This is a genomic window from Thiospirochaeta perfilievii, assembly GCF_008329945.1.
Taxonomy (GTDB): domain Bacteria; phylum Spirochaetota; class Spirochaetia; order DSM-2461; family DSM-2461; genus Thiospirochaeta; species Thiospirochaeta perfilievii.
Genome location: NZ_CP035807.1, coordinates 1,960,827 through 2,076,169 on the forward strand (window position 1 = coordinate 1,960,827; position 115,343 = coordinate 2,076,169).

Sequence of the window (115,343 nt, forward strand, 5' to 3'; positions counted from 1 at the left end):
GTGTATCCTCTCCATCGGTGGATATACCTACACTCTCTACATCTCTGTTTTTTCCAGTTCTGTAATCCTTTGCATTTTTAATAATATCTAAAAGGGAGGCAAATTCAGCCTGGGTATCTGGGTTAATGGCTTTTAAAAAACTGTCTCTAAATGTTTCTGAGGTTATACTCTCTCCATTACTAAATTTTAAATCCTTTCTAATTTTGAAAAAATATTTTTTTTTATCCTCTGAGACTCTCCAGGATTCTGCTAGAGCAGGTTCTGGGGTAAGGTCTTGGGGGTTGTATGAAACTAAACCTTCATAAATACCTGATAAAAATTGTGCCTCGTTAGCTGTATATGTGTAGAAAGGGTTTAGTGTTAAATCTAATGATGATACAGCTATGTTAAATTCATTGTTCTGTGCATTAATAATAAACACCATTTGAAGAAGTATTAGAAAGATTGTTATTTTTTTTATCATAATAAAATAATACAATTAACAAGTTGCTTTATCAATAAGAGTGGTCAAAGATATTTTTGGCTTTTATTATCCCCTTACATGCCTCTTTAGACATTGTATTTAGTTTCTCCTTTGTCTCTTGTTTTAATTCTCTTCCTCTAACTCTCTTTAACTCCTCTACTTGGGCTCTATTTCTACATCCTACAATAATCGAGTCTATAAAATCCTTTGATAGTGTCCATTTTAAAATAAGTTGAGTTGTTGTTAGACCTTCGGCAATGGCAACTCTCTCTATTTTTTTTATATAGTTGCCAGTGGTAATAAAATTTTCCTTTTTAAAAAGTACCATCTTATTCCTTGAGTCATCTATTTCAATATCTCCTCTATTATATTTTCCTGTTAAAATTCCCTGGGCTAATGGGGAGTATATTTGGGTTTTTATTCCCATTTTTTTACACTCTTCCAAAAATGTTTCATCCTGATTCCAGAAAAAGTTGTACGAATTTTGAACAATATCTACATCCCCTGAATTTTGGACATCCTTTAGTTGTTCTAAATTAAAGTTACTAACACCAATGTTCTTTATTTTGTCATCTGCTCTTAGCTTTTCTAATAACTCGATCATAGGTTTAGCATCTAACTTAGAAGATGGCCAATGTATAAAAAAGTAGTCAATATAATCTCTATTGAGTCTTTTAAGAGAGTTTTCTATTCCTTTAATTAAGCTTTTTTTCGGCTTAATAAAACTTTTTGTAGATATGATATATTTACTGTTTGGTTTAGGTAATTGCTGTCCTAGAAGCTGTTCGCTTCTTCCCTTACCGTAGTCTGGAGAAGTATCAAAAAAAGTAAAATCTTCTCTAACTGCAGCATGAATCATTTTTCTTGAGTCGCTATGACTCTGGCTTCCCCAGTAATCTCCTCCTAAGGGCCAAGTTCCAATGCAGATTTTTGGAAGATCTGTTTTTATTTTGTTCATAGTCCTAGATAAGTCCTAAAAAATGATTTTGTCAATTAAAAAAATACTCTTTTTCATGTTTTTGAGGTCTGACGCTCTTGAATTAAATGTCAAAAATAAAAAGAATAATCCTATGATTAAATTTAGTAGTTTAAAACACACCCTGATTTTAACGTTATTATTTATTTTGGTAGGGTGTAAGACAGATCATATAAAGAAAAAAGATGTAGAATATCTTTTTTGGAATGCATCTCTGAAAACAGAAAACAGTTTTATTAAAGAGGCTGTTAAAGAGTTAAACGATGAAAAGGGTGAGACCCTTATTGTAAATAGATATAACTCTCCCCAGACACAAGAAGAGGTTATTGATTTTTTTACTGGTTATACAGGGAATAGGGATATTGCTCAAGCTATTCTAAAGTACTCTATAAAGTACGATGTTCCTCCATCATTGGCATTTGCCCTTTCTAAGGCTGAAAGCAGTTTTAATCCAAAAGCTATTAATAGAAACTCAACTTCAATTGATAGAGGACTTTTTCAGTTAAACTCAACAACTTTTTCTGATTTAACATTAGAAGAGTTTTTTGATATTGATACGAATTCCGCAAAGGGAATTAAATTTATACGTTGGTGTCTTGATACTGGGAAGAACGAAGTTTCTGCTTTAGCTATGTATAATGCAGGTTCCGGAAGGGTTTCAGGAAGAGGTACACCTAAAATGACCTTAGACTACATTTCTAAGGTCTTAGACTACAGGGGAGTACTTCTTGATGAATTTAATTTGGAAATGAGTTCTTTTGCCAGAATAAACCCTAAAAGTGTTAAGCTTGTAAAAGATGTTACTTTACCTCTAGATTGACCTTAAAATATTTAATACTATGATTTTATGATTATAGTATTAAAGAGAAATATAACTGAAAAAGATAAAAATAATATTATAGACTTTCTACAAAGTCGTAGCTTTAGGGTTAAGGAGATTGTAGGAGAAGAAGAGTCTATTCTAGGAGCCGTTGGTCATAATGGTCTAGACCCAAGACAACTTGAGTTAATGGGTGGAGTTGCAAAGGTTATTCCAATTTCTAAACCATATAAGTTAGCTTCCCGTGAGTTTAAAAAAAGTGATACAATTTTCAATGTAGGACCTGTTACTGTTGGAGGTAATAGAGTTACTGTTATTGCCGGCCCCTGTGCCGTAGAATCAAAAGAACAGATAATAGAGTCTGCTTATGCTGTAAAAAAAGCCGGAGCAGTTATGCTCCGTGGTGGAGCTTTTAAACCAAGAACCTCCCCTTACTCATTTCAAGGACTTCAGGAGAAGGGTTGTCAATATTTAAAAGAGGCTAGTGAGTTAACCGGTCTTCCTGTTGTTACTGAAATAGTAGCTCCTGGAGATGCGGATATGATGAAGGATTATGTAGACGTATTCCAAATCGGTGCTAGAAATATGCAGAACTTTGAGTTATTAAAAACTGTAGGACGTATTGGAAAACCTGTAGTTCTTAAAAGAGGAATGTCTGCAACTATTGAAGAGTGGTTAATGGCTGCTGAATACCTTATGTCAGAGGGTAATGACAATATTATTTTGTGTGAAAGAGGTATTAGAACCTATGAGAATTTTACTAGAAATACTTTAGATATATCAGCGGTACCAATAATTCAACAACTATCCCATCTACCTGTTATTGTTGACCCATCCCATGCCACAGGGCTTAGAGACAAGGTCTCTCCAATGGCTCTAGCAGCTATAGCAGCAGGTGCAAATGGCTTGGTTGTAGAAGTACACCCAGACCCGGATAAAGCCCTCTCTGATGGACCTCAGTCCCTTTATCCTGAGCAATTTGAGAAATTAATGTGCGATATAAAAGAGTTAGCCCCTGTTATGGATAAGGAGTTAACAACACTACCTAAGGAGAAGTCTGTTATAGAACTATCAGAAAGAACAGAGAGTCATATAGGTGCAGCATTTCAAGGTGTAAGAGGTGCTTATAGTGAGATGGCAGTATATAATTATTATGGAAAGGATGTAGGTTTTCCATTACCTCAAAAAAGTTTTAAAGATGTATTTAACTCTGTTTTAGATGGTTCTGCTGATAGTGGTTTGATTCCTCTAGAAAATTCATTAGCAGGTTCAATAAATGAAAATTATGACTTATTAAAAAACTATTCTGATCTTTGTATTACTGGAGAGGTAAAAGTTAGAGTTAGTCATGCATTAATTGGAACTATAGACTCTGAAATTTCGGATATTAAGGAGGTTTACTCCCACCCTCAAGCCCTTGCTCAATCCAGTGTCTTTATTGAAAAAAATAAGATGACACCTATATCCTACTATGATACTGCAGGTGCGGTAAAAGATATTTCCGAGAAAAGCGATAAGACAAAGGGTGCCATTGCAAGTAGTGTTTCAGCTGAAATATATGGAATGAAAATATTAAAAGAAGGTATTGAAACCCACCCTGGAAACTATACAAGGTTTGCAGTTATTCAGCGTAGGGATAGAGCGGTAGATGTTGATTGGAATAAGGCTTCGATGGTTTTTAATATTAAAGATGAACAAGGAGCTCTATCAAAATATCTATCAATATTTAACAAATACAACTTGAATATGACAAAAATAGAGTCTAGACCTGTCCATGGTAAACCTTGGAGTTACACTTTTTACATTGATGTAACTTTTGATGGAGATAAAGAGATTTTCAATCAAATAGAGAGAGAGTTATCAAATCAGGCTGATGACTTTAGGTTGTTAGGTTTATATCAGGCTTGTAAGTAGTCTTTTCTAGGTCATCTATTATTTTTTTATATTCAAAATAGCTGGCCTGGGATTTATCTATAGATGATAAAAAGACCTTTAATTCTATCTGTATTCCTTTGGAATCTTTTAAATTATTTTTAAAAAAGTTATCTAACATTAATAAGTTTTTATACGTGAATCGGCTTTTTGATAAGAGTTTATGAAGTTTCTTAGATACCTCATCTTCTCCCTCTGCAATAAGGGAGGAATAACAGTCATCAATATTTTCCTTTAGGTCAGAGAGTTGTTTATTTAAAATTTTAGTTTTAGAAATAAATTTCTCAAATTCTAAGCTCTTCTCTTTCTGCTCTCCTTCCACAGTTTTTACTAAATATGTTGTATTTCTTGGGCTACCTAAAAGAGTATATTTTAGGTAATCAATTATCTTTTCGATAAATGAGTAGGTCTCTTCTCTTAGACCTATACTATTTACCCACATTTTTTCAATTATAGAGTTTGTTTGTGTTGATATGTTCATAAGTTCATGTAATGACTTTTCTAATATATCAATGGGTTTTTCATTTGTAATACTCTTCTTTTTCTTAGTGTTATCCTTAGATTCTACATCTATCTCTTCTAATTTAGTTAAGATCTCTTTACGTACATTAAGTCCATTTTCTGTGAAGTCCTCTTGTAAAACCTCTCCTATAAGCTCTATATATATTGGTTGTCCTAGCTCATGGATTTTCATTCTTATCATATCATGAGCCTTTTTTATATCTTTACCTTGTAGCTCAGGTGGTAACTTTAGGTTGGTAAGAACATTTTCTCTAATCCATAACTTATACTTTTCCCTTATATATAGACTTATTGGTTCAAGCATTTTAATTAAATCTTTACCATATCTTTCAATATCAGTTAATGAAGATTTTATTGAAGAGAGTATATACTGCTGACCACGGTCTTTTTTATAGTAAAATAGTACTTTGTTTAGTGCCTCAGTATTAGTTTCAATAGGTTGAGGATCAAATAGTCTATTCCAGTCTAAGAAATGAACCAAATTAATAATTTTGTTAATAACAGTTGGGTTGAGATTTTCTAACGAAATAATATTCTTTACTTTTATATAAGTTAAAATGGAGTTGTAGTGTGTAAGCCTTATGGAAATAGTATATCCCTCTTCATTGTATGGAACTTCAGATGAGTCTGGCGGATTTAAACTTTTAAGATTATATTCATCACCATAGGGATCTTGGGTAATTATTTTTTCTGAACATAGAGTGGAGAAGAAGGTATGAAAACTACTATAAAACTTATTAAAGGAACCTAAAGCCTTTATAATTCTCTTATCTTTTATTATATCTAACTGATCTTCAAGAAGTTTATTTAACTTTTTTAGCTCTTCTTCACTGTATTTCATAACTTAATTTTGATTGATAAAAAATAATATGTCTATAGTTCTATTGTGAAAAATATTTATTACGTAATTTGGGGGATCTTCTTTTTATGTTCCTGTGAGCTATACGATAGTTCTTTTAGTGTTGAGGTTAGTGGTTTGAAGCCGGGTACCTTAGTAATCTCCAGTTTTAACTATTATAGTGAATACACCATTTCTTCTAATGAGAATGTAATTGTAAAACTTAAAAAGGGATATCTCTATTATATAACTCTATATGAGAATTTTTATGGATCTATAAGCCGATATCCTATTGGAAATATTGTTAACTCTGGAGATGAGTATATTACTCTATCCCCCCACCTAGGGATTCTAACTCGGAGTTGTAACGCACTGTATAAAAAAAATATAGATCTAGAGAGGATTATAAAGCTTAGGGATGAGCTCTGCCTGGATATAGACCCTTGGAGATATGATTTTATAGATATTAGTAGTTATCTTTTAGGGGATATCTCCTTTAGTTCCATTGGTAAGTGTAAATTTATCGTGCTACCAGAATTAAGTTACCTTAATAGTTATGTTATGGAAAACCGATTGCATTGTAGATGGTATAAATCTATTCAGATGTTTTACGCCATAAAAGAGGGTAAAAAAATATATTTAGAAGTGTATGAAGATGGGACATATTCTATTTTTTAAGGGGTTAACTACTCTCTAATTAGAGTCGATAGTATATATATGTTAAATTTGAAGGCTGACTTAAATCCTTATTTCAGAGAGCTATCAGAAACTCAATTAGAAAGAATTCTAGAAATAACAAAGGAATATAACTGTAAAAATGGTGATTTAGTCTATCTTCAAGGAGAGTTTTGCCAAAATCTTATTATTGTTAATAGTGGTAGTTTCTTATACAGAAAAAAAGATCAAGATGTTGTTATTGAGGAAGGAGTACTCCTTGAGGGACAGTTCTATGACTTTGAATCTATATTAGTCAATTCAGTAACATCCTGCTCATTGGAAGCTATTTCTGAAGCTTCGCTATTAGTTATAGATATATTAGGGTTAAAAAGATTAAGCCGTAAGAAGCCTATTATCCCGTCGCTAATAAAACTTCAGTTACCTGAAAAAGAAGCAGAAATCTGGACAGATACAGTATTAAAAAGAGAAAAAGTTAAAAAAGAGTTGCATTATAAAATTAGTAGAAGCTTTTTATGGGTTTTGAAAAAAGTCTTACCCTATGCTGTTGCTATTGGGTTATTGATTTTATTAAGCTCATTTTTTATAAAAGATCCCAGTTTTAAGAAAGTATATACAATCTATTTTATATGTTGTCTGTTGGGAACAGCACTCTACTATTTAAATTCTAAACTTATTTTTATTGAACTAGATAGAACTATAGTCTCTAAAAAGAGTTTCAATATCTTTAATGTGACAAAGGAGCATATCTCAATACCTATAGAAAAAATTGAAGCTGTAAGATCTATTTATACAAGTAGATTAAGTCGAATATTAAATATTGGGGATATCTCAATTGATTCACCTGTTGAGAAGCTCTACCTAAAGGGCGTATACAATCCAAATAAAATTGTTGATGATCTAAATAAATATAGAAATCACAGGGTAAATATTGATAAGGCCATAGATTTGTCGTCATTTAAATATCTTCTCTGTAAACAAAACAGTAAGTTTATAATTGAAAACCAGATAGAGAGGGATGAACACCAGATATTTGCATTTAGAAAAAGCATTATTTTCTTTTTAATTAGGTCAATCCCTTCCCTGTTTGTTTTTATATCCTCTACTATGTTTTTATATCTATTATTTGAAAAAGCTGTTATTTTATACTTAAATTTACCAGTTTTATTTGTAGTTTTATGGAATTTTATAGATTGGAGTAATGATAAATATGCCTTTGAAGGTGATAAGATTATTGATATCGAAAAAAAACCCTTTTTAGGAAAAGAAAAGAGAATCGAGGCGGATATTAAATCTATTCAGAGTATAAAAAAAGAGCAGAAAAATATTTTTCAAGTTCTATTTAATTATGGAGATATAGAGATCTCTACAATAAGTGGTAAGATAACCTACCCTTCAATAACAAATCCAGATAGGGTAATAGACAATCTATACCTTATAAAACAGTACTACTACTCTAAAGAAGAGAGTAAAAATAAACTTTTAAGACAGGAAGAGTTTTTAAACTACACAAAATATTATCAGGAGTTAAATAAATAATGAGAAGATCTATTAGCTTAATAATTTTATATCTACTAACCAGTTCACTTTTTGGAGAAGACCTTTTTTATAGAAAAATAGCAATTGATGAGAAGTATAATCTAATTGGAAGATATGAAGTGTCAGAAGAGAAGTCAAAGGTAATTAACTGTTACAAATTTGAAAAAAGCGGAGATAGGGTTGTTTCTATTGAGTTTTTAAGGAGTGGTAACTCAATAAGTGATCCATTTTTTGGCGTTACTAAAATCAATATTTTTTATGAAGATTTTTATACAAAATGGGAATTCACAGATGGAAAGGGTGGTAGAGTTAGTAATGATGACTCAGTATTTAGCTATAGAATAAAGTACAATGAAGGTGGAAAGCCTATTTCAGTCTTTTTTTATGATCACTTAAATCAACTTATTAGAGGTGTTAATAGAATTGCTGGAATACATTTTAATTATATTGGTCGAATTAGACAGGAGTATGCATTTAATCAAAAAGGGAAACAGGTTCCTTTTTATGATGGAGTGTATGGAAAAGAGACAGAGTTTGATAACTTAGGCAGAGTATCATCTGTTAAATATATTAATGAATTTGGTAATGAAGTAAATTGTTATAAAGATAAGTACTCTTTAGTTAAATATCTGTACGATGAAAATAACAACATAGTAGAAGAACAGTATTATGACCTTAAAGGGTTGTTAACAAGTAATAATATGGGGGTCTCAATTGTTAAGAAGTATTGGGATGAAAATGGAAATTTAATAGAAATTCAAAGGCTTACTCCTAAAAGGACCCTAATCCTTGGAGGAGAACAGAGTGCAGTCATTATGTGGGACTACGATAGTAAGGGAAATAAAATAAGAGAGGCCCACTTTGACTCGAATCTTGAACCTGTAATGGACCTAATGAATGTTTCAATATATGAGTGGACTCATTATGAACAAGGGAATGAATTAGAGCAGAGGAATTATGATATAAATGGAGAATTAACTCTAGATGAGGATGGATTTGCTTCCTATAGATGGATCTATGATGATAGGGGAAATATTCTACAGGCAATGTATTATGATGAAGAGGATAATCTTAAGGCTAATCCTTGGGGAATTGCAAAGTATAACTGGACGTACGATGATATTGGACGTAAAATTGAGGTAGTTCACTATGGTAGTTATGAAAATATAAAACCTAATGAGAATGGGGTATCTATTGTAAAATATTATTATGATGATAACGGTAATTTATCAATGAAAAGAAATCTTGATAATAAAATGAACTTAGTGAATGACAAAAATGGAATCTCTCAGTATATTTATAATTATAATAGTGATAATGTGTTAATTGAAATTCGACAGCTAGGTAGATTTGATCAATTAAAAGCAGACCTGGACTATGTTGCTATATATCAGCGTAAATATGACTCTATGGGAAACCTTATAGAAGAGAGATATTTGGGAATTGATGAAAAGCTTGTTGAAAACAGAGAGGGCACAGCTCTTTTAAGGCAGAGGTTTTTAAGAGATGGATCTCAAGTCGAATTTAAAAAATATAATAGAAATAGACTTATAATTGTAGAATAATTATAAGTAGCTAGATAGTGAGGGTGTTATATGGATCAATGTGAATTTTTAGATATTTGTAGTTTTGCCAAAGATGGAAATGATACGGAGCTTAAGGCTTCCTATTGTGATAGTAATCCTTTAAGATGTGCAAGGTTTATGGTTTATCAAAGTTTAGGAGCCGAAAAAGTTCCAGAAGACCTAATGCCTGACCAAAAAACAGATGCATATGGAATAATTGCAGAAAATTAAGGATAAGAAGTGTATAAAAATTTAGTTCAAATACCTCTAGAAATAGAGAAAAAATATCCTAATAGAGTTTCTCATAGATATAGAGCTGGGAAAACATTTGTTGATAAAACATATAGCGAGTATATTCATGATATTGAACTATTAACACTAGGATTTTTATCAATAGGCATCAAAGAGATGGATCATGTATCTTTTTTTGTTAATAATAGATATGAGTGGTCGGTAACTGATTTTGCTCTACAGAGTTTAAGGGCTATTTCTGTCCCTAGGGGATCTGATACATCTCCTAAAGAGGCTTCGTTTATATATGACCATTCAGACTCTAAGTATGTAATTTTTGAAACTATTGAGCAACTTCTAGACTCTAAGGATTTAGTCTCTAAATCGGACAAAACTTTTGTTGTAGAGAGTGGGGAACTTCCTGTAGAGTTTAAAGAGAAAGTTGTATTTTATAAAGAGTTATTTGATTTAGGAGCTAGTCGGTTAAAGGAGGACGGAACTCTTTTTAAGGAACTTTTAAGTAAGATTGAACTTAATGATGTTGTCTCTATTATTTACACCTCTGGAACTACTGGTAACCCTAAGGGTGTTATTTTAACTCAAAATCAGTTTATAGAAAATGTATATATGACTGCCCCAAGAATGGAGATTGATGAGAGGGTTGGAGAGGTAACTGTTACTGTTTTACCTGCATGGCATGCATTTGAAAGAACCTTTGAGTACTCTGGGATGAGTTGTGGTTTATCCTTTGTATACTCCTCCTTAAAGTATTTTTCATCGGATATTGTTAGGGAAAAACCTCATATTTTAGCCTCCGTACCAAGAATTTGGGACTCTATCTATACAAAAATGAATGTTTTTATGAAGTCTCAGCCTAAGTTTAGGAGAAAAATATTTTATACCCTTGTCAATTTAAACTATAACTACAAAAAGAGTTTTTCATATTTTAGAAAGAGTTACCTTCGATTCGAGAAAGAGAACTTTTTTAAAAGAACATTTATCTGTTGCTTAAGTCTTTTTAGAATAGTCTTCCTGTTTCCTATACATCTGATAGCCGAAAAGTTATTTACTAGTGTTAGGGAGAAAATAGGAGGTCGTTTACGATGTGCAATCTCCGGAGGAGGCTCTCTTCCAGTGGCAATTGATCGCTTTCTTGCCTCTGTCGGGATTAATGTTTTAAATGCTTATGGGATGACAGAGTGTTCGCCTGGTATAGCGAGTAGAACAATTAAGAGAAATACTCTCGGTTCTGTTGGTTCTCCATTTATTAATACTCAAATTAAAATTTTAGATGATAATATGGAACATGTTAAGAAGGGTGAAAAAGGAACTCTATATATAAAGGGTCCCCAGGTAATGTCTGGGTACTATAAAAACGAAGAGGCAACCAAAGAGATTCTCTCTAAGGACGGTTGGCTTTGTACTGGAGACCTTGCCCGGGAGACACTTTATGGGGACATTGTATTAGTTGGAAGAAGTAAGGATACTATTGTTCTTTTAGGTGGAGAAAATATTGATCCATTAACTATAGAAGATAAAATACAAGAGAGTGAGATGGTTGATCATGTAATGTTACTTGGTCAGGATAAAAAAGGTCTAACAGCTTTTATAGCCCTTAATGATGATGCACTAGCTAACTTTGCAAATGATGTAAAAGTTAAAATCTCAGATATATTCTCCTTTCTTCATAATGATAAGGAACCTACAGAAGAGTATAAAATCTTGGAGAAAAAAATTAAGGATGAGTTAGATAAAAAGATTACTAAGGAATCTGGCTTTAAACCATTTGAAAAGATAACTAATGTTATACTTGTAAAGAATACTTTTAAAATAGGGCAAGAACTCACACAGACATTAAAAATAAAGAGAAAACAGATAGAGAAAACCTATCACTCTATAATTTCAAAATTTATGGATGATCATAACGACAAAAAATAGATGTTTAAAGATTGGATAGATAAACAACAACAGGATATACAACTAATATTTTTTAATAAGCTATCTCATTTTTTATCCAATAATGAGATAGTTTCAGTTATGAACCAAGTTGCAGATGGAGTAGATATAGCTGATGCCCATATAAAAATGGGGTTAATAGAAAAATATAGAGTTGAAATATTTAAATTACGTCAGTGGATAACAGATAAGTATCCAAATAGGGTTATAGATTAGTATCTAAATGGCTATTTATTACTTCTGGTATAAAACTTAATAAACTATTTGCTGTAACTCCAAAATCACCAATTTGTTCTTTTGCATATTGCCCTACTTTCCCATGGATATATACAGCACTTTTAACTGCAGATAGAGGGTCTGTATATCCACATAGTCCTGCTATAATTCCACACAGTATATCTCCACTTCCAGCAGTTGCAAGTGAATTAGAAGACTCTGTATTAATATATACATCTTTTTGAGGTGTAGTTATTACCGAGTAGACACCCTTTAATACAACTATGGCGTTAGATATAGTTGATAGTTCTAATGCAGACTCAATTCTACTATTTTCAACTTCATCTAATGTTTTTCCTAATAGCCTAGACATCTCTTTGGGATGGGGGGTTAAGATTAAGCTACTTTGGATATTTTTTATCCTTTTCATACTGTCTGCTAATATAGTAAGGCCGTCCCCATCTATTATTAAGTTTTTAGTCTCAATTTTAATGATTTTTTTAAGAAGACTTTTTGATCTATAATTAACTCCTAAACCGGGTCCAAAAACAGTACACGAGGAGGATTTAACAGAATCAATAATATCTGACTCATTAATATAAACTAACTCTGGAGCTATGGAAGAAATTGCTTCCTTTATACTAGGGGGACTAGATAACATAGAGTAGCCACATCCAGATAGTAGTGCAGCTTTACTTACAAAGTATGGAGCCCCAAAGTAGTTCTCAGATCCAGAAATATTTATAACTTTACCATAGGAACTCTTATGGATATCTGTTTTTCTTGGTTTAATTTTTATAGGTTTATTTACCCTAGGTGCAGATAACTTATTAAATAGGGCTGGAGGTAATGAAAGTGACTCAATTATAATCTCTCCGCAAAAATTTGCTCCTGGAAATAGATAGAGGCCAATTTTTGGTGCTATAAAAGTAACTGTTATATCTGAATTTATACACTGCTCACCCATTATCTTTCCGTTGAAACCATTTATTCCAGAAGGGATATCAAGGCTTATTACCGGGTTTTGTAAGCTGTTTATAGATGATATTATGCCTTGAATATCATCAGCTATAACTCTATTTAGTCCAACACCAAAAATTGCATCGACTATAAGTGTTTTATCCCCTTTGATATCTATCTTATTTTCTAAAAGACCTAGTTTTTCTGCTGCTTGGAAATTCCTCTTTGATGCGCCGTTATACTTACTACTATCTATAATATCTATGTATACTTTGTATCCATTATTGGAGAGTATTCTTCCTAAAGCTAGTCCATCCCCTCCATTGTTTCCAGGGCCACAATAAATAATAACACTAAACCCCTTAAACCTTTCAACTATTATATTATAAACACTTAAAGCCGCACTCTCCATTAATATCTCTTCTGTTAGAAAATAGCTATCTACCGCCTCTTTTTCAACTGTTTTAATTTGGTTAGGACTTAATATTCTTATAGTTTCCATGCTATTCCAAAGGAGTCAAATAACTCTGCCGCAGTTTTTTTATACTTATTATCATAACGCATATAGTTATTTGTAGGTCTTTTTTCATGGGGTTTATATAGATTCATAGTCTCTCTTCTTATATCCCCAAGGTAGGTATTATTATGTACATAATCAATACTTCCGCTCTTCTTATCTACAGATACAACTATGCCAATATGGGAGAGGGGGTTGTTCCCCATGATCCATAAGTATTACTCCAAAAAATTAAATCTCCCTCATTTGGAAGTTTGTTTTTATGTAATAGTCCCTTTTTTTTAAGTAGGGAGTGAATTCTTTTTACTCCATTACCTGTTTCAGAGGATGTCTCTTTTAATAAATCTACACCAGCAGCCCAAAATATCCCGTTAATTAATCCAGAGCAGTCGTTATTAAACTCCTTACTCTTAAAGGTTAGGGTATCGTTGTATGAGAGATCGCAGGCATCTAGAGCAGCAGAAACAAGGAGTTTTTGTCTTTTAGATAGATTGTTGACAGTACCTCTTTCTACCTCTTCTACTGACTGTATAGTTATACAGGAAGATATAAAAAATATTGAGACAAAAGTTATTAGTTTAGTTGTTATAGATTTCCTTATACTCATACACCCCATGCCAATCTAATTTTAAACCTTTAGAGATTTTTCGTCCAATAAAAAGGCGTAAATGTGGTATACAAATTATAAAAAAACCGAGAGTACTACTAATAATTCCTGGAAAAATAATAAAAATAGCAGCAAAAAATAGAGTAGTTATATGATAAAATTCACCTTCTGGAAAAGTACCAACTGCGTGTTTTTTCTCCATAAAAATAATCTGCTTGCCAATTAACTTAATAGTAATTATAACTCCAAAAAGGGATAACAAACAGATAAATGCTAAATAAAGGATATTCCCAAACATCCCTCCAAAGAAAAAGAGAGCTATAAAGTCAAATACTGTAGTTAATGATAGAAAGAGTATTGTATATATATATTTTGAAATTTTTTCTCTATTTAAGAGTTTTAATAAAAATTCTGTACTAAACATTTTATTAAATTATCAGATTTTCCTATTATCAGCAATAACTAATTATTTTAATGTCCACTCATCTTGCTCATTTAGTATCATTTGAACAGCTCCTAGGGAGAATGTTGTTGCTGTTTCTGCTCTTAATATATTTTTTCCTAATAATACAGGTGAAAAATTATAGGAGTCTAATAGATCCACTTCTCTTTTGGACAAACCTCCCTCGGGACCAATAACAAGAACTATTGTTTTTTCACTACTGTGTAATAACTGATGAAGTGCTCTGTTTTTTAAAGGAACTTGATGAAAGTATAATCCTGTGTGTGGCATACTTAGTCCATCTAAAGCCTCTTTTAGGGTTTTTAAGTCATCAAGAATTGTAATATTGTTAGTTCCACTCTGTTGTGAAGCCTCTTTTACGATTTTATTCCATCGTTCCTTCTTCTTTTTTCTATCTCCAGCCTCTTTAAAAGTTGGAATACTATGATCTGCCATAATTGGAACAACTATAGATACCCCAGTCTCCACTGCTTGTCTAATCATTAAGTCTATTTTCTTACCTTTAGGTATAGATTGAAATAAAATAATTTTCCTATTATCACCTGTGTCATTTAATATTTTTGAAAGCTTTAAAATACAGCGATTATCCTCTATTTTGACTAGTTTTCCCTGGTATCTATTATTATCTATATCTAGAAGATTTAGAGAGTAACCTATCTCCTTCCTTTGAACATGTAGAAGGTAGTGGCTGTCCTCTTTTGGTAGGGTGTAAATTTCCTCACCAGAATAATCTTTAGGAAGTATTAACTGTTTCATATTTTATTTAATTCCTCTACAGCCTTAATTAAAACCTCATCGTTTTGGATATCATACACCGGTGGATTATCCATTAACCTTTGAGCTCTACTTCTTATCTCATTAACTAGGAAATCCTTTGGTAGTTTATATCCCTTACTTACTATATCTTCAACTAATTTAACTATCATCTCCTCACTAATCTCACTATTTTCAAATAAGTAGTTCCCAATGATTCTTTCATTTAATAGTTCAATGTAGGATATGGTTTCGTCATCTGTTAAGTCAGAAATACTCTTCTCATCAACTTGTATATCTGGTTCAATTCCCAGTTTATCTATCGTTACACCATTAGGAGAGTAGAATCTTGCTACAGTTAACTTAAACCCTCCATCGGCAAAATATCTCATCTGCTGAACAGAACCTTTACCAAACGATTTATTACCAATAACTATACCTCTATCTCTATCTTTTATGACTCCTGTTAGAATCTCGGAAGCTGAAGCTGAACCGTTATTGATTAAAATTGCTATTGGAAGGTTTTTATCAATTATGGTACCTTTTGAAGCTAAAAACTGACTGTTTTCCTCTGTAATTCTTGATTTTGTAGAGACAATTAAACCATCATCAAAAATATAGTCTGCTATATCAACAACAGAGTTAAGAAGACCTCCAGGATTATTCCTTACATCAATAATTAAGCCTGATATATTTTTTTTATTAAAATCCATAAAAACATCTTTTATCTGCGTTGCAGTATGGTGGGAGAATTGAGAGATTTTTACATATCCTAAATCCTCTATTAAACCACTTTTTACCGTTGGAATTTCAATAATCGCTCTTTTTATAGTTACATCAAAATTTACAACTCGGTTTCTTAGTATAGATATTGTCACCTCTGTTCCAGGTTTTCCCCTTAATCTATCTAAAACATCATCAGATGTTAGATCTATTGTGGATTCTCCTTCGATGGCTGTTATATAATCCCCAGACTTAATTCCCATCTTATATGCTGGAGTACCCTGAATAGGAGAGATAATTTTAACATAGGGTAACTCCTTACTCTTTGTATCACTCTCAAGTCCTACAACTTGTTTCTGTATGTGAATTCCTAAACCACCAAACTCACCCTCTGTAGTATCTGTTAAGTCTAATAGTTGGGACTTTGTTAAGTAGGTCGAATGGGGGTCACCTAGACTGTTAAACAGCCCTGTCATTGCTCCATCAAAAAGTTTGTCTGGAGAGACCTCATCCACATAATTCCCTAATACATATTGGAAAACACTTTGAAACATCGCCGCATATTCACTTGAGGTAAGTTGGGAATCTGTTAAAACTTCATCTGCTTGATTCTCATTCTCTTTATTTGATATTGAAAACAGAGGTGTAATATATATAAACACCATAATAAATGAAAACAATATTGTTAAAATAATTATATTCTTTTTTTTATTGAACATGTTTTGTATCCTTTAATATAATAATTGAAATTGAGAGGGATCTTGTCAATTACTATTATTAAATATGTATTCTTTTCTTATTTTATATAATGAATTATACTATATACAAAAATGCAGGAGGTTTAAATGCATATAATTCCCATTGCAAGTGGTAAAGGTGGTGTTGGTAAATCATTAGTTGCTGCAAATCTTTCTATAGCATTGGCTCAAACAGGCAGAAAAGTTGTATTAGTTGATTTAGACCTAGGAGGATCTAACTTACATGTTATATTAGGTCAGATGGGGTCCTTAAAGGGTATTGGAACTTATATGACCAATTCCGAGATGACTTTTCAAGATATTATTTTAGAAACTTCCTATGAAAACCTATTGTTTATTCCGGGGGAAGCTGAAGTTCCAGGAATGGCAAACTTAAAATCAACTCAAAAGAAAAAAATTATCAATAATTTATTAAAAGTTGAGGCGGACTACTTAATATTAGATCTAGGAGCAGGTACTTCTTTAGATATAATGGACTTCTTTTTAATGTCTGGCCGAGGTTTAATAGTTACAAGTCCTACATTAACAGCAAACTTAAACGCATATCTTTTTTTAAAGAATATCTCATTTAGGATACTTAGTAACTGTTTTCCTAGTAAAAGTCCTGGGGGGAAGTATCTCTCACAGTTAAAAAAGGATGGACACTCTTTACAGCGTATTTATATACCTAAACTAATAGAACAACTTGAAAAAATTGATTCTGAAAATTGTGCAAAATATCAACATGTTATTGATAATTTAAGGCCTAGATTAATATTAAATATGATGGAAGAACCCAAGGATGCAGCTAAAGCTTCAAAACTTAGGCACTCTTCTAGGGAGTACCTAGGTTTGGATTTAGAACATCTTGGAGTTATTTATAGGGATGATGTTCAAATAAAAGCTTTAAATTCTAGACTTCCTGTTATAAAATATAAACCAGGATCTGTTCTTAGTCAGGCTATCTTTAGAATTGCAGATAAGTTGATTGAAGAGGAAGACTTAGATGATGATCTACTTTTTTCGTCAGATTTAGATAGTTCTTTTAAAGAGGCAGAATTAGAGGCTGAGACTGACTTTGATTCTAGGATGGAGTATTTAAATGACCTGTTGTACACGGAAAACATTTCGGTTAGTGATTTAATAGAAACCGTTAAGTCTCAGCAGTATGAGATTAGTCAGTTGAAAAAAGAGAATAACCTTATTAAGTCAAAGTTAGTAAATGCGATAAAGGATGGGTTTGTCATTTAGATAGATTATGAAAACGAATATTAAGGGTAGTATAACAATAAGAATCTCTGAAGATGAAATGTCCGCATTTATAGATTTTAAACCTTCCCAGGTTTTATTTGAATGGAGTGATGATGTAATTTTAGATCTTCTAAAGGAAGCTGGGGTTGTTAAAGGCTACAAAAAATATCAATTTTCTAGATTTTACGACAAGTTAGAGAACTGTGAGAAAGAAGAGAGCTTTAAAGTTGCTACAGGTGAAGAGCCTATATCAGTTTCGCTCTCTAAATATAAAGTAATATCAAAAGGAATGCCTTCTAGTCTTGAAGATGTATTTAATAAACTCTCTGCAAGCCAGGGAAAACCGGAAGTCTTCCCTATTGATGATGAGTTGTTTATAGGTGAAGACCCTGAAGAGAAACAGGGTGTTGTTCTTAATCATTTTTATCTAAATAAAGATGAACCTATAGTTAAGATTAATAGTGATAATAAGCCCAAAAAAGGATTTACAGTTACAGGTAAAGTTTTAGACTCTCCTAAGGAGGGGAAGAGTAATTACTGTATTAGTCATCATTTTAAAATTGATAGGGATTCTGGTATTGTTACCCCATCAAAGAGTGGATTTGTTAGAATTGGTAAGGGGTGGATTGATTTAATCCCTTTTGAGGGTCATACCCTAAACTTAACTTCAAGTGATGACTTTTCAGAATATTTTTTAACATTTAAACCTGGAAGTGATACTGCTCCTATGCCAACTTATGATGATATCCTAGAAATGTTCGCAGAAATAGATTATCCATTAAGTTGGATTAAAGAAGAAAAAATTGTATCAGCCTATTTACAAAAATCTATAATAGAAGAAAAAGAGATAAAATTTTCATTAACAAAAAAAAGAGAGTCAGTAGCTAAGATTGATATTAATCCGTCTAAAACAAGAGCGACCCTTGTATTGAAAAAAGGGGCAGGACCTGGACAAAAATTAACTCTAAAAAGAATTGGTCAGTTGATTCGAGATAGTAAGATTAAGGGAATGAATCTAGACTCAATTAAAAAGACTATTTTAGATTTTTATAAGAGTAAGAAACTAAGTTTAGAGTTTGTTATTGTTGAAGGGAAAACTGCAACTAGGGGAGAAGCCCGAAGGTTAAAATATCAAAAAGAGTTTATATCTGTAGATAAAATAGAAGGTATAATTGATAGAATTGATAATGAAATTGAGACTTTTTACCCCTCATTTAAACTTTTTACTAAGGATGATATCTCTTCGGGATTATTGGTTAAAAAGGGGTTAGAGTTTGCTATTTTGACAGATCCTGTAGATGGTGATGATGGGATTGATATTTATGGAAATACTATTAAAGGTCTTGTTGGAAATGATCCAATAATAAAAACTTATGAAAATATTTCAGTTAAGCAGAATAAATATATTGCTGAGATTGATGGTATCCTAGATGTAGGAGAGATCGATGGTGAGACACATTTAAGAGTCCGTGAACATAAGGACATGTTTGTTGATATCTCTGTTTCTAATGATGCTATGAGTGCTAGTTTCACATTCTATAAATCTGAAGGTTCTGGTGAAAACGCTTCAATTGAGTTTATACAACAACAGATAGAGGATGCTGGTGTTGTAAAGGGAATAAAATCAGAAGTTATAGAAGAGTCATACAATAAATTTATTAATGGAGATCTCATCTCTGAGGTAGTTTTTGCCACAGGGCAGGTTCCTACAGATAAGAAAAGCAGCCGAATAAAGTTTTATGATAATAGTGGAAGATCTAAATTCTCTTATGAAGTTGAAAAGGGAACAGTCGTTGCAAAAATATTTCCATCTAAAGATCAATCAGAGAATGGTTATGATGTTTTAGGGACAGAGATGAAGTCCTCAGGGGTTATATCCCTTGACTTAAAGATTGGTGATAACATTGTAGAAGAACCCCAAGAAGATAAAACTATTAACCTTGTATCTGATATAAATGGAGAACTAAAAGTTGACGATAACTCTATAACAATAATCGATAAAAAGGTCTTATCGACAGATGTTTCAGTTAAAACAGGCAGTATAAAAACCCTATGCTCAATAGTAGTAAAGGGCAGTGTTATGTCTTCGTTATATGTTGTTTCTGGTGGAAATATTAAGATCATGGGTACAGTACAAGGAGCTCTAATTAGCGCAGATAAAAATATTATTATAGCCCAAGGCGTTAAGGGTGAGGATAAGGCCGTATTAAGAGCTAAAGAGAAGATTGACGTAAAGTTTATAGAAAAGGCTAGTATGATGGCTATAGATGATATTCATATAAGAAAAGCGGCTCTGCATACAAAAATAATTAGTAATGGAAAGGTTTTATTTGATAAAAATGGATCAAAGGTCGTCGCTGGTGAGACCTATTGTAAAAAAGGTCTATCGGTTGATGAAATAGGTTCTCCATCGGGTAGTAAAACTAAAATATCCTTTGGGCAAGACTACCTAATTGCTGATAAAATTAAGGTTTTTGAAGGTGATGTTGAAAAAATTCAAGAAGACTTAATGAAGATTGATCAAATATTTAATAAACCTAATGGTCATCTTGGTCAGGATAAAATAGCACATTTAAGAAAACAAAAAGTATTTTTAATGAAGAAGTTAGAGAAAAAAAATATGAAATTATTTCTATTAAGAGAGAAGTTTGAAGAGCACTCAAAATCTGAAATTATTATTAGAAGTAAATTATACCCTGGGGTTGTTTTTGAGTCCCACGGAAGGACTTTGGAAATCTTAGATGAAAGTCCAGCTTGTAGGGTTTCTTTTAACTCTCTTACAGGTCAAATTGAAAAAAAATAACTATTCTTAAGGAGAATTAATGTCAGTTTTTTTATATATAAATTATCCTAGTTGGATAACCCCAGAGATAATTCCTGGTTTTTTTATGAGATGGTATGCTGTAATGTATTTGGTAGCATTAGGTATAACATACGTTCTATTTATGAAGCAGTTAAAAGATGATAAGTATGAGATAAAAAAAGAGGTAGCCTCGGATTATATCTTCTATATAATGATTGGGCTTATTATAGGGGCTAGAATATTCTCTACCTTGGTTTATGAGACAGATGATTATTATAGAAACTCTCCATGGCTTATATTTTGGCCTTTTAGAGATGGCTCTTTTGTTGGATTCCAAGGGATGTCATATCATGGAGGAGTTATTGGTGGTGTAGTAGCAGCTCTAATATTTAGTAAAATAAAGAAGGTGAGCTTTTTAGATTTAGCAGACTACTTATGTACTGCTCTACCTTTGGGATTTACTTTTGGAAGACTAGGAAACTTTATAAACGGAGAGTTATACGGACGAATTACTAAGTCCCCTTTGGGAATGGTTTTTAATACTACTCCTATATCCCATAGGTTCCATATTTCAAATAAGTGGGTTGTAGACTTTGCAAATGATATAGGAATGGACATTTCAACTATGACTCTAGTAAATTTACCAAGACATCCATCTCAGCTCTATGAAGCTTTTTTTGAAGGTATTTTTCTATGGTTCATTCTATGGTTTGTTGTAAGAAGATTTAAAAGCTTTAAAGGTTTTATGCTATCAATGTATCTAACACTATTTGGACTTTTTAGGTTCTGTGTTGAATATTTTAGGCAACCTGATGATGGTCTAGATTTTCCAATACAATTAGGGCCTCACTCTTTTAATTATGAGTTTAAATCCCTTTTGAATATAACTACAGGACAAATATTCTCATTTATGATGTTTATAGCTGGTATTTTACTGTTTATAGCTTTTAAACTTTACAGTAAAAAGGTTACTAATAGTAAGTAAGCAATGGGAAAAAAGATAACGCTTCTACTATATGTATTTATTCCCTGGTTTCTTTATAGTGAATTAGTTAGTGTTCCCGAGTTTAATTATTCTATAAACCCCTTAGAGGGTTGGAATATTCAGCCGTATAGTGATGGATCAGAGCTTAGTTGGTTATCTTCGGATAATAATATCGCATTATATGCCAGTGCATGGAGGGGGGATAAATTCTCAACTCTTAGGGATATGTTTCAATCTCTAACTAAGGATTATGATGCCTATGGAAGTATTGTGCCCTTTGACTACCTTGGAAATGAGAGTGGTATTGGTGAGATAGAGTTAAATATTAACTCTATTCCCCACAAGGGATGGGCTCTTTTTATTAATGGGGATGATTTTGATTATTATCTTATCTCCTTTACCCTATCCCAAAATTATGAAGAGTTCACTAGTGAAATACAGTCGGTTGTAGACAGTTTCTCCTTTGGTGAGTTAGGAGCACTATCCCCTGGTCCAATATCTTCCTTTGTGGACAACTCCCCAAGTAGGGAATTTAAAAAATATAATATCGATTTTTTTGGACACTCTCTTACCGTCTCAGCTTCTGAATATGACTTTGGAACGACCCAAGCCTTAATAGAGAGGGAGGCTATAATTATGGAAAACTACTCCCATGATCCTAAAAATTTCTATAATGCTTGGGTTAGGTACTATCAGATTATATTTAGGGATAATTATTCTAGACTTGACCCATTATTTAACTCTTTATATCCATATTTTGCCGATAATAAATATAGTGATTATGAAATTGTTGAGATTTTAATGTTTTGGATTCAGGGTTATAAATACGATAGAACATTAGAAAGTCGCTCTGATTTAATAAATCCCTTAGAGGCTTCCCTTACTAAAATGGGGGATTGTGACTCTAGGTCCCTAGTTCTTGGGATACTGTTACATAAGTTTGGTATTGAAAATATTCTGTTTACATCGGAAAAGGTTAAACATGCCCTTATAGGAGTTTCTTGTGAAGGTGAGGGGTACTCTTTTGACATTGAAGGTAAAAAATATTTAGCTGTAGAGTTAACAAAAAAGTCTTTAATAGGTGAAATTGATGAATCATTTAAGGATTTGAAATTATGGACACCTGTTAAAATGGAGTATACAAATGGATTCTAAAAATATAATTAAGAAGATTCATTCAATATTTAAAAGATCATCATTTTTATTTCCTCTATTAATGGTTACTGTTATTATTTGGATTTTTGGTTTTGTTCTGTTTTTTCTTGAAAATAGCTATGGAAACCCAGCATTCACATCACTTTTTGATGGTATATGGGCGGCTATTATAACTCTAAGTTCAACTGGGTACGGGCTTAAGGTTGCTGAATCATTTCCTGGAAGGATTTTTACATTTGTTATAATATTTTTTGGAATAGGTTTAGTTAGTTATTTATCAGGGGTTTTTGCATCCCTTTTTGTAGATAGAAATTCGAAGGCAAGGAGAGGTTTAATGGATTTCCCAAAATTAAAAAATCATCTAGTTATTTGTGGTTGGTCTAAAAGGATGAAGGAGATTCTTTCCTATGTAATTGAAGAGTCTACAGATATCAGTTCCAACGACATTATTCTTTTAAACAATGCTGATCCAGAACAGATAGAGCTTTTAAGGGAGACTAAACTTTTAGAAGATATAAAATTTGTCCGTGGGGACTTTTTTGCACCAACTCATCTACTAAGAGCTAATATTAAGGATGCAAGAAAGGTAATTGTATTAGCTGATACTCTAATGAATACATCATTTTCTGAGATCGATTCAAAAACTATTATGACAGTTATGACTATAAAATCCATATCTCGTGATACTTATGTCTGTGCAGAGTTGTTAGATAAAAAGTATGAGGGTAATCTAAAACAAGCTTCATGTGATGAAATTTTACTTAGTAGAGAGATGGCTAAAAATATAATTGCCAATGCAACAATGTCCCAGGGTATGTCCCATATATTAAATGAGTTATTAAGTGGTACGGAGTCTATATTAAAAACAATGGAGATCCCTGGAAAGTTTATTGGTAGGGAGTATGTAGAATTTTTAAAAGATGTTGGGAAGACCGGTTTAGTTGTTCTAGGTATTCTTGAAAATGCAGTACCTGTGAATATAATGAAAATGGAGGCATTAAGAGAGGCTCAGAAAACTACAGACATTTCAAGGTTAGTTCAAAACCTTCAGGATGTTAAAGGAATGAGTGTAAACAATCCTTACTTTGCACCCTCTAAGGATTACATTATCAAAAATTACTCTATGGCAATAGTTTTAGAGAGGTTAAATGGAAATGAATAATAGTGAAGAGAAAAACCAAGAAAGATTAAAAAAACTATCTCAAATACCTCTTTTTAGCTCCTTTGCTGATAATAGAGAGTCTTTAATGAAACTAAATGAAATCTGTTCTCTTAAGGAGTTTGATAAGGATGTTATTGTTATTTCCGAAGGTGATACCGGGGATGATATGTTCATTATGTTTGATGGTATTGTTGAGATTAGGAAAAATACTAGAAGTGGTGATGAGTATACTGTTGTTGAGTTAAAAGCTGAATTTAATGTTTTTTTTGGAGAGCTTGCTATTGTTAGTGAAGGTGAAAGGTCTGCGACTGTTATTACAAAAAGCAAGTGTAAATTCCTTGTTATTACTAAAAAGGATTTTGAGGACTTTTGTGAAGAGCATCCAACAATTGGTCTGCATATTACTAGGGAGATTTTAAAAACAGTTGCAGAGAGATTAAGAAAGACTAATGATGATATGCTTACAATCTTTGACGCTTTAATGAATGAAATAAAGAACTCGTAGCATATTCGTAAATAAATAAATATTAGTATTATCATAGTAAAATATGAATTTAACTGTATGAAAAAGTATACAGTTAAGGACAAAACCTCCTTATCTTTACTTAATAGACCCTCTGTTTTAACGTTGGCACGTATATTGCTTTATCAGAAGTATGAATGAAAGTAGAAATTTAATAAGACAAAATTATAATCCTATGGAAAAAGAGGTAATTAGAAAGGGTATACATATGACTATAGCCTTTATTCCATCCTTAGCCTTATTTAGCAGAAGTTTAACTATTACTCTGTTACTACTTGGAACAGTCTTCTATTTAATTAGCGAAATATTTAGAGTTAATAATAAAGAATTTATAGGTTTTGTAACCTCAATATCAGAAATTGCCTCTAGAGAAAGGGATAAAGGTATAACTTTAGGTCCCGTAACCCTTGCTGTTGGGTCATTATTAGTACTTTCACTATTTACTCCTGTTGCAGCAGCCTGTGGGATTTACGCTCTAGCATTTGGAGATGGGCTATCTAGTGTAACAGGTAAGTTGTGGGGATATAAAAAAATTCCATTTACCCAAGGGAAATCCTATGTTGGGTTTTTTACATGTTTTACAATGATATTATCAACAACTTACGGTGTAACAGGATTATTAAATAAATCACTTCTTGCTGCAGTTGCAGGGGCTATTACAGAGCTTATACCTATAAAAGATATAGATAATTTGCTTATACCTATTGTTGTAGCATTAGCAGTAGTACTTTAACCCCAAAGAGTTATTGTATGCATACTTGTCATAAACATAATTGCTCCACATATTAGTAATAATACTATTGCAATACCAAACATTATACTTAATGAAATAAAAGTTAAAACTAGGCATGTCGAAAGCATAAATGTTGCTATTCCTAAGTATAAATAATCTCTATTCTTAGAATCAAAACCACTTTTTATTAGTGTTATAAAAGTAATTAAAACTATGGCAACTGTAATTGCTTGTTCCTCTGTTCTAAAAATAATCATTGGTAGAAGGGTGTTCTCAATAACTCCTGTATTAAAGTGAATCATTGTTGCTAAAACTGCGGATGTTAAGATGGATAATAAAACCCAGCTACCAACCTTCTGTTTCTTTATACTATAAGAGAAGAGGGATGCTCCTAGGAGTGATAGTAGACCAAGATATTTAAGAAATATGGAAATTCTTCCTAAAAGTATAATTATAGCGTATGTTTCAAAGTTTATAGTTAGGTCCAGGACTCTAATCCCTTGGAGAGAAAATGAAGTTAAAAAGATAACAAATAGGATTATTTCCGATGGTAAGCTCTTTTTAAAATATAGATATATAAATAGTGTTATTATTCCAGAAACAATAGAGTTAGTTAGAAGTAAATATAGGCTGGGGATTCTTATTAAAGGGTTTAGATAAAATATAAAAATTAATAGTATAGTTATTAATATATTTATTGTTGTGGAAATACCAAGTATTAGATTTTTTATTTTTAATGTCATAGCTAATTAAACATTATATTGAAAGAAACGTCAAAAAAAATGAAAAATAATTTTATGAAATTTGTATTTTGTTCGATATTGATGTTAAGGAGTTATTATGAAAAAACTTTCTATTATTATATTAATTATAAATTTATCTACTTTTATGTTTGCTGGGGATGTATCTACTTTTATGAATCTTGGATTCTCTCCTGATGGCAAGTACTTCTTGTTTGGGGAGTATGGAATAGTTTCTGACTATCAAAAAGCTTATTCTAACATGTGGTTAGTAGATGTTAAAAAGAACTCATTTGTAAGTGGTGGAGTTTTCTCTGGAGAGTATAAAACAGTTATAGAACCAGGAGAATCAGCTATTGGTGGTTTATTAAAACTACTAAATGAAGCCCAAAAAAAAGTAGAAGCATATAAGATCGATTTTCTAGAACAGGGAAGACCACTATATGTAAGAATAAATGATGATAATAATGTTGATAAGTTAAAATTTCGGGACTTTGTAACAGGTTTAGAGTATGAGTTTGTAATGGATAAGAAGATTAGGGAGCAGGGTAGTAACAAGTACTCTTCCTTTGGAATATCCTTAAAAACAACAGATAAGTCTGGAAAAGTTAAAAGCTATAAACTTGGAAACCCTGCATACGAGAGAAAGAGTGTAATTGATTATAAAATAGAGAGAATCCTGCACAGCTCTACAGGTGATAATATTGTAGTCGTTTTGTCTAAATATATTTTAGATGGAGAAAATACTATAATTCGTTATATGGTTGAAACTATTAGCTTAAAATAGTAATAGCTAATATAATAAGGGTATGAGAGTTAAATTCCTTGTAATACTTTATATATTTTTAATTTTAAGTAAAAGCTTCTCTTATGAAATAGGAGGAGCAATGTCTTTAGACTATTTTAATAATCCTGTTATTGATAGTGCACCCTCCCCAATACAACAACAACCTCAATTTATTCACAATTTAAATATTGGTATTTTTACCCTCCATAGTGGCATAGGTATCGTAGAGGCAAACTATGAATTCCAAAGTAACGGATTTCCTGTTTTCAACGATATGTACTCAGGCTTTTACACTCTTGAATTTGATCTATATACACTTCCTGGGCTATCTTTTAAGTTAAATGATAAAGTTACCCTAGGTGCCCTAGTTGGTGGTGGATTTAGGCTTCCTGTGCTTGTTAAGGAGGATTCTGATGCTGGAGATGGTGTTAATAATGCATTTTCATGGTTTTATTCTGAGTATCGCTATCTATTTTGGAGTGCAACTATCTTTTCTAAAATCAAACTTCCATTAAGTGACAATACAAAACTCTATTTAGATTTCCACTATCGGGATTTTATTTTTAGGGATAACCAGTGGATAATAGGTGCCACAGTAGGATTACTGTGGCAGTTTAATTAAACCCTTTTATCAGGATCCATTATAGTATTGATAATTATAATAGTCGCTGCGTTTAACAGTGTTGAAACAGAGGCTAATATTGGAAATGATGGGGATAAGATAATAAAACTATCCTCTATACCACCGTAACCATATAGTGCACAGAGTAAAAATAGGGATGCTATACTACTACCCACCATTTTTGTTGGTAAGCAAAAAGAGATAAGAAATGACATTACTCCAACCCATAATATCTGTGTCGCAGTTATTTCTAAACTGGAATAAGACTTAAGTATTACTATAAAGGTAATTACTGAAACTAGCGCTGTACCAGCTTTTGAGAATAGGGTTAAAAGTGGAATATTGTAACCAGAGTACTCTCTTTTTATTTTAAACTCTCTCTTTTGAGTTAAAATTACAGCCCCACTACTAAAGAATTGATCACCAGTAATAATAGTTGAAATAAGTGTTGGTATCTCTAGAAACATAAATTTAAATGGATTCTTCTTCCCTGATACAAAGTAAAATATTAGTGGATATATTACAAATAAAACAATAAATGTAATAGTTCCTAACATTATTGTTAGCGGTAAAAAGATAGTGATATCAAGTATGTTTTTTATCTGTATCACATAGGCTGCAGTAAGGATTGCTACCCAGATATATGATATTTTGAAAAAATATTCATTTATTTTAAAAAATAGCCTAGAAAGTGAGTCTACAAGGTTAAATGTTGGCTCGATCTCCTCTCTTGTTGTTATAGTAAAAAAAACACCTAATATTATTGCCAGAACAAAAAATGGTATGAATTGGTTGTTTTCACCATCAAAATTTCCTTGAAAAATTGAAAAAATATTTCCAGGGAATGATTGATTTAATAACTCTTGAAAACTTGGAACACTTACGCTCTGTATACCATCGATAACAACAGGAATTTGACCTGGAGAGAATAGTAATGAAGAGGTTATACCTACTATTACTAATAAAAGAGCAAAAATAGCTGATAGAGCTAGTAGTTTAAAGCTGTTTTTTACTAAGAGTTTATCCCTTTGTAGCTGAGTAACAGATACAATAAGTGAAAAAAACATTAAGGGAAGAACGATATATCTTCCTATCAATAGTAGGTTGGTAGAAAGGCCTGTTATAAAAGTTAGTATTAGATTATCGGCAGGTAATAAAACAGCTATTAAAGCTCCTAGGACGGCACCTACCAATACCTGGACTGAAGTTTTCATTAATTTCTCCTTTTAAAATCTAAGATTATCATATTATTTTTTTATTTGATATAGTATATTTTTACAATAAGGAGTTGGTATGAAAATAGCGGCAGGTCAGATAAATCCAAAAATTGGAGACTTTAAAAATAATGCCCTTAATATATTAGAAGAGTCAATTAAGGCGTATAAGCTTGGTGTTGATCTTATTGTTTTTCCAGAGATGTCTATAAGTGGTTATCCCCCAATGGATTTAGTTAACTATGACTCTTTTGTTAATAAAAATATTCAGTCATTAAAATGGCTCCAGGACAATCTAACTGCTGATATTGCTATTTGTGTTGGCTATGTCGATTTTAATAGTAAATTACAGGGGAAAAGATTAGTTAATCGAGCTGTTATAATACACAACAATAAAGTAATATATTCCCAGGATAAGACACTTCTTCCTACCTATGATGTTTTTGATGAGGCGAGATATTTTGAACCAGGTACAGTTAGAACCTTTTTTGAGTTTAGAGGTAAAAAAATTGGCTTAGCAATTTGTGAAGATATTTGGTGGAATCATGGAGAGTTTAGTGATAAAGAGTACCCTGAAAATCCTGTAGATGATATTTTGTCCCATAATCCAGACTTAATAATTGTTCCATCAGCTTCTCCATTTTATTCTGGTAAGACAATTACTCGAATGGAGATTGTAAAAGATATATCTTCTAAGGGCAGATGCTCTGTTTTATATTCAAATATGATTGGTGCAAATGATAACTTAATTTTTGATGGAAACTCTTTTGTTGTAAATAGTGATTCAGAAGTTATTGCTGTAGCTAAGGGTTTTGAAGAAGATTTAATGGTTGTTGATTTAGATTCAAAACTTACCATACCTGAACCTAAGTACGAAAAGTACTTTGAAATAGAGAGTGCACTCTCCTTAGGTATAAAAGAGTATGTTAGAAAGTGTGGTTTATCAAGTGTAATTATTGGATCATCTGGAGGGATAGACTCTGCTCTAGTTGCTGTACTTGCTGTTAAAGCCCTGGGAAAGGATAATGTTAAAACCTTTGCAATGCCCTCTAGGTACTCCTCCGAGGGTAGTAGGATTGATGCAAAACAGTTGGCAGAAAACTTAGGTATTACCTACGATGAGTTAGTTATAGAGCCAATGTTTGATTCATTTTTAGATACATTAAGTCCATATTTTAGTGGTACTGAACCTAATGTTGCAGAGGAGAATATCCAAGCTAGAATTAGGGGAACCTTGTTAATGGCGTACTCAAATAAGTTTGGTGGGATGGTTTTAACCACTGGTAATAAGTCAGAACTAGCAACAGGTTATTGTACTCTATATGGAGATATGGCTGGAGGTCTTTCTGTTATTGGTGATCTTTTTAAGACGGAAGTTTTTGAACTATGTTACTATATAAATAGATCTAATGAGATAATACCTAAAAATATTTTGGAGAAACCACCAAGTGCAGAGTTACGGCCGGATCAGAAGGATGAGGACACTCTTCCTCCCTATGATATTTTAGATGGAATCCTAGAGTTATATATTGTTCATAATAAATCCTTGGAAGATATAGTAACAGAAGGTTATGATTTTGAAACTGTAAAGTTTGTTCTTAACTTAACAGCAAGGGTTGAATTTAAGCGGAACCAGGTTCCCCCAGTATTAAAAGTTTCTAAAAAGGCTTTTGGTAATGGTAGAAGAATTCCTATTGCAAGAAGTTTAACAGAGGTATAAAAAAAGGCTGTTGAAAGTCATAATGACTTTTGCAACAGCCCCTTTTATTTACATTCGATCTAAAACTTCTATTCCTAAAAGGTCTAGTCCAGATTTAATTGTTAATGCTACCTTATGAATCAAGAGTAGTCTTGATTGTTTTTCACTCTCTTCAGATTTGATAATGTTTATTGCATTATAGAATGTATTAAATAGCTGAGCTAGCTCATATACATAATCTGCAATAACATTTGGCTTGCAACTCTCTGCAGCCTTATCAATTACACTGTGAAACTTTGTTAGTTGTAGTATAATCTTATTCTCAATTTCGGACTCAAATATTAAGTTATCCACTTTTTGATTTGTATCGAATTCTGTCTTTCTTAATATGGATTGAATTCTAGCATATACATATTGTAGATAAGGTGATGTATTTCCTTCAAAGCTTAGGTTTTTATCCCAATCAAATACTATGGTGCTACTTCTATTTTGACTTAGGTCAGAGTATTTAACAGCACCTATTCCTACAACCCGTGCAATCTCTTTTTTCTCCTCTGTGGAAAGTTCTGGGTTTTTCTCCTCTACAATTTTTAGTGCTCGACTCTCTGCTTCATCTAATAGGGTTTCAAGTCGAATAACATTACCTTTTCTACTACTAAAATGACTGTCTGCGAATTTCATTAATCCAAAAGTTACATGTATATTGTTTACATCCCAACCTAACATCTCAGATACTCTGAAAAATTGTTTAAAATGATCAGCTTGTCTATCATCTGTTACATATATCAACTTATTAAGATCATAGGATTCTCTTTTCTTTTTTATACAAGCAAGATCCGAAGTTGCATATAGAGTAGCCCCATCTGATTTTCTTATTAAGCAAGGGTGAAGGTGTTCGCTCTCATCAAATTCGACAATAAGTGCCCCTTGACTCTCCTTAGCTATTCTCTTTTCTTCTAACTCTTTAATTACACTAGGCATTGAGTCTACATAGTAAGACTCCCCCCAATATGTGTCAAAGGATACATTTAATCTTTTATATAGCTTGTTATACTCAGTTATAGATGTATCTACAAACTCTTTCCAGAGTTTTGTATTAATTTCATCACCATCTTGTAGTTTCTTAAGCTCTTTTCTTGCTTCTGGAAGTAGGGCCTCATTCTGTGCAGACTCCTGTTCAAATTTTACGTAAATTCTTTCTAGTTCTGCTAATGGATCTGTTTGGTATGCGCTTTTATCTAGCCAGTTATTATAACCTACTATTAATTTACCAAATTGAGTCCCCCAATCACCTAAATGGTTATCAGCAATGACTTCTCTTTTCATAAATTTATACATTCGCTTTATTGATTCACCAATTATTGTAGATCTTAAGTGGGCAATATGCATTCTTTTTGCAATATTAGGGGATGAGTAGTCTATTACTGTTACACCCTTTTCCACATTAAGGTCATAATCCCAAGAATTGGGGTTAAAATCTCTTAAGTAGCTATTTATCATGTTTGACGATAAAAAGAAGTTTATAAACCCAGGTCCTGCAATATCTGTCTTCTCAATTATACTCTGTGTCTCTATGTTTTCTAGGATTTTTGTTGCAATTTCTCTAGGGTTTCTGCGGAGTTTTTTTGAGGATACAAGGGCTATATTAGTTTGGAAATGCCCTAATTTTATATCTTTAGTAAATTGAACACTAATATCCTTGTGGTCAATTTCCCCATTAAAACTCTTGTCTACCGCCTCTATAAGTAGATCTGTTACAACATCTGTTATGATTTTCATAATAACTCCTAATGACCATAATTTACCCTTTGAGCTACATATTATCAATAGGTGTTTTGAAGTTATTGTATGTATAAACCTTATCTTTTTTCCTTTGTGTTATAGCCTTTCTACCATTGTTTACATATTTTAGAGAATTCATAAGTCTTCTTGTTAACCAAATACCTCTTCCATGTTTATACCCCTCTTCGTTATTGTCGTACATTTTTTGCAGCTTCACTCTATCTGTTGGTTCTGGAACTAGCTTCTCATCAAATCCATTTCCTTCATCTTCAATAACAAATTCGACGTATCTACAATTTATTGTATGTTCTATTGTTACTTTTTTTGATGGGTCCCCTGTATTACCATGCTCTATAGCATTTAGAATTAGTTCTCTAACCGCTAAAACTATTTTTTCTGACTCATCATAGTTGTAATCATACTCAAAAAGGTCATTTTTTATACAACTAATCTCTCTGTCTAAATCATCTCGTGTATAGAGATAGGTTGTATACTCCTTGCTCTCTTTTATCTGAAAGTATATTAGGCTTAAGTCATCGTCTAAAGAGTTATTACGTGTGTTCTCGAAGATAAAGTTCATAAACCTCTCATGGTCTTTCGTGAGGTTTTTACCCATTTGTGCCAACTCATTTTTTAGAATTTCATCTTTTGATCTATCCCAGATAGCATCTTTTATTTCAATAATAGCATCAGAGTAGTAGATTATAATATCATTAGGTTTAACTTTAAAACTCTTAACAACATATTGGCTTTCCGTATTATACCCTAAGTGCATACCCATAGCTCTTTGTAGGGGATATGCCTCCTTATTTCTTATTAGGTACGGGTGTTCTCCATTGGCACTACTGTAGAAGAATTTCATAGAAACAGGATCGTATATAGATACAAACATAACTGGAAATTGATCGGATGTTAGATAACCTGCAGCATCTATATTTACCATCTGTACAAAATTTGCCAGATATTTAGGATTATCTAAAAGGTAGAGATGTCTATCGCATATTGATTTTAATAGAGTGGCAAACATAGATGCCTCGAGACCATGACCTGTACAGTCGACCAATATTACAGCAAGATTACCTCTTACTGTTTTTATTATGTTAAAAAAATCTCCCCCCATCTCCTGGGATGGTTTATATAAAGCCCGTATATTTACATTATCTATACTTGGGATTTCCCGGGTGTATAGGAGTTGTTGAATCTCTTTTGCCCTTGCTATTTCCTCTTTTTGTAAATTTAACTGATATGCAAGCTTTTGGTGGATATCGATTATTCTGGTTGCAACCTTTAGTGTTATACTTAATGTATCTGGATCAATTGGTTTAGTTAAAAAATTATCTACTCCTGCGTCAAAGCCCTCATTAGAGTTTTCTTTATCCCTATTTGACGTTATCATTATTATATAAGTATAGTTTCCAGACTCTTTCTCTTTTTTCTTATTTTTTTTACTAAATCTATACCAGAGATTTTTGGCATTATCCAGTCTAGAAGTGCTATTCTTGGAGGATTATCAACTTGTAGTTTCTCCCATGCTTCTTCACCATTTATTGCCTCAATAACATTGAAGTTAAGCCTTTTTAAAATTCCTTTTAAGAGATTTCTAGAAGTTTTAGAATCATCAGCAATTAATATATCCATATATCTACTTCATTATATCCAAACTTTTTATTTTATCTAAAGTATTTATCCAGCATAACTTTAATTGGTCAAATGTATTCTTCAAAAAAACAGACTCTTTGTTAATAGAGTTTTCTTCTAATAAAAGTGATATCCGATAAAGCTCTATAGCTCCAGCTGATGCTGATGTTCCTTTAAGAGTATGGGCATTTTTTTTTATTGCATAACTATCCATATTTATAATTGATAGTTTTATAGATTGAATTATCTCCGGAGTCTCATCAAGAAAGTCTATTAGAATTTCTTTTGCAAACTCCGGATCATTTAATGTTCTATGTAGTAGACCTTCTAAATCTATTAATGTGTCCCTCATAACTATTAATTATAGTTACTTTTCTCCAAAATAACATTAATTAAATTATCTAAATGTTTATGTTCAACTAAAGGGTTCAAAAGTGTTAATTTTAGGAATACTCTACCATCAAAAATAGTTTGTCCAATTACAATTCCATCTCTATGTATCAACTCCCTTCTTATTCTCTTATTGATTGTATCTACCTGATCATCTGATAGTTTGTTAGTAGAATATCTAAAGACAACTGAACTTATTTCTGGTTTAGTAACAACTTGGAAGTTAGGGTTTGAGTCTACCATTTTGTAGAAGTAGTTAGCATTATTTAGGGTTTTATCTATTGTATCTGATAAACTCTTTTTTCCGAGAGATTGGAATAACATCCATACCTTTAGTGCATCAAATCTTCTAGTTGTTTGCATCGATTTACCTACTAGGTTGGTATATCCCTCTTCTTCATCCTCTTCTCTGTTTAAGTAGTCTGCATGAAGGGTTAAGTGGGAGAAGTTTGTTTTATCCTTTAGGAAGAAGGCACCACAACTAATAGGAAGTAAAAACATCTTATGAAAATCTACAGTTATTGAGTCACATTTGGAAATATGTGATATCTTTTCTTTATAAGTTTGGGACAGTATTAGTCCACTACCATAAGCTGCATCAGCGTGTAACCAGATACCAAACTCTTGGCAAATTTCACTTAATGTTTCTAAATCATCTATACTTCCGTAGTCTGTTGTCCCTACTGTACCAATAATAGCTACAGGTAGAAAACCTGATTCTAAATCCTTAATTATAAGATCTCTTAAAATTTCTGTGTTCATTTTTTGATCATTAGTTACAGGAACTTTTATTACAGAGTTATAACCTAAACCTAAAAGGTGTGCACTTTTTTCCACAGAAAAATGAGAAACTTCAGAGGTATATAGTCTAAACTTATTATACTCTTGTGGTAGACCTAACAATTTAACATCATGGTCTAATTTTGTATTACAAAACCAATCTCTAGCCATTGTAATACCCATAAGGTTTGATTGAGTTCCTCCAGAAGTAAAGATTCCATCTGAATCCTTAGGTAGGTTATAAATTTCACACAGTTGGTTAATTACATCTACCTCTATCTCTGTTGCTATAGGTGCCTGATCCCAGGAGTCCATAGACTGGTTTCCTGTAGCTAAAATAAGCTCAGAGATCAAACTCTCCATTAGAGGAGGACTATGTAGGTGTGCCATATAGTCAGTGGAACTTACTTTTAAAAGGTTAGGAAGAACTATTCTCTTAACCTTCTCTAAAACACTATCAAAACCAATACCACTCTCTGGTAATAGAGGAGTCTCTTTTATAAGCTCTTTTAGCTCCTGGGGTGTTAAGCCAGAATAAGCTCGTGAATCTGTATAAGAGTCAGCAATTGTATTTGCTGCTCTATTTACGTAATCAATAAATTTATTTTTATCATCAACATTGGAAGTTAAAAATAGATTATTTTGTAGCATATTCATCAACCTTTATCACCACGTCTTCAAATATTGTTAACATTTGATCAATATCTTTATCTGTAATATTTAAAGCGGTTAAAAATCTTATTACAGACCCATATCTACCACCTTTCTCAATTATTAACTTCTTTTTAAAACACTCTTTCTGGATTAATATAGCTAAATCTCCAGAGGCTGGTTTTGACCCAATATTATCTATATGACCCTGAGGGTCTACAATTTCAACACCAATCATCAGGCCTGTTCCTCTAATATCACCAATTATTGATACATTCTTTTTAAGGTCTCTTAATCGTTCTTGTATTGTCTCTCCCTTCTTGGTTACTTCCTCTAGGAATTCTGGAGTATTAACGTTGTCCATAACTACAGTTCCTGCAGACATAGCTAGTTGGTTTCCTCTAAATGTTCCGGCATGAGCACCTGGCTTCCATATGTCTAGATCCTTGTTATATATAACAACAGATAGTGGCTGAGAACCTCCTATAGCCTTTGATACTAGGATCAAATCGGGAACAATTTCAGAGTGTTCAAATGCAAAAAACTTTCCTGATCTTCCAACTCCACACTGAATCTCGTCAACAATTAGTGGAATTCCTAACTCTTTAGTCACTCTTCTAACTGTTTGGAGGAATTTTTTAGGAGCAGGTATTGCCCCACCTTCACCTTGAATAGGCTCTATTATTACAGCTGCAGGTTTAGTAATTCCACTCTCTGGGTCTTTTAAAGATTTCTCAAAAAAATGACATGCCGCATCAATTCCTGCTTCCCCTCCTAGGCCAAATGGACACCTGTATGAGTATGGGTATGGCATAAAATGAACACCAGGCATTAATCCATGTACATGGTTTTTAGCTGTTAGATTTCCTGTTAAGGACAGTGCTCCGTGGCCCATTCCGTGGTATGCACCACCAAATGCTATAATATTCTCTCTACCAGTTGCTGTTTTACACAGTTTTAACGCTGCATCAACAGCGTCAGTTCCTGATGGACTACAGAATTGTAATTTAACATTACCTTTTAGCTCATCTGGCAAAGTATTTATTAACTTTTCTACAAATTCATCTTTTATAGGGGTTGTTATATCTAGGGTATGTAGGGGAATCCCAGAGTTTATTAGTGATATCATGTTACTGTTTATCTCTGGATAATTATGTCCAAGAGCAAGAGTTCCAGCTCCGCATAGGGCATCAAGGTATCTATTACCTTCTACGTCTTCTACCCATGATCCTTCTGCTTTTTTTAATGATACTGGGAATTTTCTTGGGTAACTTCTAGCGTTAGATTCTGTAGAATCTTGTCGACTGATATAATAGTTATTAGTACACGTATTATCTAACATGTCTTTCCTCCGTTTAAAGGGAAAATCTACCTACTATGTAAGTGTAGCCGAATTATAGTTTAACATTTGTATTGGGACAACTATTTAATCTATAATTTTTATGAAATTCACGAAATTAATCTATATAACTCTTTTTCTAATGATAATAACTGTTGGTTTGACAAGTTTCTCTGTTTATATGGGGTTGAATTTGTAAATGTTTGTCTAATACTCACGGGTCTGTTTGATAAAACTATTATTTCGTCCCCTAATAATATCGCTTCGTGAATATCGTGGGTCACTAAAATAGCACTTCTTTTATCCTCTTTGCAAACTCTATTAAATGTTTTGAATAAATTTACCTTTAAAGCAAGGTCTAACCCTTTAAATGGTTCATCCATAAGTAGAATATTTGAAGGATAAGCAAAGGCTCTAGCTAAAGAGACTCTCTGTCTCATTCCGCCGCTTAACTCTGATGGAAGATAGTTAGAAAAACTCTGTAACTCTAACTCATTTATATAGTGCTCTATCCTCTCTTTTTTTATCTCTTGGGGAAGGTTATCCAAAACAAAATTAATATTCTCCTCTACACTCATCCAGGGCAGAAGCCTAGGGTCTTGAAAGAGATAACTTATTACTAAATCAGTTGAAATTTTTATATTTCCACTTGTTGGATGTAGTACGCCAGAAATCAAATTTAAAAGAGTTGTTTTTCCACAACCAGAAGGACCTAATAAAACTGTTACTATTCCCTTTTTAAAGTTTAAATTTAAGTTGTTATATATTGATAGATTTTCATATTTAAAACTAACATCCTTTAAATCTATCACTATTTTTTTCTCCTTTTTATCAGTTGGTTAAATAGATACTCTGTTCCTGAACTTAAAAGTATTGCTATTATTGTCCATGCAAATACTTCTTCTGTAATTAGATAAGATTTTGCTTCATTTAAACTAGTACCAACCCCCCACTTAGGCTGACTTAGAACTTCTGCTGCAATAATTACCTTCCACACAACTCCTAGGGATAGTGAGGCTCCTGCAATAATAAAAGGTACTATAGATGGGATGTAAATTTTGAATATCTGTTTTTTTAAAGGAATATTGTATACATTTGCCATCTCTAATAAATTTTTATCAACGGTAGTAATTCCCTCAATTATATTTCCACAAACAATTGGAAATGCCATTAGAAAGGCTACAAATATTGGTACATAATTAACATCGAACCAGATAAGTGCTAGTAGTATTACAGAGATAACAGGTGTTGACCTTATGACACTAATTATTGGGTTTATTAAGGCTCTAAAGGTTTTAAATATACCAGCAAGAACACCTATAAAAATTCCTGATATGTAAGAGATAATAAAACCTAAAAGTCCCCGCAGTAGGGTGTAAAAAAGCTTTATTAAAAAGTTTTGTGAAAAGAGGACCAATATTAGTGATTTTAAAACCGTAATAGGGTAGGGTAAAATAATTTCCGCAGCTATATAAACTGCGGATAAATGCCATATAAATATTAAAAAAGCTACCGATATTATAGTAATAATATATCGATTTTTAAACACTCTACTATTTTTCTTCCATATAAAAGTCAACGCTTGGTATTTTACCGCCAACAGACTTAACATCGTTATTAAACAGTATCTGGTAATATGAGTTTAGTTCATCCTTCCCATCAGTTGAGTTTTTGAATCCGATGTTTAGCCTAGGCATAGCCTTTGTTACAAGGGGTCCTGTTACTCCAAGGCCTACCTCGCTACCTTTTTGTCCCGCTTCCATAGGATTAGCTTTTACCCAATTTATTGAAGACTCAAGTTTTGTTAAAAACTCTGATACAAACTGAGGGTTGCTCTCTAGCAGACTTTTTTAATTACTACACAGGATAGTGGGTAAGATGAGTCACTGCCAGAGATTCTTGAGTACTCTTTTTGGAAGTCTAATACTACCTTCATTTTAGGGTTTTTTAATAAGACACTTGTAACAAGGGGCTCAGGTAGTATCCCTGTGTCAACTTTTCCAGCTATTAACATTGGCGCTAACTGGACGTGGTTATATTTAAAGTCTACATCAATATCACTATTTGGGTCTATTTTATTACTGTTTAGTAGGTGGTTAAATAGAAAACCAGGTGTTGATGATCTTGCTATGTTATAAACTTTTTTATCCCTTAAATCACTCCAAGAGTTAATATCATCACGGCTACTAACAACATATAGGGTTCCGTAACCTGTTATTGCACCTAATACGTAGTCAGGTTTTTTATTATATATAATTGCCGCCAGATTTGTTGGTAGTGCTGCAATATCATAGGAGCCAGATAGTAGCCCTGAAATAACCAGGTCAGGTGTATTTACAACTGAGTATTCAACCTCTTGTTTTCCATCGATATTATCATTGCTATGGATTAAGTTAACCATAGAAAGCCCTGTAGGCCCCTTTAGTGCAGCAACTTTTACAGATTCTATATCCTTAGAATATATACCTGTAGTCAGAGTTAAAAATAGTCCTAAAACAAATAAGATTCTTTTCATTTTTATTCCTTCTATTTAGTATATGTTTAATATATATAAATTTTTATAAATAAAAAAGGCTGTTACAATATAATATTTTTGCAACAGCCATATACGTATATTTTGGATATTATATTCTAAAAACTAGATTTGCTCCAAATGTTAAACCTATATCCTGAATATCAGGAGATGCAAAAGCAGCAAAGTTTAAGTCAAAGGATACTGGGCCTAGTCCGATACCGACTCCTAACATAGCTTTAAGATTTACAAGGTCTATGTTTTGTGGGTTTGTATATGGGAAGTTCATATCAGCTTTTTTAAACATTTCATCCATTAAGTTTGTAACTATTTTAGTTCCAATAGTTTCTGCAGAACTACCATCTAAGTAGAACTTAACATCAGAGTTTCCAAACTTAAGGTCGGCACCAACTCCAAGGTTTACATTTATCATTGATAGGAACCTTACTCCTGTGGAGATTTCCATAGGGATAGAAATTGCATTACTTTCTACAATAAATGTTCCTACATAGGTTCCTGGCTCTACTGTTATTGCTGCTTCACTTCCAGCCATATCCATTAATAGGGAACTTAGATCCGCTTGTACATTTATATCAAAAGAGTTGCTTATTACTCCTGTTCCAACACTAATACCGTTCCATCTAAAAAGAACAGGGATCCCCTTAGGCTTTATTAGTTGATAGTTTGCTGTTATTCCAAATATATTTGTAGAAACACTACCATTTAAATTGTATTCAGCTATAATATCTTTAGCTATATTAACGTTGTCGTATACTGGGTTATTTGCTACCTCAATTCCCAGTCCAATCTCAGGGGATATTTTTGCATTAGATGATCCAAAAACAACACCAGCATAAAGTCTGTCTACCAACCAGCTTAGATTTAACCCTAAACTACCACTAATTGCCTGGAGGGAAACACCAGCCTTAAAGCCTTCATTTTTAAGCTCTTCCATTAGTTGAGCCTCAGCATCGGCTGAATCCATTAGGGTAAAAATTGTACCAACAGTATCCATGTCTGATGCTATAGAACCTGTTACACCTAAAGACGCTGCAAATAGATTGTAACCCTGGTGACCATAAAGGGATGATGAAATAGAGGTCTGGGCATTGGCTTGACCAAATTTAGTTAGAGTATTTAATACCCCTTTAAGAGTGTTCAAACCTTCCATTATAGACTCTTCCATTGCAGGATCCGAAGAAAAAAGTTCCTCTGCAGCCATAATTGCAATAGATGATGCTATAGAGTCTGAAATTTCAGTTAATGTTGTTCCTGAGTCATCTATCGCCTGTCCTAGGGTAACTTTCCCATCAGCATCAGGTGTTGCATTTTTTACAGAATCTACAACATTAGTTGTTAAAGTCGCTTGCTCTTCAGTAATAACACCCTCTGCTACTAAGGTCTCAATCTGCTCATTAATAATTGAGCTTATTTGAGCTCCAGCTGTTAATGGTTCACCATTTTCATCTAGTATGGGCTCATTATTCTCATCTTTTAGTTCTGTAGTGTCGCTTAAAATGGCTTGGAATTGTGTAATATCTTGAGCCAATAGAGCGTCATCGTCACTTAGCATTTCTAATATTGTTGCCATATCGAGATCTTGAGCGCTTATTAAACTGAAAGACATAAAAAATAATGATATAATTAATAATATTTTCTTAATCATTCCTTGTCTCCTTATTATTTAATTTAATATTTCCTACCTCCATTATATACAATAAAACCCAAGTTTGCATAAGAAATGTTACTAAATCATAAAGAAATATCATTTATCTTATTAGTTTTATCCTTTAATAGTGTGGATTCGTAGGAGTCAATTAGTAGTAGACCACTAATATTAAATATGTACTCTTTAATACTGTCCTGTAGTTGTTGAAATAGTATTGGTGTTACAAAGGAGGCAGCAAAAACTACAGGGTTGCTTCTTTTAACTACAAGTCTTGTTGCCCAGTAGTAACTTTGAATGCTCTTTAAAACCCTGCTTCCATACTTAATCTTGGGAATATACTCTTTAAGGTTTTTGTCTACAACAAAATCTGATATATCAAATACAAATTTTACAGGAATTCTATCTAGGAGCTGTTTCGATGTAGGAATTAGGTATATATTTTTTAGTGAAACCGTTGTAACAAAATAGCCTAGCTCGAGAAACTCTTTTACTCGTAAATTGTAAATAGGTTGATTTGAGTTTGGAAAATAGACTTTTCCAATATTGTTAATTATTCCAAGAAGAGGTTTGAAATCAAAGTTGCTCTGCTTGTTATAGTTAAGTTCCGAATCAACAGTGTTTTTAAGTGTATTAGAGAGCCTTTTTAAAACTCTGTCAAATCGATCAACATCTTTAGTTGTCTTTTTACTTGGCATAATATGGGCTTCAATTAGACTTCTCTCAAGGCTTTTAAGAGCACCTTCAAGTTGTTTGGTAAAAATAAACCTATTATTGAACTCTGTAAAATTTTTCTCAATAATATTACCTTTTTTGATTATCTCTTTATGGCTAAATTGAAGTCTTTTATGCAGAGAGCTATTTCTATCAGAGTATAAATAGATAGTATAATATCCTACTTTTATTAAAATTAAACCGTAAATAAACCTTAAATATCCTTCAAATAGAGTGGAGTAGAGTAGGGAAAATATTAGTTGGGATATAATAATTGGAATCCCTAAAAAAGGTGTTAAAATAAGACGAAAAACCTTTGTTGTTATTCTGTACTTTTGCAAAATTCTTATTATTTTATTTTGAGTTATAAATTTAATAGACCTGTTAAGTTTTGTTATTCTTAGAAATAGGTTTACAGGTAGTCTTTCTAGGATTTTATAAATCCCAAGAATCTTTAAATCCTTATGGGCGTCATCAAATAGAAGGTATAGGGCCTCTAGGATTTTTTGAATTGAAAATTTAAGATTAATTTCATAGTTATTATCATCATTATAAATTTTTGTTATATCTACAAATAGTGTTTTTACCTGTTCTTTTAGGAATATAAAGTTGTACGAAATAACAAAAGGTGTTGTTAAACCCTTCCATGCGTGTTGTTTTAAATACTCAATCGCTTCTAAGTCTCGGTCATCTATCCAACCATCTTTTATGGTGGAAGTTAAGTCTTTAATATATTTTCTTTTTAATCTAAAAAGGATTATTGGAGCAATTATAAGTCTCATTATTATAGGGATTGCTATAATTGGTATAATTAATGGTAAAAACCTTATCAAACTATTTAACATGTAAGTTAAGTAAAACCTTCTTTATAGAGTCTTCTAAGGAGAAATCTGAAGTTTTAAAAATTACACCACCAGCCATCTCCTTGTGTCCCCCACCTGCCCCAATTGATTTTGTTATTACTCTAATTGCATCGGCAGCGTTCCAACATGGGTTTTCATTTCTAATAGATATAGAAATAGAACCATCATTATTAGCAAAGAGAATAGATAGCTTAATCTCCTGGGCGGAGAGGATAAAGTCTCCTAATATTCCCATTAAATTGGTTTCGCAGCCATTTTCAAAGTAGTGCCAAGCTATTCCGTCATCTGTACTTAAGGAGCTTATTGTTTGGTTAAAAAATTCAAAGTCGGAGAGTTGTATATTGTTTCTTAACAAGGTGTTTACTAACTCGTTATTGGCAAATTGGTATAGATAGTGATAAGCATCAACATCAACTTGAGTTACCTTTCTTGTTAATAAATCAGTGTCTCTGCTAATTCCAATTTTTAACGCTGTAGCACTGTTCTGGGGGATTGAGATGTTTTTATCCATAAAGTAAGTTGTAATTATTGTAGAGCAGGAGCCTCTCTCCTCATCTATCTGTATAAATGGAACATCATCTGGCTCTTTTACTATGTGGTGATCGATAACAGCTATTTCAAAACCTGGAAGATCCGTTACATTCTTACTCCACTTACAACCATCTACAATAACTATTAAGTCTTCTTTTAAAACCTCGATATCTTGGGAGTTGTAAATTTTTATATCGAGACTACTTATCATATTTTTTAAAGCGTCTCGTTGTATCTCTCCACAATAGACTATTGTAGAGGGGATATTAAATATTGAGAAAAAAGTTTGTAATCCAAATGCAGAGGCTATTGCATCTGGGTCTGGGAAATCATGGGTTTGAATAAACACTCTTTTTTCGCTTTTTATTAACTCTTTTATCAATTTATCGATCATAATATCGTTTATTATATCAAAATTCTGTTAATAGTTTCTATAGTATCGCTTATGGGTCTTGCAGAAAGAGGGCTGTAAATGTATAATCCGAAATACTTTACATATATATATTTAGATTTTTATTAAATCGAATAAGATAAATAAACGAGAGGTTGTGTTTTAAAATGGCATATGAATTAAGTAAACTTAGAAATATCGGAATCAGTGCACATATCGATTCTGGTAAGACAACGCTTACAGAGAGAATTTTATTTTTCTGTGACAAGATCCACGCTATCCACGAAGTAAGAGGAAAAGACGGTGTTGGTGCAACAATGGACTCCATGGAGCTTGAAAAAGAGAGGGGTATTACAATTGCTTCTGCTGCAACAAGTGTTCAATGGAAAGATACTCCAATTAATATTATTGATACTCCAGGACACGTTGACTTTACAATTGAGGTAGAGAGATCTCTACGTGTTCTTGATGGTGGTATTTTAGTTCTTTGTTCAGTAGCTGGTGTTCAATCACAATCAATTACTGTTGATAGACAGTTAAAAAGATATAAAGTTCCTAGAGTTGCATTTGTTAATAAGTGTGACAGAACAGGAGCAAACCCATATAAAGTTAAAGATCAGTTAAGAGAGAAGTTAAACTTAAATGCTGTTATGATCCAAGTTCCTATAGGTCTTGAAGAGAAACACGAAGGTGCTATCGACTTAGTTGAAATGAAGGCATACTACTTCGACGCTGACGAAAGACACGGAGTTAGAGTAGAAGATATTCCTGCTGACTTACTAGATGAAGCTAACGAGAAGAGAGAAGAGTTATTAGACGCTGCTTCAATGTTCGATGATAATATTATGGAATTAATGATGGAAGGTGAAGATGTTCCTTCTGATATGTTAAACGCTGCAATTAGAAAAGGTGTATTAGCATTAGAGTTATGTCCAGTATTTGTTGGTTCTGCATATAAAAACAAAGGTGTTCAAGCTCTATTAGATGGTGTTACTAACTACCTACCTTGTCCTACTGATGTTGAAAACGTTGCTTTAGACCTAGATAACGAAGAGAAAGAAGTTGTTCTTGAGTCTAAAGATGATGCAAAAACTGTTGCATTAGGTTTTAAACTTGAAGATGGTCAATTTGGACAGTTAACTTATGTACGTGTATACCAAGGTATGCTTAAAAAGGGTGGAGAACTAATCAACGTTAGAACTCAGAAGAAGTTTAAAGTTGGTCGACTAGTAAGAATGCACTCTAATAACATGGAAGATATTACTGAAGCTCAAGCTGGGGATATTGTAGCCCTATTTGGTGTTGAGTGTGCTTCTGGTGATACATTCTGTCACCCAGACTTAAACTACTCATTAACTTCAATGTATGTTCCTAATGCGGTTATCTCTCTATCTATTAACCCTGTTGATAAATCCGCTTCTGACAAAATGGCAAAAGCATTAAATAGATTTACTAAAGAGGATCCAACATTTAGAACATTTGTTGATAAAGAGTCTAACGAAACTATCATCTCTGGTATGGGTGAGCTTCACTTAGAGGTTTATATCGAAAGAATGAAGAGAGAGTACGGTGCAGTTGTTGAAACTGGTGCTCCTCAGGTAGCTTATAGAGAGACTATTACTCAGCCGGCTGAGTTTAACTATACTCATAAAAAACAATCTGGTGGTTCTGGTCAATATGGTCGAGTAGCTGGTATTATGGAGCCTAATACAGAAGAAAACTATACTTTTGTAAATGAGATCAAAGGTGGATCTATTCCTACAGAGTATATTCCATCTTGTGATAAGGGTTTCCAAGACTCTATGACTAAGGGGCACTTAATCGGTTTCCCTGTTGAAGGTATTAAAATGACTATTAACGATGGTCAATATCACCAAGTGGATTCATCTGATAAAGCTTTCCAAATTGCAGCTAGAGGTGCATTTAAAGAAGCTTATATGAAGGCAAACCCATGTATCCTTGAACCAATTATGAAGGTAACATTAGAAGGTCCTGCAGAGTTCCAAGGTAACCTATTTGGTTTAGTTAACCAGAGACGTGGTATGATCCTAGGTTCATCTGAAGAGGGAAGTAGCTGTGTTGTTGAAGCTGAAGTTCCATTAAGTGAAATGTTTGGTTTCTCAACAGTTTTAAGATCTTCAACTCAAGGTAAAGCTGAATTCTCAATGGAAGTTGCAAAATATGCACCAGTTCCAAAGGGTATCTCTGATGAGTTAATGAGAAAATACGAAGAAGAGAAAAAATCTAATAACTAGGTTTTATTTTTTAGATATATAAGGACACTCTCGGGTGTCCTTTTTTTTATTAATCTTTTAATTTTAGAGTATAATTAAGTATGACTTTTAAATTAAAAGGCCTTATCATCCCTATCTTTGTAATGACTTCACTCTCTTGTAACTCTATACATAGTAGTTTTATGTTAAAAAATACAACATATATCAAAATATCCAAATATGAGAACTACTATGAGAGAACACCCTACACAGAAATTTATATTCGGGATAGAGAGAGTATAGATAGGGTATTAAGCTATTTAAAGTTTATAGATGCTAATAGTATTGAGATTAAGGATAGTCACGACTTTTTATCAACAAGGACTTCTATTGATTTTATTTTTAAAGATAGAGTAAAGCAAATAAGTATTATTGGGGATAAGATAGAGATAGGTGATTACAAATATGCAAGGGGGCTCTCTTATTTTAAAAAGAGGTTTGTAAAACTTATTAATAGTTTTTAAAGCAAACCTAGTTAAACTTTTATGTTAAAAGTAGTAAAGTATTTTTTATATGAAAAAGACATTAAGACTTATCCCATTATTTATATTATATATAGCTATACTCTATTTAAGTTTAAAAACACCTTCAGGTAAGCCTCCTATTATTAACAATATTGATAAATTATACCACTTTATCGCCTATGGGACCCTTGGTTTTACCATATGTTTTTCTATTTTAAATAAGAGAATCTCCTATGTTATTTTAGTTTTTAGTCTAATTTTTGGATTGACTATCGAATATATACAGGGAACTCTACCCTATCGGGATATGTCTATTGCCGATGGTATTTCAAATACTCTAGGTTTAATATCTGGTACAATTTTATATAAAAGATTAGAAGGTTTATTAAGAAAATACCTTAGTTTTATCTATTAAACCACTCATGATTACCATGATCTAATAGTTTCACTATAAATTTATTACCCGTTAATACAACTATATTATCGGTAACCTCCAGGTTAAATGAATCCCCAGGTTGTATTACGGGGAATGGCATAACTTCTAATATATTAGGATTCCATTTTCTATAGATAATAGTAAATAGACCCTCACCTTCCCCTAGTCTCAATGTTAATAGAGAGTCATTTATCTTTTTTAAAAGATCCTCACTATTTTTACCATTTATTATATAATCACTCTTACTTTCTACAATAGTTATTATTGATTTTTGTTGTTCATACTCTAGTTCTTGTATAAAAAACAGCTCATCTATTTCTAGTTTTGGGAATTTTGTGCTTAACTCCTCTTCTAATAAGTTAATACTATTATCACTAAGTTTATACTGTATATAGTTTTTATCTGTATCTAAATTTTTAACAAGGTACGCCTTACTAATAATATTTGGTATATAGTTAACTTTTTTATTGGTAAAATATTGAATTTCAAAAAGTCGGTAATTTACTGTCCCTGTAGTTTCATTTTGCACAGATAAGCAAGAAGATAATAAAAAAAGTAGTAGTAGTATTGTAAAGTATCTCATATATTTAATTATGGTTAATTTACATCTATTATCAATCTATTAATACTTTGAATTTATATTTATTACGTATTAAAATGTCTTCATATGAAAAAAAAGAAATTTGGTACATTCGAAGGTGTATTTATTCCAAGTATTGAGGCTATCCTAGGTACAGTTCTCTTTTTAATACTTCCTAAGCAGGTTGCTGAAACTGGGCTAATAAAAATGATAATTATAATATTGTTTGCCCATACAGTAACAATTTCTACAGCATTCTCTCTGTCTGACTGTGCAACAAACCTTAACAAGATAGGTGCAGGAGGGATGTATGCCCTGGTTAGAAAGTCACTAGGTATTGCGTTAGGTGGAAGTATAGGTATACAGTTATATTTGGCCCAGGCGGCTTCTATAGCCTTTTATTCAACGGGTTTTGCAGAACCATTACAACCAATAATCGCCTCAAGCCCCTATTTCTCCTTTTTTATCCAAATGTTTCCTGATGCACAAAGACAACAGCAAATAATAGCATTAGCTATATACATTGTATTTTTTGTTATTGTGTTTATTGTAGCTGATTTTACAATAAAACTTCAAAAAGGCATTTTAGTAATTCTTTTTATGTCTGTAATATCTATATTGATATCCCCCATTTTTGGTGTCTCATCATCTGTTTTTACCGGTAGTATAAACTTTTTGGGTACAGGTGGGTCTGGTTTAATTGTTTTGGTTTTAGTATTTACAACTTTTTTCCCCGCAGTAACAGGAATTGGAGCTGGTGTAGGAATGAGTGGGGATCTTAAGACTCCTCAAAAAAGCATAGTTACTGGAACCTTTAGTGCCATTTTTATTGGTCTTATTGTTTACCTATTATCAGCTTTTACATTTTCATTAATGGATCCAGATCTATTAATAAACAACCCGTTAACCACAGTTTTAGGTATTGAGAGTGGTTCTATTACTGCTGTATTGGTTTTTATTGGAATCCTTGTGGCTACATCCTCTAGTGGTTTAAGCTACTTTATGACAGGTCCTAGAACTCTATTTGCTATAATGGATGATAACTTGCTTCCTAAAAAAATGAACTTCTTAAAAAAAGATATTTTTAAAGGGGGAAGTGAGCCAAGAATTGCTGTCATTTTGACAGGATTATTAGGTGCCGGTGTAATTTTTAGTGGTGGAACTGAGACTATTTCTGCAATTGTAGGTATTGCCTTTTTAGCTGTTTATGGATGGATTAATCTTGCCGCATTTTTAGAGAGAGTTTCAAGAAATCCAAGTTTTAGACCCGCATCTAAGGGGCATTGGCTTATATCTTTATATGGTTTTCTTGTATGCTCCATTGTTATGATAATATTTAATCCACCTGTAAGTATTTTTATAGGTTTAGGAATAGGCTTTTTCCAGATTATTCTATTTTTATTAATACTTAAATATAAATCAAAAAATAAAGTAGAGGGTGTTTGGTGGGGAGTTATCTTCTCGTTAGCTGGCTTTTTAACTAGTAAATTAAGAAGAATAGTTCAAGGTTCTAAAAACTGGAGACCTGTTGTTAAGGTTTTTGCTTTTGGTGGGAATAATGATGATGTAAATAATGCGGTTTTACGCATTGGAGAGATGATTGCAAGTTATCAAGGATTGGTTACATCCCACTTAATAACAACAAGTAGTAATGATGTACTAAAAGAGGTTCGAAGAGGGCTTGAGGAGCCTGTACACAGGGTTCTTGTTAATAATAAAAGTGAGCTAACTATGGCTGTTAATAGTATTATACAATCTGGAGACTATAGTAATATTAGTACCAATAGTGTTCTACTCCAGTACGATAATAAAATAAACTGGGAGAGTGTTATAGACCAAGTTGTTAATAAATCCCAGATGAATTTAATGTTATACAAGGATAATCCATACTTCTCCTGGAAATCGGCACGGAATGTATATACTGACTATAATATTGATGTTTGGTGGCGTGGTACAGCTAATGGTAATTTAAGTGCATTAATATCTTATATTATTCATAGATCAAATCTTGCAGGAAAAATTAAAACTAATGTTAGAATTATAAGAAAAATTGATGGGGATGATCAGATGTCTCAGGCAAAAATTGATTTAGTGACACTAATTACAAAAGCTAGGTTAACCGGATCTCCTTTAATCCTCCCAAGGGATAATAGGGATATTCTTGAAACTATTAGAGACGTATCTAAAGATGCCAACTTAATAATGATAGGCCTTCCAGATTCTAAAAAGGAGACAATGGAGAAGAGAAATATTTTCCAAAATATGCTCTATAGCTTTGAGAAACAGGTTGATGCATTTGATTCACTACCACCTGTTCTCTTTGTTAAGGCATCCCATCAGATTAATTTATTAGAAGAGTAGCTCTTTTAAGTAGTCCCTTCCATTGTGGATTCCCCATAACCACTGCTCTTTATCCCCTATGATTGTTGCCATAATAAGGGCTTCATCATAGGTTATCTCTTTAGCTTCTGGTCTTAGAATATTCTCTGCAGAGTGAATTCGAATAACATAGTTTTCCAAATAGTGATTTTTCACACTCTCTAAAACTTCCGGAAGGTTTTTATAGTGATTTTCTATTACACTTATTATCTCATCGGTTGGTTTTTCCACAGAGAAACTAAAGGATAGAAATAAGTTGTCATCCTCGATTGTATAGACATTCTCAAACTTGGAAATTTTAATAAAACCTACTTGAACAGAGTTTTTTCCCTGAAGCATACTCTCTAGGTTGTTTACAGTTGTTGAACTTAATACAACTCCTGTAAGGAAATTATACTCCTGCTCAGCCTTTAAGGTCTCGAATCTAACAAAAACAGACTCTTTTATAGAGAGTAGCATGTCCCTATCCTCTGATCTACCGTATAGTCCATTATCATGGGTTTGATAAATTTCTACAAATGGCTCATCTAGAGAAAATATATTTATTGATATAGTTAATAGTATTAATATTAAAAAAGGTTTCATAACATAATAATCTATGGTTTTTCTTCCATAGTCAAGTTTATTTAAACTCTATATTTTCCCAGCCTAAGGATGAAAATATCTTGTCTAAAAATATTTTATTTGACTCTGTAGAAGAGGTTAGTAGACCTCTATCAATAATTCTATCCTGAATTCTAGGAAGTATTAGGGTTATTAAACTCTTCCACTGACCAGGAGTTAGGTCTATTTGTGGGTAGTTGTCTTGGCTAAGTTCATCTAGAACTTCTAAATTGATAATTTCACTTTCTGGTTCATTTAAAATTAATCTTCGGTTCACCTCGTTTGCATTTATTATTGGGTTTTGAAGATATCTCTTTATATCAAAACCAGCTGTAGCTTCAACTTGTATTATAAAAAAGTATTTATCCCTGCTTAAGTCTATTCCTATATCTTTACACTCATAAAAAAATCTCTATTTACTCTCTCTGAATCAGAGAGGAATTTACTGTTTTTATATAGTATATTCCCCCAGTTAGGGTCACCAATTAAAAAATCATAGGGGAATAGGGCTTTGTAGGAGTAACTTGTACTTTTAAACCATGAAGTTTTTATGGTTTGAATACTCTGCATACTCCTAAGGGTTAGACTCTTCCTTTGAAAGGGGTTTATGTTAAGGTCTTGTAGACTTGGAACAGTTAAAAAGAGAATAATAACAAAGATTATTATTGAGGTTGAAATAAGGTATTTTTTCAATTTAAACTCCTTAATACACTATTGGAAAATTCAACTTCAACAGCTTCTCCTGAGATCTCTAGAAGGTTTTTTAAAAGTTCCTTAGCACTACTTTCACTCTCATAAAGTAGACGTTTTATACTTTCACCCTCTATAATACTCTGTTTGGACTCTTGTATAAGCAGGAAATAATCATCCTTATTAAGGGTAGAGAACCTCTGTTTAGTAAAGTACTCTTTAATAGAGGTATCATCTGCATCAATGGAAAAAATTTCAGCCTTAGGCAGGGTTATGAGTTTATAACCACTTTTATTTGTAACGGTATAACCTTTATTTATATCAATACCCGCTGTAATTGTATAATCTAATGCAAAGAGAAACTCTTTATTTGCCAAGGGAATCCATAAAAAATCCTTAGTCTCTTTAGAGTATATTACTTCCCTGTATATCTGCTTTGCAGTAACCAGCTGCTGAAGTTGTTCAATTTTACTAAATATTAGATCCTTACTTCTTTTCTCCCTATAACTTTTAACTCTTAAAGTTACAAATATTATAAGGAGTATTATAGATATAGTGATTATTATTATGTGAATCTTCTTCATTTTATTAAGTATAACCGATTATTATTAGAATGAAATCATCTTTTTTATTCTAATTATTTAATAGTAGGCTTAACTCTTGGCTATGGCTTGAACTCTTTTTAAAAAGTCGTTCAATAGAAGCTATTGTCTCCCTCAAATTCTCTATCTGTTCTTCTTGGGATTCTATTAAGATAAAGGTCGATTCTAACATATCTTTAAACTTAATAAGTGTATTTTGAACATCATTATTTATACTTTTATTTGACTCTGATAATATTTTAATCGTAGAAGTCTCATCTACTAGGGTTTTTATAGAGGCTAAAAGAGAAGCGGTCTCTTTATATTGGTCTTCAATATTTAGTCTAGTAATATCCATTAAACTAGAGCTACTTAAAGCTTCATCAATTATTGCAAAGAGACCTCTTTCTACTTGGATTGAGAGGTCTGAAGTCTCTTGTATCGCTTTACCCATTGCAGCTAATTTTTGACTACTTGTTTCAACCTGGGTTTTAGATTGGGAAGAGAGATTTCTTACTTCATTTGCAACCACAGCAAAACCCTTTCCTGCATCCCCAGCATGGGCAGACTCTATTGCAGCATTAACTGCTAAAAGATCTGTCCTTTCAGAAATATCCATTATACCTTCTAGGACATCACTTATCACTTTTGCATGTTCCTGTATTGTTTTAACAGCATTAGAAGAGTTAATTATTGTTGCCTTATTACTCTCTGCAATAGAGCTTAGGTTGGAAGATTTTTTATGGGTATCATCAATATTCTTCTGATTTTTATTCATCTTCTCGGTTATAGTATTTAATGTCTTTTCTATATTGATAGCGAACTCTGTTTGGCTAATTACAGCTTCTAAAATTTCATCTATAGAATTTCCTAACTGAATTTTTATTACAGGTAGGGTTTTCTCTATATTGCTTACTTGCTCTTTAATCTCTTTTGTTACTTTTTTATTTGTAGAACTGTTTTCAGTTATTATCTGTGTTGATTGGTTTATCTTCTCTTTTAGATCTAATTCTGACTCTTTTATAATTGATGTGATTGTTTTAATTCCTTCAATCATTTCAATTTGGCTACTGTTAATTTTTTTTATGTCCTCTGCCTGTTTTTTGCTCTTCTTTGCTATTTTATTCTGTTCGTTAGTAATATTTAAGAACATGGCTAAAATGTAGATTATAAAACCGTAGGGAATAAGGTAGGTGTATGGAATCTCGTTTATTACTACATATATAAGATCATGGAATATTGTTCCTACAAATAGTAGGAAAGCCACAAGAAGAATTATGATATCCCTTCTTTTTGTCTTAATTGATGCAACAACAGTAATAAAAAGGGTTGTTAATACCACTATAGGGAAGTAGTATCCAGTCATAATAGATAGTATATTATCCACAGCAAATCTGCTTTTTTGCATTATAACTATAATAATAAAAACTATGGAGAATATAGATGTAGAGTATATTAATGTCTTTTTAAATCTTTTGGTATTTGTATACTCTATTACAAAATTCATTAAAAAAGTTACGGCTAACAAGAAACCAATTTTACTAATTTTCATAATTGTTAGCTCATTTACAAAGTTATATGCTAGTGAAATCTCTGCATAGGCTAACATTAGTGAAAAGTTTAGTAGTGAAAAGAGTATGAAACTGAATTTTTTACTATCCGCAGTAATATATAGAAACAAGAAGTATAAGGACATTAAAAATCCAATTACACTAATTGCTCGTATTAGGTAAGAACTGAAAAAGTTTTTCCAGAAATTTGCCCGTGAAACTTCCTGGTATGTAGATACTACCAGGTTCTTAAATGGAACAAGATAGCCATAGGGGTAGATCTCTACAGTAATCTGGTTTCCACTTTTTTTTAGTATATTTGGTGAAATAAGTTGGGCATCAGAGGTAAATCCATTGGCAATTGGTCTATCTTCAATACTCCCTGATTGAAGTATAAGATAGTTGTTTATATAGACTCTTACTGGATATGGAGTTGTTTCAATTGATAAACCTAGTAGTTTGTTATTTAACTCACTTGGTACGTTAAAACTGTTTTTTAAGGTTATCATTCTATTAAAATTTGACTTATCCCCGCTGAAGCTTATTCCATCCCAGTTTTGCCAGTTTTGCCAATTTGTTTCCAGGTATTTCCCTGGGTTTAGTTCAGAATAGTTTATTTTATACTGGGAATCTATTAGGTTTTGTGACCAAAGATTAGTTGATATTATTAGTAATATTAGAATTATATACATATTTTTTTTCATACTATATATTATACATGGTGAGGCGTTGATACAAGCTAATTTTTTAATTTCCCGGGAGGGTTATTCCCGGTACTATTTTCTATTTAAGGCAGTCTAAACCAATAAGTATTGCCTTATACTCATTTCCTAGGTTTACTCCAAATTCGTTTACAATTTTTTTATTTTTAACAGCTTCAACTACGTCTGCAAGAACTAGTTTTAACTCTTCTAAAAGCTCTGGACAAAACTGGGGCTCTTTTATTAGAAGTTCAGCAACCATACCCTTACTTAAAAGAATCACTGCTTCTAGTCTTTGAAAGTCTGAATTAAAACCAAACCCTGCAAATTTTTTGGAGACTGCGTACTTCATTCCATTTTTAAGAGCTTTATCAGCACCACTAATCTTTGAATACTCATCTGGGAATTTTTGTTTAAAAAGAGAGAGAGCAGCAACTCCAAGATAGGTTGGAAAAAAGTGGAAGTCTACCTCTTCGTCAACTGGGGTATTTTGTGGCTCAGGAGAGACACTCCATGAGTTTTTTACAATATCCTCTTCTCTTTGAAGCTCCACTAAGGAGTTCATATATATAATTAAATTATCTATTGTATACTTCTCATTTGGAATTTTATCTTCTTTTAAGTAAGTAACAACATCCTTCATTAACCCAACAATGGCGCCCTGATTCTCAAAGTCCATATCTTCACATACTCTAAATTTATCTAATACATATAACATGGATTTATTCTATATAATTTTATAAAATAAAAAAAGGTGTAGAGTAGCTCTACACCTTATATCGTTAAACCTTTAGTGGGAATCCCTCTTTTTCAAGGGTTTTTAGAAGTTTATCCTCTAAGCCCTTAATAAGTTCTCCATCTAATGTTTTGTCCTTATCATGGAAAACAATACGTATTGTAACACCTTTTTTATCACTATCCTTAGGTGTAAATACATCTACAACCTTTATAGACTCAATCTCCTTTGATCTAAGTTTTTTGGCAGCACTTACAACATCAGCAACTGGTGTTTTAAGGTCAGCTTCAACGGTGCAGTCAAAAGTAGATGAAGGGAATTTAGATAGTGGTGTATATTTTGTTTTATCCTTAAGTGGTTTATCTTGAATATCTGTTAAATCTAAAACAGCTAAAACAAGATTTCCCTTAATTTTGAAATTTCTTAAAATTATTGGATGAACAGTAAAAATTGTACCAGAAACCTTACCCATAACCTTAATATCTAACTGCTCTGTGGGGTGTATCCCCTTCCAGTTTGTAGGAAGTAGAGGTGTTGGGAATTTAGGATTAGCCTGTTCCATTTGATACGGAATCTTTGTAAAACTCATCATGCTCTCAAAAACATTTCTAGCTTCTAAAAATCGAGACTCTTTTTTATCGAAGTAGGCTAAAACTACCTGGGTTCTCTCTTCTGAGAATGTTTTATCATTTTCTAGGTAAGCCCTACCGTGTTCAAACATACCAAACTTACTATAATGTTTCTGGTTAAGGGCTACTGACTCTAGGATGCTAGGAACCAATGATGGACGCATTCTTTCCCTATCTGTACTCATTGCATTTGCAAGAACCAGGTTCTGGTTTAGTGTATCCCATTCCGCTCTCTCTAGTAATTTCTTACTAATTAGTGGGCTTGTCATTATCTCTAATGATCTTCCCTGTAGAACTAAAATATCTTGAATTTTTCTTTGTAAAACCTTAGCAGAGGATAGTCTTACTGCAGATGTTTCATTTAATGGGGAGACTGGAACAATATTATCATAGCCAATAATTCTACCAATTTCTTCAATAATATCACACTCAAACTCTATATCCTTTGTTGCCCGATATGATGGAACTAGAACACTTAGTTTTTCCCCACTACCGGTAACTTTAAAGTCTAAACTCTCTAGTATTCCAGTAATTTTTTCAGAAGTAAGCTCTTCTCCTAATACCGAGTTAATATGGGAAACAGTAATATCAATGTTTAAGTCGTCTTTTTTTATTATACCATCAGATTGAATATCTCCAACTACCTTTGCATCTGGGTTTAACTCTAATACTAACTCTAATATCCTTAGGATTGTTCTCTCTGTCATAGTGGTATCTAGACATTTTTCATAACGTTGTGAAGAGTCTGTTCTTAAACCTAACCTTGTGGATGTCTTTCTTACTTCAGCATCCTGCCAGTTTGCAGATTCAATAAAAATCTTAGTTGTATTCTCTGTAACTCCACTCTCAAGGCCTCCCATAATACCTGCTATAACTAATGGCTTTTTAGAGTCACAAACTACAGTATCTTTAGCTAATAATTCTCTCTCTTCTTCGTCTAATGTTACAAATTTTTGATCCTGGCCAGCTGTTCGAATGATTATTTCACCACCTTCAATTTTATCAAAATCAAATATGTGGTTTGGCATACCAAGTTCTAACATTACATAGTTGGAGATATCTACAATACTATTTATAGATCTAACTTCACACTCCTGAAGTCTCTGTTTTAACCATAAAGGACTCTCTTCTACTTTGATTCCTTCTACAGTTAAGCCCTTATACCCTAGGCAGTTTGTTCCCTCTTCTACTTTTACTGTAACAGGAGCAGTCTCATCTGTCATTTTAGATTTGATCTGCTCTATCCACTGTGTACCAAAAGAGTCTTTTAAGGGGGTGTTAAAAACAGCAGAAAACTCCCTTGCCATTCCATAATGCCCCCAAAGGTCAGGTCTATGGGTTATTGATTTATTATCTATATCAAGAATTAAATTCTGTTTAACTTCTAGGTATTCTCCAAGAGTTTTGCCAACTGGAGCATCATTAGGAAATACTTTTAATCCTGAGTCATCAGAGCCAATACCAAGTTCTGTCTCACTACATAACATCCCTTCACTCATTATTCCTCGAATTTTTTTAGGAACAAGAGTAAAACCGTCAGGGAATGATGTGCCTATAGGAGCAAATGGTACTTTAATTCCTATTTCTACATTAGGAGCACCACAAACAACCTGTTTAATATCCAAGTCGTTTGTTTTAAAAGTAACTAAATTTAGGTGATCAGAGTCTGGGTGTTTCTCTTTTCCTACAACCTCAACTATAGAGACTGAGTTTAGTAGTTCTCCTGTTTTCTCCACACCTTCAACTTCACATGTTGCAAGTGTAAATTTCTCTGATAACTCTTTATCACTTATATCTGGTAAATTAACAAAATCTTTTATCCAATCAATTGAAATTTTCATGTTTTCGCCCCTTAATACTCTTTAAACTGTTCGCTAAATCTAAGATCACCACTATGAATATGCCTAATATCATCGATCATATATCTCATCATAACTAATCTATCTAAACCTAAACCAAAGGCGAAACCATTATATTTAGTTGTATCTATACCACCAGCTTCTAAAACTTTAGGGTGGGTCATACCACATGGTAGTAGCTCTACCCAACCAACCTGTTTACAAACGGAACAACCCTTACCTTTACAGATAAGACACTCTATATCTAACTCAAAACCAGGCTCAACAAAGGGGAAAAATCCCGGTCGTAACCTAACGTTAATATCACTTTTAAAGATTTCAGAAAGAAGTTTTTTCATAAAGAAAATTAGATTTGCAGTTGAGATATTCTCTCCAACCATCATACCTTCTAATTGGTGGAATACCATCTCGTGGGAGGCATCCATGGTTTCACATCTAAAAACTTTTCCAGGACCAACAAATTTAAATGGAGGTTTATGACTCTCCATTCCTCTAACTTGAATAGTTGATGTATGAGTTCTAAGTAGGTGTTCCATATCTTTAAACCAAAAAGTATCCTGCATATCCCTTGCTGGATGGTTTTTGGGAATATTAAGTGCTTCAAAGTTATGAAATTCATCTTCGATATGAGGACCATCTAAAATTTCAAAACCCATAGAGATAAAGATATCTTCGATCTCTCTTTGTACAAGAGTTACTGGATGATAACCTGCAGCATTTAAACCATTCTCTTTTATAATGTCATTTAAAGTTATGTCCTGCCAGTTTTTCTCTAATTTAGCATTTATCTCTTCTATTTCAATTAATGCAACTTTTTCATCGATAGCTTTAAGGATTGCTTCCTTTATGGTATTGGTTTTTGCTCCAACTGTTTTACGCTCTTCGTTTGTTGCATCTTTTAATGATTTTAATATTGAACTAACTTTTCCTTTTTTTCCAACATACTCTGCTTTTAAGTCAAATAACTCCGGTTTAGTTATAACAGCAGAAAGGGCAGTTTGGAATTCAGACATTAAATCATCTAATTTTTCTAACATAACATTCCTCATAATTCATTAATATAAGCTTAAATTCATACCTTTTATAGGAGATTTATGCAAGGATTTTACCCATAAATAGGACAGAGCCTTGATTGTTGTCAAGAATCTGATTTTTTATCACATTAAAGCCGTTTTTTTTATAAAAACTGAAAGCAATCTCATTATCTGCCATAACTCCTAGATGTACACCTTTTATTCCACTCTCAATTAACTTGTTCTCCATAGACTCTATAAGTTTTGTACCAACTCCTTTACCTCTGGTTTTAGAAGTTAAATTAATGTGGAGATGGGCTGGGTACTCCTCTAAAAGGTTCTCTAAAACTGTTATAGTTCTAATAATATTAATACCTGATTTATTGTAATACAGCTCCTCTTGTTTTTCTGTATTTGGAGTAGAAACTATATAGCCAATAATTTCATTATTATCCTCCGCCACAAAGCAAAAATCAATAAAGTTTTCCACATAGTTTGTAACCCATCTGTATGTAAAACCCTTTTTGTCTTCTACATTTAAAAGAGAGCCAGTTCTGGTATTAAAACATATCTCTTCTAAACTCTCTCTATCCTTTATTTCTGCATTTCTAATTATCATTCTATTATTATATATTTTTTATTCTTCTTGATAAGGAATAAATAAAGGAATAAGATTTAAAAATGAAAAAAATAATATTAATAAGTCTATTAATTACGACATCTTTTTTAGGAGCAAAGGGAATTCTGGACTACCCCTTATCAAATACTGAAAAACCCCTCTATTACACAGGGGATGTTTCTATCTCTACAACATCAATATCCTGGGGTAAACATCAGAATTTATCCATATCCCCAAACTATTTTGATTCATTCGGGCTACTTTCTAATATTACTAGTAAAAAGGAGTCTCTTGGATCTATATTTAAGTATGAGAATAGTGTTGATATCTCTCTATTAGATCCATCTGTTAACTTCTCTTCTAATGATCTCTTTTCCAACTTTAAGCTTCAGGGTAATTTTGGTTTAGGGTACAATTTTAAATTTGATTCTCCTATAACGGGTTTAAGTTTTGATATTGGTCCATATGTAAAGCTCGACTCCCTAATCGGTTATTATGCGGGAATCGATAATATAATGATGCAGTCTCTATTTGCCTTAAACAGTGGTTTAGATGGGAATATAACTTACAAGTTATTGGAAACAGTACGGTTTGGTCTCGGTTATTCCACATTTATATTTGGGGTGGATTATGGAAGAAACGGATATAATAAAGATTTTCTTCCAGAGGTTCAAGTCTCAACATTTGGTAACTATTGTGATATGAAGTTAACCCTTTATGGAGAGTTAGATATATCTAGAACAGAGAGTTTAAAGTTAGAGTATAAACACTCTGTTTTTTCAGTTTTTGATGATAACAATAAAGTTATTAGTGGGGAGAATAGTATTGGTATCTCTGTTGTTAAAAGGTTGGTAAGGTAACATGAATAAAATTATAACTTTTTTAGCTGTTCTTTTAATACTATCATGTAATATTCCTTATATCGATAATGAATATGACTCTGATCATATCTCAACTTTTAATTATTTTTGTGATGAGTTAAAGAATCATTATGTTTTTACAGAGTTAAAGAATATAGATATAGAATCTAGGAGAAGCTATTATTTAGAAAATGAAATTACAAATAATCAGACAGAGGAAGAGTTCTTTTTATCATTTTCAAAGTTTGTAAACGAATTTAAAGATGGTCATACCAATATAATTGCTCCATTTTCACATTCCTCTGCATACTCAATAATTTTAGATGAATCAGATATCGATTTCAATTCTAACTATAATAGTTGGGTAATTAAATATAATTATTTAAATGATAATCCTGTTTTTGTTGACTCCTTAAAACACGGAATTATTCAAAGGGGAGGAAAGAGTTATGGTTATATCTACTATGGATCATTTATGGACCGAATTTCTAGCTCCCAAATAGAAGACTATATTCTAAAGAGATTTTATGGTGAAAATGTTGAAGGAATAATTCTAGATATTAGAAGTAATGGAGGGGGTAACCTTTTAAATGCTATAACTCTAGTTAGTTATTTTGGTTATGATGAAACTTCCCAGACAAAGGAAGCCCTAAAAGTGTGGAGACGGGATGGTATAGATAGGTATACAAAAATAGACTCTCTTGCAATGACTCTTGGGGTTACTGTTCCATTTACTATTACAACAAATCCCAATGGATATAAGGGTCCTGTTGCCCTTTTAACAAATAGGGGGTGTTATAGCGCTGCATCTTTTACCGCAACTGCTTTTAAATCCTACCCAAATGTGAAACAGATTGGCCAGGATACTGGGGGTGGTATGGGATTACCTGTGGGGGGGACTCTTCCTAATGGCTGGAGATACCGTTTCTCCTCAAATATAGCTATGCCTAGTTATGCCACAGGTTATGATGATGAAGTTAATAATTATGAAAATGGTGTTCCGGTAGATTTTTCAGCAGTTGATATTTTAGGCAATGAAATTGATGAGATTATTGATAGAGCAATTTTATGGATAGATAGTTATTAGTGATACCTATAATCTAATATGTTTTTGTACAGTATTAGAGTCTCTACCTGGGTTGTATACATCCCTGCATTAATAAATAGTCTAGGGTTCTCTTTTAGTAGAACCTGTCCCTCTATTATTCTAGGTTTATCCTTACCCCTAGACTGAAATTCACGTTTAATCGAGTCTTTTATTGCATATTCTAGGGATAGGGACTTCCCTTTTTCAAGAAAGATAGACTCTTCGCCTTCTCCGTAGGAGTCAGGGGTTGTTGCTGTATTCCAGCTAGCTATACGTTTTTTTTGAAAATCAGAAAGCCTGTAAACTATATTTTGATACATAATATAATCTTTTACCCAGTTATCTCTAAAACTCATATTTGGGTCACCTAATTTTATTAACGCAATAGGTTCTAAAACAAACTCCTCCTTAATCTCTCTTTTAATATCAGAGGGTATATAGGTGAACTTCCAGCCATAAATCATACCTGAAACAATCTCTATAATGTCATTTATAAACTCTTTTTCAACCTCAAACTCACTGTTATTTGCCTCCATGTCCATATCGAAGTACCTGCTTACAGGGTGAACAAACACTCCATCAATAAAGCTATTATTACCAAATAGTGAGAAAGGAAATAAAAATATAAGTAAAGATCTAAATTTTATCATTTAGTAAACTTTTTATAGTTCATAAATATAAACAGAGGGTTTATTTTATAGACCAGTCTAAAAAATAGATAAGCAAATAATAATCCTGACAGGTGTGTTAGATGGGCAATATTTGTTGACCCAAAAATTTGGGAATAGAGGTCTATTGCTGTATAGATTAATATTAAAACAGGGGGGCTTATTGGTACAATTCCCCAGAAATAGAGCTTTCTATTTGGGTAAAAAACAGCGTAGGCAAAAAGTAGGGCATATATAGCTCCAGATGCACCAATTAAGAGAACATTTATATGAAAAAACCAGTATAAAAGCAGACTAAATAGTCCTGCTAAAACCCCAGTAACAAAGTAGTATGTTATAAATGGTATTGAACCCATCTTCTGTTCAAGGGAGTGTCCAAAAATAAATAGGGCAAACATATTAAAAAATAGATGACTAATATTTCCATGGGCAAACATATATGTTATAGGTGTCCAGTAGTGTTTGTATTCTACAAAAAGAGTAGGGTTTAATCCTAAATATAGATTTAAACGAATAATCTCCATATTATATAAAATCAGGGATAAGAAAAAAACAATAATATTTATAATAATAATTAAAAAGCTTAAATTATAATTTTTTTTAGTTTCTAGGTTCAATCTGTCTCTCCTAAATAAATCTTATTATTATTACCTGTATAGTGCTCAATAATATCTTTTCTAATAGATAGAGGGTAGAGGTTGTAATTTAATAACTCATCAATCTTGACCCACTCTACACCAATTTGGTTAGGATCTGGTTGTGAAGGTTTTACAAAATTTTCATCAATAAGATAACACTCAAAAATTATATTAACTTGATGGTACCCAGTTCTGCTTGGTGACGGGTTATGGTTATCAGCAATAAACTCTCTAACAAATAGGACGTCTAAAACTTCTACATCTGCCCCCATCTCCTCAAGACACTCTCTTTTAAGGTTCGATTTAAGGTCTTCATTATGATCCTGACCACCTCCAGGGAAGGTATACCAGATGTTTTTACCATTGTTATACTTATTTAAAAGGATCTTCCCTTCCTTAATAATTATCGCCTTTGTTGCTGTTCTTATAGGAAATTTATTCATAAAATAAATATAGTGTTTATTGTACCTAATGACAAGAAAGGATATTATTTTACCTAAGAGGTATTTAATGAAAGTTTTAGTTACAGGTGGTGCCGGATATATTGGTAGCCATACAGTAGTTCAGTTATTAGAAGCAGGTAATGAGGTTGTTGTATTTGATAACCTGGTAAATAGTTCAAAAGAGTCTCTAAGTCGGGTAAAGAAGATAACAGGGAAGGAGATAACGTTTTATGAAGGTGACCTATTGGATAGGGATGCTGTTAAGGATGTTTTTTCTAAGCATAATTTTGATTCCGTTATACATTTTGCAGGGCTAAAAGCTGTTGGAGAGTCTGTCTCAAAACCCCTCTACTACTATCATAACAACATTACAGGAACCCTTATTTTATGTGAAATAATGTCAGAATTTGGTGTTAAAAATATCGTTTTTAGCTCCAGTGCTACAGTTTATGGAGATCCAGAAATTATACCTATAACAGAGCAGTCTAAACTTAGTGCAACAAACCCATATGGTAGGACTAAATTAATGTTAGAAGAGATTCTAAAGGATTTAAATGTTGCCGATAGTAGTTTTAATGTTGCAATTTTAAGATATTTTAATCCAATAGGAGCCCATGAGAGTGGTTTAATTGGAGAAAATCCAAACGGAATTCCAAATAATTTAGTACCATATATATCCCAGGTGGCTGTTGGAAAAAGGAAGGAGCTTACTGTTTTTGGGGATGACTACGATACACCAGATGGAACAGGTGTTAGGGATTATATCCATGTCGTAGACCTTGCAGCTGGTCATTTAAAAGCACTAGAAAAACTAGAGGCTAAGCCCGGAGTTGTAATATACAACCTTGGAACAGGTATTGGGTATAGTGTTTTAGATGTTGTTAAAGCTTTTGAATCTGCTTCTGGTGTTAAGGTTCCTTATGTTATTAAGGATAGAAGACCTGGGGATATTGCTACTTGTTATGCTGAACCTAGTTTTGCCCTTAAGGAGTTAGGCTGGAAAGCTACAAAAAATATTGAAGATATGTGTATTGATACTTGGAGATGGCAAAAAAATAATCCAAATGGATATGAGGCTTAATCTTTAGTCAACAATAACTATTTCTTCTCCAAGAAATTTAGGTTCTTTATCTAGTATATACAGGTCTAAAAGCATTTTAATCTTAGCAAATATCTCTCTTATTTCTGTTTTAAAACTGTCTTTTTGGCCTGTATTGTTAGCGTCATAGGCTATAACTTTAAGGCTTTTATTTCTCCCAATAAATACTCCCCTCTGATTTTGAAAATTCTGAGAAATAAAAGTAAATTTATCTAACATGAATACTTCATTTGCCCGAACTATTGTATCTAGAGTTCTAAAACCAGCATAATCTGAAAATATCTTTTCATTTGGAATTCCTAGTTCTAACAGAGAGTTTCTCATCTGTCTAGGTTCATCATAACTAGCATGGGCGTTATCCCCACTAACTAATATATAGTCAATCTTGTTATTAATAAAAAGATTGTAGGCTGCATTTATTCTCTGAGTGTAATACTGGTTAATAACTCCACTACTTATATATTTATTACAACCTGGGACCAGTCCAACACTATTATGGGGAATATTCTCCATGTCTGAATATATAAACTCCTTTGTAGAATTATAAATCCAGAACAGGCTACCCACTAATACTATTGCTGAAATAAAAACTGTTATGAATATAATTTTATATATCTTTTTTATAGTCATTATATATAGGTTATCACTCATTATACATTATATCTAGCAACTTTAATTGACGTTATATAGATAATTTACTATCTTGATAGTAGTACTTATTATTAGGAGGCTCATTAAATGGGAGATGTTAAACATTTAGATAAAGATAATTTTAAAGAAGAGATAGGAAGTGGAGTTGTTTTAGTAGACTTCTGGGCTCCATGGTGTGGCCCATGTAGAGCAATAGCTCCTACATTAGATAAATTAGCAGGAGATTTTGATGGTAAAGCAAAAATTACTAAAGTAAATACAGATGATTACCCAGAATTAGCCCAAGAATTTGAAGTTATGGGTATTCCAGCTCTATTTGTTTTAAAAGATGGTGAGATTGTTGAGCGATTTACAGGTGTACAACCTATAGCTGTTCTTCAGCAAGCGATTAATAAAAACCTTTAGTATTTCTAAGTTCTTTTTTGAGGCTTTGGCGTTTCTTAGCCTCAATTTTTCTTATTTTTGAAGCCTTAGTTGGCTTAGTTGGTTTTCTTCTCTTTTTTACAATAAGAGACTTTTCAATTAAAAGAACCGTTTTATAAATAAGTTTTGACCTGTTTTTTGATTGACTCCTCTCTTCCTCGCAAGAGATAACAAGTTCACCATCTTTATTGATCCTATTTTCTAGGGATTTAACAATTCTACTCTTTTCATTTTCATTTAGAAACTCTATTTGTGAGATTTTTAGAAAAAGAGTAACCTTTGTATTTACCTTGTTTACGTTTTGACCACCATTCCCACTTGATCTAGAGAATTTAAATAAGCCATTGTTTTCAATCCATCTACTTAATATAATTGTATACATAGGGGTATTGTAAGTTATCTCTTAGTAAAAATCACTAAGTCTATTGATTTTTTGTACCTCATAGAGTTAATATCCCTATCGTTACTTAATAAATAAGGGGGGAAGAGAATGAAAAGTACTGATATGGCTAGAAAAGATCGAGATCTTAGAAAGGCTAGAAAAAAAGAAGAAGTGCTAGCAAGAAAAATGGAAAAAAATGAAAAAACTGTAGGTGACTATATTAACGAGTTAAACAGTCTGTTTTTCCATGACGGAACCAAAATTTATAATATAGAAATGAGTGATGAAATTCTTGATCTACTGGATGAAATGAAGGAAGAACTAGAAGAGAAAAATTGGATGAACGTAATCCGAAAAGCTGTAAAAAAGAGTGGTGTTAAAGAGAAAGAATCAGCTATAACACAACTAAAAGAGATGGGAGAAATAGAGTAACTCTTATGAATGTAGGAATCATTGGTACTGGAAAAATCGCAGAGAAATTAGCAGAAGCTATTAATAGGGTAGAAGGAGCAGTTTTATACGCTGTATCCTCTAGATCATTAGATAAAGCGAGGGCTTTTGCTGAAAAGTTTAATGTTAAACTTTGGTTTGAAGGTACTGATGATTTCTATAAACAAGAAAGTATCGATTTAGTCTATATTGCTACACCAAACTCTAGTCACTATTCACAGACTATTGAAGCCCTTGATAATAATAAAGCTGTGCTATGTGAAAAACCTTTTGCTTTAAATAGTTTAGAATCTAGGCAGATGTTTTCTAAAGCTAATGAGAAAAATCTCCTTTTAGTTGAAGCTATGTGGAGTAAGTATTTTCCAGCTGTGGACAGAGTTAAAGCTATATTAGATAGTGGAGATTTAGGAACTATAACCCACATTCACGGCGATTTAAGTTACCCTTTAGATAAGAGTATCGAGAGACTATATAAAAAGGAGTTAGGTGGTGGTGCTCTTCTAGATTTAGGTATTTATCCTATAAGTATGGCCCACTATTTTTTAGGTAATCCAGACTCTATACAGGCAAGTAGCCAGTTTTCTGAAAGTGGTGTAGATACATCAACTTCAATAATTTTATCATATAAAAGTGGTCAAACCGCTGTGTTAACAAGTTCAATCCTTGCATATTCAACAAATGAGTTTATTATTAGTTGTTCTAATGGTTGGATTAGATTAAATGGAGATTTCCATCACCCTAAATCTATTAGTATGTTTATTAATGGTAAGGGTGAGTTACACCAAGAGTTTCCTAGGGATGGTTATGGTTACGAGTACCAGGTTCAAGGTGTAATAGATGATTTTAACAAAGGCTTAGCCCAGGGGTCAGTTGTAAAACAGAAGGATACCCTAGAGATTATGGAAATTTTAGACAGAGTACGTGATCTAGTAGGATACAATTTTAATGATTAATATTGGTTCCAAACTCTTAGAGCAGAAAAACTTTCCAGAAGAGTCTGATAAAAATATAATAACCCTTCATAAAAAAGTAAAAAATGGCTCATTAGGAGTCTCTCTATCCTCCTTTGAAGAGATCTTTAATATTACTCCCAAAGGGAATAACCCCTTCCCTGTTGGGGCTATAAATTTTGAGGATGGTAAGAAGAGGTTTGTTGTCTCTTGGATAGATGATTTTTCAAAATTTAATATAAAAGATGTGGATGATTACACATTGAAGATTAGAAACTACCCAACTATTGATTACCCTGTGTTATCCCTAATGATAGGTTTAAATAGTGGGAAAATTGACCCAGAAACTAAAAAGGATTTATGGCTTTTTGGTGAGGCATTTTTAGATATAGCTTTTATGATGACCAGGATTAAGTTGTATCAGTTACTAAATTGTGATGAGATCCTGTTTTGTCTCTTTGATAATGGTATAGAGTGTTTAGACTCATTTGGCTTCTCATTAAATAGGAGTGAGATGGAGCTTCTACTATCCGAGGTAAACTCTGTTTTTGAACTTACTAATAATATGGAACTAGAAAATCATATAAGTTTGTTTTCCAAGGCGTCAAAAGAGGTGAGTAGTAGCTTTAATCATAACGGCCTTCCTAAGAGTCGGGAAGCGTTAGAAATATATCTTAAAAGAAAAGGGATTGAACCAAAACCAGAGAAACATAACTGGAATGACTTTTTATCTATTTAAATAGTTCATTAACCCACTCTGGTGGGGCGTCAGACTCTAACTCGGATCTTTTATATAAAATACCCTGTTCTGTTCTACGGTTCTCTTCAAAGATTCCTTCAAACCTATTTCCATTGCTCCAAATATAACAACCCCGGCCATGCATTTTTCCATTTTTGAACTCACCTGCGTAGAAATCTCCATTAGCCCATTTACAGGCTCCAGGACCCTCTAACATATTATTAGCGAATGTTCCTTCATATACTTTGCCGTTTATATAGGTAAGTTTACCCTTACCCTCCATTACATTGTTTTTAAAGGAGCCCTGATATCTTGTGCCAGTATTAAAAATGAAGTCTCCAAAACCGTGCATCTCTCCATTAACCACTTCACCCTTATAGATGCCATTATCAAACTCTAACTCTTGAATATCCTGTCCACTCTCTATAGTTATCTCTTCATCCTTTTTTGCTTCTAACTCTTCAAAGAATTTAAAATCTCTATATTGAACTTCAGCAGCCTCTTTTCTTTTATTTTGTGTATGGAGTGTATATTTAACCCTTTTTAACCAGTTGTTCTTATAATTAGTTATATACTCAAACTTAAAGTGGGATACAATAAGGTTGGAGGCTGAGTAGATAATCTCCTCGGTAATAAATCCAGACTTATTTCTCTTTAATTCTATTTTCCGCCCTGGTATTTCATCCCCAGATAGGTATAGGGTCTCAATTAAAAGATCCTCTTCATATTTATATCTAATGATCTGGTTTAAATTAAGATCAGAGTGCCATCTCTCCTCTATTAATAGGTTGTTATTATTATATACATATTCATAGAGCATTGTTCTTGATTGTTTTTTTTCTAACAGACCTTCTGTGTTGTAATAAAAGCTTTCACTATCTTCTACAATCCCATCATTATTTACACGAACCTTTTTAACTAAAAGATCCTCTTGGTAGTAGTAATCTACCTTATATATGGGAGTTTTATCTAGTTTAGCAACATGTTTACATATCATCTGCTCATTGTGGAAAATATAGTGCTCAATTTGATCAGGATACTTTTTAACTAAAAGTTCCCCATTTCTATTAAACTCTGCTTCAAGTATAAAGTTTTTTTTACCCTCTTTATCATGAAATGTTCCTTTTTGGATCTGAGAAGCTTCTACTGTGATCTTTTGTGTTTTTCCAGAAAAATGAATTAAATCATCCATAAAGTTATTATATAAAAAAAATCGATTACTGCAATCGAATATTGTACTATAATTTAAAGTGATGTTTGAGTTAGAGCGTGACATACGAAAACCCACCATAGTTGTTCCCTTTATTGGAACTTCTGGTAATGAAGAGATTAAAGATCTGTATATATATCTTAGACCAGAGACAAATGGTGTCCGGGTTGAGAGTTTAATATTTAGTGTTATACATAATGATCCAATATTTAGGGAGAGTATATCCCTAGTATATTTAGCTAATTTACCTGGGGATTTTGTTTCAAGTAAAAATATAATTGAGAATCACTACCTTTTAAAGTGCGAAATGGCAAAAAAGGGAAGGGAGTGTTTTACACCTTTAATGATAAAACAGTTTGAAAACTGGTACAGTGTTAAGTGGGATGATGTCGAAGTTATTTCTGCGTATAAAGCGTTAGAAAAGTTGAATATAACCAGTAAAGAGCTGTTTAACCTATGGGTAAGTGACAGGGATTTTTTCTATGTTCATGGGCAGAGTGTAAAAAAGGTTGGATCTCTCTATATTATTAATTATGATATTCCTGAACTGCTAAAGAAAAATAGTGTTAATACAGATATTGCTGTTATGTTATTTAGAACAAGGTTAAAAAATAGAGAGTTAACAACCCTTATATCAAAAATGGAAAAGGCTTTAAAAGAGGGAGGGGCTATAGACCCAAAAACACCTCCTAGGCGTTGTTTTCACTATACAAAGAGTCCATTGGAAGAGATATTAGATGGTAGTGGGTACTTATATGATGAGAATGGAAACAGTCTTCCATGGGAAAATATATCATTTTCATCTTTTTTACTTAGAAGAGGTATTGAAATGGAAACAATAAGAAGATTGGTTGTCTCTCCCATTGTAAAAATAGAGGAAAAGGGTATTATTAAGGAAGTATATTTATATGATTATCTTATGGGTGATTCCTATGAAGAGGCATATCATAAAATCGCAAATGTCATAGATTTTAAAGAGGCCACGGTTTGAAAAAAATATTAATAATAGATGAAGCAGAGGCTTTTAGAAAATTAGTCGAGAAACTATGTATTCAAAATGACCTGGAGCCCTATTTAGCAATAAATGGGTTAGATGGTAATAGTAAAATTTTAAGTATTATTCCAGACTTAATTATAATGGATAAAGATCTAACCAGGATGGATAGTCTATCTGTTCTAGCTAGGAAAAAAAATAATCCTAATGCATCAAATATCCCTGTAATTATGGTCTCTAAGGATACTCCAAATAAGAGTTTTTTAATGCAAACAATACCCTTAGGTGTTAAGAAGTTTATCAAGAAACCAATTGAGATGGAGTCTCTTTTAGTTGCTATCTCCGATGTTCTGCATATTAATACTGAAGTAGATCAAACACCCTGTGTTTTAGAAGTTAGGCTTAATGAGAATATACTTTTTGTAGAAGTAGCCATGGGTTTAAATAGAAATAGGTTAGAAGTTGTAAAATTTAGAATTGCCGAACTTATAAAGCTACATAGAGTAAAAAACCCTCTAGTTCTTTTAATGTTAACAGATATCCCCTTTGGTTTAGCAGATAGGCAGAAGTTAACAAGTTTAATACACTTTTGCATGGAGGGTGCAAACATTGATGATACTAAGATACGGATTCTTACACCTTCTAAGGAGATTAAAAAATACTTAAATACCCACTTAGAGTTATATGATATTCTTGTTGAGAACAATCTAGATCGAATAATGTTCGGTTTTGTTCGTAAAACTAAAGATGACTTACTTTTTTCCCAAAATAAGTCCCATGAAGATGAAGCGATTACAGTAAATTATAGGTCTGAAAATAAAGAGCAGGATAGTGACTCTGCTACAGATAGTGATTTAGGCTTTACTATCGAAGACGAGAAGAAAAAAATAGCAATAGTAGATGATGATAAAGTTGTTCATGCTATAGTTAAGTCTGTTTTTAAGAAATTTGACTGGGAAATTTGCTGTTATTTAGATGGTGACGACTTTTTAAAAGAGAGTCATATAAATGAGTTTGACTTAATAATTTTAGACCTTCTAATGCCAGGAGTAGATGGGTTTAGAGTTCTTGATACAATTAGTAAGGACTTGTATAAAAAAACAATTGTTTTAACATCGTCGACACAGCGGAATGATGTTATGAAGGTGCTTTCATACGGTATAAGGAATTACTCTGTAAAACCTATAAATGGTGAGAGTATAAAGATTAAGGCCTTTGAAATATTAAAGAATCGGTAGGTGTTATTATTCAGTTTAATTATGCTCTAGAGTTATTTAGAAACAGTTCAACAGCTCAGTTTGTAATAAATAACAATGGAAAGATCCTAAAGGCAAATAACTCATTTAGAAACATGGTAAAAAAAGTTGACTTCCATGAGATAGAGAATAAAGAGTTTTTATCTTTTATAATTCCAGAGGATAAAGAGTTATTGATAGAAGCTTTAAACGAACTAATTCTAGGTACTAAATTAAAAAAAACACTAAATGTTAGATATTTAAGTGGAGAGTCTAGTTGTTGGTGGAAAATTTCTCTAGATAAGGTGGATGTTGGCAAGAGTTTTGTAATAGTAGGTGTCGCATTAGATATCGGTAGGGAAATGGAATCCCAGGGTACATTGTTAGAAGCTAAACAGGCTGCAGAGAAGTCAGAAGCTTCTAAGAGTATTTTTTTAGCCAATATGAGTCATGAAATAAGAACTCCTATTCATACCGTTACAGGTTTGGCTGAACTACTCCTTGATACTAAACTGGATAGTGAGCAGAAAGAGTATGTTACCCAGATAGATTTTGCTGCTAAAGTTCTATTAACACTTATTAACGATATTCTAGACTTCTCCAAAATCGAAGCTGGTAAGTTGGTTTTTGAAAATATTGAGTATAATTTATACGATACAATAGTAAATTCTGTTGATCTTTCTGCCCTAGAAGCCCATAGAAAAGGTGTAGATGTTGCAATTTTAATAGATGATAATCTACCTCAGTTTATTTATGGTGATCAAGTAAGGTTAAGACAAGTTATTGTTAACCTTATGAGTAATGCTGTAAAGTTTACAAAAGAGGGTGAGATTATATTAGAAGTAAAAACAAAACCTATAGATAAAGAAAGGGTCCTTTTAAATATTTCTGTCACTGACTCAGGAATTGGAATTTCTTTGGATAAACAAAAAAGACTATTTAAGGCCTTTTCTCAGGCTGATGCATCGACAACTAGACAGTTTGGTGGTACTGGTCTAGGACTCTCTATCTGTTCAAGTTTGGTACAGATGATGGGCGGAGTAATGGCTGTTAACAGTAAAGAGGGGGAGGGTGCTTCCTTCTATTTTGAAATTCCAGTAACAGTTGGTAAAAAAAATAAACTACAATATCCAGAGCCTCCTATTAAAGACTTAAAGGCCCTAGTTGTTGATGATAATCATAAGGTAAATAAGATATTCTCTGATATATTACGGTCATGGGGTTATCGAGTTTTGGAAGTTTATACGGTGATGGATGCTCTAAGTGAGTTAATAAAAAAAGCCACAATGGGAGAACCCTACGACCTATGTTTTATAGACCAAATTTTACCTGGTATGGATGGTTGGCAACTAGCTAGTGAAATACACTCAAACAGTCTAATTAGAACAACAAAAACACTTTTAATGTCTCTAAAGGGTAAGGGGATCGAAGAGTCAAAAATGAAACTTTTAGGCTGGTTTCAAGGCTATTTAACCAAACCTGTAAAGAAGGAAGAGTTATATAATACGATAAAAGAGTTATACTCAAGAACATTGGAAAGTGAAGTAGATACATCCCTAGAGGATGATGATATTGAAGAGTTAGAAGTCCTAAGTGATGAAATTGTAGATGATAACCTAGATGATGATGATGATGAGTATTTAGAACCATTAAAATTTTCAGATGATGTCTACGACGACTTAGAAGAGCTTATACCTATAGATGAAGAGTTATACTCTGATGACTTAGCGAATTTTAAAAGTATGGATCAATCTGGTAATCAGGAAGAGATTGATTATATTCCATCAAGCACTCCAACTATTTTAATTGTTGAGGATCACTTAGTTAACCAGAAACTCTTTCGTATTATTTTAGAAAAGTCTGGGTATAACGTAATAACTGCCTCGGATGGTCAAGAGGCTATAGATATAGTTAAAGAAAACACTTTAGATTTAATTTTTATGGATTGTCAAATGCCAGTTAAAAATGGATATGACTCCTCAAAAGAGATAAGAGAGATGGGGTTTACTATTCCAATTGTAGCTGTAACAGCAAGTGCAATAAAAGGTGAATATGATAAATGTATAGAGTCAGGAATGAGTGATGTTATGACTAAGCCATTTAAAAAAGATGATGTTATGAAGTCCATTAATAAATGGCTTTAGAAGGAGATATAGATGTTATTGTTTGATTTTGAAAGTGCACTAGATAGATTTATGGGGGAGAAGGATATTCTATTAGAAGTCTTAACTCCATATTTAGAAAACCTTAATAATCTTTTAGAAAAACTATCTAGTTTAAAACAACCCTTCGATTTTGATCAATTAAGACAGATTGCCCATAGTATAAAGGGTAGCAGTCTGAATTTAGATATAGTTCCCCTAGGAAAGGCTGCTGAGGAGTTAGAAGATTTAGCTTATAATAGGATCGAGAAAGGAATTCAAGTAAAGATAGATAGGGTTAAGGATCTAGCAGCCCAAACAGAGTCTGAGCTGCAGAAATATATTACACTTTAAACTTATTTGTCTCGTCTTTTAGTTTGTTAGTATTGTTTGTAACTTCATCTGCAAGATTATTAATAACATTTACAGACTCAGAGATATCCCCTGTTCCATGGGCAATTTCAGCCATGCCCTCTTTTACATGAATAGAGATGTCTGCAGCGTTCCTTGTAGACTCTGTAATTAAAGCGATTGTATTACTCATCTCCTGGGTACTGTCACTAACCTGGGCTGAAACTTGGCTTAATTTACTATTTGCACTAATAATTAAAGCTCCTCCTTGGGATAACTCCTGGGTTGATACATTTATCTCTTCTAGGGCTAAAATTGTTGAGTTAGTACCCTCTCTAAGTTTTTGGAAGGTCTCTTCACTGGATTTAGAGATATTGTATGCAACATTAACCTTATTTAAAATATTTGAGATAGTCTCTTGAATTTCTCCAGAGTTGTCCTGAGCACTCTCCGCTAACTTTCTAATTTCATCTGCAACTACAGCAAAACCCTTTCCTGCATCCCCTGCATGGGCAGCCTCAATTGCTGCGTTCATAGATAATAGGTTTGTTTGAGTCGCAATATTACTAATAACTTCAGACATCTCTGAAACCTTACCTGCAAGCTCTACGACCTCTTCATTTGCTGTTGTTCCATCGGATATCTGTTTTCCACTCTCATTTATTATGTGGGTTAATTGCTCTGCTTCTTTTTTCTTTTCATTAACAATTTTTGCAACAGAGTCTAATTGGGCTACCATCTCCTCAATTGAAGAACTTGTTTCATCTACAGCATTATTTTGAATCTCTGTACTATCAAAAAGACTATTTACTGTGGCATCAATCTCATCCATCGCAGAAGAAACAGATTGAAACTGGGTATTTAAGTCTTCCATCTGCTTATTTATAGAATCAACATTAGAACTTATCTCTACAGAAGCAGATGCAGTCTCTTGAGTTATTCCAGCAACTTCTAGTTGTCTACCTTCTATATTACTAGTGACTTGTATAATATTTTTAATAATATCTCTTATCTTATCTGTAAAAGAGTTAAAGTTTGTTGCTAACTCACCAAGTTCATCCCTGTTTTTTGTATCTATTCTAACAGTTAGATCTCCCTCTCCATGGGATATATCATAGAATCTAGTAGAAAGGTCTTTGATAGGTTTAAAAATTAAGAATCTTGACGATATATAACCAAAAAGTAGAACAAAAATAAATATAATAGCTGATAACATAAAAACAATAAAAGTCGGCCTTAGTTCTGCATTGATTAGCTCTTGTTTGTTAAAAGATGCTGCTATTAACCAAGGAGTACCCTTTATTTTATATAGTGCTACAACCCTATGGGATTCAAATCTACCTGGTTCTCCTGTATCATTAACCTTTTTAAAAAGAGTTATAAAATCCTTCTGTTGTTCCTCGTTATATCCTAAAGCTGCAAAAAGGTCCCTCATAAAAATGTTATCCTCAAATGTCGCTGTTTTGCTATAAAGTATCTGCTCATTTGAACCATTAAATAGGGTTATCGATAACTCTTGGTGTTCGTTTTGAAGTCGCTTCATCTCATCGGTTATATCTGTTATAGACATATCCATAGCTATAGTACCATTAAATTTTGAACCTTCAAAAATAGGGTGTCCCATTGTAATTGTAAGTGTATTTTCAGCTTCTGAATCTGCAGTAAGATATGGAGAGGTAATAAATGTATCTTTTTTATTTTTTGTCTCCTTATACCAGCCTCTTGTTCTAGCATCATAATCATCTGGAATATTTGCCCAATCCTGGGAAATTATAATAGGGGAAGATTCTGTAGCAAAATAGAGGAGTGATACACCTTTAATATCTGTAACTAAAGATTGTAGATCATTCTTGGCTAGATGGTATTCAGGTATTTTTTCAAGTTCCCCTTCAATATGTTTTTGTGGCATAATGTTAGAGAGGTTTTTAATACTATTTAACCTACTTCCTGCCTTTAGAACCGCTTTTTTGTTGTTTAAGACCGCAACAATGTCACTTGAGGCAGCGTGTAAAACAGCATTTTGGGTTTCTGCAATATCTTTTATCTTATACCTAGATATTTGTATAAAAGTAATTACCATTATTAATGCATAAACTATTACTGGTAGCATTAAATTCATTATTAATGATTTTGTCCTTAACTTCATGTTAAATTCCTTAATTTAATAGATATATTAATTGTAATATATTTATAGTTCAAATAAAATAAAAATATGAAAAAGATAATTAGTTGGAATGTTAACGGAATAAGAGCTGCAGAGACTAAGGGACTATATAAGTGGATGAAAGAAGAGAACCCTGATATTTTATGTCTGCAAGAGACTAAGGCCTATCCAGATGTTTTAACAAAGAAATTTATTGAGCCTAAGGGGTATTATAGTTATTTCGCCAGTGCAGAGAAAAAAGGGTACAGCGGAGTTGTTACATATTGCAAGGAAAAACCCTTAAGTGTAAATTATATGGGAATTGATGAATTTGACTCCGAGGGAAGGTATATAGAGCTTGAGTTTCCACAGTTTACTATTATTAATACATATTTTCCTAACAGCCAAAGCGAGGGAAAAAGATTAGACTATAAGTTAAGATTTAATAGTGCTATAATGGGTAAGATGAATAGCTTAAGGGATAATGGTAAAAAAGTTATCTTGTGTGGAGACTTAAATGTTGCTCATAAAGAGATTGATTTAGCAAACCCTAAAACTAATACTAAAAACCCTGGTTTTTTACCTGAAGAGAGGGAGTGGATGGATAGTTTTATTAATGCAGGTTATATTGATGTTTTTAGATTCTTTGATCCAACTCCAGGGAACTATACTTGGTGGTCCTATAGAACTAAAGCTAGGGAGAAAAATATTGGGTGGCGTATCGATTACTTTATAATTACTGATAATTTGTTAGATGAAATCGATAATTGTGAAATTTTAAATGAAGTAATGGGTAGTGACCATTGCCCCATAAGGTTAGATTTATAACATGACAAAGTTAGCATTTATTTCAGACATACATTCAAACCTACCGGCTTTAAGGGCTACAATAAAAGATATTAGAAGTCGAGGTATTAATAGAATTTACTGTTTAGGGGATATTATTGGTTATCACACCTATACAAATGAAGTTATAGACCTATTAAAGGATGAAAATGTAATATCTATTAAGGGTAATCATGATGAAGCAATAACAATGGAGAACTTTGATCGTAGTAGGGATGAAGATTTTGTACTTTATTGGAATTTTGATCGATTAACACAGGAGAACCTTACATATTTAAAACACTTACCTGACTATATAGAGTTTTCTGTTGAAGAAGTTTCAATCTGCTTAGTCCATGGAAGCCCTAGCTCTATAAGTGAATATATCAGAGAGAACAGTGCCGAAGCTTCTATTTATATATCTGAAATGAAATCTGATATACTATTATGTGCCCATACACATCTTCCTTATATTACAAAAAAAGATGGGAAACATCTTTTAAATAGTGGAAGTGTTGGAAAACCAAAATTTGGTAAACCAGAGTCTTCTTATATAGAGCTAAGTATAGATGGTAAGGTTATTGAACCTGAAATCATCACTGTTCCATATCCAGTTTCAGAAATTGTAGAGGATTTAAAGAGACACAACTTCCCAAAGAGTCTTATTAAAGCTCTAGAAACAGGTAATCCTTAAACTATTTAGCTAGTAATAATATTTCCATAATAACCTCTTTTGTGTAGGTTTTATCAATTCCCCACATTTGAGCTTGTTTATATGCTTTCTCGGAAATAGATTTAAAGCTGCTCTCTTCTATGTTATACTCAGAGAACCTAATAGGCGAACCTAATGAGTGGAACCAATTTTCTACAGCTTCTATCCCTTCATCTAAACTCTCTTTATTAAAAATCTCTTTAAATAGACGAAGGAACTGTGGTCTGTTATTATCCTTATACCATCTCATCCATGCGGGAATAACTATGGATAATCCAGCCCCGTGGGGTATGTTAAAGATACTTCCAACACCGTGTTCTAACATGTGGTTTGGAAATTGTGCTCCATCTAATCCTAGGTTGGTTGTTCCATTTAAAGCCATTGTTGCTGCCCACATAAATTCGGCCCTAGCATTGTAGTCCTGGGGATTTATTAAAATTAGCTCAGTCTTATCTTTTACTGTTTTAATTACACTCTCTTTTAAGAGGTTTATAAATGATGGTGACTTAGTAGATGTCAGATACCCCTCTATAGTATGAGCAAAGATATCTATGGCGCTATAAGCTGTGTAGTTTGGAGGGACTGTAAATGTAAGTTCTGGGTTCAATATGGAAACTTTTGGTTTTGTTAGTTCAGATTTAAGGCTAAGTTTTTCCTTTGTTTCACTATTTGTTAAAACAAATCCCCCGTTCATTTCACTTGCTGTTGCCGCTAGGGTAACTATATTATATATAGGTAGTGCCTTTTTTATTTGGGAACCATTATAAAAATCCCATATTTTTTGTTTATGAGCAATTCCTACTGCAATAGCTTTAGCTGAGTCCATTACAGATCCTCCTCCAACAGCTAAGACTGCTTGAACAGCACTCTTTCTTCCTAGTTCTGAGGCCCTATCAACATCTATAACTAATGGGTTTGGCCTGATTCCTGAGTACTCAACCACTTCAATTTTGTACTCATCTAATATACTTATAATACGACTATATAGACCTGTACTTTTTATTGATGATGTACCGTAGACAAATAGAATTCTTGTTATGTTGTCCTGGGTTAGTATCGACCCTATCTCTTCTTCCCTCTTTTTCCCAAACCTGATTTGTGTTGGAAGATTTAAATCAAAATTAGTCATCTATCTCTCCTTCTGACTTTTTTACTTTTATTAATAAAACTTTTCTTTCTTTATCTTCATAGCTATAGGATTCTACCTTCCCATTAAATTCTATTTTATCCTTTATATTATAACTATATTTATTAGGCCTTTTATCCCCTCTGGTTATCTCTGTTTCAAGTTCAATTTTGATATTTTTTAAAGTAGTGTTGATTATATTTGTCTCTGTCCAACTATATTTACCAACACCTTCTAGGTCTGAAATAGTATCATATCCTGTATAAAAGAGATCATTTTTGGTATAATATTGATTCTCGACATATCCACTAAAACTATAATATTTGTTACTAACTGTATTGAATTTAAGAAATCTTTTATCATTAGTATTGTAAAAATCTGTATCTTCAAAATTTAACAACATAGGTCTAGACCATTTTTGGTCTACAGGAATAATAATGGATTCTTGTTGAAATAGATCTAACCTATTTTTAAACTCACTATTACTCTCTATTCTAAGACTTATTTTTACTTCACCATTTCTAAACTCAGAGAAAATGACTTTTATTGGAGATTTTTTATCAAAGTAGGTATAAGTCCATGTTGGAAACCTCTCTGTACTAAAATTATATCTAAATTTATTTTCTATGTTTAACTCTCTTAATATAATAGATCTCTCTTCAATCTCTCCGGTTTTTTCTAGATACCAAAGCTTAAAAACACGGTTTTTTAAGATATTAACCCCATAAAAGAGCTCTCTATTATGACTGTCTATAGCCACATAGTCTCCTGTATATTTGGTAGAGATATCCTTAGATCCTCCACAACTTAATAGGTGTATAATTAAAATAAAATAGATTAGAAGTTTATTCATATTTAAAAATTAGCACACAATTGATATAAATAAAATCCCTTGAAATTAAAGCTTTTATAAGAGTTAATAAAATATGAAAAAGATTTTGTTTATAGTGGTTGCAGTTTTTTTTGTATCAGTTATTCCAGAGATTGTATCAGTTCGTCAAGGAGAGCTTCTATTTGATATAAAACAACCTTTTATACTTATAGCTAATTATTTTGATGTTTTAAGGTCTGGAGATATATTTTCGTATGTTATAAGGGGTAATAGTAGAAGTCTGATAGAGGTTTTCCCTCGCTTTTTTATTACGTCCTTTTTATACTTAAACATCTCACTATTCTTAGGGGTATTTATAGGAGTACTCTTAGGGCTTCTTCTATCTAATTATAAAACTTTTAAAATTAGAAATACACTTAGTTTAATAGGATTTGTACCTGACTTTATACTGATAATAATTCTTCAGATTCTAGTTATAGTTTTAAATAATTTAATTGGATTTCGTCTTATTAAGGTCGCAACTGCAGGTGGCAGTTACGCAATAATATTACCCCTAATATCTATGTCTCTATTTCCTTTGATCTATATGATGAATATTGTTTCTGGAGAGACATTCAAAATCCGTGGGCAGAGTTATGTTTTATATGCCAAGGCTAAAGGGTTAGGAGACCGCTATATTTTTTTTAAACACATATTACCTGGAATTTTCCCTCTAATCATTGGAGAAATCCCTAGATTAACTGGGCTTATTATAGCAAATTTGTTCATTGTAGAAAGACTATATAATATTTCTGGAGTTACCCGTTTACTTTTTTATGTTTTAGGAGCAAATGGAGGATTGAAATATGAAATTGATTTTGTTCAGCCCCATGTTGTTGTGAACGTACTTTTTGGTTTTGTTATTTTATATTTTTTATCCTACAGTTTATTAAGTTTTTTTGTAAAAGGTGTTAAAAAGGTTGTTTGCAATGATTAGACTTAAATTGGCATTATTACTGTTTTTACTTGTAGTTGGAATCTCTATCTTTGGTTCCTATTTGGCTCCCTATTCTAAGACATTCCAAGAAAATATAAGGATAGAGGTTGTTGATAATAAAGAAGTATATCTTTATAGCCCCCATGCCCCTAATTTAGAGCATCCTTTTGGAACAAATACCTGGGGGTATGACCTATTAACAATAATTCTTTATGGCTTTAAATATACATTGATTGTTGCATTTTTTGGGGCACTTTTAAGGTTTTTATTTGGTCTTCTTATTGGTCTTCCTTTAAGTTTTAAAGATAAACTTAAAGGTCTAGATTTAAATGTTCTAAATAGCTTCCCTCTGTTTATTTTAGCCTACTTCTTTTTATTTAGAATAACCATAGATTCATCTCTTCCATTTAATGTGATCTTTATTTTTCAAGTTTGTGTTATCTCTTTTTTAGGACTTCCTCATACTATAGCTTCAATTAAAAACTTCTCTAAACTAATATTAAAAGAGGGGTTTATCGAAGCGGCTAACTCCTTAGGTGCCAGTAGATCTAGGATTATTTTTAAGCATATTATCCCTAATATTTACGAAAAATTATTAATTCTATTTATTAGTGAGATGATAGGAATATTAAACATTGTTGGACAGCTTGGAATATTTAATCTATTTATTGGTGGAACTAGGATATCTAAGGATCCTGTTCTATATTACTCTATTACAAATGAGCTTGCAGGATTAATTGGTCAAGGAAGACATCATTTAGACTATTCCCAGTGGTTGTTACTTTTCCCTCTTTTAGGTTATCTACTAATACTATTTACTTTTCACTTTTTACAAACAAGTATTGAGTCCTATTTTAGGTTTCGAAGTAAACAGGCTGTGTATATATAAAAAAAGGACTACCAAAAGGTAGTCCCGAAATCCAATAAAAAAGGAGGAAACTAAGATTTCTTTAAATATTTTTTTGTATCTAATGCAACAGCTGCAACAATAATGATACCTTTAATTATGTACTGATAATACATGTCTAAACCGATAAATGTCATACCATAACTAATGATAGTAAACATTAAAACACCTACAATAGCCCCAGAAACTTTTCCAATTCCACCACTAAATGAGATTCCACCAACTACACAAGCTGCTATTGCATCTAGCTCATAACCAAAACCTGTACCGTTGTTTGCACTACCTATTCTAGCTGCTTCTAAGAAACCACCTAAACCGTATAGAACTCCACCAAAAACAAATACAAGAATTGTTGTTCCTGTAACATTTACACCAGAAACTTTAGCTGCCTCAGGATTCCCTCCAACAGCATACATATTTTTACCAAATGTGGTTTTATTCCATAACACCCACACGAGACCACTTGTTAGAATTGCAAATATTACAATATTAGGAATACCTAGTGTAGTTCCAATTACAAGGTTAGTATATCTATCATCAAATCCACCAATAGGTTGTGGTCCTGGTGCACCAGATGCGAAGTATATAGAAAGAATACCGTATAGCGTAATCATCATACCCATTGTGGCTAAAAATGGGTGAATCTTATATTTTGCTACAACCCATCCATTAACTCCACTAAAAAAACCAGTTATTATCATTACAATAATTAAAGGAACAATTAATGGTAGTACTGCCATATCTGGATAGAATCTATTTGCATAATCTGGCCTTTGTAACATAGAACCAGCAACAACTGCTGCAAAACCAACCATTCTACCAAGGGAAAGGTCTGTTCCTTGTAAGATAATAATACCTCCAACTCCAAAAGCTAGAATTAATCTAACAGAAGATTGGGTTAAGATATTTTTAAAAACGTGAATTGATAAAAACGCAGGTTCTCTTATGATTATAAAAATAATTATTGCAAATATAACTATATAAATAGCATTATTTGTTAACATTTCCTGCCACTGACTCTTAGTCCATTTTAAGAACTTTTTTTCACCCGTTGTACTTACACTACTCATACTTCAGCCTCTTCATTATTATTTAAGTATTTTGTTGAAAGGTTAAAAATTTCTGTCTGTGTTGTTTCGTCAGTATTTACGATTCCAGCAACATGTCCATTACTCATAACCATTATCCTATTTGTTATTCCTATTAATTCTGGCATCTCAGAAGATACTACAATTATTGATTTACCTCTGTTGGCTAGGTCTATTATAAGCTGATAAATCTCATATTTTGCTCCAACATCAATACCTCTTGTTGGCTCATCTAATAAAAGAATATCTGGCTGTGTTAATAGCCATCGACCAATAATAACTTTTTGCTGATTACCACCACTTAGATTTCTGATTCTCTCTCTTCTATTTGGTGTTTTTATCCGCATACTCTTAATTTGTACATCTGTATCAGCCTTCATTTTTTTATCATTTAAAAGACCAAATCGATTTTTGTACTCATTTATATTAGATATGCATGAGTTGAATGTTATATCTGCAACAGGATAGATTCCTGTCTCTCTTCTCTCTTCTGTTAATAGAGCGAATCTATTACCAATAGCTTTATTTGGTGTAGAGTTATCTATAAGCTTACCATCAATTGAAATTTCTCCACTCTCAGTTGTTCTTGCTCCAAATATAGCTTCAATAAGTTCTGTTCTTCCTGCACCTACTAAACCTGCAACACCAAGGATTTCACCCTTTCTAAGGTCAAAGCTAGCATTTTTTACAATAGGTGCATACTTAGTTGTTAGGTTCCTGACAGACATATGTATCCCCTCTGGGACATTTGTCTTTGGTGGAAATCGATCATCTAAGTCTCTACCAACCATCATATTAACTATTTTTTCCATAGTTAAATCTTCGATTTTCTCAGTTCCTATATGGGTTCCATCCCTTAAAACAGTAACATCATCGGAAACCTCGAAGATCTCTTCCATTTTATGTGAAATATAGACAATACCAACACCTTCGTCTCTAAGTACTCGCATTATTGCAAATAACATCTCTACTTCATGTGCTGTCAAAGACGATGTAGGCTCGTCTAATACAATAATTTTTGCATCATAGGAAACAGCTTTTGCTATTTCTACCATCTGTCTTTGGGATACAGATAGTTTATCTAACCTAGTTTTAGGATTTAAGTGTATATTTAACCTTTTGAATAGGTCTAATGTATCGTTGTGCATCTTTTTTTCGTCTATAAATAGACCTTTAGTTGGATAACGACCTAACCAGATATTGTCTGAAATTGTTCTTTTTGTTACCTGGTTTAACTCTTGATGCACCATGGATACGCCATTCTCTAGGGCATGTTTTGGGTCTGTGAAGTTGAATTGTTTACCCTCTAAAAAAAATTCCCCTGCATCTTGTTTATAAATACCGAAAAGACATTTCATTAGTGTAGACTTTCCAGCTCCATTTTCACCCATTAAGGAGTGAACTGTTCCCGGCCTAATGTTTAGGCATACATTTTTAAGAACTGTTACACCGGCGAATGACTTGCAAACATTTTTTATACTTAACAAATAATCTTCTTGCAAAAGAAATACCTCTCTGTATCAAAGATATATAAGGGAGCGAATTAACACTCCCTTAAAAATTAAACTCTATTATTTAAAATCCATATAGTTGTCTTTAGTAACAGCTACATATGGAACTCTAACAGCTTTTGTACCATTAGTTTGAACTTTCCAGTTTGTACCTTCAGTTACGTTTTTACCCATAGCTGCATTGATAGCTAAGTCAACTGTTGCTCTTGCTTGGTTTACACCATCATTAAGAACTGTTCCATCCATTTCACCATCAGCAATGTGAGTTAATGCCTGAGCTAATGCGTCTACACCGTAGATTGGAAGTCTAACACCAGCTGCTTTTTGAGCTGTAATAGCACCAAATGCCATACCGTCGTTATTAGCAATAACTAATTCAATGTCACTACCAAATGAAGATGTTAACCATGCTGCCATTTTGTCATTTCCGTGTACTGTAGACCAGTTAGGGTCAGCTTCTAAAGCTAATTGCTCAACTTCGATTCCTGCATCTCTGAATGCTTTTACTGATTCAACAGTTCTTGCTTCTGCATCTGGATGTCCTGGCTCACCTTTTAATAATACATATTGAACAACTCCGTCACCATTTTTATCCCAGCTAGGGTTTGCTTTCCAGTCTTTAACCATCATTTGTCCCTGGATAATTCCAGCTTCAGCAGAATCTGTACCTACATACCAAACTTTGTCATAAGAATCCATAACACCTGGCTCTGTAGCTTCTTTGTTAAATAAAATTAAAGGGATTTTAGCAGCTCTTGCTTTGTTTATAATAGCCTGTGCCGCCGCTGGGTCTACAAGGTTAATTGCTAATACATCAACACCCTTAGTAATAAAAACATCTACTTGGTCATTAAGTTTAGCTTGTTGACCTTCTGAGTCTACAATTTGAATCTCAACACCTTTAGACGGTGCATATGTTTCTAATTCTGGTTTAATAACACCATTCATAAAGTTATCCGCAAAGCTGTAGATGTTTGCACCAATAACAATTTTACCATCTTCTTTTTGACCGTTAGCAAATGTACTAAACGTAATCATAGCAACTAAAGCTAGTAGTAATGATTTTTTCATTTAAATCTCCTATTTTTTTATTTGGCATACAATTTTGTATCCCTTGATGTTTTAAATACTAGCACCGAAATGGGAGTCAACAATGTAATATACTCTTCAAAATTTGTTGAATTTTCTAAAATAGTAGGAAATTTGATATTTTTTTGCTCTTTTATTGTAAAATTCTATAATCAACTAAGATATATTTATCATCAATAAGTTGATACCCTACATCTTTGTATTTTTGTGGGTCTAGGATGTGTTGTGAAAGTTGTATTATAGCATCTGCCTGGAGTTTCGAGTCATTTACAACTGTTCCATATAGATATCCATTTTTAATTAGCTCTTCAGACTCTTGTAAGCCGTCAATCCCCACTACAGGGACCCAAAGCTTATCTTTTTGAAACATCCCTCTTTGCCTAAGTGCCATTATGGCTCCTATTGCCATAGAGTCATTATTAGATATAACAAGCTCTAACTGGTCCTGATATGAGTCGATAATCTGGTTAGTTTTATCGTAGGCCTCTGACCTACTCCAGTTAGCAACTGAAGTTTCTAATATTTTTAATTTATAGCCATCTTTTTTAAGGGTGTTAACAACTTCAGTTGTTCTTATCTCTGCATCTTGATGACCCTGCTCCCCTTTCAAAATTATAGCCTCAATTATACCGTTACCATTTATATCATACTGATTTAGCTCTTTTGGGTTATTCCCAAACCGATTCATAATAAGATTCGCCTGAATATGAGCCGATTGCTCACCCTTTGTTCCTACATAATAGACTCTATCCCAAAGGTTCATATCCTTTTCAAGGGGTTCTCTATTAAAAAATATTACAGGGATATTGTTTTTTTTGAGTTTTTTTATAATAGAATAGACTCCTAATCTATCAACTGGATTTATTATTAAAAGATCATCCTTTGCTTTAATTCTCTCCTCAATAAACTCATTTTGAGTAATTTGGAAGTTCTCAGAATCAATAATATTAATCTTATAGTTTTTATTAAATCCCTGTTGTATGTAGTTGGACATCTCATGTATAAAATTATCCTTCTGGTTATATATGAATATAGAAACTGTTTTTTCCTTACTACTACAACTTAAGATAAGTAGTGATAATATAATCATGATAATTTTTTTCAACTATTAACTCCTGTTTTGTCCAGAGGGATGATTAGTTTTATTATTGTAGATTCATCTAAAATACTTAATATTTTTAAATCTGCACTGTCTCCATAAAACAGTTTTAATCTTTGGTAAACATTTTTTAAACCAACACTTGTCTGCCTGTCTGCGCCCTCTAGCATAGAGTATATCTCTGATATTCTCTCTTCTGTAATCCCATAACCACTGTTTTCAACTTCAAAATAGAGATATTTCTCATCTTTATAGGATCTTATAGATATTAACTCCATATCATCTCCTACTCCATGGTATATTGCGTTCTCTACAATAGGTTGAAGTATTAGTTTCATTACATATAGATCCTCAACGTCATTTGAAACATCCATAGTGTACTTAAATTTATCAATATATCTAATTTTCTGTATTTTTAGGTAGTTCTCAACATGGGATATCTCATCTTTTACTAAAATTTGTGTAGCTCCACTTGAAATACTAATTCTGAAAAATCGTGCTAGGGCTACTACAGTTGTAATAACATCCTTAGACCGGTGATTCTCGGCTAGCCAAACTATTGAGTCTAAGGTGTTATATAAAAAGTGGGGATTTATCTGGTTTTGTAAGGCTCGTAACTCATTTTTCCTTGTCTCTGTCTGTTCTGCTACAACCTTATCCATTAAAGTACGGATCTCTTCTATCATACTATTAAATGATTTAGAGAGCCTTACTACCTCTTTTTGCCCATTTACTTCAACTTTTGAATCAAAGTTTCCTTCCTCAAGTTTTAACATACTATCTTTTAAGGTATTTAAAGGCCTAGTAATTCTTTTAGATATAAAAATAGAGATTATTGCTGTTAAAAATAAGCTTATAAAGAATATGAAAAATAGTATTAAAATCATCTCTTTTCTAGCTAGTGCAATATCATTAACATTATTAACAGTTACTATTCTCCACCTTGTGTGCACCAGTGTGTTTATATTTATATAATAATCAATAGAGTTAATTTTTGTCTTTAATCCACCAATAAAATTTTCAACAGCTATCTCAAGGCTATCAAGATATGGGATGTTTTCTGAGCTATTAGAGAGATATATTAAGTTATCTTTATCATTTAAAATGATTATATGTCCACCATTCCCAAGGTTGGTTTTTGCGGCCATATCAGTTAGGGTTTTAAAATTTAGTTCAATTAGTAGTATTCCAACTTTTTTCTCATTTCTTTGTACATACTCTACAGAACGGGAAAGAAAAATAACATTTTCATTGCTAGTTAGAGTAAAACTATTTGTATGAGGGGCAGAGAAGTGGGTTATGTTTGTCTCTTTTTTTGCCTCTTTAAACCAAACTTCTCCTAAAATTGAGTTAAAATACCTATTGTTTAAATCTGTTCCTAATACTTTTTCTCCATTATTGCTAAATAGAAATATCGATACAACGTCTTTTTTTATAGATGTATTATAATTAAATATATCTTGAAGTTTTTCAAAATTTTTATCTACATCCATACTAAGAGATGAGAACTGGATATAGTTAGCTGTCTCAATTACACTATTAATATAGTTTTCGTAGTTTAAAACAATCTGCTTATTAATCTCCCTGGATTGACTCTCAATCAGATCCTCGGTTCTACTAGAGAAAACGGCATAATAGACCGCACTAGTTAATAGTAAAACCACTATAACAATACTAATAGTAGCTATAAGTATGTTCTGACCAATAGTTGGGTTATATTTAAATCTCTTCTTCACGGTACTTCTTTGGGGATAGACCAACATACCTTTTAAAGCAGTGACTAAAGTAGTAAACATCCTTGAATCCACACTTTGTAGCTATCTCTACTATCCTATCTCCTTTAAGTCTTAAAAGCTCTTTAGCCTTTTCTATACGCACTTTTGTTAGGTATTTTACAAATGTTGTATCCTTATTTTTTTTAAATAGAAGACTCATATAGGATATACTTAGTCCTAACTCATCACAAACTGTTTCCATGGATATTTTAGGGTCATAATAATTCGTATCTATATACTTTACTGCATTATCTAATAACTTTTGTGAGTTAGTCATCTTTGTTTTAAGGTTTAACTCTCTTAACTTCAATAGGGTAGATAGAAACCAGTCAAAGATCTGTTCTAAGGAGCTAAACTGCATCATGGTACTTAGAATATCTCCTCCAATAACACTATTTAGATCCGCTTCTATAGAGTCTGCGAAATTTACAATTACATTCATAATGTTTATCATATACTGGTGATAGTTTGTTATGGACTTACTATCCCTAAGGGCTACTAACTTTATGGACTCTATAACATTTCTTACTTCGGATTCAGTTCCGAACTTAATATTATACTCTATATTCTTAATATCTGTTTCGCTAAGACTCAATACCTTTGGTTTATTTTCTTCTAGTTGATTAATGTAGATAATACGACCAGCATTTAGAAATTTACTATACTCAATAGCTTTTTCTGCCTCTTCATAAGCCTTAAAAAGACCTGAAAAATTTCTATGTAGGGAGCTTACTCCAATATCAATTTTTGCAGAAAGGAACTTCTCTGACATCTTTACCATCTCGTAAAAGACACTGTCTATCTCTTTTAAGAAGTAGTTTGATTTATCCTTAATAATTAGAACAATGCCACCATTAAATAAAAATGTGTAATACTCATATTTATATCTATCAAGAATAGATTTAACTGCGGACCTAACTGAGTACTTTGCCTTTTCAAAATCCATAATATCCCAGGATGTTGCAGACTTCTCAACTTTGATAAAACCTAAAATGTAGTTTGTATCATCTAGGGATATACCGTAACTCTTAAGGTTTTGTATCTCATCACCCTTTTCTGATCTTGATGATATAAGAAATGAGCTAAAATAGTTATCTATTACAAGAGGAATTGTCTCCTCGTATCTTTTTAATAAAGCCTCTCTGTTATACTTTTCTTTAAACTCAGCATCTAGCTCTATTTTAAGTTTCTTTAGAAATTTAGTAATATCGTTTTGAGTTATAGGTTTTGTAAGATAGCTAATAACATTTAATTCAATAGCTTCTCTTGCATAATCAAATTCATCGTATCCTGTTATAAAGGCGACTCTAGTGGTTGGAAAGTCCCGTTTAATAGTTGCTGCTAACTCTATACCATCGATAAATGGCATTTTTATATCAGTTAAGACAACATGGGGGGATAACTTCTCTATTAGATCTAGGGCATCATAACCATTACCAGCGGCTCCTACTACAGTAAAGCCGCTTTCTTTGGATATTTTAGAAGAGATCCTTCCCCTAACTTCGTCTTCATCATCTACTAGAATCATTTTATAAAATTCTTCCATAACTCTAGATTAGATTTAACTCTCTAATCAGTCAATCTTTAATTTTTTAACGTTTTTCTTAATAGATGGCTTTTTTACCTCTTCCTTTGGGGTAAATAGTGTTATTAAGTTATTGTATATATACTTAGATTGCTCAATTTTATCTAATATCGTTTTTTTATCTAAAAATTTTGGACCATGAATATTTAAAATATAGTCAGCCGTTTTAAGGAATTTGTCTCTGTCAAACCATAAAATATCATCATATTCGTGTACACCAATTGATTCTTTCACTACCTCATGTTTTAAAATCTCAACTATTGATAATTTCTTCTCTTTTTTTAGAATTGTAATCAGATTTAAGTCTGAATAATTATCAAAGAAACTAGAAAATAGCCATTCGTCAATTATATCAATCTCTAGGAAAAGACTTATTTCGGTTATAATGCTCTCTTTTAGGGATATACCATCTTCCTTTTCAATTTTATTACTTAACTTCTTAAAGAGATTTTCGCACTTTATACTTGTTAGATACTCTTTTAAAAGTTCTGATGTAATTTTAGATCGATTAAAAAACGACTTGGTTAAATAGTAGGTATCTCCTAAGGCTATTATTCTAATAGATTGGTTTATATTTGTAACACCTTCACCGTTTAGGTCATGGTTTAGTTTTGCATAATAACCCTCTTTTACATCCTTAATCTCTTTTATATCAAGGAAGACTTGAGACTCATAACCCTTTAATACAAAGAACATTCCATCTTCATAAATCTGCTTACTACTTCTAATATAGGTTAACCCATTTCTTTGATTTGTTAGTAATAGAAAGTGGTCCCCTGCATTGGTTATGCCTAAAGCCTCTGCTAGAGTAGTTTTTTGCGTATATCTGTTTTCCGAATTCTTTACTAATTTCTCTTCTGAGTGATTAATAAAACCACTTGTCATATTAAAACAATTATTGTAAAGAACTAGTGATTGATTCCCTTCAAAGTTATTAGAGTAGGCGAATACATTATTGTTTGTCTCTGAACGATGTACTTTAAATGGATAAAAGTTGAAATTTTCAACTTCAGAAAATAGTTCTCTCTTTTTCATTAATGGGAAAATAAGATGTTTATGTCCATTTACTAAACCTTCATCTACATCCTCATTCCAATAAGCTTTAGAGTACTCCATTCCATACTTCTCTTTATATCCCTCTATTTGACCGTGGCCAAACATTGGTAAACCAGGTAGTGTTATCATAAGTGTACAAACACCAAAGTATTTGTCTCCAGATCCAAACTGAGCAAAGGCTGTATCTTCGTCTGGGTTATTCATAAAGTTTACATATCTTTTTAGTATATCTGGATCAAATATTATTGTATTTATTATAGAGTCCCTATATTTCTGGTTCTCTTCGTTTTTAAGCATATTCATAAAGGCTGAGTTATAAACTCTGTGCATTCCTAGGGTTCTTACAAAATAGCTCTCTAACATCCAAAAAGCTTCTGCTAACAATAGGGTATCTGGTGCTTCTACTGCAATTCTATCAACTACTTCCCGCCAAAACTCAATAGGTAGTAACCTGTCAAACTCCTCCTGGCTAATTGCATAGTCAGATCTACTTGCAATGTCACCGCCATGACCCGGTTTAGGAAACCACAATCTCTGAATATGTTTTTTGGCTAGAGTCATTGCTGCATCAAAACGTATTATAGGAAAGTTTTTTGCAACGTGCAGTATATCCTGTATTACAGCCTCTCTAACTTCAGCATTTAAGAAGTTAATCTGGGCTGTATCATTCCATGGCATCATTGTTCCATCATTACCATGATAGATATATCTTACATCACCCTTATTAAAATCCACTCTTTTGAATACTACAGAAGCATCCTCTTTAGTGTAGTAGTGGTCTTCTAAATATATTCCAATATTTGGATCATCTGATAAATTTTCACTATTAAACGTATAGGTAGGATATGGAGGGTGTGATGTTTGAATAAAGTAGTCGGGTTTTGATCTTACCCACTGGCTATCTATTCCTGTGTGGTTTGGAACCATGTCACTTGCAAGTCTAATTCCTCTTTTATTACATCGCTCTCTAAGACTTTGAAGACCTTCCCAACCACCTAGGCCTTGGCTAATATCGTAGTTATACAGGGAGTATGCAGATGCTTCTGCTTCAGGGTTACCACACCTTTGTTTTATTTTTTTTGAGGCTTCACTTCTATTCCAAAGGCCAATAAGCCATAAACCATTAAAACCTTCATTAGCTAGTATATCTAGCTCTTCATCTGGGATACTGCATAGAGTCTTAATCTCTCTTTTATACTTCTTACTAAGCTGGTCTAACCATACCATTGTACTCTTTGCAATTAGAACCACATTAGGCATCCAGTGCTTATCCATTGTAAAGTTTTCAATATCTTCTTCCTGACTTTCGTATGTCTGGGTGAAGGTCTCTACTGGGCCATCAAAATCGTAATATACAGGCTTGTGCTCCTCTTTTAAAGAGTCTATAGCCTTTAGCATTTTTATGTTGAAATCAGAGATAATAACACCCCAACTACCCATTATAAATGATAGTTGATCTGCAATTGAATCTGGGTGAGCTAATGCTGGAGCTCTTAATAGATCGTATAGGGTTTTAGAATTACTTGAGGAACCCATATCCATTGCAGAGACTGATGAGGTAACTCTTTTACAGCCCTCTATAACTGTTTTATATTTTGTATGGCTGTTAAGTGTTGTCTCATCAAAAAGGTCATTAAAGATATTTAAGGCTGGGTTTAAATTACTTATATGTAGTAATAACATCTCTTCTAGCAGAATCTCTTTATAACTTACTCCGTGTCTATTTTCTCTATATAATAACTGTTCTGGACTCTCTTCTTTTTTTATTATAGTTGATCCTGGGAACTCTTCAATAAACTTTAAAAGAGCTCTATCAAGCTCTTTTTCTCCAATGACACTTGTTACATCAGTTATAATCTCTTTAAAAAGATTTGGTGCAGCTTTTACCCTGTGTTCAGCGATAACAAAGTGTAAAATTTCATCCATTAAACCCATTGCAAATACATCAGAAGCTTTAATCCCTTTATTTGATACAGAATTTATTTTTTGGGCAAAAACCCTTGCACCATATATATTATGAAATACTACATTACCAGTTGTGCTAAAAAGGTTGTTATCAAAGTTATATTTTTTTCTTGCTTTTCCACATATATGGAACTCCATAACCCTGTCTCTCTTAGGTAGTACTCTATGTTGCAATTTAAACTCTGTCATATTTATTTATCCTCTTTTTTTAATCATCTCTTTGAGCTCGTTATTAAATTCGTCCATCTTAATTAGGTCTTCTAGATTAAAGCTCAATCTGTAACTCCAGTTTACATCATTAGTCGTCCCAGGTACATTAATTCTTTCAGTTTCTGCATTTTTTGATCTAAGACTTTCGTTAATGGCTAACAGGTCTTGGAACTGGAACATTGCAATTTTAGCAGAAGTTTTAAGTAGGGCTTCATATAGCTTTTTAACTTGGTCCGTATCAGGGATAGGACTTAGTTTATTATCTAGATTTAGGGCATTTGAAATCTCGTCATTTGATGACATTTCAGGCCACCACTGTCTTACTGTTGAAGAGTCGTGAACCGCTGGAGTTGAAACAGACAAGTAGTTATACTCAGAAGGTTTCATAAATGGTTCTCCGTACTCATTATACTTTTTAGACCATCTAGTAACATGTAACCCTAAAATACCAAGTTCTTCAAGGACTTTTGGAACACAATTTGGAATAGTCCCTAAATCCTCGGCACAAACCAACATATCTTCGCTCTCTTTCATGAATTTTAACAATTTAAGACCTTGATTCTCCCATAACCACATAGAGTGTCCACTCTTTGAACTTTGAAGCTGACCAAATTCATATTTTTCATGATCGTTCATGGAAATATAAGCTCTACTATTGTAGTAAAACCAAGTTGTCGCATAATTGTATTCATCTACTTTTATTAGGGTAACATTTCTATAGAAATTTACAAGCTCACTTTTTGCTTCATCAGAGAGCTCTTCAACTGCATAGATATCATGTACAGACTTAACTTCATCCTTAAATAGATATAGGTCTTCTGTATTTATCTGGTCCAAAAGGAGCTTAGTCGCTTCGTTAGATTCAAATCCTAGTTTATCCCTTAGCTCATAACCTGGTATATGGGGTTTTGACATCCATGCTAATCGTGGGCCATCAATACCAATTCTTTTTAGATCATCAATATGTAAAAAATCGTTAGGACTGTAATAACCCATGCTTCCACTAATATATTGGGGAGGAATTGTCCAAATCCTAAAAAACCCTAATACATGGTCAATTCTGTAGGCGTGATAAAACTTAGCTGCTTGTTTTAACCTTGCTTTCCACCAAAAAAAGTTATCCTCTTCCATTGAGTCCCATGAGTAGGTTGGGAATCCCCAATTTTGTCCCTCTTCGGAGAACATATCCGGTGGTGCTCCAGCCCGGTTTTTTACATTAAATATATCCCTGGACTCCCATACATCAGCGCTGTCTATATTCATTAAAATTGGCAGGTCACCTTTTAGGTTGATACCTAGGGAGTCCATATAGAGTGTTGCCTCTTGTAGTTGTTTTTCCAGATAGTATTGAACCCAAGAGTAAAATAGAGTCTTCTTTCTATTTTTTATATATAGATTCTCTATATCATCTTTAGATGGATCTTTAAACTCTTCCCAATCCATCCACTCTAGGTTTTTATTCTTCTCTTTAAGGAATGAGAAGATAGCATAACTTTTAATCCATGGATTATCTTTTTCCCATTTACTAATACTTCTGCTTTTCTCTATTTTTTCATAATTATCTTTATAGATTTTTTTAAGCAGTTTTAGTTTGTCTTTTAGAACTGAGTTAAAGTGAACCCGATCTTTTCCTTCCCACTTTTTTGATATTTTTTCCAAATCAGATTTATACTTCTTAGCTTCAGGCATTTTTTTTATACTAATGTATACAGGATGAAGAGCGAAGGCGCTTAATGCACTGTATGGTGAGCTTTGAAAACCTGTATCATTAACTGGAAGCAGTTGTATTAGATCAAGGCCTACACTCTTGCACCAATCTGCAAATAGCTTTAAATCAAGGAATTCCCCAATCCCAATACTATCTTCTGTTTTAAGAGCTGATACAGGAATTACTGTACCAGTTATAAATCTTTTTTCTAGGGAGTATTTCACTTTATTATCTCCTATTGTCTTTTATGCTGTTGTTACTCTGTTCTTCCCAGTTTTTTTTGATATATAGAGGGCCCCATCAGCTCTGGAAATTACATCTTCAGGAGTTTTATCTAAATCAATATCGAATTCTGCAAGGCCAATTGAAACCGTTACATTTATCTCATCCTTATTGCTTATAACTTTTAAGCCCTCAACACCCTCTCTTATTCTCTCTGCAACTACAACGGCATCGTCTAAAGCTGCATCTCTTAGCATTATAACAAATTCCTCTCCACCAAATCTTGATGCAATGTCATTTGTTCTAATTGCTTTTTTTAATATGGTTGAGACTCCAATAATTGTGTCATCACCAGTTTGGTGGCCGTAGGTATCATTCACTCTTTTAAAATCATCAATATCAATCATTATTATGACAAAGTTATGATCTCCAGAAATTATACACTCATCAATGAACTTGGTTGTGTAGTGACGAACCTTTAATTCTGTCATCATATCCATTGTGGCCATATCAAATAATATGGAGTTTTGTATGGCAATGGAAGCATAAAACCCGATTTCAGACAAAAATTCTTTTTCTGACTTCTGAATAGGTTCACTATCAATACGACCTCCAAGTAGTACAAGGCCTGCGATTTTTTCATTAATTACCAGGGGAATGATTATCTCTATCTGTTCAATTATATATCTATTAATTTCTTCTACATCGAAATATGCAAGTTTATCAACTTCCTCGTTGGTAAGACACTTTCTACTTCGTGCGAACTCTTCCATCTTAGGTGTTTTACAGTTTAGCTGTATAGGGACGTGGGGTGTGATTTCAAATCCCATGTAATTTCTTTGAAGTGTTATTGTGTCTGGTTCGATCTCTTTACCAATATATAGGGCAGCTTTTACACACCTTGCCTGGGCCATAAAGGAGAATAAAATTGTATCAACAAGCTTCTTGAAGTGTAGTGTTGAGTTTAACACCTTAGTCACCTCAAGAAGTTGTCTTAATTCATATATTGTTTTTTCATAATCTTCTATTTCCATCTTTAATAAACATACTCTTTGAATTGTTTGTTTTCAAGAAATAAAAAAATATTTTGATAAATTACTTAAAGTAGTTAACTCCTGCTTTAAAAATGGCTTGATCCTTGTTTCCGTAAATGTTTTTACAAACATTAGATCCCACCCTCTCTGAGTGTCCCATTTTTCCAAAAACTCGTCCATCTGGGCTTGTTATTCCCTCTATTGCCATTACGGAACCATTAGGGTTTTTACCCTTATATTGAGTAGCTATTTGGCCATTATCTATAAGCTTCTTAGCAAGCGTTTCGTCGATAATGAATCTACCTTCTCCATGGGAAAGTGCTATCTGGTGACGATCACCAACTGAACACTGGCTTAGCCATGGGGATAGGTTTGAAACTACTTCAGTTTCTGCCATCATAGAGATATGTCTTCCTATTGTATTGTAGGTTAAAGTTGGGTCATGTTCATCAATATCTCTAATTTCCCCATATGGAACCAGACCCAGTTTAACAAGTGCCTGAAACCCGTTACATATTCCCATCATTAACCCGTCTCTCTGGTGTAATAACCTATGTACAGCGTCTTTAATTTCTGGGTTTCTAAAGAAAGCAGCAATAAACTTAGCAGAACCTTCTGGTTCATCTCCGGCACTAAATCCACCAGGAATCATAATTATTTGGCTATTATCAATCTTCTCTACCATTTGGGATATAGACTCTTTTATATGGTCCTCTGATAGATTATTTATTACAAATGTCTCAGCAATTGCTCCTGCATCTGTAAAGGCTTTAGCTGTATCGTACTCACAGTTAGTCCCAGGAAAAACTGGAATTATAACTCTAGGGTTTTCAACTTTTACCCTAGGTTTAATAGTTTTATCCACCATATAACTAACCTTAACCTCTTTTTGTCTATCTTCTACTCTAATAGGGTAAACATCCTGTAGGGTTTTCTCCCATGTGGTAATCATTTTATCAAGTTTTATGCTCTCTCCTAAGACTTTGATTACAGGCTCTGAAATTGTTGTTCCGATTACTTGGTAATCAATATCTATTAACTCATCCTCATTTTTTACCTCTACAATAAAGGATGACAAGTTAGTTTTTAGTAGTTCTTCAATATTTAGAGTGTTATTTAACTCTACACCTATTTGATTACCAAATGCCATTTTACTTATGGCTGATGCAATTCCACCCTTCCGAACTGTTTGAGCAGATAGTATAACTTCAGATTTTATTAAGTTTGTTATGTTATTAAATAATTTTTCTACCATTGGGTAGTTTGGTATATCAAACTCATCCTTAGGTAGAGGTATATATACAACACTGTTTCCAGAAGATTTAAACTCTGGGCTAATAACGTGGTTTACATCTACAGGGGCTACCGCAAAGGATACTAGAGTTGGTGGAACGTGTAACTCTTCAAACGTTCCGCTCATAGAGTCTTTACCACCAATTGCTCCAATTTTAAGTTCTGTTTGGGCTTTATATGCTCCTAGAAGCGCATTAAATGGTTTCCCCCACTTAACAGGGTCTGTTCCTAACCTTTCAAAATACTCCTGAAAAGTTAACCTTATCTCTGATAGTTCTCCACCAGCTGCAACTATTTTTGCCGCTGACTCTACTACTGCATAAGCTGCTCCATGGAATGGAGACCAGGATGAGAGGTCAGGGTCAAAACCAAAACTCATAAGTGTTCCGTTTGAAGTATCCCCTTTAAGAACTGGAATCTTTGCACACATAACATCAGTAGGAGTCTGCTGGGTTTTTCCTCCAAATGGAAGTAGGACAGAGGATGCACCAATTGTACTATCAAATGTCTCAATTAAACCCTTTTGAGAGCAGACATTAAGATCGGATAAATTATTTAACCAATCCTTTTTTATACTCCCGGTTGATTTTACAACAGCGCTGTTTTTAAACCAGCTGTTATTCTCATTTGGAGATTTAGATTCAATATCCATATCCTGTAAAACACCGTTGGTATTTATAAAGGATCTAGCCATAGATACAATCTCTTTTCCTCTCCAGTTTATTTTAACTCTAGGCTCTTTAGTTACTACTGCAACTTCTACCGCTTCAAGGTTCTCTTCTTCACATAAATCTATAAATCTTTTAACATCTTTTGGATCTAAAACTACAGCCATTCTCTCTTGAGATTCAGATATAGTTAGTTCTGTTCCATCTAGTCCATTATACTTTTTTGGAACTACATCTAGGTCAATTATTAAACCATCTGCTAACTCGGCAATAGCTACAGATATTCCACCAGCACCAAAGTCATTACAGATTTTTATCATTTTAGAAGCCTCAGGGTTTCTAAAAAGTCTCTGTATTTTTCTCTCTACAGGAGGGTTTCCTTTTTGTACTTCAGCTCCACTTGTTTCAATAGACTCTTCCGTATGCTCTTTTGAAGAACCTGTAGCTCCTCCACAACCGTCTCGACCAGTTTTACCCCCGGTTAAAACAATAATATCTCCTGGAGCTGCAGAGTCCCTAGTTACGTTTGACCTTGGTGCTGCTGCTATAACTGCTCCTATCTCCATTCTCTTGGCTGTATAACCTTCGTGGTATATCTCTGTTACATTACCGGTAGCTAGGCCTATTTGATTCCCATAGGAACTGTAACCATGGGCTGCTTCTGTACAGATTTTTCTTTGGGGAAGTTTTCCTGGTATTGTATCTTCAATAGCTGTTAAAGGTGAACCTGCACCTGTTACCCTCATTGCTTGGTACACATAGGATCTTCCTGATAGAGGGTCTCTAATACACCCTCCTAAACATGTTGCTGCCCCACCAAATGGTTCAATCTCTGTTGGGTGGTTATGGGTTTCATTTTTAAATTGAATCAGCCACTCTTCTTCTACTCCATCGATAACTGCTGGAACAATTATTGAACAGGCATTAACTTCCTCAGACTCCTCAAGGTTTTCCATTAACCCTCGACTTCTTAGGTCTTTTGCTGCTAAAACAGCCATATCCATTAGGGAGATATCTTTATCTTTACCTACATATAGTCTCTCTCTAGTTTTTAAGTATAGGTCGTAGGACTCTTTTATTGGTTTAGAATATTTACCATCATCAAAAGTAATATTTTTAAGTCTAGTCATAAATGTTGTATGACGGCAGTGGTCAGACCAGTAGGTATCTAACATTTTTATCTCTGTAATGCTAGGGTCTCGCTTCTCTTCGTCTCTAAAATATTTTTGACAATGTAGTAGGTCTAAATCACTCATTGCAAGACCAAGAGTCTTTCTAAGTTCTTTGATCTCACTTTCTGATTTTCTTATAAAGTTATTAAAATAGACTACATCCGCTGGTATTACTTCAACCTCGTGTAGTGTTTCTGGTTTTTCTAATTTTGCTTCCCTGGAATCAACAGGGTTTATTAAGTATTTCTTTATTTTATCTAAATCATTGTCGGTTATCTCACCAGAAAAAACATATTGCATTGCTGTTTTAATTGATGGGTTTTCTCCTGGGGCCATAATTTGTATACACTGTTCTGCTGAATCGGCCCTTTGATCATACTGTCCTGGTAGGTACTCTACAGCAAAGCTTTTCTCATTTGTCAAATCTATATTTTCTTGGTAAAAGTTATCTACTGGAGGTTCTGAAAATACTGTTGTTAATGCTTCTTTGTAAACTCTATCCGATATATCTTCTATATCGTATCTTATGATAACTCTTACACCTGTTAATCCTGTGAGGCTCAGGTGGCTTTTTAAATCTTGCAGAAGGTGGTCTGCGGCAACACTAAAATCTCTCTTTTTTTCTACATATACTCGTTTAATTATAGCCATATCAATTTTTATCAAATTTAAGGCTATTAATCTATATCTTTGTTATTGTTGTTGGCCTCTCCATGGTAAATAGTTTATAGGCTACAGATAATTATATAAAACAGATAGAGAAGGAAGTAATTTGGTATAATCATTTAATTAGTGGATTTAATATTTCAAAATTTAGAAAAGAGGGACAAATAGAAGAGTATTGGGATGAAGGGTATGATCTTCCCCAGTTGCTGTGGCATCTATTCTAAACTAATATTATTTTTAAAATGGTTAGTTTTGTTATATAATTCAGATATGAAAAAGTTTTTAGCTATAAGTATTTTTATATTTTTAATAATAAATATATCCTTTAGTAAGGAGTTCTTATCAGAAGATAGTGAAACCTTAGATGTCTACTTTGAAAAAATTGAAGAAGGCGGATATCTTTTTTATGGTGATAATAACCATTTTATTCCCCAATTTATCAGTTTGGGATTTACAAAATTGACAAATTTAAAAATGGATAGGGCGAACCCCTCTCAGGTCGTATTAGAACCTGGAGATAAAGGTGTTTTACTTGCAACATTAACCCCATTGGATAAAAATAGATCATACAGTTTTAGGAGTCGACTCTCCTATACTCCAGGAAATCCATTAACTGTAGAGCCTGATGAGTTTGTATATCTATTCCCGTTTGAACACGGTAGCAAGTTTAAGTTAGATCAAGGTTTTGGAGGGCAATTTTCCCATCAAAAAGAGAACTATTACGCCTTAGACTTCTCTATGGATATAGGAACCCCTATTGTCGCTGCTAGGGCAGGGATTGTTGTTGAAGTCAAGGAAGATTCAAATAGGGGAGGGGCTAGTTCGTCCTATGCCTCCTATGGCAACTTTATCTCCATCTACCATGATGATGGGACATTTGCTAGTTATGTTCACCTTAAGAAAAATGGAGCTATTGTAGAGGTAGGTGATAGTGTCTCTATGGGGGATACTATTGGTTATAGTGGCAATACGGGTCTATCAACAGGTCCTCATCTTCATTTTTCTGTTAATGTTCCTACAGTTACGGGGAGTAGGCAGTCCATCCCTATAAAACTATTAGGTTTAGATGGGGAAGCTATAGATCCTGTTGTCGGGGAGTATTATTACTCTAAGCACCCAGGAGGAGAGAGTTTTGATCCTGTTTTTGGCAAAGACCTTAAAGATTCTGACTTTAGTGGTACTTTAACTCCAATAAAGCAGACAGATAAACTTAGTTTTAGGGATGAATCTATAGATAGTACAACCGTTGTATATTGCAGAAATGGGTTTAATAGTGTTGTTGAGGGGACTATTACATTTAAATTTCAGAATAGTTTTAGTAGCCAAGGGGGATCCATACCCATAAAGATTCCGCCACTGTCCGAGAGCTATGTTGCCCTTGTAAAACCAAAAGATACAACAAAGTCCTTTGCCTTTTCTTACTCTATTTCGTATAGAGTTTTAGAATAAGTTATGTTATATTATTGCCATGCCAATTAAGATAAAAGATAAATTACCAGCAATTGAAATATTAAATAGCGAAAATATATTTGTAATGACAGAGACAAGGGCTGTCTCCCAGGATATTAGGCCTCTTAAAATAGCAATTTTAAACTTGATGCCAAAAAAAGTTACAACAGAGACCCACTTATTAAGACTTCTATCTAACACTCCTTTACAGTTAGAAGTGGATCTCCTACATCCTAAAAGCCATAAATCTAAAAATACTGACCACAGGCACTTAGAGTATTTTTATAAAACTTTTCAAGATATTAAGGGTAAAAATTATGATGGACTAATTATTACTGGTGCACCAGTTGAGACCTTGGAATTTGAAAAGGTAGATTATTGGGAAGAGTTAAAAGAGATAATGGATTGGTCTAAGGATCATGTAACTTCAACACTTCATATATGCTGGGGTGCATTAGCAGGACTCTATTATCACTTTGGTGTGGATAAATATCAAACACCTGAGAAGATTTCTGGAATCTATAAGCATAGCGTAGAAAATAAATTTAGTCCTATAGCTAGAGGTTTTGACGATAACTTTCTTGCTCCCCATTCAAGACATACAGAAATTCTAAGAAAAGAGGTTGAGAAAGTTTCAGCTCTTGAAATAGTCTCAGAGTCTGAAGAGGCTGGTATTTATATCGTTACATCCAACGATGGTAAGCAGATTTTTGTTACAGGACACTCTGAGTACGATCCTTTAACCTTAAAGGAGGAGTATGAGAGGGATATTAAGGTAGACCCAGAAAAAACGGTTATCCCTAAAAATTACTTTCCAGATGATGATCCTAATAAAACACCTGTTGTAAACTGGAGGGGTCATGCGAACCTTCTTTTTTTAAACTGGCTTAACTACTATGTCTACCAGATGACTCCTTATGAACTAAATAAATAACTACACCCTAAAAGAGTTTTCATGTTAAAATGAAATTATGGGTAGAAGTTTTAGGCAGAGAATTTTAAATATAAACATTAGTCGTAGGATATTTCTCTTTTTTACTGGTCTACTGCTAATGTCACTACTGTTTAGTGGCATTCTCTATAAGAGGATCTACTCATCTTTAATGCTAGATGAGGTGAATAAAATATCTATGCAAAATTTACGTTCAATAAGCTCTAACATTAGAATTATTCTTAAAAATGTTAATAACTCATCTAAGGTTATTCTATCAAATAGTGGCGTACAACAACTTCTTAACTCTGAGAATGGCTACTCTGAATTAGAGTTAAAAGATGGTGTTAATAGAACTATCTCATCGATGATGAGTAATTATGATGAAATTCTATCAATATATGTATTAGATACAAAGGGGCATAGGTATTACGCGGACTACGATGTTAAAAATGTTTTTTTATTCAACAGTAGTTTTCACGACAAAATATGGGCAAGGGCAAGAGAATTAAGGGGTGAGTCCTATTTTGTTCAGAATGGGGGAGAGATTTTTAATGGTTTAACAACTAAGGATTTTGTCTCTAATATTAGAATCATTAATGATCTAACAACCCAAAAACCAATAGGTGGAGTAGTTATAAATGTTTCTAAAGATGAATTGAAGTCATCTTATAACAGTATAGTGAAAAAAGATGGTACTAAGATATATCTGTTTGACGAGAATGCCTCTTTAATTCTTTCCTCCTACGATTATTCAAGGGATATTAAAAACTTTACATTGGATAATTGGAATAATAACCATGGCTCCTATGTAGATAAAAAAAATAGCATATTGTACTCATATTTGAATATTTTAGAATATAATTGGAGGATTGTAACTGTTATTCCTATATCAGATGACTCAACAATATATACTTTGACTCTTACATCCCTCTCTCTCTTTTTTTTACTTACTATCCTTGTCCTAATTGGTTCTGTAATAATTGCTAGGGTAATTACAAAACCTATTAATATAATGGTTAACTCCATGGTTGATATTGGTCGTGGTGACTTAAATGAGCTCTATTTTGAAACATCTATAACTGAGTTTAACTCTCTTAGGGATGGATATAATCTAATGACCATGGAGATTAAGAGTCTACTAAAAAAGATTGTAATTGATGAGAAAAGAAAAAGACGTACTGAATTAGAGACTCTACAAGCTCAGATAAAACCCCATTTTTTATACAATACCTTCGACTCTATTAGCTCTCTTGCCTTAATGGGGGAGAATAAGAAGGTATATAAAATGGTAACTTCTCTTGGAAAGTTTTATAGGATAAATCTTAGTAAAGGCAGGGAGGTCATATCCTTTAAACAGGAGATCGAGGCCCTTAAAAGTTACTTAAATATTCTCTCCTTAAGGTATGATAATTTTATAACAAATTTCTATATTGAAGATGAGACCTCTAATGTTAAGGTTTTAAAACTTATACTTCAGCCTTTCTTAGAAAATTCAATTTATCATGGGATAAAACCAAAGGGAGAGCCTGGAATTATAAATATCTATGGAACTATAGACTCAGATTTTCTCTCCATCAAAATTGAAGATAATGGAATAGGAATGGAAGAAGACATAATTAAAACAATCTTCTCCTCAAAAAGCAGCTTTGGAGTAAGAGGAACAATAGAGAGAATTAATCTGTTTTATGAAGGGGATGACTTAGTGATTATTAAAAGTAAAAAGGGGGTAGGAACAACAGTTATAATAAAAATACCCCTAGGGGAGAGGGTTTTATATGGGAATCTATAAAGTTCTAATTGTTGATGATGAATACCTTGTTAGGGAGCTTATTAAAAGGTCAATAAAATGGGAAGAGTTAGGGTTAGCCTTGGTGGGTGAGGCATCAGGAGGAATGGAGGCAATTGATTTAGTTGAAGATCTAAATCCTGAAATTATTATTACAGATATTAATATGCCTGTAATGGATGGAATAAAGTTAAGTGAAAATATTCTGGCTAAGTATCCCCAAATTAAAATTATTATCCTTAGTGGATATGACGATTTTGAATATGCTAAAAAATCTATATCGGTAGGGGTTAGAGAGTATATTTTAAAACCTATAGACTCTACTGAGTTAACAAACTCACTGTTAACACAGGTAAATGATATAGATAAAGAGGAAGAACTAAGAGATAAAATGAATTTTATGGAGCCCTATTTGAAAGAGAGAATTTTAAATGATCTTCTCTTCTCTAGTGTAGAAAAAGATGAACTATATAAATATGGACTCTCTTTTAAAAGTAATATGTTTAGATTAGCTCTATGCAGAGTCGATAGAGGTCTTGGTGGAATTTATAAAAGCAGACAATATGTAATTGATACAATTAATAACTACTTTATAGATAAAAGTGATTCTTACTGCTTTTGGGCTAGTGGGGGTTATATCGTCCTACTATTCCACAATAAACACTCTGAATTAGAAAACCTCTGCCAACGAGTAATTAATAACATTAATAGACGGTTTAATATCTCTTTAACCATAGGTATAAGTCAGACTCTTATTGGAATAGATAATATTAGTTCCCTTTATAAGCAGTCTAAACGAGGTTTAGAATCTCGAATTATTGGGGATAAAAATAGTGTCATTTTATACGATGATACAGTAGCTCTATGGGGGTATGATCCTATTAAGAGTAACACCCTTCTTAAGGAGTTTTCATTAAGTCTTAAATCAGGACTTCTTGAAAACTGCAAAAAACAGATAGAAGATCTTTTTAATTTACAAATTATGGGTGTTGGTGGAGATTTAAACTCCCTAAGGATCCTAAGTTCAAATATTATCTTTATAGTCCTGCAAGTTATTAGTGATCATGGTATTGAGATAGAGTCAATCTTTGGTCAAAATAAGCAGCCATATCACAATTTATATAGACTGAATAACATTGGGGATATCAATGAATACCTGTTCTCTCTTTGCCGCAAAATAACCTATGAAATTAAGGATAAAAACTGTAAGAGTTGTAATTTATTAATATCTAATGTTAAGAAATTTATAAAGGAAAATATGCGAAATCCAGACCTGCAGCTAACAATAGTTGCTGAGAACTTTCATATTAATCCAAGCTATTTAAGTAGAAAATTTAAGAGTGAGTGTGGTATTAGCTTTATTGATTTTTTAGCCCGTCTTAGGTTAGAGAAGGCAATTGAGTTAGTACAAAATAGTGATAAAAGAAGTTACGAAATAGCAGAGGAGATTGGCATAAGTGACCCCCATTATTTTAGTATATTTTTTAAAAAAAAGATGAATATGTCTCTAAGTGAATATAAAAAAACCTTAAAGGTCAAATAACTTACATTTTTAGTAAAATCTGTGAATTGTTTTATATGAGAAACAGGTGTACTTTTGATTAGTTTTACGTAAAAAGGAGAAATTTAATGAAAAAATTATTATTAGTTAGTTGTTTGATTTTATCTACAGTTGTTTTGTTTTCTAAAAACAGTGCAGAGGCTAAAAATTTTGATGATGGAGTAATAACCCTAAACTTATGGGATATTATGGTTACAGATGATGAAGCTAGGGTTATTAAACCAACAATTGATAAGTGGAATAAGAACAATCCAGGGGTACAGATCGTAAGGGACTCCTTAGATGATGACTCATATAAAACAAAGATAAAAACAGCTATTGCTGCTAACGAAGCTCCGGACCTATTTTTTACATGGGGTGGTGGTTTTTCTGCTCCTTTTGTTGATTCTGGGAAGGTTTTAAACCTTGATTCCTATATATCTAAAGAGTTTAAATCTAAGGCTTTAGAAGGTTCTCTGTCCTACTGTACATATAACGATAATCTATATGGTCTTCCATATGGTATGTGGGTTGGAGTTTTATACTGTAACCAAGAGATGTTTGATAATTTAGGCTTAGAAATTCCTGAAACATTTGAAGAACTTTTAGATGTTGCTAAGGTTTTTAAAGATAATGGTGTTGGTGCTATTGGTGTTGGAGCTGCAGAGAAGTGGGTTGGAATGTTTTACCACAATATTATTGCAGAACGTACTGCAGGGGCGAAATTAACTAACCTTGCTTTAAGTGGTTTAGCCCCATATGACTCCCCTGAATTTGTGGAAGCAGCAGAGAAATTAGAAGCGTTGGTTAATGCGGATGTTTTTAATAACGGATATATGGGAATGGATTATGAGGGTGCGCAAAATATGTTTCTACAGGGAGAAATACCTATGTTTTTCCAAGGAGATTGGGTCTCTGGAGATTGTGAATTAGATGACTCTCCTGTAAAGGGTAAAATTGTTGTTAAACACTTTCCATATATAAAAGGACACGAAGAGTTCAAGTATGACTTCTTAGGTGGTTCTGTAGATAGTTTTATGATTAGTGCAAATACTAAGTATCCAAAAGAAGCTACAGAGTTTCTCCAGTTTTTAGTTGAAGAGCTTTCCACTGAGGGTGCAAAAGAGGGTATTAATCTCCCTGTTTACAAAGCTGATATTGATCTTACTTCAGTAAATAGAGTGACCAGACAGATAATCGATCTAACAAAGGACGCTACGGGGTTTACCCTTGCTTGGGATACTTTTTTAGTAGGTGAAGATGCTGAACTACACCTAGACCTAGTACAAGAGATGTTTGCAGGAATGATAACTCCAGAAGAGTTTAGTTCAAAAATGCAGACTATAAATCAATAACTTTTTTTTATGGAGGTTCTATGGACAAGGTACTAAGGGATAAAAGAGCAATTTTATTATTCGTATTACCCGGTTTAACTCTTTTTTTATTGGTAGTTATTATTCCTATGTTTACATCTATCTACTACAGTTTATTGGATTGGAACGGGTTTGGAGATAGAACCTTCATTGGTTTAAAGAACTACTATGAGTTATTCTCAGGAAAAGTTTTTAGTTTTAATAAATCCATAATAAATGGTTTTTACCTTACATTTTTGACTCTACTATTTCAATTTCCTATGGCTTTAGTATTAGCATTAATACTATCTAGTGAGATTAAGGGAGAGGGATTTTTTAGGACAGTATATTTTATTCCAGTTATGTTATCAGCTGTAGTTATTGCAATGTTATTTCAAAGGATTTATGACCCCAATTACGGTCTTCTGCACATGGTTTTGTTAAAATTAGGCCTCCAGTCATGGGCGGAAGTCACACTACTTGGAAACCCAAAAACAGCAATGACTGCAGCTAGTTTTCCTATTTTATGGCAGTGGGTTGGTTACCACATGTTACTGTTATATGCCGGAGCTAAATCTGTTCCTACCGAACTTAGGGAGGCGGCTAAAATTGATGGAGCTGGGCCAGTAACAACAGTTTTTAGAATAGTTCTTCCCCTAATGCTTCCTGTTATTAAGGTATGTATTGTTATGTTAATTATAGGTTCTATAAAGGAGTTTGATGTTATATTTACAATGACAAAAGGAGGGCCTGTAAACTCTAGTCAGATGCCTAGCTTAGTTATGATAGAGACAATTTTTAGAAGGTATAAGTATGGGATGGGCAGTGCAATGGCCATGTGTATTGTTCTTCTCTGTCTGCTTATAACAGCCCTTCTACAAAAAATATTTGATAGGAAGGATCCATGAAAAAGTTTAATATAAAAAATACTCCACTTTATAGTTTTTTAATAGTTGTTGCCCTAATTCAAATTTATCCTCTAATATATCTATTTTTCTTCTCTCTAAAGAGTAATTCAGAGATCTTTGGTGGAAACGTTGCAGGACTCCCTACAAACTGGTTGTGGAGTAATTATAAATCTATTTTTAGTAATAGTGATATGCCTACTTATTTTTTTAATAGTACAGTTGTTACTGTTATAAGTATATTACTGGTAATCTTCCTAGGGGGAACTGTAGGATATGCTATAGAGAGGATGAGGTGGAGATATAGTAAGCTAGTTTTAACAATTTTTTTACTAGGAATAATGATTCCTGCCCAATCTAGTCTACTACCACTTTTTATGAATCTATCCCACTTTAATATAACAGATTCCTACCAAGCATTAATACTTCCCTATGTATCCTTTGGTCTACCTATATCGATCTACATTTTTACTGGTTTCTATGAATCTATTCCCTATGAAATGGAGGAGTCAGGCTGCCTTGAGGGCTGTTCTATCTTCCAGATCTACTCCTATATTATTATGCCTATGGTTAAACCAGCAATAGCAACAATTGCAATTTTTACATATAGAAATGTTTGGAATGAGTTACTTTTTGCTGTTACATTTATTACTAAAAAAGCATATAAAACAGTTCCCGTTGGACTAATGTCATTAAGGGGGAGATACTCTACAAAGTGGGGGCCTATTGGGGCTGCCCTGCTAATAGCTGTTTTACCAAGTTTAATACTCTACTTTATATTAAGCAAACAAGTGCAAGAGAGTATGACTTCTGGAGCTATAAAGGGGTAGTTACTATTGATTAATAGGCCTCCATCCCATATCTTACTTTTATGAATAGTGATTTTTTACCAATTAATAGATTCGAGATGGAAAAACTTGGCTGGGATAGGCCAGATTTTGTAGTTGTTACTGGGGCTACCTATGTGGACCATCCCTCTTTTGGAACTGCAATTATTAGTCGAATTCTAGAAAATATGGGGTTTAAAGTTGCAATTTTAGCACTTCCTGACTGGAAGAGTTTAGATAGTTTTAAGGAGTTTGGGAAACCCCGTTTTGCATTTTTAATAAATGGTGGAAATATGGACTCTATGGTAAGTAACTATACCGCATCTAAAAAACCAAGAAAAACCGATGTTTATGCCCCTGGAAATGTTCCAGGGTTAAGACCTGATCGTGCGTCTATTGTCTACTCCGCAGCCATAAAGCAGGTATATAAAAAGGTTCCAATTATTTTAGGTGGAATTGAAGCCTCCCTTAGAAGAATGGCCCATTACGACTACTGGAGTAATAAGGTTAGGCGATCCATAATATTAGACTCAAAGGCTGATCTTGTTATATATGGTATGGGGGAGCGGCAAATTCTAGAGATTGGAAAAAGGTTTAAAGAGGGGATGTCAATTAAACAGATGAAAGATATCCCAGGAACACTCTATAGAACCCATAGTAAACCGGAATTTAATGCTATATATCTTCCAACCTTTAAAGAGATAATTGATAGTAAAAAAAAGTTTGCAGAGTCGTTTAAAATACAGCATACAAATACTGACCCATTTAATGGAAGTCCTTTAGTTGAGGGATATCCAGGAGAGTGGGTTGTACAAAATATCCCTAGTAAACCCCTGTTAGAAGAGGAGTTAGACTGGGTTCATGAGTTACCTTATAAAAGGGATTACCACCCATCCTACAAGAGTCGGGGAGGTATAAAAGCAATTGAAGAGGTTAAGTTTAGCTTAATAAGTAATCGAGGTTGTTATGGTGGTTGTAGTTTTTGTGCGCTAACCTTTCACCAAGGTCGTATTGTTAGGTCAAGAAGCCACGAATCTATAATTAAAGAAGCTATAGAGATTACAAAACAACCTGATTTTAAAGGGTATATCCATGATGTTGGAGGACCTACAGCTAACTTTACTAAAAGAGCATGTTTTAAACAGGAGAGTAGAGGAGCCTGTCCAACAAAGCAGTGTCTTGCACCTGAACCCTGTAAGTTATTAGAAGTTGATCATTCAGACTATTTAAAGTTGTTACGGGAATTAAGATCCCTTGATGGCGTAAAAAAAGTCTTTATTAGATCTGGTATTCGTTTTGACTATTTAATGTTAGATAAGGATGAGACATTTTTTAAGGAGTTAGTTGAACACCATATTAGTGGACAATTAAAAGTAGCTCCTGAACATATCTCTGATAACGTATTAAGACTTATGGGTAAACCGGGAAATAGGGTTTTTTCAAACTTTTCAAAAAGATATAAGGAGATTAATGAGGAGTTGGGGAAAGACCAGTATCTAGTTCCATATTTTATCTCTTCCCATCCTGGGTCAACCCTAAAAGATGCCATAGAGCTTGCAGAGTATTTAAGAGATACAGGTTTAAGATCGGACCAAGTACAGGACTTTATACCAACCCCTGGAACCCTTTCTACTGCTATGTACTATTCAGGATATGATCCTGTTACAATGAAACCTGTAAAAAGTGAAATGAGTCCCCATGAAAAAGCGATGCAAAGGGCTCTGTTACAGTATAAAAAACCTCAAAATAGAGAGTTAGTTCGAGAGGCTTTAATCCTTTGTAAGAGGGAAGACTTAATAGGTAGAGGGGAAAAATGTCTGATACCTTTAGCGAGTAAAGGTAGTAAGAAAAAGTTTAGGCGTTAATGTTTATTTGAAGTTCAAACTCTCCATGGGGTGTATTAAATGGTATAGCTATAATATCCCCCTTGGCTGGCCAAACTATTGTATGGTTTGTTCCCTGTATAGTAAATGGTACAGTAACATCAATTTTTCCTAGATCTTTGATTAGGTTTAGGGCATTTCCACATATTATATTGGCGAACTCACCAACCATACCTGTAATCATGTTTGTTATTTCCGATGAATTACTACCAACCATCTTCGATTCATTAAGTAGTTTAAATGCTAGGGTTCTCTTTAGACGTATTACAAAAATACCTTCAAGTCCGCCCATTATACCAACTACAGCGGATATTTCCCATTTATGGAGCTCTAAATCCTTAACTATATAGGCCTTTCCATAGGATGGTGTGAAGTTAAACATATCTCTAAACATGTTAATAGTATATAAAACAAATGGCTTTATCATATTTGCTGTCATTGGACTAAGTATAATATATAAAATTATATTCTGCCATACATAGTACAGCTGTTGTATTCTGAATATTTATAAAATCCCCTTCTCTGGTAGTAGTCTGCAACCCAACTATATTTATCCGTGGTTAAGTAGAGGACTTTGCAACCTCTGCTCTTTGCAATGGATACTGCAGATTTCATTATAGCCTCTCCTACTCTTTTAGTTCTAAACTCTTTTAATACTTCAAAATCTTCAAGCTTAACAACATTATCCTTAAAAAAAAGTTCACAGCTACCAAGAAATGCTCCATTTTTACTATATACAACAGTCTCTATCTCCCTTGTATAGAACTTTATCTTAATCCATCTTTTTATATATCTGTAACTAAACTTAATACCAATATTCTGTTTTTTATGAAGCTTATAAAGCCGCTTTTTATCCTGTGGGGTCACAGGAAAGCAGTGGCTATCTGCAAATTCACTTTTACATAGGCTTAAATCTAAAATAAATAGGGAGTGGGTATTAAAGTTGAAGTCTGACAATTCTGGAATCTCTCCAGAGTTCGCTGACTCTGGATCAAAAACAAAACGAAGTAGTCTTCGCTTTTCATTTAAAAATTTATCCCTCTCTTTTAGAACAATGTTTTTTACCCTATCTATTTGTACACCTTTTTTTATAAAAATGTAGTTTTGTTGGGGAATGTCCGGGGTAATATTATCAATATATTTTGTATAGTATCTATATTTTTCAATATTTGAAGTTAGTTTAGTATACTCATCCTCAATATTTTTAATTCTATCTAATAATTCCATACATATAATTGTAATCTAAAAAAGCTCTGGCTGCTTATTAAAAGCAACTGTTTCAAAATCTTTCTCTATAAATGGGAGTATACTATCGGCTATAGGCTTTAATTGTTTATCAATATAGTGATCATAATCTAGGTTGGTAGTTTTCATGGAGAGAGGAGTTGGTCCATCAACACTTATGACATACTCAATATCTCTTATATGTTTTCCCTCATCACCTAACTTTAGAGCTGCTTTTACCTGGGGTGGAATAATCTTTGTATATTCAGATACTGGTTTTGTTAACTTTTTTTTATATACTAGCTTGTTATCTAGTTTTCCACTTTTTAGGTTGTTAATGGTTTCCTTTATAAAAGAATCAACTTCTAACTCCTGAAAAATTAGACTAAAAAGTGTGTATTGGAACTCCTTTGCAAGTTCTGTCCAGTCGGATCTAACAAACTCTAGGCCTGTAAAAGATAGTTTTTCTCCATTTGCTGTGTTTAATAGTCCAGCATATCTCTTTTTTGCTCCAGCCTTACTTCCCCTTAAGCCTGGTAGGAAAAACTTACTAAAATACTTCTCATACTCGATTTCTAACTTAGAGTCTACTCTAAACTCTCTCTCTAGGTATTTAGAAATATAACTATTTATATCGTTGGTAATACTCTCTGCAACGCTATTATACCTGGCTTTTTCCACCTCTTTTAACTGGAGAAAAATAGAGTCTGTATCCCCGTATATAACTAGATATCCCTTTTTTTCAAGATACTCCCTTGTAAGATTTAGCAACCACTGTCCACTTCCTGTTATTCCTAGGGATAGGTCTGGATTGTAGAACCTTGAAAGAGGTGTTCCCATTACTCCATAGAAGCTGTTCATTAATATTTTAATTGATTGGGCAAGATGGGGATTTCCATCTTTTTTTGCAGATGCCCTTTTTTCCATTAAATCTTTTATATAGAGGGGAAGAATGTGTTGTGTTCTAGAAAATTCAATATTTACAGGAGTATTTACTGGGTCTATTGTAGATAAAATTCGGGATAGGGGGTCTATAAAAAATGTCCTAATTAGGGAGGGATAGAGGCTTTTAAAATCTAATACAATAATTGAGTCATAAAAACCTGGGGTACTATTAAAAACTAAACCTCCACTACCAGGAGGTGTTCCCTCATCCTCTTTTGTATCAGGTGCAACAAAACCTTTTCTGTGTATAAGGGGAAGTAGTAGAAAGTCAAAGGCTGCAACTGAAAGTCCAACTCTATCCATTGTTAACCCTGAAGTCAAAGCTCTAGTATGGGTTAAATCTATTATGTCTAATTTCTTGAATATATCTGAAACCAGGGTACAATCCAATAGATTATAATGGGCAAGAGCTTTTTTATCCTCTCTAAACCTTCGCTCTATTTCATCTACCTTTCCAGACCCGGTTATATCCTTTCCTACTCCTAAAACTTCCTTGGCAACTGTTTCTAATTTATAGTTATCAAAGGTATAAAAAGCACCTCTAAGGGTTGGAGGTCCATCAATAACAACTCTACCATTTATAAAACAGTTCCAGTTATTATTTTGATTCTTCCTTATGGTTGGAGGTGTGTTATCCCTACCAATACTGAATTTTATATTAAAATAATTTGTTCTTCTCTCTATAAAGTCCAGGTCAAATCCAATTACATGCCATCCGATTATTATATCTGGATCATAGGATTTAAAACGAGAAATAAAGGTTCTTAGTAAACTCTCTTCATCTTCTATATATGTAATATAACTATCTTGCTCCCCATTTTTTTTTGTAGAATCCCGCATTAGAACTTCTTTAATCTCTCCATTTATAGATGTTCCATGTAGGCCGATGGAGTAGATTGTTCCATCCCTTCCTGTTTCGATATCAAAAGATAGTATTTTAAAGTTAGGGGTATATAAGGCTTTGCTAATTCTTGGGTTTTTAAACTCAAAAAGATCTTCTTTTTTAGTAGAGAGTCCATCTATTTGCACACTACCGTATATAAAACGCTCCATAAGGTATCTCTCTTCAGGGAGAACATCGCTTTCGTAGCAGTTAAAGCCTCTATCTTTAAGAATCTTTTTACCATTAAATAGATCGTTGTAGTTATTAAAGTATAGGGCATCTACATCTAGGAAATTGAAGGATTTAAGGTTTACCTCTTTTCTTTGGCTATATAGAACGTCCTTTGGCAGTTTTGTAAATCTATCAATAAAAAATAGACTAGGGCTGTTATCAACAATAATAGTAAAAGAACCCTCTTCACCTACACCAGTATAAATTAGTGTGGTTAAACCATTTATGTTCCTTCTTTGTCTAGTTAAAATATATCCTAAAATATCCTAGTCCTTTTGGTAAACCCTTCTATGCCTTTGGTTCCAATGTCCCATTATCTCTGTTGTACTAGTAACACTTACAAATGAGTTCATATCAACACTGTAAATGAAGTCTTTAAGTTTTGCTAGACGAATAGCAGGGATTACTGTGTATATAACAGGGGTTGGATCTCTATAGTATGAGCCTTCTCCATGTAGTAGTGTTGCTCCACGATTCTGACTATGTAGATACTCTACTATCTCTTCGTGTTCTGTTGAAACAATCATAACAGATAGTCTATTTTCAAATCCAGCAATTACTTTTTCCGCAACACCGGAACTGATAAACATCCCAATTAGGGAGTACATTCCCTTGTAAGGCTCGAAAATAATAGAAGCAAAGCCCACTATGACTACATTAATTAAAAATAGTGTTGTTCCTAGGTTTATTGATATTTTCCTCTTAATTACTGCACTTATAATATCTGTACCACCAAAGCTTGCTCTATTTTTAAATACAATACCTAAACCAACCCCTGTGAAAAGCCCCCCATAGACAGCGGCTAGAATTTCATGGGGAATATAGAGGCAACCTACTAACCCAGAGGTAAGGTGAATAAAAAATGAGAATGATGTCATTCCTACTAAACTAGAAATTATAAAGTGTTTATCTAGGTTTCTGTATCCCATAATGAATATTGGAATATTGATTATTACAATTAAAATAGCAGGGGTTATATCAAAAAAATGAGTTAGAATGAAGGCTATTCCACCAACACCTCCCCCAAGAAAATCGTTTGGAATAAAAAAAACATTAAATCCTAGAGCATAAATTAAGCCACCAATGATAATGTTTATCATTCTTAAAAGGTAGAGTCTTAAACTTGGTATATCTTTTAAAATCATAAATTGTAGGATAGGGGTAATTCAACTATTTGTAAACTAATTACAATCTAATATAGTCATCTTTAATTACCTTATCAATTTGATTTGGTTCTAAAAATTTTCTTGCATAATCCATATATAACTCTTGGTTTACAAAAATATCAAAGAGGTCGGGATCTATGTGGTTTTTATCCCTCATTGATGCCAAAATCCTCATTGCTTCACTAAGAGATTTTCCTTTTTTATATGGCCTGTCATAGGCAGTTAAAGCTTCAAAAATATCTGCAATAGCCATCATTCTTGCTCCAAGGGACATCTCATCCCTTTTTAACCCGTTAGGATAACCTGTTCCATCCATTTTTTCATGGTGGCCTCCAGCAATTTCAGGTACATTTTTAAGGTTTTTAGGGTAGGGTAGCTCTTTTAACATCTCAATTGTTACAGATACATGACTATTTATTACATCCCTCTCTTCTTTAGTTAGAGTTCCGTGGGTTATTGTTAAGTTTTTTACTTCATCATCTGTTAATAGAGGTTGCTCCTGGCCATTGTGTATCCACTTCATTTGGCTAATTTTAACGACTCTGTCTATTAGATCCTGTGACATAAATTCACTTCCAATATTTGTCTTTTTTAAGAAAGTTATATCATCATCTATCTTTCTTATTTTTTCCTCAAAAGCTTTTTTATCGCTATTACTCTGTTTAGATTTTAAAAATGTTATCTCAGCATCCCTTTTCAATACTTCAAACCTATACTCTACTTGAGTAATCCGGTCATGTATTGTTTCTAGTTTAGTTGCTTTATCTACAACGTATTCAGGTATAGTTACCTTTCCGGCATCGTGTAGCCATGAAGCAATGTGCAGTTCATAGAGTTCTTCGTTGTTAAGGTTTATATCCTTATAAATTCCATTGTCTGTTTTATTAACAGCATCAGCAATTGCCATTGTTAACACAGGGACTCTTTGGCAGTGTCCCCCTGTATAGGGAGACTTTTTATCAATTGCTCCCGCTATAACCTTTATGAAGGATTCAAATAGTGTTCTTAAATCTTGTACTAGATTTTTATTTGTAAGTGTTATTGCTGCCTGGCTCGCCAATGCAGAGACGATACTCTCTGAATGGGGGTTAAAAGGAATAATTTCGTTACTAATGTCATCCCTTGCATTTATTAACTGTAGTACTCCAATAATTTCATCTTCGTGGTTTCTTAAAGGGAGTGTTAAAAAAGATTTTGACCTATAGTTTGTCATTTTATCAAAGGCCCTAGTTCCACTAAAATCAAATCCTTCTGCTTTATATGCATCTGGTATATTTATTATCTCTCCTGTTAAGGCTACATAGGGGGCAATTTGTGTTATATTGGGGTTTCCGTTATCATCATGTAGTTTTAGGTTTGGAAAAGTAACCTTCTCCTTAGAAGAACCTCCCATATGAATGTTTAAGGAGTCTGTCATAACAATCTCAAAACTAATCTCGTTGTTATTTTCCTTCATATAAAGGGTTCCCCCATCAGCATTTGATAGGGTCTTTGCCTCGATCAATATCATCTCTAATAGTTTGTTTCTATCTTTTTCCTTTGATAGTGCAATACTTATATTTGTAAGTTTTCTTATATCTTTCTCAAGAGTTTTTATATGCAGTGTCTGAGATTGAGCTTCTAAATCCCTATTCATATTTTAAATATTAGTTCTATACAAGACCTTGGTCAATGATTATAAGCCCTGTTAATCATTGT

At 33.0% G+C, this 115,343-nt stretch carries 103 protein-coding genes (1 of these 103 only partly in view); 45 read left to right on the forward strand and 58 right to left on the reverse strand.

Annotation, left to right across the window (positions count from 1 at the left end; translation table 11 throughout):
- Nucleotides 1-463: the beginning of a peptide ABC transporter substrate-binding protein gene (locus EW093_RS08955; protein ID WP_149568065.1), read on the reverse strand. 1,091 nt of this gene lie to the left of the window's left edge; the window shows 463 of its 1,554 coding nt (coding positions 1-463); its start codon is at nucleotides 461-463; the stop codon falls past the left edge of the window.
- A gap of 31 nt (nucleotides 464-494) precedes the next feature.
- Nucleotides 495-1,421 carry an aldo/keto reductase gene (locus EW093_RS08960; RefSeq protein WP_149568066.1) on the reverse strand — a complete coding sequence of 309 codons (927 nt, stop codon included), beginning with the start codon at nucleotides 1,419-1,421 and terminating at the stop codon, nucleotides 495-497.
- 112 nt (nucleotides 1,422-1,533) lie between these two features.
- Here EW093_RS08960 and EW093_RS08965 point away from each other — a divergent pair, with 112 nt between their 5' ends.
- Both EW093_RS08965 and aroF read left to right on the forward strand, forming a co-directional pair.
- Nucleotides 1,534-2,259, forward strand: a complete 726-nt coding sequence (locus EW093_RS08965; RefSeq protein WP_187759653.1) for a transglycosylase SLT domain-containing protein — start codon at nucleotides 1,534-1,536, stop codon at nucleotides 2,257-2,259.
- A gap of 27 nt (nucleotides 2,260-2,286) precedes the next feature.
- The gene (gene aroF, locus EW093_RS08970; RefSeq protein ID WP_149568068.1) at nucleotides 2,287-4,173 is read left to right on the forward strand and encodes a 3-deoxy-7-phosphoheptulonate synthase; all 1,887 of its coding nucleotides are present in this window, start codon (nucleotides 2,287-2,289) and stop codon (nucleotides 4,171-4,173) included.
- On the opposite strand, the gene EW093_RS08975 is transcribed toward aroF, so the two are convergent.
- Nucleotides 4,139-5,554: a TP0584 family protein gene (locus tag EW093_RS08975; protein WP_149568069.1), complete on the reverse strand. Its 1,416-nt coding sequence runs from the start codon at nucleotides 5,552-5,554 to the stop codon at nucleotides 4,139-4,141. The two genes, aroF and EW093_RS08975, sit on opposite strands and share 35 nt — an antisense overlap.
- Before the next feature lie 45 nt (nucleotides 5,555-5,599).
- Between EW093_RS08975 and EW093_RS08980 the strand changes: the two genes are divergently transcribed.
- Genes EW093_RS08980 through EW093_RS09005 form a run of 6 tightly spaced genes read left to right on the forward strand, consistent with a single transcriptional unit; the run spans nucleotide 5,600 to nucleotide 11,733 of the window.
- Nucleotides 5,600-6,229, forward strand: coding sequence for a hypothetical protein (locus tag EW093_RS08980; protein WP_149568070.1), 630 nt, complete (start codon nucleotides 5,600-5,602; stop codon nucleotides 6,227-6,229).
- A gap of 39 nt (nucleotides 6,230-6,268) precedes the next feature.
- A complete protein-coding gene (locus tag EW093_RS08985; protein WP_149568071.1) occupies nucleotides 6,269-7,765 on the forward strand; it encodes a hypothetical protein in 1,497 nt (498 codons plus the stop codon).
- Nucleotides 7,765-9,330 (forward strand): hypothetical protein, encoded by a 1,566-nt coding sequence (locus tag EW093_RS08990; protein ID WP_149568072.1) that lies wholly within the window; start codon nucleotides 7,765-7,767, stop codon nucleotides 9,328-9,330. The genes EW093_RS08985 and EW093_RS08990 overlap by 1 nt, the downstream gene beginning before the upstream one ends.
- Before the next feature lie 30 nt (nucleotides 9,331-9,360).
- A complete protein-coding gene (locus EW093_RS08995; protein WP_149568073.1) occupies nucleotides 9,361-9,561 on the forward strand; it encodes a hypothetical protein in 201 nt (66 codons plus the stop codon).
- A gap of 9 nt (nucleotides 9,562-9,570) precedes the next feature.
- Nucleotides 9,571-11,499: an AMP-dependent synthetase/ligase gene (locus tag EW093_RS09000; RefSeq protein WP_149568074.1), complete on the forward strand. Its 1,929-nt coding sequence runs from the start codon at nucleotides 9,571-9,573 to the stop codon at nucleotides 11,497-11,499.
- The gene (locus EW093_RS09005) at nucleotides 11,500-11,733 is read left to right on the forward strand and encodes a hypothetical protein (protein ID WP_149568075.1); all 234 of its coding nucleotides are present in this window, start codon (nucleotides 11,500-11,502) and stop codon (nucleotides 11,731-11,733) included. It begins immediately after the preceding gene.
- On the opposite strand, the gene EW093_RS09010 is transcribed toward EW093_RS09005, so the two are convergent.
- The 6 genes from EW093_RS09010 to EW093_RS09035 are packed head-to-tail and all read right to left on the reverse strand — an operon-like array spanning nucleotide 11,723 to nucleotide 16,475.
- The gene (locus EW093_RS09010; protein WP_149568076.1) at nucleotides 11,723-13,195 is read right to left on the reverse strand and encodes an NAD(P)H-hydrate dehydratase; all 1,473 of its coding nucleotides are present in this window, start codon (nucleotides 13,193-13,195) and stop codon (nucleotides 11,723-11,725) included. The two genes, EW093_RS09005 and EW093_RS09010, sit on opposite strands and share 11 nt — an antisense overlap.
- A complete protein-coding gene (locus EW093_RS09015; RefSeq protein WP_149568077.1) occupies nucleotides 13,183-13,416 on the reverse strand; it encodes a hypothetical protein in 234 nt (77 codons plus the stop codon). The genes EW093_RS09010 and EW093_RS09015 overlap by 13 nt, the downstream gene beginning before the upstream one ends.
- Nucleotides 13,383-13,817, reverse strand: a complete 435-nt coding sequence (locus EW093_RS09020) for an NlpC/P60 family protein (protein ID WP_187759654.1) — start codon at nucleotides 13,815-13,817, stop codon at nucleotides 13,383-13,385. The genes EW093_RS09015 and EW093_RS09020 overlap by 34 nt, the downstream gene beginning before the upstream one ends.
- A complete protein-coding gene (locus EW093_RS09025) occupies nucleotides 13,789-14,241 on the reverse strand; it encodes an FxsA family protein (protein WP_149568079.1) in 453 nt (150 codons plus the stop codon). The genes EW093_RS09020 and EW093_RS09025 overlap by 29 nt, the downstream gene beginning before the upstream one ends.
- 42 nt (nucleotides 14,242-14,283) lie before the next feature.
- Nucleotides 14,284-15,036: an RsmE family RNA methyltransferase gene (locus EW093_RS09030; protein WP_149568080.1), complete on the reverse strand. Its 753-nt coding sequence runs from the start codon at nucleotides 15,034-15,036 to the stop codon at nucleotides 14,284-14,286.
- Nucleotides 15,033-16,475 carry a S41 family peptidase gene (locus EW093_RS09035; RefSeq protein ID WP_149568081.1) on the reverse strand — a complete coding sequence of 481 codons (1,443 nt, stop codon included), beginning with the start codon at nucleotides 16,473-16,475 and terminating at the stop codon, nucleotides 15,033-15,035. The genes EW093_RS09030 and EW093_RS09035 overlap by 4 nt, the downstream gene beginning before the upstream one ends.
- Nucleotides 16,476-16,601: 126 nt before the next feature.
- Here EW093_RS09035 and EW093_RS09040 point away from each other — a divergent pair, with 126 nt between their 5' ends.
- From EW093_RS09040 to EW093_RS09070, 7 genes are all read left to right on the forward strand, one after another.
- Nucleotides 16,602-17,744, forward strand: a complete 1,143-nt coding sequence (locus tag EW093_RS09040; RefSeq protein ID WP_149568082.1) for a P-loop NTPase — start codon at nucleotides 16,602-16,604, stop codon at nucleotides 17,742-17,744.
- 7 nt (nucleotides 17,745-17,751) lie between these two features.
- Nucleotides 17,752-20,547, forward strand: coding sequence for a FapA family protein (locus tag EW093_RS09045; protein ID WP_149568083.1), 2,796 nt, complete (start codon nucleotides 17,752-17,754; stop codon nucleotides 20,545-20,547).
- A gap of 19 nt (nucleotides 20,548-20,566) precedes the next feature.
- Nucleotides 20,567-21,532, forward strand: a complete 966-nt coding sequence (gene lgt, locus EW093_RS09050; RefSeq protein ID WP_149568084.1) for a prolipoprotein diacylglyceryl transferase — start codon at nucleotides 20,567-20,569, stop codon at nucleotides 21,530-21,532.
- Nucleotides 21,533-21,535: 3 nt separating this feature from the next.
- Nucleotides 21,536-22,687: a hypothetical protein gene (locus EW093_RS09055; RefSeq protein ID WP_149568085.1), complete on the forward strand. Its 1,152-nt coding sequence runs from the start codon at nucleotides 21,536-21,538 to the stop codon at nucleotides 22,685-22,687.
- Nucleotides 22,677-23,849, forward strand: a complete 1,173-nt coding sequence (locus EW093_RS09060) for a TrkA-related ion transporter (protein WP_149568086.1) — start codon at nucleotides 22,677-22,679, stop codon at nucleotides 23,847-23,849. Before EW093_RS09055 ends, EW093_RS09060 begins: the two co-directional genes overlap by 11 nt.
- Nucleotides 23,836-24,354, forward strand: coding sequence for a cyclic nucleotide-binding domain-containing protein (locus tag EW093_RS09065; RefSeq protein WP_149568087.1), 519 nt, complete (start codon nucleotides 23,836-23,838; stop codon nucleotides 24,352-24,354). Before EW093_RS09060 ends, EW093_RS09065 begins: the two co-directional genes overlap by 14 nt.
- Nucleotides 24,355-24,505: 151 nt before the next feature.
- Entirely contained in the window at nucleotides 24,506-25,105 is a 600-nt protein-coding gene (locus tag EW093_RS09070) for a diacylglycerol/polyprenol kinase family protein (RefSeq protein WP_149568088.1), read from the forward strand.
- On the opposite strand, the gene EW093_RS09075 is transcribed toward EW093_RS09070, so the two are convergent.
- Nucleotides 25,102-25,848, reverse strand: a complete 747-nt coding sequence (locus EW093_RS09075; RefSeq protein WP_149568089.1) for a hypothetical protein — start codon at nucleotides 25,846-25,848, stop codon at nucleotides 25,102-25,104. The genes EW093_RS09070 and EW093_RS09075 overlap by 4 nt on opposite strands.
- 97 nt (nucleotides 25,849-25,945) lie before the next feature.
- On the opposite strand from EW093_RS09075, the gene EW093_RS09080 reads away from it, so the two are divergent.
- Nucleotides 25,946-26,632 (forward strand): DUF2259 domain-containing protein, encoded by a 687-nt coding sequence (locus tag EW093_RS09080; RefSeq protein WP_149568090.1) that lies wholly within the window; start codon nucleotides 25,946-25,948, stop codon nucleotides 26,630-26,632.
- A 22-nt stretch (nucleotides 26,633-26,654) separates the two neighbouring features.
- A complete protein-coding gene (locus EW093_RS09085; RefSeq protein WP_149568091.1) occupies nucleotides 26,655-27,254 on the forward strand; it encodes a hypothetical protein in 600 nt (199 codons plus the stop codon).
- Here EW093_RS09085 and EW093_RS09090 read toward each other — a convergent pair.
- The gene (locus EW093_RS09090; RefSeq protein ID WP_149568092.1) at nucleotides 27,251-28,468 is read right to left on the reverse strand and encodes a dicarboxylate/amino acid:cation symporter; all 1,218 of its coding nucleotides are present in this window, start codon (nucleotides 28,466-28,468) and stop codon (nucleotides 27,251-27,253) included. The two genes, EW093_RS09085 and EW093_RS09090, sit on opposite strands and share 4 nt — an antisense overlap.
- 79 nt (nucleotides 28,469-28,547) lie before the next feature.
- Here EW093_RS09090 and EW093_RS09095 point away from each other — a divergent pair, with 79 nt between their 5' ends.
- The gene (locus EW093_RS09095; RefSeq protein WP_149568093.1) at nucleotides 28,548-30,188 is read left to right on the forward strand and encodes an NAD+ synthase; all 1,641 of its coding nucleotides are present in this window, start codon (nucleotides 28,548-28,550) and stop codon (nucleotides 30,186-30,188) included.
- 48 nt (nucleotides 30,189-30,236) lie between these two features.
- Here the strand turns inward: EW093_RS09095 and argS are convergent, their stop codons facing one another.
- The 13 genes from argS to EW093_RS09155 all read right to left on the reverse strand — a co-directional run bounded on the left by argS (nucleotide 30,237) and on the right by EW093_RS09155 (nucleotide 43,427).
- Nucleotides 30,237-31,946, reverse strand: a complete 1,710-nt coding sequence (gene argS / locus EW093_RS09100) for an arginine--tRNA ligase (protein WP_149568094.1) — start codon at nucleotides 31,944-31,946, stop codon at nucleotides 30,237-30,239.
- Nucleotides 31,947-31,980: 34 nt separating this feature from the next.
- The gene (locus EW093_RS09105) at nucleotides 31,981-33,345 is read right to left on the reverse strand and encodes an ATP-binding SpoIIE family protein phosphatase (protein WP_149568095.1); all 1,365 of its coding nucleotides are present in this window, start codon (nucleotides 33,343-33,345) and stop codon (nucleotides 31,981-31,983) included.
- Between the two features lie 2 nt (nucleotides 33,346-33,347).
- Complete coding sequence (locus EW093_RS09110; protein WP_149568096.1) at nucleotides 33,348-33,587, reverse strand: response regulator; 240 nt, start codon at nucleotides 33,585-33,587, stop codon at nucleotides 33,348-33,350.
- Between the two features lie 4 nt (nucleotides 33,588-33,591).
- Complete coding sequence (locus tag EW093_RS09115; protein WP_149568097.1) at nucleotides 33,592-33,939, reverse strand: Hpt domain-containing protein; 348 nt, start codon at nucleotides 33,937-33,939, stop codon at nucleotides 33,592-33,594.
- 5 nt (nucleotides 33,940-33,944) lie between these two features.
- Nucleotides 33,945-35,414: a pyridoxal phosphate-dependent decarboxylase family protein gene (locus EW093_RS09120; protein ID WP_246745019.1), complete on the reverse strand. Its 1,470-nt coding sequence runs from the start codon at nucleotides 35,412-35,414 to the stop codon at nucleotides 33,945-33,947.
- Nucleotides 35,395-36,750 carry a diaminobutyrate--2-oxoglutarate transaminase gene (locus tag EW093_RS09125; RefSeq protein ID WP_149568099.1) on the reverse strand — a complete coding sequence of 452 codons (1,356 nt, stop codon included), beginning with the start codon at nucleotides 36,748-36,750 and terminating at the stop codon, nucleotides 35,395-35,397. Before EW093_RS09125 ends, EW093_RS09120 begins: the two co-directional genes overlap by 20 nt.
- A 107-nt stretch (nucleotides 36,751-36,857) precedes the next feature.
- Nucleotides 36,858-37,559: an ABC transporter ATP-binding protein gene (locus tag EW093_RS09130; protein ID WP_187759655.1), complete on the reverse strand. Its 702-nt coding sequence runs from the start codon at nucleotides 37,557-37,559 to the stop codon at nucleotides 36,858-36,860.
- Nucleotides 37,559-38,296 (reverse strand): ABC transporter permease, encoded by a 738-nt coding sequence (locus tag EW093_RS09135; protein ID WP_187759656.1) that lies wholly within the window; start codon nucleotides 38,294-38,296, stop codon nucleotides 37,559-37,561. The genes EW093_RS09130 and EW093_RS09135 overlap by 1 nt, the downstream gene beginning before the upstream one ends.
- 4 nt (nucleotides 38,297-38,300) lie before the next feature.
- Entirely contained in the window at nucleotides 38,301-38,510 is a 210-nt protein-coding gene (locus EW093_RS17315; protein WP_187759657.1) for a hypothetical protein, read from the reverse strand.
- 74 nt (nucleotides 38,511-38,584) lie between these two features.
- Entirely contained in the window at nucleotides 38,585-39,262 is a 678-nt protein-coding gene (locus tag EW093_RS09140; protein ID WP_149568102.1) for an ABC transporter substrate-binding protein, read from the reverse strand.
- Between the two features lie 109 nt (nucleotides 39,263-39,371).
- Nucleotides 39,372-40,925, reverse strand: coding sequence for an Lsa36 family surface (lipo)protein (locus tag EW093_RS09145; protein WP_149568103.1), 1,554 nt, complete (start codon nucleotides 40,923-40,925; stop codon nucleotides 39,372-39,374).
- 86 nt (nucleotides 40,926-41,011) lie between these two features.
- Complete coding sequence (locus EW093_RS09150) at nucleotides 41,012-42,421, reverse strand: hypothetical protein (RefSeq protein ID WP_149568104.1); 1,410 nt, start codon at nucleotides 42,419-42,421, stop codon at nucleotides 41,012-41,014.
- Between the two features lie 52 nt (nucleotides 42,422-42,473).
- A complete protein-coding gene (locus EW093_RS09155) occupies nucleotides 42,474-43,427 on the reverse strand; it encodes a DHH family phosphoesterase (RefSeq protein WP_149568105.1) in 954 nt (317 codons plus the stop codon).
- A gap of 164 nt (nucleotides 43,428-43,591) precedes the next feature.
- On the opposite strand from EW093_RS09155, the gene fusA reads away from it, so the two are divergent.
- From fusA to EW093_RS09170, 3 genes are all read left to right on the forward strand, one after another.
- On the forward strand, nucleotides 43,592-45,679 hold the full coding sequence (fusA, locus tag EW093_RS09160; RefSeq protein WP_149568106.1) for an elongation factor G: 2,088 nt from the start codon (nucleotides 43,592-43,594) through the stop codon (nucleotides 45,677-45,679).
- A gap of 80 nt (nucleotides 45,680-45,759) precedes the next feature.
- Entirely contained in the window at nucleotides 45,760-46,161 is a 402-nt protein-coding gene (locus tag EW093_RS09165) for a hypothetical protein (protein WP_149568107.1), read from the forward strand.
- Between the two features lie 49 nt (nucleotides 46,162-46,210).
- Nucleotides 46,211-46,576, forward strand: coding sequence for a VanZ family protein (locus EW093_RS09170; RefSeq protein ID WP_149568108.1), 366 nt, complete (start codon nucleotides 46,211-46,213; stop codon nucleotides 46,574-46,576).
- Here EW093_RS09170 and EW093_RS09175 read toward each other — a convergent pair.
- Nucleotides 46,566-47,180 carry a hypothetical protein gene (locus EW093_RS09175; RefSeq protein WP_149568109.1) on the reverse strand — a complete coding sequence of 205 codons (615 nt, stop codon included), beginning with the start codon at nucleotides 47,178-47,180 and terminating at the stop codon, nucleotides 46,566-46,568. The genes EW093_RS09170 and EW093_RS09175 overlap by 11 nt on opposite strands.
- An 84-nt stretch (nucleotides 47,181-47,264) precedes the next feature.
- Here EW093_RS09175 and EW093_RS09180 point away from each other — a divergent pair, with 84 nt between their 5' ends.
- Entirely contained in the window at nucleotides 47,265-49,538 is a 2,274-nt protein-coding gene (locus EW093_RS09180; RefSeq protein ID WP_149568110.1) for an amino acid permease, read from the forward strand.
- Here the strand turns inward: EW093_RS09180 and EW093_RS09185 are convergent.
- The 9 genes from EW093_RS09185 to EW093_RS09225 form a co-directional block, all read right to left on the reverse strand.
- Nucleotides 49,527-50,141, reverse strand: coding sequence for a hypothetical protein (locus EW093_RS09185; protein ID WP_149568111.1), 615 nt, complete (start codon nucleotides 50,139-50,141; stop codon nucleotides 49,527-49,529). The two genes, EW093_RS09180 and EW093_RS09185, sit on opposite strands and share 12 nt — an antisense overlap.
- Nucleotides 50,142-50,178: 37 nt before the next feature.
- Nucleotides 50,179-50,436, reverse strand: coding sequence for a hypothetical protein (locus EW093_RS09190; protein WP_149568112.1), 258 nt, complete (start codon nucleotides 50,434-50,436; stop codon nucleotides 50,179-50,181).
- A gap of 107 nt (nucleotides 50,437-50,543) precedes the next feature.
- Nucleotides 50,544-50,852 carry a hypothetical protein gene (locus tag EW093_RS09195; RefSeq protein WP_149568113.1) on the reverse strand — a complete coding sequence of 103 codons (309 nt, stop codon included), beginning with the start codon at nucleotides 50,850-50,852 and terminating at the stop codon, nucleotides 50,544-50,546.
- Nucleotides 50,849-51,433 carry a DUF4230 domain-containing protein gene (locus EW093_RS09200; RefSeq protein WP_149568114.1) on the reverse strand — a complete coding sequence of 195 codons (585 nt, stop codon included), beginning with the start codon at nucleotides 51,431-51,433 and terminating at the stop codon, nucleotides 50,849-50,851. Before EW093_RS09200 ends, EW093_RS09195 begins: the two co-directional genes overlap by 4 nt.
- Before the next feature lie 49 nt (nucleotides 51,434-51,482).
- Nucleotides 51,483-53,684 carry a methyl-accepting chemotaxis protein gene (locus tag EW093_RS09205; protein ID WP_149568115.1) on the reverse strand — a complete coding sequence of 734 codons (2,202 nt, stop codon included), beginning with the start codon at nucleotides 53,682-53,684 and terminating at the stop codon, nucleotides 51,483-51,485.
- A 79-nt stretch (nucleotides 53,685-53,763) separates the two neighbouring features.
- Nucleotides 53,764-54,399 (reverse strand): hypothetical protein, encoded by a 636-nt coding sequence (locus tag EW093_RS09210; protein WP_149568116.1) that lies wholly within the window; start codon nucleotides 54,397-54,399, stop codon nucleotides 53,764-53,766.
- A gap of 64 nt (nucleotides 54,400-54,463) precedes the next feature.
- Nucleotides 54,464-56,887, reverse strand: coding sequence for a phenylalanine--tRNA ligase subunit beta (gene pheT / locus EW093_RS09215; RefSeq protein WP_149568117.1), 2,424 nt, complete (start codon nucleotides 56,885-56,887; stop codon nucleotides 54,464-54,466).
- A gap of 11 nt (nucleotides 56,888-56,898) precedes the next feature.
- The gene (pheS, locus tag EW093_RS09220) at nucleotides 56,899-57,942 is read right to left on the reverse strand and encodes a phenylalanine--tRNA ligase subunit alpha (protein ID WP_149568118.1); all 1,044 of its coding nucleotides are present in this window, start codon (nucleotides 57,940-57,942) and stop codon (nucleotides 56,899-56,901) included.
- Between the two features lie 55 nt (nucleotides 57,943-57,997).
- Nucleotides 57,998-58,537: a GNAT family N-acetyltransferase gene (locus EW093_RS09225; RefSeq protein WP_149568119.1), complete on the reverse strand. Its 540-nt coding sequence runs from the start codon at nucleotides 58,535-58,537 to the stop codon at nucleotides 57,998-58,000.
- Nucleotides 58,538-58,599: 62 nt separating this feature from the next.
- Between EW093_RS09225 and EW093_RS09230 the strand changes: the two genes are divergently transcribed.
- Nucleotides 58,600-59,397, forward strand: a complete 798-nt coding sequence (locus EW093_RS09230) for a DUF481 domain-containing protein (RefSeq protein ID WP_149568120.1) — start codon at nucleotides 58,600-58,602, stop codon at nucleotides 59,395-59,397.
- A gap of 1 nt (nucleotide 59,398) precedes the next feature.
- A complete protein-coding gene (locus EW093_RS09235) occupies nucleotides 59,399-60,484 on the forward strand; it encodes a S41 family peptidase (RefSeq protein ID WP_149568121.1) in 1,086 nt (361 codons plus the stop codon).
- Here EW093_RS09235 and EW093_RS09240 read toward each other — a convergent pair.
- From EW093_RS09240 to EW093_RS09250, 3 genes are read right to left on the reverse strand one after another with little or no spacing between them, the layout of a single operon-like run.
- A complete protein-coding gene (locus EW093_RS09240; RefSeq protein ID WP_149568122.1) occupies nucleotides 60,481-61,134 on the reverse strand; it encodes a hypothetical protein in 654 nt (217 codons plus the stop codon). The two genes, EW093_RS09235 and EW093_RS09240, sit on opposite strands and share 4 nt — an antisense overlap.
- Entirely contained in the window at nucleotides 61,131-61,769 is a 639-nt protein-coding gene (locus tag EW093_RS09245) for a rhomboid family intramembrane serine protease (protein ID WP_149568123.1), read from the reverse strand. The genes EW093_RS09240 and EW093_RS09245 overlap by 4 nt, the downstream gene beginning before the upstream one ends.
- Nucleotides 61,766-62,233: an NUDIX domain-containing protein gene (locus EW093_RS09250; protein ID WP_149568124.1), complete on the reverse strand. Its 468-nt coding sequence runs from the start codon at nucleotides 62,231-62,233 to the stop codon at nucleotides 61,766-61,768. The genes EW093_RS09245 and EW093_RS09250 overlap by 4 nt, the downstream gene beginning before the upstream one ends.
- A gap of 67 nt (nucleotides 62,234-62,300) precedes the next feature.
- Between EW093_RS09250 and galE the strand changes: the two genes are divergently transcribed.
- Nucleotides 62,301-63,314 (forward strand): UDP-glucose 4-epimerase GalE, encoded by a 1,014-nt coding sequence (gene galE, locus EW093_RS09255; protein ID WP_149568125.1) that lies wholly within the window; start codon nucleotides 62,301-62,303, stop codon nucleotides 63,312-63,314.
- Nucleotides 63,315-63,317: 3 nt separating this feature from the next.
- On the opposite strand, the gene EW093_RS09260 is transcribed toward galE, so the two are convergent.
- A complete protein-coding gene (locus EW093_RS09260; RefSeq protein WP_149568126.1) occupies nucleotides 63,318-63,983 on the reverse strand; it encodes a SanA/YdcF family protein in 666 nt (221 codons plus the stop codon).
- Nucleotides 63,984-64,070: 87 nt separating this feature from the next.
- On the opposite strand from EW093_RS09260, the gene trxA reads away from it, so the two are divergent.
- Nucleotides 64,071-64,388: a thioredoxin gene (trxA, locus tag EW093_RS09265; protein WP_149568127.1), complete on the forward strand. Its 318-nt coding sequence runs from the start codon at nucleotides 64,071-64,073 to the stop codon at nucleotides 64,386-64,388.
- Here trxA and arfB read toward each other — a convergent pair.
- Nucleotides 64,372-64,788 carry an alternative ribosome rescue aminoacyl-tRNA hydrolase ArfB gene (gene arfB, locus EW093_RS09270; protein WP_149568128.1) on the reverse strand — a complete coding sequence of 139 codons (417 nt, stop codon included), beginning with the start codon at nucleotides 64,786-64,788 and terminating at the stop codon, nucleotides 64,372-64,374. The genes trxA and arfB overlap by 17 nt on opposite strands.
- Nucleotides 64,789-64,896: 108 nt before the next feature.
- Here arfB and EW093_RS09275 point away from each other — a divergent pair, with 108 nt between their 5' ends.
- From EW093_RS09275 to EW093_RS09285, 3 genes are read left to right on the forward strand one after another with little or no spacing between them, the layout of a single operon-like run.
- On the forward strand, nucleotides 64,897-65,220 hold the full coding sequence (locus EW093_RS09275; protein WP_149568129.1) for an LB_289 family protein: 324 nt from the start codon (nucleotides 64,897-64,899) through the stop codon (nucleotides 65,218-65,220).
- A 5-nt stretch (nucleotides 65,221-65,225) separates the two neighbouring features.
- Entirely contained in the window at nucleotides 65,226-66,191 is a 966-nt protein-coding gene (locus EW093_RS09280; protein WP_149568130.1) for a Gfo/Idh/MocA family protein, read from the forward strand.
- Nucleotides 66,184-66,927 carry a hypothetical protein gene (locus EW093_RS09285; RefSeq protein ID WP_149568131.1) on the forward strand — a complete coding sequence of 248 codons (744 nt, stop codon included), beginning with the start codon at nucleotides 66,184-66,186 and terminating at the stop codon, nucleotides 66,925-66,927. Before EW093_RS09280 ends, EW093_RS09285 begins: the two co-directional genes overlap by 8 nt.
- Here EW093_RS09285 and EW093_RS09290 read toward each other — a convergent pair.
- A complete protein-coding gene (locus tag EW093_RS09290; RefSeq protein WP_187759658.1) occupies nucleotides 66,920-68,119 on the reverse strand; it encodes an MORN repeat-containing protein in 1,200 nt (399 codons plus the stop codon). The two genes, EW093_RS09285 and EW093_RS09290, sit on opposite strands and share 8 nt — an antisense overlap.
- 58 nt (nucleotides 68,120-68,177) lie before the next feature.
- On the opposite strand from EW093_RS09290, the gene EW093_RS09295 reads away from it, so the two are divergent.
- The 4 genes from EW093_RS09295 (at nucleotide 68,178) to EW093_RS09310 (ending at nucleotide 72,861) form a co-directional block, all read left to right on the forward strand.
- Nucleotides 68,178-69,128: a hypothetical protein gene (locus EW093_RS09295; protein ID WP_149568133.1), complete on the forward strand. Its 951-nt coding sequence runs from the start codon at nucleotides 68,178-68,180 to the stop codon at nucleotides 69,126-69,128.
- Entirely contained in the window at nucleotides 69,125-70,369 is a 1,245-nt protein-coding gene (locus tag EW093_RS09300) for a response regulator (protein ID WP_149568134.1), read from the forward strand. The genes EW093_RS09295 and EW093_RS09300 overlap by 4 nt, the downstream gene beginning before the upstream one ends.
- A 113-nt stretch (nucleotides 70,370-70,482) precedes the next feature.
- The gene (locus EW093_RS09305) at nucleotides 70,483-72,510 is read left to right on the forward strand and encodes a response regulator (protein ID WP_149568135.1); all 2,028 of its coding nucleotides are present in this window, start codon (nucleotides 70,483-70,485) and stop codon (nucleotides 72,508-72,510) included.
- A 12-nt stretch (nucleotides 72,511-72,522) separates the two neighbouring features.
- Nucleotides 72,523-72,861, forward strand: coding sequence for an Hpt domain-containing protein (locus tag EW093_RS09310; RefSeq protein ID WP_149568136.1), 339 nt, complete (start codon nucleotides 72,523-72,525; stop codon nucleotides 72,859-72,861).
- Here the strand turns inward: EW093_RS09310 and EW093_RS09315 are convergent.
- Entirely contained in the window at nucleotides 72,851-75,004 is a 2,154-nt protein-coding gene (locus EW093_RS09315; protein WP_149568137.1) for a methyl-accepting chemotaxis protein, read from the reverse strand. The two genes, EW093_RS09310 and EW093_RS09315, sit on opposite strands and share 11 nt — an antisense overlap.
- A gap of 66 nt (nucleotides 75,005-75,070) precedes the next feature.
- Here EW093_RS09315 and EW093_RS09320 point away from each other — a divergent pair, with 66 nt between their 5' ends.
- Entirely contained in the window at nucleotides 75,071-75,829 is a 759-nt protein-coding gene (locus EW093_RS09320; protein ID WP_149568138.1) for an exodeoxyribonuclease III, read from the forward strand.
- Between the two features lies 1 nt (nucleotide 75,830).
- Complete coding sequence (locus EW093_RS09325) at nucleotides 75,831-76,520, forward strand: metallophosphoesterase family protein (RefSeq protein WP_149568139.1); 690 nt, start codon at nucleotides 75,831-75,833, stop codon at nucleotides 76,518-76,520.
- Nucleotide 76,521: 1 nt separating this feature from the next.
- On the opposite strand, the gene EW093_RS09330 is transcribed toward EW093_RS09325, so the two are convergent.
- The gene (locus EW093_RS09330; protein WP_149568140.1) at nucleotides 76,522-77,667 is read right to left on the reverse strand and encodes an iron-containing alcohol dehydrogenase; all 1,146 of its coding nucleotides are present in this window, start codon (nucleotides 77,665-77,667) and stop codon (nucleotides 76,522-76,524) included.
- Nucleotides 77,660-78,517 carry a hypothetical protein gene (locus EW093_RS09335; protein ID WP_149568141.1) on the reverse strand — a complete coding sequence of 286 codons (858 nt, stop codon included), beginning with the start codon at nucleotides 78,515-78,517 and terminating at the stop codon, nucleotides 77,660-77,662. Before EW093_RS09335 ends, EW093_RS09330 begins: the two co-directional genes overlap by 8 nt.
- A 73-nt stretch (nucleotides 78,518-78,590) precedes the next feature.
- Here EW093_RS09335 and EW093_RS09340 point away from each other — a divergent pair, with 73 nt between their 5' ends.
- Both EW093_RS09340 and EW093_RS09345 read left to right on the forward strand, forming a co-directional pair.
- On the forward strand, nucleotides 78,591-79,472 hold the full coding sequence (locus EW093_RS09340; protein WP_149568142.1) for an ABC transporter permease subunit: 882 nt from the start codon (nucleotides 78,591-78,593) through the stop codon (nucleotides 79,470-79,472).
- Nucleotides 79,465-80,361 carry an ABC transporter permease subunit gene (locus EW093_RS09345; RefSeq protein ID WP_149568143.1) on the forward strand — a complete coding sequence of 299 codons (897 nt, stop codon included), beginning with the start codon at nucleotides 79,465-79,467 and terminating at the stop codon, nucleotides 80,359-80,361. The genes EW093_RS09340 and EW093_RS09345 overlap by 8 nt, the downstream gene beginning before the upstream one ends.
- Nucleotides 80,362-80,411: 50 nt before the next feature.
- On the opposite strand, the gene mglC is transcribed toward EW093_RS09345, so the two are convergent.
- The 10 genes from mglC to EW093_RS09395 form a co-directional block, all read right to left on the reverse strand.
- A complete protein-coding gene (mglC, locus tag EW093_RS09350; RefSeq protein WP_149568144.1) occupies nucleotides 80,412-81,449 on the reverse strand; it encodes a galactose/methyl galactoside ABC transporter permease MglC in 1,038 nt (345 codons plus the stop codon).
- Entirely contained in the window at nucleotides 81,446-82,954 is a 1,509-nt protein-coding gene (locus EW093_RS09355; protein ID WP_246745020.1) for a sugar ABC transporter ATP-binding protein, read from the reverse strand. The genes mglC and EW093_RS09355 overlap by 4 nt, the downstream gene beginning before the upstream one ends.
- Nucleotides 82,955-83,038: 84 nt before the next feature.
- Nucleotides 83,039-84,049, reverse strand: a complete 1,011-nt coding sequence (locus tag EW093_RS09360) for a substrate-binding domain-containing protein (RefSeq protein WP_149568146.1) — start codon at nucleotides 84,047-84,049, stop codon at nucleotides 83,039-83,041.
- 151 nt (nucleotides 84,050-84,200) lie between these two features.
- A complete protein-coding gene (locus EW093_RS09365) occupies nucleotides 84,201-85,172 on the reverse strand; it encodes a galactose ABC transporter substrate-binding protein (protein ID WP_149568147.1) in 972 nt (323 codons plus the stop codon).
- Nucleotides 85,169-86,902 (reverse strand): cache domain-containing sensor histidine kinase, encoded by a 1,734-nt coding sequence (locus EW093_RS09370; RefSeq protein ID WP_187759659.1) that lies wholly within the window; start codon nucleotides 86,900-86,902, stop codon nucleotides 85,169-85,171. Before EW093_RS09370 ends, EW093_RS09365 begins: the two co-directional genes overlap by 4 nt.
- Complete coding sequence (locus EW093_RS09375) at nucleotides 86,886-88,487, reverse strand: response regulator (protein WP_149568149.1); 1,602 nt, start codon at nucleotides 88,485-88,487, stop codon at nucleotides 86,886-86,888. Before EW093_RS09375 ends, EW093_RS09370 begins: the two co-directional genes overlap by 17 nt.
- Nucleotides 88,488-88,514: 27 nt before the next feature.
- Nucleotides 88,515-91,736, reverse strand: a complete 3,222-nt coding sequence (locus tag EW093_RS09380; RefSeq protein ID WP_149568150.1) for an alpha-amylase family glycosyl hydrolase — start codon at nucleotides 91,734-91,736, stop codon at nucleotides 88,515-88,517.
- Between the two features lie 6 nt (nucleotides 91,737-91,742).
- Nucleotides 91,743-93,689 (reverse strand): 4-alpha-glucanotransferase, encoded by a 1,947-nt coding sequence (locus tag EW093_RS09385; protein ID WP_187759660.1) that lies wholly within the window; start codon nucleotides 93,687-93,689, stop codon nucleotides 91,743-91,745.
- Nucleotides 93,690-93,710: 21 nt separating this feature from the next.
- Nucleotides 93,711-94,721: a GGDEF domain-containing protein gene (locus tag EW093_RS09390; RefSeq protein WP_149568152.1), complete on the reverse strand. Its 1,011-nt coding sequence runs from the start codon at nucleotides 94,719-94,721 to the stop codon at nucleotides 93,711-93,713.
- Between the two features lie 61 nt (nucleotides 94,722-94,782).
- Nucleotides 94,783-98,505 (reverse strand): phosphoribosylformylglycinamidine synthase, encoded by a 3,723-nt coding sequence (locus EW093_RS09395; RefSeq protein ID WP_187759661.1) that lies wholly within the window; start codon nucleotides 98,503-98,505, stop codon nucleotides 94,783-94,785.
- Nucleotides 98,506-98,790: 285 nt separating this feature from the next.
- Here EW093_RS09395 and EW093_RS09400 point away from each other — a divergent pair, with 285 nt between their 5' ends.
- The 8 genes from EW093_RS09400 (at nucleotide 98,791) to EW093_RS09435 (ending at nucleotide 109,178) form a co-directional block, all read left to right on the forward strand.
- Complete coding sequence (locus tag EW093_RS09400) at nucleotides 98,791-99,969, forward strand: M23 family metallopeptidase (RefSeq protein WP_187759662.1); 1,179 nt, start codon at nucleotides 98,791-98,793, stop codon at nucleotides 99,967-99,969.
- Nucleotides 99,970-99,988: 19 nt separating this feature from the next.
- Nucleotides 99,989-100,903, forward strand: coding sequence for a homoserine O-acetyltransferase MetA (gene metA, locus EW093_RS09405; RefSeq protein WP_149568154.1), 915 nt, complete (start codon nucleotides 99,989-99,991; stop codon nucleotides 100,901-100,903).
- A gap of 37 nt (nucleotides 100,904-100,940) precedes the next feature.
- Complete coding sequence (locus tag EW093_RS09410) at nucleotides 100,941-102,692, forward strand: sensor histidine kinase (RefSeq protein WP_149568155.1); 1,752 nt, start codon at nucleotides 100,941-100,943, stop codon at nucleotides 102,690-102,692.
- The gene (locus tag EW093_RS09415) at nucleotides 102,679-104,232 is read left to right on the forward strand and encodes a response regulator (RefSeq protein WP_149568156.1); all 1,554 of its coding nucleotides are present in this window, start codon (nucleotides 102,679-102,681) and stop codon (nucleotides 104,230-104,232) included. The genes EW093_RS09410 and EW093_RS09415 overlap by 14 nt, the downstream gene beginning before the upstream one ends.
- An 86-nt stretch (nucleotides 104,233-104,318) precedes the next feature.
- The gene (locus tag EW093_RS09420; protein ID WP_149568157.1) at nucleotides 104,319-105,584 is read left to right on the forward strand and encodes an extracellular solute-binding protein; all 1,266 of its coding nucleotides are present in this window, start codon (nucleotides 104,319-104,321) and stop codon (nucleotides 105,582-105,584) included.
- A gap of 20 nt (nucleotides 105,585-105,604) precedes the next feature.
- Nucleotides 105,605-106,489 (forward strand): carbohydrate ABC transporter permease, encoded by an 885-nt coding sequence (locus tag EW093_RS09425; protein ID WP_149568158.1) that lies wholly within the window; start codon nucleotides 105,605-105,607, stop codon nucleotides 106,487-106,489.
- Complete coding sequence (locus EW093_RS09430; protein ID WP_149568159.1) at nucleotides 106,486-107,316, forward strand: carbohydrate ABC transporter permease; 831 nt, start codon at nucleotides 106,486-106,488, stop codon at nucleotides 107,314-107,316. The genes EW093_RS09425 and EW093_RS09430 overlap by 4 nt, the downstream gene beginning before the upstream one ends.
- Nucleotides 107,317-107,357: 41 nt before the next feature.
- Nucleotides 107,358-109,178, forward strand: coding sequence for a YgiQ family radical SAM protein (locus EW093_RS09435; RefSeq protein ID WP_149568160.1), 1,821 nt, complete (start codon nucleotides 107,358-107,360; stop codon nucleotides 109,176-109,178).
- On the opposite strand, the gene EW093_RS09440 is transcribed toward EW093_RS09435, so the two are convergent.
- Genes EW093_RS09440 through EW093_RS09460 form a run of 5 tightly spaced genes read right to left on the reverse strand, consistent with a single transcriptional unit; the run spans nucleotide 109,168 to nucleotide 115,281 of the window.
- Complete coding sequence (locus EW093_RS09440; RefSeq protein ID WP_149568161.1) at nucleotides 109,168-109,635, reverse strand: chemotaxis protein CheX; 468 nt, start codon at nucleotides 109,633-109,635, stop codon at nucleotides 109,168-109,170. The two genes, EW093_RS09435 and EW093_RS09440, sit on opposite strands and share 11 nt — an antisense overlap.
- A gap of 23 nt (nucleotides 109,636-109,658) precedes the next feature.
- On the reverse strand, nucleotides 109,659-110,423 hold the full coding sequence (locus EW093_RS09445; RefSeq protein ID WP_149568162.1) for a GNAT family N-acetyltransferase: 765 nt from the start codon (nucleotides 110,421-110,423) through the stop codon (nucleotides 109,659-109,661).
- 15 nt (nucleotides 110,424-110,438) lie between these two features.
- Nucleotides 110,439-112,742 (reverse strand): DNA polymerase II, encoded by a 2,304-nt coding sequence (locus EW093_RS09450; RefSeq protein ID WP_149568163.1) that lies wholly within the window; start codon nucleotides 112,740-112,742, stop codon nucleotides 110,439-110,441.
- A gap of 3 nt (nucleotides 112,743-112,745) precedes the next feature.
- Entirely contained in the window at nucleotides 112,746-113,624 is an 879-nt protein-coding gene (locus EW093_RS09455) for a YitT family protein (protein ID WP_149568164.1), read from the reverse strand.
- Nucleotides 113,625-113,664: 40 nt separating this feature from the next.
- Nucleotides 113,665-115,281: an HD domain-containing phosphohydrolase gene (locus EW093_RS09460; RefSeq protein ID WP_149568165.1), complete on the reverse strand. Its 1,617-nt coding sequence runs from the start codon at nucleotides 115,279-115,281 to the stop codon at nucleotides 113,665-113,667.
- Nucleotides 115,282-115,343 lie beyond the last annotated feature (62 nt).

Coding starts and splice junctions, on each gene's coding strand:
- EW093_RS08960 (WP_149568066.1), bottom strand. CDS start 1,421: ATGAACAAAATAAAAACAGATCTTCCAAAAATCTGCATTGGAACTTGG.
- EW093_RS08965 (WP_187759653.1), top strand. CDS start 1,534: ATGATTAAATTTAGTAGTTTAAAACACACCCTGATTTTAACGTTATTA.
- aroF (WP_149568068.1), top strand. CDS start 2,287: ATGATTATAGTATTAAAGAGAAATATAACTGAAAAAGATAAAAATAAT.
- EW093_RS08975 (WP_149568069.1), bottom strand. CDS start 5,554: ATGAAATACAGTGAAGAAGAGCTAAAAAAGTTAAATAAACTTCTTGAA.
- EW093_RS08985 (WP_149568071.1), top strand. CDS start 6,269: ATGTTAAATTTGAAGGCTGACTTAAATCCTTATTTCAGAGAGCTATCA.
- EW093_RS08990 (WP_149568072.1), top strand. CDS start 7,765: ATGAGAAGATCTATTAGCTTAATAATTTTATATCTACTAACCAGTTCA.
- EW093_RS08995 (WP_149568073.1), top strand. CDS start 9,361: ATGGATCAATGTGAATTTTTAGATATTTGTAGTTTTGCCAAAGATGGA.
- EW093_RS09005 (WP_149568075.1), top strand. CDS start 11,500: ATGTTTAAAGATTGGATAGATAAACAACAACAGGATATACAACTAATA.
- EW093_RS09010 (WP_149568076.1), bottom strand. CDS start 13,195: ATGGAAACTATAAGAATATTAAGTCCTAACCAAATTAAAACAGTTGAA.
- EW093_RS09015 (WP_149568077.1), bottom strand. CDS start 13,416: ATGGGGAACAACCCCCTCTCCCATATTGGCATAGTTGTATCTGTAGAT.
- EW093_RS09020 (WP_187759654.1), bottom strand. CDS start 13,817: ATGAGTATAAGGAAATCTATAACAACTAAACTAATAACTTTTGTCTCA.
- EW093_RS09025 (WP_149568079.1), bottom strand. CDS start 14,241: ATGTTTAGTACAGAATTTTTATTAAAACTCTTAAATAGAGAAAAAATT.
- EW093_RS09030 (WP_149568080.1), bottom strand. CDS start 15,036: ATGAAACAGTTAATACTTCCTAAAGATTATTCTGGTGAGGAAATTTAC.
- EW093_RS09035 (WP_149568081.1), bottom strand. CDS start 16,475: ATGTTCAATAAAAAAAAGAATATAATTATTTTAACAATATTGTTTTCA.
- EW093_RS09040 (WP_149568082.1), top strand. CDS start 16,602: ATGCATATAATTCCCATTGCAAGTGGTAAAGGTGGTGTTGGTAAATCA.
- EW093_RS09045 (WP_149568083.1), top strand. CDS start 17,752: ATGAAAACGAATATTAAGGGTAGTATAACAATAAGAATCTCTGAAGAT.
- lgt (WP_149568084.1), top strand. CDS start 20,567: ATGTCAGTTTTTTTATATATAAATTATCCTAGTTGGATAACCCCAGAG.
- EW093_RS09055 (WP_149568085.1), top strand. CDS start 21,536: ATGGGAAAAAAGATAACGCTTCTACTATATGTATTTATTCCCTGGTTT.
- EW093_RS09060 (WP_149568086.1), top strand. CDS start 22,677: ATGGATTCTAAAAATATAATTAAGAAGATTCATTCAATATTTAAAAGA.
- EW093_RS09065 (WP_149568087.1), top strand. CDS start 23,836: ATGGAAATGAATAATAGTGAAGAGAAAAACCAAGAAAGATTAAAAAAA.
- EW093_RS09070 (WP_149568088.1), top strand. CDS start 24,506: ATGAATGAAAGTAGAAATTTAATAAGACAAAATTATAATCCTATGGAA.
- EW093_RS09075 (WP_149568089.1), bottom strand. CDS start 25,848: ATGACATTAAAAATAAAAAATCTAATACTTGGTATTTCCACAACAATA.
- EW093_RS09080 (WP_149568090.1), top strand. CDS start 25,946: ATGAAAAAACTTTCTATTATTATATTAATTATAAATTTATCTACTTTT.
- EW093_RS09085 (WP_149568091.1), top strand. CDS start 26,655: ATGAGAGTTAAATTCCTTGTAATACTTTATATATTTTTAATTTTAAGT.
- EW093_RS09090 (WP_149568092.1), bottom strand. CDS start 28,468: ATGAAAACTTCAGTCCAGGTATTGGTAGGTGCCGTCCTAGGAGCTTTA.
- EW093_RS09095 (WP_149568093.1), top strand. CDS start 28,548: ATGAAAATAGCGGCAGGTCAGATAAATCCAAAAATTGGAGACTTTAAA.
- argS (WP_149568094.1), bottom strand. CDS start 31,946: ATGAAAATCATAACAGATGTTGTAACAGATCTACTTATAGAGGCGGTA.
- EW093_RS09105 (WP_149568095.1), bottom strand. CDS start 33,345: ATGATAACGTCAAATAGGGATAAAGAAAACTCTAATGAGGGCTTTGAC.
- EW093_RS09110 (WP_149568096.1), bottom strand. CDS start 33,587: ATGGATATATTAATTGCTGATGATTCTAAAACTTCTAGAAATCTCTTA.
- EW093_RS09115 (WP_149568097.1), bottom strand. CDS start 33,939: ATGAGGGACACATTAATAGATTTAGAAGGTCTACTACATAGAACATTA.
- EW093_RS09120 (WP_246745019.1), bottom strand. CDS start 35,414: ATGAATATGCTACAAAATAATCTATTTTTAACTTCCAATGTTGATGAT.
- EW093_RS09125 (WP_149568099.1), bottom strand. CDS start 36,750: ATGTTAGATAATACGTGTACTAATAACTATTATATCAGTCGACAAGAT.
- EW093_RS17315 (WP_187759657.1), bottom strand. CDS start 38,510: ATGGAAGCGGGACAAAAAGGTAGCGAGGTAGGCCTTGGAGTAACAGGA.
- EW093_RS09140 (WP_149568102.1), bottom strand. CDS start 39,262: ATGAAAAGAATCTTATTTGTTTTAGGACTATTTTTAACTCTGACTACA.
- EW093_RS09145 (WP_149568103.1), bottom strand. CDS start 40,925: ATGATTAAGAAAATATTATTAATTATATCATTATTTTTTATGTCTTTC.
- EW093_RS09150 (WP_149568104.1), bottom strand. CDS start 42,421: ATGAGACTTATAATTGCTCCAATAATCCTTTTTAGATTAAAAAGAAAA.
- EW093_RS09155 (WP_149568105.1), bottom strand. CDS start 43,427: ATGATCGATAAATTGATAAAAGAGTTAATAAAAAGCGAAAAAAGAGTG.
- fusA (WP_149568106.1), top strand. CDS start 43,592: ATGGCATATGAATTAAGTAAACTTAGAAATATCGGAATCAGTGCACAT.
- EW093_RS09165 (WP_149568107.1), top strand. CDS start 45,760: ATGACTTTTAAATTAAAAGGCCTTATCATCCCTATCTTTGTAATGACT.
- EW093_RS09170 (WP_149568108.1), top strand. CDS start 46,211: ATGAAAAAGACATTAAGACTTATCCCATTATTTATATTATATATAGCT.
- EW093_RS09175 (WP_149568109.1), bottom strand. CDS start 47,180: ATGAGATACTTTACAATACTACTACTACTTTTTTTATTATCTTCTTGC.
- EW093_RS09180 (WP_149568110.1), top strand. CDS start 47,265: ATGAAAAAAAAGAAATTTGGTACATTCGAAGGTGTATTTATTCCAAGT.
- EW093_RS09185 (WP_149568111.1), bottom strand. CDS start 50,141: ATGAAACCTTTTTTAATATTAATACTATTAACTATATCAATAAATATA.
- EW093_RS09200 (WP_149568114.1), bottom strand. CDS start 51,433: ATGAAGAAGATTCACATAATAATAATCACTATATCTATAATACTCCTT.
- EW093_RS09205 (WP_149568115.1), bottom strand. CDS start 53,684: ATGAAAAAAAATATGTATATAATTCTAATATTACTAATAATATCAACT.
- EW093_RS09210 (WP_149568116.1), bottom strand. CDS start 54,399: ATGTTATATGTATTAGATAAATTTAGAGTATGTGAAGATATGGACTTT.
- pheT (WP_149568117.1), bottom strand. CDS start 56,887: ATGAAAATTTCAATTGATTGGATAAAAGATTTTGTTAATTTACCAGAT.
- pheS (WP_149568118.1), bottom strand. CDS start 57,942: ATGTTAGAAAAATTAGATGATTTAATGTCTGAATTCCAAACTGCCCTT.
- EW093_RS09225 (WP_149568119.1), bottom strand. CDS start 58,537: ATGATAATTAGAAATGCAGAAATAAAGGATAGAGAGAGTTTAGAAGAG.
- EW093_RS09230 (WP_149568120.1), top strand. CDS start 58,600: ATGAAAAAAATAATATTAATAAGTCTATTAATTACGACATCTTTTTTA.
- EW093_RS09235 (WP_149568121.1), top strand. CDS start 59,399: ATGAATAAAATTATAACTTTTTTAGCTGTTCTTTTAATACTATCATGT.
- EW093_RS09240 (WP_149568122.1), bottom strand. CDS start 61,134: ATGATAAAATTTAGATCTTTACTTATATTTTTATTTCCTTTCTCACTA.
- EW093_RS09250 (WP_149568124.1), bottom strand. CDS start 62,233: ATGAATAAATTTCCTATAAGAACAGCAACAAAGGCGATAATTATTAAG.
- galE (WP_149568125.1), top strand. CDS start 62,301: ATGAAAGTTTTAGTTACAGGTGGTGCCGGATATATTGGTAGCCATACA.
- EW093_RS09260 (WP_149568126.1), bottom strand. CDS start 63,983: ATGAGTGATAACCTATATATAATGACTATAAAAAAGATATATAAAATT.
- trxA (WP_149568127.1), top strand. CDS start 64,071: ATGGGAGATGTTAAACATTTAGATAAAGATAATTTTAAAGAAGAGATA.
- arfB (WP_149568128.1), bottom strand. CDS start 64,788: ATGTATACAATTATATTAAGTAGATGGATTGAAAACAATGGCTTATTT.
- EW093_RS09275 (WP_149568129.1), top strand. CDS start 64,897: ATGAAAAGTACTGATATGGCTAGAAAAGATCGAGATCTTAGAAAGGCT.
- EW093_RS09280 (WP_149568130.1), top strand. CDS start 65,226: ATGAATGTAGGAATCATTGGTACTGGAAAAATCGCAGAGAAATTAGCA.
- EW093_RS09285 (WP_149568131.1), top strand. CDS start 66,184: ATGATTAATATTGGTTCCAAACTCTTAGAGCAGAAAAACTTTCCAGAA.
- EW093_RS09290 (WP_187759658.1), bottom strand. CDS start 68,119: ATGGATGATTTAATTCATTTTTCTGGAAAAACACAAAAGATCACAGTA.
- EW093_RS09305 (WP_149568135.1), top strand. CDS start 70,483: ATGGTAAAAAAAGTTGACTTCCATGAGATAGAGAATAAAGAGTTTTTA.
- EW093_RS09310 (WP_149568136.1), top strand. CDS start 72,523: ATGTTATTGTTTGATTTTGAAAGTGCACTAGATAGATTTATGGGGGAG.
- EW093_RS09315 (WP_149568137.1), bottom strand. CDS start 75,004: ATGAAGTTAAGGACAAAATCATTAATAATGAATTTAATGCTACCAGTA.
- EW093_RS09320 (WP_149568138.1), top strand. CDS start 75,071: ATGAAAAAGATAATTAGTTGGAATGTTAACGGAATAAGAGCTGCAGAG.
- EW093_RS09325 (WP_149568139.1), top strand. CDS start 75,831: ATGACAAAGTTAGCATTTATTTCAGACATACATTCAAACCTACCGGCT.
- EW093_RS09330 (WP_149568140.1), bottom strand. CDS start 77,667: ATGACTAATTTTGATTTAAATCTTCCAACACAAATCAGGTTTGGGAAA.
- EW093_RS09335 (WP_149568141.1), bottom strand. CDS start 78,517: ATGAATAAACTTCTAATCTATTTTATTTTAATTATACACCTATTAAGT.
- EW093_RS09340 (WP_149568142.1), top strand. CDS start 78,591: ATGAAAAAGATTTTGTTTATAGTGGTTGCAGTTTTTTTTGTATCAGTT.
- EW093_RS09345 (WP_149568143.1), top strand. CDS start 79,465: ATGATTAGACTTAAATTGGCATTATTACTGTTTTTACTTGTAGTTGGA.
- mglC (WP_149568144.1), bottom strand. CDS start 81,449: ATGAGTAGTGTAAGTACAACGGGTGAAAAAAAGTTCTTAAAATGGACT.
- EW093_RS09360 (WP_149568146.1), bottom strand. CDS start 84,049: ATGAAAAAATCATTACTACTAGCTTTAGTTGCTATGATTACGTTTAGT.
- EW093_RS09375 (WP_149568149.1), bottom strand. CDS start 88,487: ATGGAAGAATTTTATAAAATGATTCTAGTAGATGATGAAGACGAAGTT.
- EW093_RS09380 (WP_149568150.1), bottom strand. CDS start 91,736: ATGACAGAGTTTAAATTGCAACATAGAGTACTACCTAAGAGAGACAGG.
- EW093_RS09390 (WP_149568152.1), bottom strand. CDS start 94,721: ATGGAAATAGAAGATTATGAAAAAACAATATATGAATTAAGACAACTT.
- EW093_RS09395 (WP_187759661.1), bottom strand. CDS start 98,505: ATGGCTATAATTAAACGAGTATATGTAGAAAAAAAGAGAGATTTTAGT.
- EW093_RS09400 (WP_187759662.1), top strand. CDS start 98,791: ATGAAAAAGTTTTTAGCTATAAGTATTTTTATATTTTTAATAATAAAT.
- metA (WP_149568154.1), top strand. CDS start 99,989: ATGCCAATTAAGATAAAAGATAAATTACCAGCAATTGAAATATTAAAT.
- EW093_RS09410 (WP_149568155.1), top strand. CDS start 100,941: ATGGGTAGAAGTTTTAGGCAGAGAATTTTAAATATAAACATTAGTCGT.
- EW093_RS09415 (WP_149568156.1), top strand. CDS start 102,679: ATGGGAATCTATAAAGTTCTAATTGTTGATGATGAATACCTTGTTAGG.
- EW093_RS09420 (WP_149568157.1), top strand. CDS start 104,319: ATGAAAAAATTATTATTAGTTAGTTGTTTGATTTTATCTACAGTTGTT.
- EW093_RS09425 (WP_149568158.1), top strand. CDS start 105,605: ATGGACAAGGTACTAAGGGATAAAAGAGCAATTTTATTATTCGTATTA.
- EW093_RS09430 (WP_149568159.1), top strand. CDS start 106,486: ATGAAAAAGTTTAATATAAAAAATACTCCACTTTATAGTTTTTTAATA.
- EW093_RS09435 (WP_149568160.1), top strand. CDS start 107,358: ATGAATAGTGATTTTTTACCAATTAATAGATTCGAGATGGAAAAACTT.
- EW093_RS09440 (WP_149568161.1), bottom strand. CDS start 109,635: ATGACAGCAAATATGATAAAGCCATTTGTTTTATATACTATTAACATG.
- EW093_RS09445 (WP_149568162.1), bottom strand. CDS start 110,423: ATGGAATTATTAGATAGAATTAAAAATATTGAGGATGAGTATACTAAA.
- EW093_RS09455 (WP_149568164.1), bottom strand. CDS start 113,624: ATGATTTTAAAAGATATACCAAGTTTAAGACTCTACCTTTTAAGAATG.
- EW093_RS09460 (WP_149568165.1), bottom strand. CDS start 115,281: ATGAATAGGGATTTAGAAGCTCAATCTCAGACACTGCATATAAAAACT.